Raw genomic sequence first — 115,343 nt, forward strand, 5'->3', positions numbered from 1 at the left:
ACTGGAAATGTCACTATTAGCCTATCAGGTGTACCTTGGGATCAAGCCCTTGATATGATTTTGCGTGTTAAAGGATTAGATAAACGCTTAGAGGGTAACATTCTGTTGATTGCGCCAACTGAAGAGCTTACCGCCAGAGAAACCCAAGCATTACAGTCAAAGAAGCAGGTGTCTGATTTAGCCCCGCTTAGTACAGTCAACATCTCGGTAAATTACGCTAAGGCAGCTAACCTGGCGACGATTTTGAAATCTTCAGAAGGCGGCATTTTGTCTGAACGCGGGACAGTTACCGTGGATGAACGTACCAACACTATGCTTATTCGAGATACGTTACCTTCTATTGATGAAGCAAGAAAAATGATTGATGCGCTGGATATTCCAGTTAAACAAGTATTAATTGAAAGCAGAATGGTGACCGTACTTGATAATGTGGATGAAGAGCTAGGTGTTCGCTGGGGCTTAAGCGATAGAGAAAGTGACAGTGGTGTTTCAGGGAGTATTGAAGGAGCTGAAACTATTGCAGGCGGCTCTATTCCGAGTATTGACGACAGACTAAACGTAAACCTTCCGGTTTCGGGTGCAACGGGCACTATTGGCTTTCAAATCGCAAGCTTGGTTGATGGCACCATATTAGATTTAGAGCTATCTGCGCTTGAGTCTGAAAACAAAGGTGAGATTATCGCTAGCCCACGTATTACCGTGGCGAACCAACAAGAAGCCTACATTGAACAAGGAACCGAAATACCTTATGTTCAAGCCACCTCAAGTGGCGCAACGTCGGTTGAATTCAAAAAAGCGGTATTGTCGCTTCGCGTAACACCGCAAATTACGCCAGATAATCGCATTATTTTGGATTTGGTGGTTACACAAGATACCCGTGGTGAAACAGTGTCTACTTCTACCGGTGATGCCGTTGCTATTGATACGCAAGAAATCAAAACTCAGGTCTTGGTAGAGAACGGCGAAACCATCGTATTAGGCGGAATTTTCCAGCAAACGAGTACCGATAACGTGTCAAAAGTGCCATTATTTGGTGACCTGCCGTTTTTAGGTGTGCTGTTTCGCAATACATCGGAGTTTCAAGAGAAGCGTGAGCTACTTATATTTGTAACACCGAAAATAATAACAGAAAAACCGTAACAACCTATTATTCAAGGTAAAATGCGGGCTGATAGCAGTCCGCTTTTTGCGTTTTCAGGTACTGCAATACCCCTGTATTTACATTATAGTGCTAATTGTTTTCAACAATACTTGCAAGGGCTTGTTAGAAACTGAGATAATCGCGGTCTCGAAATTTTAGCGAGGTTAAAGGAGTAGTGCTTATTGGACATTAAATAAGCACGAGTCAATGGGTAGGCTGGTAAGGCAACAGTGCATGCCCCTAACATGATAAAGTTGTGATATAAGCAAATATGGCTGAAAAACGTAATATCTTTTTGGTTGGCCCAATGGGTGCTGGCAAAAGCACCATCGGTAGACACCTGGCAGACGAACTTCACCTGGATTTTTATGACTCCGATCAGGAAATAGAGCGCCGTTCTGGTGCTGATATCGCCTGGATCTTCGACCTTGAAGGCGAAGATGGATTCCGTGCGCGTGAAGAAAACATCATCAATGATTTAACAGACAAGCAGGGTATCGTGCTTGCCACTGGCGGCGGTTCAATTGTAACCAAAGCAGTTCGTAATCGTTTGTCTGCACGAGGCATTGTTGTTTACTTGCAAACTACGATTGATAAGCAAGTTGCTCGAACACAGCGCGATAAGCGTCGCCCTTTGCTTCAAAACGACGATCCGGAGCAAGTACTTCGCGATCTAGCAGATTTGCGTAATCCTCTTTACGAAGAAGTTGCAGATTATGTAGTTGATACTGATGACCAATCTGCTCGCGCAGTGGCAAATCAGATCATTAGTAAAATCGGTTTATAAATAAAATAATTAGGAGGTGCTACGCCCATGTCAACCTTAACTGTGGAACTTGGTGAACGTAGCTATCCTATACATATTGAGGCCGGGTTGCTCAAGCAGCCTGGCCTTTTTGTGCCTTATATAAAAGGTCCATTGGCGGTTATTGTCACCAATGAAACTGTTGCGCCATTATACCTTGAGACAGTGAAAGCGGCATGTGGTAGCAAGCAAATCGAAACCATTGTATTGCCTGACGGTGAACAATATAAAAACCTCGAGCAATTCGAGGTAGTCATGACCCGCTTGCTTGAACTCAACGCAGCTCGAGATACCACCCTTATTGCTTTAGGGGGTGGTGTTATTGGCGATTTATGTGGTTTTGTGGCTGCAACATATCAACGCGGCGTACCCTTTATTCAAGTGCCCACTACCCTACTTTCACAAGTAGACTCTTCTGTAGGTGGTAAAACTGCGGTTAATCACCCATTGGGCAAAAATATGATTGGTGCTTTTTATCAGCCAATCTTGGTCGCTATTGATACGCAATCACTGTCTACGCTACCTCCCCGTGAATTCTCTGCTGGTATGGCGGAAGTTATAAAATACGGCATCATATATGATGAAGCCTTTTTCTCTTGGCTTGAAGCGAATGAGCAAGCACTAAAACAGCTTGATGAATCAACCCTCAATGTTGCCATTAAACGCTGCTGTGAAATTAAAGCGGAAGTGGTTGCTAAAGATGAACGTGAAGGCGGCTTGAGAGCTATTTTAAACTTAGGTCACACCTTTGGCCACGCCATTGAAGCTGAACAGGGTTATGGTAACTGGTTACATGGCGAAGCCGTGTCAGCTGGTACTATAATTGCTTGTGTAGCTGCAGAGCAGTTAGGTTGGTTTACAGCGCCAGAAACTCGTCGCGTACGTTCACTCTTTGAGGCATTTTCACTTCCAGTGGAAGGGCCTAGTACAATGAGCAAAGCAGATTATGTAAAGCATATGAAGCGCGACAAAAAAGTAGAAGCCGGTAATATTCGTTTTGTGCTTCCTAAGAATATGGGCAATGCAGTTGTCACTAAAGACGTCACTGACGATATTCTTAACGATATTCTACGCTAGCCATATACTGGCAAACCTAACTAACACCAACATTCGTTTTCTTTGCTAGCCCTTTACACAGGTATTGGGCTTTATGGGGTTATTGCGCATGCACAGTGAATTGCATGAACGTCTTGAGTATTTAGTTAATTATTCCTCTCAACTGGTTTTTGTCAGTGGCGACTCTATTGCAGAGCAACAGCAAACTCTTGAAGCTTTCGTTTACCAGCAACATGACGATACTGAGATAGCGTATTTAACCGCTGAATCTAATATGGAAATTTCTGACTACCGTGGTCAGTTATGCCGCCAGTTGTTAGGTCAAGTAGTCGGTAGTTTCGTACGCCCTCTTAATGAATTATTGTCTGCACTTAATAGCCATGAAGGGCCAGTACTCATTGCTATAACGCAAGCCGAGCACATGCCCGACAAACTGCTTCAAGAACTATGGGATTTGGTATTACAAAGCCGCTTTGCGGGTAACAAGCAACATTTGAACGTATTACTATTTGCCACAACCAAGTGGGCTGAAAATGCCAAAAAGTGGCTCCCAGCCAAAAATACCGATACCCCATTACTTATTAGTAGCCAATCCATTTCTTCAAACCTTCAAGCTTCAAAACCTCAAGGTTCTGAACTAGATAGGATGATTTCCCAGCGCCGAGAAGCGTTTCAAGCTCACCTTGATAAACGAAATCTTCCTGTCGAAGCCACCCCGTCTAATCCACTTACCTCTACGGGGTTCTATATAGCTATTGCTTTGGTATTTATATTGATCTTCGGCGGATTGGTTACCTGGCAGTATGGCGATTCAATATCGTCATTATTTTCACCAATTGCACAACAACCTAAGCCTTCTGAGTCAGAGAATGTGGTACCAGGCTCTGCTTTTAGCAAAGTCGCAGATAATCAAGTTGAGCAGCCTATTGCGACAACTTCAGACCATGAAAGCAACGTAGAACTGGTGACAGACTGGAAAGGTGCAGTTTCCTCGCTTGATGGCGATGCATCTAGCGAAATAGTTGGCGAAGTAACAGACAGCGCTTTTGAACCTACTACGCTGGTTGCGAGCACACCAATGCAGAGCAGCAATCAAGAGCCTCAACAACAAGTAGTCTCGATTGAAGGGGCTGATAGCGCCCCTTCTTTAAACACGCCTGATAGCAGTGCGGCAAAGCCAGCTGCAAATGAAGCCCAGCAAACCGCCAAGACTCAACAAGCCAGCGTGCAAGTGCAATCACAAAGTGATGATGGGGTAACCAGTGAAAGTGCTACTAGCACTACCGCAGAAATCTTAAAGCCTGACATGGTTTTGCCCAACGATTTTGTGATTCAGATGGTGGGCATTAAAGATAAAAACGTTGTTAGCCAATTTATTGCACAGCATAACTTGCAAGCAGTTACCCGGCAGTATGTGACTACACGGTATGGCGGTGATTGGCATGTGGTGGTTTTTCATCAACCATTTAAATCACTCACTGACGCGCGTGCTGCGCTATCCGCTTTACCGGATTATCCGACTAAAAACGAAGCGTTCATTAAACGTGGGCAGCAAATTTTAGACGAAATGGCGCTGGAAGCTGGCGAATAATAGTACGTTGTGCCCATTGTACTGACTTCAAACAAAAGAAAAGCCGTCAGCTTTACGTTTCATGGTTGTTCCATCGTATGAGGAAAGATACAATCTATCTTTAGCGTGGTATTGCGAGATAATTGCAGCGCCACTCCCCAGAATTACGCCAAACTCGGCGAGTACCGGAATGACAACCGTCTATATTCCGTGCAGGTAGTAACGTTTACGCATGATGCAGAAAAAAAACCGGGCCTTTTTAAAGTGGGCCGGTGGCAAGTACAGCCTAGTAGAGCATATTCAGGCAAGGTTACCTCAAGCAAACAAACTTATTGAACCGTTTGTAGGCGCGGGGTCAGTGTTTCTGAATACTCAGTATAAGCGGTATTTGCTAAACGACATCAATCCTGACCTTATAAACCTGTACAACTTCTTAAAAGTTCAGCCCGATGCCATCATCCACGACGCACGCAGTTTTTTTAGCGGCGAGCGTAACGATGAGAAAATGTACTATGCATTGCGAGAAGAATTTAATGCAACCGAAGACGAGTACTACCGCGCTATTTTATTCCTATACCTTAATAGGCATGGGTACAATGGATTATGTCGCTATAGTTTAGCGGGCAGGTTCAACGTACCTTTTGGGCGCTATAAAAAGCCCTACTTCCCTGAGCATGAAATGTTTGTGTTTGCCGAGAAGGCGCAAAAAGCCACGTTCACTTGTTTACCCTTTGAAAAAGTCTTTACTCGCGCTCGCCGTGGAAATGTCATTTATTGTGACCCACCCTACGCGCCTATCAGTAAAACCGCTGCGTTTACCAGCTATGCTGCACGTAGTTTTGGGCAAGAATCGCAAGAAAAGCTAGCAGAATTAGCCATGCGTGCAGCGAAGAAGCGTGGCATACCGGTATTGGTATCGAATCACGATCTACCTCTCACTCGTTCTTTATATAAAGGCGCAGACTTTAGCATGTTGTCGGTAAAGCGCTCCATTAGTCAAAATGGTGCGACTAGAAAGCCCGTAGATGAAATTTTGGCGTACTTCCCACCTAGCGCAGTAGTAAAAAAGCCAAAACGAATCCAACGCAAAAGTGTTGAAGCGAAAAAATAACTAATAACCGGTTAGCCACTTCACAAACATCATTAAAGATACCACCATCATGGCAACTAAAATTATGCCAATGATCAGAAAGCTAACGAAGGTTCCTTTGGTAAAATCACGCTCATAGTTTTTATGGCTTTGCACACCGAACACACCAGCAACAACACTCATAAGCACTGACCAGAAGCCGGTACCCGGTTGTTGACTCATTACTGATAAGTCTTTTGTTGGGAAACTACGATGCTACTTGCTGTCATCATTATGAAGTAACTCAAGCAAATCGAGAAAATGAAACTGAAATGAAGGAGACTTTCCAGCAATCCATGACAGCCAACTGACTTCGGCAACACCGTCTCTGTCTCTGGCGCACTGATTCTGTACATGACTAGCAGGTAACTTAGGGTTAAAACTAGAAGAGGGTTGAAACTCGCACACTGAGGCTTCCGAGCCCGAACGTGGATAGACTGCTACGCTAACTAGCGCAACCATGCCGCATACTGCATAAAATGGAAGTACTTTCATCCTGAACACTCCTTGCGCTATTTTGCATTGAACTTCATTATAAATAAAACCTTATTAGTCACAAGATAATATTCACTAATGATGAATATAATTACTGTTTTCAATAGTAAAAAAAGCCTGACGCGTACGCATCAGGCTTTTAATTTCAGACATCAACAACAATCAATTCATTGTTTTCGAGGTCATTTTAAACTTACAGTTCGAAGTCCATGCTGTAGCCAACAGTAAACTTCACTGAATCATTATCGTAAGCGTCGGCACCGTCATCATCTAAGTCAGTACCCGTCACGGCGAAGCTAAATCCATCTTTCGCAATAGACACGCCCCAATCCGCGTAACCGCCAACTACACCGTTGAAGTCTTCAGCAAAATCACCTTGATGGTAACCAACATGGAAACCTAATTCCGAACCATTTAGTACTTCTAAACCGTAATCAAGCGAAACATAAGTCGCTTCACCAAAACCGTAATCACGGTTATCCGCTTCATCCGCTTCGGTATGAGCAAGAACAGAAAGGGTCAGGCTTAATCCACCCATACCGACAGAGCCATATACTTCTGCAAAATCGAAGTTTGCTTCATCGTCATAGTTGTAATAAAGGTAACCAAAGTCGTAGGAGATATCGTTAGATTCACCTGAGAACCCAAAATACATATCATGCTCATACGAATAAACATCGTCAGCACCGTAGTTTACGTTAGATGCCCAAGTACCTGCATAAAAGCCACTTTCATGTGCGTAATCAATTCCGCCCTGTACGGCTGCATCATTGGTTGTTTGCGTCAAACCACGCCAAATATAGTTGCTTGTTACACCCGCATTGGCTGTGACTTCAGCATAGGTAGGCAAGGCAGTAAACATGCATGCAGACGATACAGCAACGGCAAGCAGTGTGCTTTTAGTAGATAATTTCATGTGTGTGTTCTCCGTGAAGTTCCAAAACTTGTTGTAATTAATTTTTCTGTCTTGATTTTTCTTATATTTGGGTTGGTTTACGCAAGAGTGATGCCCACTTAATGCACAAATACCACAATGGCCAAAATACACATAACAATTTGATTTTAGTAACAAAACCAAAAATAAAAAAATTAGATATAATTTTACCGCAAAGTTTAAGGGCGCTAAATTGCACCAATAATAGGCATAACACCCAACATGGTGCAATTATTTTAATCTTTTTAACCCCTTATTTTTACTTACCTTTAACACTAGTGATAATGTAATCAGCGCTGTTTTCAACTGCTAACTTTCGGTAAACTTCCCCTTTAGAAGTACGCTCCTCACCATGAACAGGGAAAACTAATGAAACCATTTTTGATTGCCCCCTCTATTCTTTCAGCCGATTTCGCTCGACTAGGAGAAGAAGTAGAGAATGTACTCAACTCTGGTGCAGATGTAGTCCATTTTGATGTAATGGATAATCACTATGTGCCCAACCTCACATTTGGTCCTATGATATGCGAGGCTTTACGAAAGTATGGCATTACTGCACCTATTGATGTGCATTTGATGGTGAAGCCGGTTGATGACTTAATCGAAAAATTTGCCGATGCCGGTGCCAGTTATATTAGTTTTCACCCTGAAGCATCCGAGCATATCGATCGCTCATTACAGCTTATAATTGATGCTGGCTGTAAACCTGGGTTGGTGTTTAACCCTGCCACGCCTTTGCATTATCTGGATCATGTCATGGACAAGTTACACCATATCCTTATTATGTCGGTCAATCCGGGCTTTGGTGGACAAAAGTTTATCCCTAGCACATTAGATAAAGTGCGCGCCGTTAAGCAACGCGTGTTAGAAAGTGGTCACGATATAAGAATAGAAATTGACGGTGGCGTAAAAGTCGATAACATTCGCGACATTGCTGAAGCTGGCGCGGATATGTTCGTAGCCGGTTCTGCTATTTTTTCTGAACCCGATTATCGCGCAGTTATTGATAACATGCGCACTGAATTATCTCGTCTTTCTAAGGCGTAACTAAACAACGTTAACGTACAGGTACACATTATGAGTAACAAGCCTATTGTATTAAGTGGCTGTCAGCCTTCTGGACAACTTACCCTTGGTAATTACATGGGTGCGCTTAAGCAGTGGGTTTCCATGCAAGACGATCATGATTGCCTATACATGTTAGTGGATTTGCATGCCATAACGGTTAGGCAAGATCCTAAGCAATTGTTTGAGGCCTGCCTAGATGGACTGGCGTTATACCTAGCTTGCGGTATCGATCCAGAAAAAAGCACCTTATTCGTGCAATCGCATGTACCTCAACATGCTCAGCTTTCATGGGTACTTAATTGCTACACCCAAATGGGTGAGCTAAATCGCATGACGCAATTTAAAGATAAGTCAGCGAAAAACGAAAATAATATTAATGTTGGCCTTTATGGCTATCCGGTATTGATGGCAGCAGACATTCTAATGTACCAAGCTGATAAAGTGCCTGTAGGTGATGATCAAAAACAGCATCTAGAGCTTACCCGTGATATCGCTAACCGTATGAACAATTTATATGGTGACATTCTACGTGTACCAGAACCTCATATTCCTGAGTTTGGTGCTCGTATCATGAGCCTACAAGAGCCAGAAAAGAAAATGTCGAAGTCTGACGTTAATCCAAACAACTTCATTGGCTTGCTTGAAGATCCTAAAAAGATTACCAAGAAAATTAAACGTGCGGTAACCGATTCAGACGAACAAGCCAACATTTACTTCAACCCACAAGAAAAGCCTGGGGTATCAAACCTGCTTACCCTATTGTCATTATCGACAGGAAAGTCGATAGATGAATTAGTACCGGCATACGAAGATAAAATGTATGGTCACTTGAAGGGTGATGTAGCGGAAGCGGTAGTGGGCCTATTAGAGCCAATTCAGCAACGCTATGCCGACATTCGCACCAATCGTGACTACTTAAACGATGTGATGCGAAATGGCGCTGAAAAAGCATCGGCCCGCGCAGAAGAAACCCTTAAAAAGGTTTATGAAGCCGTTGGTTTTATTCCAAAGCCTTAATTAGCGTTGTATTGAACAGGTCAGGTTGTCGTGTTGCTGTTAATTGATAATTTCGATTCATTTACTCACAACCTTGCCCGTTATCTTACCGAATTAGGTGCATGCGTTAAGGTGATGAGAAACAATGCCCTTACTATTGCCGATATAGAAGCCTTATCACCAAGTCATTTAGTGATTTCACCAGGCCCCTGTACACCCAATGAGTCGGGAATTAGCGTAGAGGCTATTAAGCATTTTGCTGGGAAGATCCCCTTACTTGGCGTGTGCTTAGGCCATCAAGCCATAGGGCAGGTATTTGGCGCTTCAGTGATTGGAGCAAAAGAAATTAAGCACGGCAAAACTTCCGCGCTCTTTCATAAAAATCGAGGCTTATTTAACGGGTTTGAGCAAGGTTACGCGGTAACCCGCTATCACTCGTTAGTGCTTGATGAAAGCCAATTTCCTGAAACCTTAAATATCGATGCGTGGTGCGTAACTGATGACGGGGAAAAAGAGATTATGGGGATCTCTCATAACGCTCTCCCTATATGGGGTGTACAATTTCACCCTGAATCTCTGCTCACCGAATACGGCCATGACATTTTAAGTGCTTTTCTAAACGCCTAGGGTGTAACCCTTATTTATTCTGCCAACGCTTCAGAATAAACTTAAGCTATACGGCTTCCTGCCGATAAAAAGTTCTGTAATTATTCGCATTGGGCGTTGTTTTTGTTTACTTTTTATAGGTTAATCATCAAAGCGCCTTTGTAAGTATATATTTAGGAAGTAGGGCGACCCAATGCACGGCATCTATGAACAGACGCACGAACAGTTACTTAGCAGGAGCTACCTTAAGATGACGACCCAAGCATCGACCCCGCCGCCTATCGATGAGCGCTTTGAGAGCCTATTAATCTCTCCAGAACTCGCGATGAAAATGCTGGGGAAACGTGGTCCTGGTGAAGTCAGCTTTGAGCAATCTGAACAAGGTGACGCCCGCAGACAATTACTTCACGTCGAAAAAGTCGCTATTGAGAATAAGCGCCTAAAAGCGCAGTCTGATGCTTCATATACCGAAACCGTTAATCATTACTTACATGAAGTTTTGTTAGGTGAGCTTACTGAGCAGTTATCGTTTACCTCAGACGTATTTAACAACATATTGAATTTAAGTGACGACACAGGTGCATTACTCGATGCGCTTTCGGTACGCGCGGCATCGGTATCTAAACTAGAACCTATTGCAGCTAATTTACCTTGGCTTTATGACGAGTTAATGCAAGTCGTGAATTCTCCCGCTTTTAGAAGACGGGATTCTAAAGGCCGAGTAATCGTGGTTGAAACCTTCAGGACGGCGCTTAGCTTTTTAGGCATTGAGAATTTACGCCTGCTTATTCCTTCTCTTGTAGTAAAACGCGCCATGCCTCAGGTAACCGACCCATACCCTTGCATCAAACTTAAACTCACTCAGTTTGCGCACGGCACGGCGGTTACGGCTAGGCATCTTGCACCACACTACAAGCTCAACCCCGTTCAGGCTTATAGTTTCGGTATGCTCAGTCAATTAGGTCGCTGTGCCATCATCCGATTGTACTTCAAGTTATTTGATAAGGTGCAGCTTCACCTTTTAACCGAATGCCAAAAAGACAAAGAGCGCATGCGCCATGAAGCCTTGTTAAAGCTGGCGCCGTCGGCAAATTACCTGATTGCATTACAAGATGAGTATGCCGATGCGGTATCCGCTGATCTCATTGAAAACATGATGTTGAAACGCTTATTTATTGGTGATGCGATGCGCCAATGTGCCACCAGAGAACCCTGTGAAGTAGGCTCCATACCCAAACTTCTACACCAAGCTCGCACTTATTCGAAAGTAAGAATGCTACACCAATCACGCATGGTTGAAGTAGCAGAGGTAAAACCAATGATTAAAGAGCAGGAATATCCATCAGGAGCATTGGAACAACTAAGATCTGTTGATATTTTCACCCTTCCCTTATCTCGGGAAGAAGAAAGCAGCTAATTTTTTGTGGATATTCATGCAAAGTCGCCAAATATCTTCTTTTACCCTTATTTGACCCACGCTAGATCAGCGCGCTCTGGCTGTGAGATTACACACCTAATTCACCTTTTAATTACACTATTCCTAAACAATATGGCTTAGTAGTAAATAGTTATTCACTTTTCCTGCAAATTAAGCCAGAGTCCTTGTATATAAAGGGCTGCAGCCATTCACAAACAAGACAAACCCTTAAAAAAATGGCATACTCATCGGTAATTTCGTTTATTTTTCCGCCTGTTCGAGGTCTATTGTACCGACACAGGCGCTTAAAACAGAGGTAACAAAAATGACAGTAACTCGCGCAACGTTTGATGAAGTGATGGTGCCTAACTACAATCCTGCGGGCATGGTACCCGTACGCGGTGAAGGTTCACGTGTATGGGATCAAGATGGTGCTGAGTATATCGACTTCGCTGGCGGTATTGCCGTGAACGTACTAGGTCATTGTCACCCTGAGCTCGTTAAGGCGCTTAACGAACAAGGCAACAAGTTGTGGCACTTGAGCAACGTATTCACCAATGAACCAGCACTTCGCTTAGCGTCTAAACTGGTAAATGCTACGTTTGCAGAGAAAGTATACTTTGCTAACTCAGGCGCAGAAGCCAATGAAGCCGCATTAAAATTGGCCCGTCGTTTCGCATTAGATAACTACGGTGAAGACAAAAACCAAATCATCGCTTTCAACAAAGGTTTTCACGGTCGTACTTTCTTTACCGTAACCGTTGGTGGACAAGCTGCATATTCTGATGGTTTTGGCCCTAAGCCTGGCGCTGTTGAGCATTGCGATTATAACGATTTAGCTGCATTTGAAGCACTAATCTCTGACAAGACATGTGCCGTTATGATGGAGCCGCTTCAAGGTGAAGGCGGAATTATCTCTCCTGACGTTGAATTTATCAAAGGTGTACGTGAGTTGTGTGATAAGCACAATGCCTTGCTCATTTTTGATGAAGTGCAATCGGGTGTTGGTCGTACTGGTCACCTATATGCTTACATGGGCTTAGGTGTAACACCTGACATTTTAACTACCGCAAAATCGTTAGGCGGTGGCTTCCCTATTGGTGCCATGTTAACGACGACTGCGATTGCCGCGCATTTAAAAGCGGGGACTCACGGCAGTACTTACGGTGGTAATCCGCTAGCTTGCGCCGTGGCTGAAAAAGCCTTTGATATTGTTAACCAGCCTGAAGTACTTGAAGGCGTGTTACACAAAGAAGCCTTGTACCGTGAGCTACTTACAGCCATTAACGACAAGTATGATGTATTTTCTGAAGTACGTGGACAAGGCATGTTGCTTGGTTGCGCGTTAAACGAAAAATACCAAGGCCGCGCTCGCGACTTTATGATGGCGGCAACGAAAGAGCATCTTATGTGCTTAATTGCCGGTGCTAATGTTATTCGTTTCGCCCCTTCACTGGTAATTCCTGATGAAGATATCAAAGAAGGCTTAGCCCGATTTGAACGTGCCGTTGCCGCTGTTGTGAACGCCGAATAAACGCCAAATTAGCGAGTAGCGAACATGAATATAATTCGCCCTATTACGCAAGCTGATTACAAGGCCTTGTACGACATTGCAGTGGAATCAGGTATCGGATTTACCTCGTTACCTGTTAACGATGATCTGCTGCATAGAAAAGTCGACCGTGCGCAAGACGCTTTCACTAAAGCTAACGTGACCCAACCGGGTGATGAGTCGTACCTTTTTGTTATGGAAGATACGACCACTGGTGAAGTAGTAGGTACGTCAGGTATTGAAGCCGCTGTTGGTATTGATGATGCGTTTTACCACTATCATTTGAGCAAAGTGGTGCACGCCTCTCGCGAGCTAAACATTCACAATACGGTTGAAATTCTCACCTTTTGTAATGACTACACGGGCGTAACTGAGATTTGTACGTTGTTTTTAAGAGAGCAGGCCCGTGGTGGCATTAACGGCCGTTTTCTATCGAAAGTACGCTTCTTATTTATGATGGAGCACCGTGAGCGCTTCTCTGAAACTATCATTGCCGAAATGCGTGGTGTAAGTGATGAAGAAGGTCGTTCGCCTTTCTGGGAATGGCTTGAAACCCACTTTTTCTCAATGGACTTCCCTACGGCTGATTACCTTACCGGTATTGGCAATAAGGTGTTTATTGCAGAACTGATGCCTAAATACCCTATATACGTCAATCTATTGAGCAAAGAAGCACAGGCGGTTATTGGACAGGTTCATGAAAAAACCCGCCCCGCCTTGCAATTGCTTGAAGGTGAAGGGTTTAGCTGTCGCGGTTACGTTGATATTTTTGATGCGGGCCCTACGGTAGAGGCCAACCTCAGTCATATCCGAACGGCGCAATCTAGCTTAAAAATGCCAATTGTTATTGATGATGCGGCGGCCGCACAAGGCCAAACCCATTACATCATAAACACCTCTGTTGCAGATTTTCGCGCGGTAGCCACCGAAATAGGTGTTAACGAAGAGCAAAATATTGCCGTGCTTTCGCGTCAGGCCGCTGCTGCTCTGAATGTGCAAGAGGGCGACCACGTTCGTCTTGCACCTGTAAAGTTCAGAGATTAATTGAAGGACACTTTTTATGTTACATACACATTTTGTCGACGGACAATGGGTTACCGGTGAAGGGCACGACTTAGCTTCAATCGACCCAGCTAAGAACCAAGTTATTTGGGAAGGTAAGTCAGCCTCCCCTAGCCAGATTGACTTAGCGGTAAAAGCCGCTCGCGCTGCGGCTCCTGCTTGGGGAATGATGACAGTTGAAGAACGTTTAAACATCATTAAAGTTTACGGCGAAAAGCTAGGCGAAGCGAAAGAGCACCTAGCTAAAGTGATGGCGAAAGAAACCGGTAAACCAGAGTGGGAAACTGCCACAGAAGTAGGTGCCATGATGGGTAAAATCGCTATTTCTGAAAAAGCTTATTTCGAGCGTACCGGCAACGTTGAAAATCCTATGCCTGTAGGTAAAGCTTTCATTCGCCATAAAGCCCATGGTGTTGTAGCAGTATTCGGCCCGTATAATTTCCCAGGCCACTTGCCTAATGGTCACATTGTACCTGCGCTTATTGCTGGTAATACTGTGGTATTTAAACCTAGCGATCTTACCCCTATGGTTGCCGAAGAAATGGTTAAGCTATGGGAACAAGCGGGCTTGCCTGCCGGCGTACTTAACCTGGTTCAAGGTGAAGTTGAAACCGGTAAAGCACTAGCGTCGCACAATGGTATTGATGGGTTATTCTTTACCGGAAGTTCACGCACTGGCAAAATTTTGCACGAACAGTTTGCAGGACACCCAGGTAAAATTTTGGCTCTTGAAATGGGCGGAAATAACCCGTTAATCGTGAAAGACGTTGCCGATATTGATGGTGCGGTTCACGATATCGTGCAGTCAGCCTTTATTACGTCGGGTCAACGCTGCACCTGTGCGCGCCGTTTGTTTTTACCTGCCAATGCTCAAGGTGATGCCACATTAGCTCGTCTGCTTGAAGTCACTAAAAATATCAAAATTGATGACTATGATGCCGATGCTCAGCCTTTCATGGGGGCAATGATTTCAGCAAACGCTGCAGCATCTATGGTTAAAGCGCAGCAAGAACTTGAAGCCCTAGGCGGCAAGGTTTTATTGCGATTAGAACAGCCTGATACCCAAAAGGGTTTCGCCACCCCAGGTATTATTGATGTGACTGACATGCTATCTGAATTGCCTGATGAAGAGCACTTCGGCCCATTGCTTAAGGTTATTCGCTACACCGACTTTGATAGCGCAATTGAAGAAGCGAACAACACGAGCTTTGGCTTATCGGCAGGATTGCTAGCGGATAACGAAGAAGACTACCGTTATTTCTTTGCACGTATTCGTGCAGGTATCGTTAACTGGAACCGCCCTATAACGGGTGCAAGCAGTGCAGCACCCTTTGGTGGCATTGGTGAAAGTGGAAATCATCGCGCCAGTGCATTTTATGCCGCCGACTATTGTGCGTTCCCAGTCGCCTCGGTAGAGCTTGAAAAAGTAACCTTGCCAGGTAAGTTAAGCCCAGGTCTAACACTTTAAATAAACCAATACAGACAAAGCCGCTATTAATAGCGGCTTTATTTATAGGACACACCCCATGCATAACAATATCGATACACTCTTTGCCAATATGTGGGACGATTATGTTGCAATTACCCCTTCAGCTCACAAAATCCATGCCCTTCTTGCCGATGAAGAAAGCACGAATAACATTGTGAACGACCATGTTGCTTTTAGAACCTTTGCATTAGATAAAACCGCGCTTGAAAAATTGGCTGATCACTTTCTTGCCCTTGGTTATAGCGAAATGGGTGATTATAATTTTGAAGCGAAGAAGCTAACCGCTAAGCACTTCGAACACCCTGATGATACAAAACCAAAAGTTTTCATCAGTGAGTTGAGAGTGAACGAACTGTCTGACAATGCACAAGCTATAATTCAAAAGCTCGTAACACAAATAGATGCCGATGTAGTGACTGCTGACAACTTCCTTTATTCGGGCCGTCACTGGGATATCAGTAAAGCCGATTATGATGCCCTGCTCAGCGAATCAGAATATGCAGCATGGTTGGCGGCATGGGGATTCCGCGCCAATCACTTCACCGTTAGCGTTAATCATTTGGGGCAAACTGATGAGCTTTCAGACGTCAATACGCGTCTTAAAGAAGCCGGTTTTCTGCTAAATACCTCTGGCGGCGAAATAAAAGGCGGACCTGAGGTCTTCCTCGCGCAGTCTTCTACTATGGCCGACCGCGCTCCGGTGGATTTTTCTGATGAGACCGCCGCTATTCCTAGCTGCTTTTACGAATTCGCTCAGCGTTATAACATGCCTAATGGCAAGCGTTACCAAGGCTTTGTGGCAGCGTCTGCAGATAAGATTTTTGAAAGCACTAACGTCAGTTAAGTTATTTACGCGTTAAATTAGCGCGCATTGAACGAAAAGTAAGAACGGATATGCGATAAATAAAAGGGCGAACGCCCTTTTATTTTCTGTCAGGAAAAGTATCTGACGGGTTCGTATGCCTTGCCAGGAACTGATCATAGGGCATGGGTTTATCGAAATAGAAACCCTGCATTAAATTCACGTCAGCATTTTCCATAAAGGGCAAGTAAGACTCCTGCTCTACCCCTTCCACCACAATTTCAATCTGCAATCTATTGAGCATGGCCACCAATCCGCAAAAAAGCGAATTCGCTTTACTGTTGTTATGAATATCCTTAACCAAGCTTCTATCCACTTTAACGACTTCAAAATGAAAGTTTCGAAGATAACTTAAGGAAGAAAACCCACTGCCAAAATCGTCTAGTGAAAGGCGAAAGCCGACTTCACGCAGACTATTTAGCGCAACAAGCGCAGCTTTCTCATCACGGATAAAAATAGACTCAGTAAGCTCAAGTTCAATCATGTCAGTGCGCACTGAACAGTCATCACAAATTTTGGAGGCTTGGGCGGGGAAATCGGTGTCGAGCATTTGGTTAACGCTGATATTAATTGAAAGCGGTATGCTCTCTCCTTGCTGCGCTTCCATCATGGCGATGTAGTCGCATGCAGCTTCCAGCGCTTGCAACCCAATCTGGCGGTCTAGGTCGTGCTCTTCCGCAATAGGAATGAATACCACAGGAGGTACAACACCGTGTAAACCAGATATCCACCTACAAAGTACTTCTCCGCCTTTCAAAGTACCCTGCAAGTCATACTTGCCTTGAATATAGTAATCGAGCAAATTGTTTTCAATAGCCTTACGCAAGTCATTCACCATACTGACCTGTTGCGACATTCTCTCGTGAAGCCCTTCTTCGTATACATTCACTTGGCCTTTGCCAAGCTTTTTGGCGTGATACATCGCTGCATCTGCACATTGGACAACGCCTTCAATACTGTCATTGTCTTCGGGAAATTTGGCAATACCAATACTTGCTGACAGTTTTAATTCGACCTTTTTGGTCACCACAAAATCTTCTTCTATGAGCCCAATAAGCGCTTCGGATTGCTCCACCGCCCAGTCAATATCTTGTCGTGGAAGTACAGCGATAAACTCATCGCCTCCCCACCGCGCCACATCGCCGTGCGGACCAAAAGAAGCAGTAAGCAGAGCAGCAACACGCTGAAGCTCGGTATCTCCTTTCTCGTGCCCAGCGGTATCATTAATAGCTTTGAACCCATCAAGGTCGATAAACACCACTAAAAAGTTGGTTTGGCTGTCGAAAAAGTGCCGGAAAATATCTCGCAGGGCGCTGCGATTATTGAGCCCGGTTAATTCATCGTACAGGGCAAGTTGCTGCAACCGCGCTTCGCTTCGTTTACGTTCACTGATATCCCGCATAGTAGCGATAAGCGACGACGAAGCTTGTAAGTAATTGTCAAAAACTGATACGGAAATATCTACCGGAGTGTTGTTACCGACTCTAGGCACAATAACAGATTCAAACCTAAGTTGTTTGTTGTGGTGCAGGCTGTTTGTATTAACTTTTTCCCCCATCAGCAAATCATTGAGATTAAGATTGATACAAGCCATCTTATCTGCCGCGCCCACTAACTTCACAAACGCCTCATTACACTCGTTTATGCTTAAGCTAGGTGATAATACCAACATGGGTTCGCGGGAATTCGCAAAGGCTGATGCCATTAGTTGGAAGGATTGTTCTGCTTGCCTTTGCTGCGTAATGTCTCTGGTGGTGCCCACTATTTGCAAGGCTTCACCGCTACTACCACGCTTAAGTACACGCCCTCTCAAACGAATCCATTGCAACTTACCTTGTATGCTCATACGGAAGGAAAGTTCTATGCGTTCGCGGCCACCATGAAGCGCCATCGACCATTGAAACTGTAAGTTTTCCAAGTCGTCTTCATGCACTAACGCCATTAAGTCGATTGGCGTTCCTGACCAGGTAGATTCACTTTCTGAATTGAGCGAAAACGCTCGAATATCAATGATGTCATGGCTTGCTTGCCAATCCCAAAATGACGCTTGCGATGCCCACAAAGCGAGCTCTAATTTTTTCTGTGATTGCTGACTGAAAAGTAGTGCGTTATATAGCTCGTCAGACTTTAGCAGCAGCAAGGATTCAGCGTTTTCTCTGGCCGCTTTTTCACGCTGAAGCCGCCTTTCTAAGCTCTGTAGTTTTTTCTCTAGAGGATCTAGATTGGCGCCCACCGGCTACACAACCTGAATACTAAATTCGTACGTATGAGGGAATGACATCTGATGAGTTTCACGTTCTAGGGTGCAACCGAAATGTACCGCTGCGGCATCCATTAGCCCTTCAGCAAGGGGATATAACTCTCGTTCAGAGAAGTAGCGCAAGCGCATACCGGTATCGGTTCTAGATATCACGGTAAAGCGCGGTAAATCAGCATCTGGATAGAGTTTTCGCACTTGTACATGAATGTCACCATCTAGGTGTTCTAGCAACTGCAAAATGTCTTTTGTGTCTGCAAGTACATTGCCGTGTACTGCTGCTAACTTACCAAAGAGGTAAACCCCAAAATCGTAAAGCAGTTCATTGACTGACTTACCGGTTTTCGCGGCAAGAATAGATAAAATTTTCTGCATTTCTTCAAAAGGGTAATAGCCGACCGCAGTATAGGCACCATCATTAGTTAACTCAGCTTCTACTATCACTTCGTCAGCAAATTCAGGCGATACCTTTTCTTCTAGCATGTCTATTAGCGAAGTAAATACAATCCCTAACATACGGTCTCCTTATACGATTAATAATAGTGTAGTTCAGTCCCACTCAACGACAACCATTGTTTAGGAAATATCGTTGTCCTGGCCCTCTGGACTATCATCACTTGGGGCACTTTGACTTTGTACCACTTCAACACCATCAACCCGCTGTAAACCTCGAGGTAATTTGTTTCCTCTGCGTCCTCGCTCTCCATAATAATGTTCCAAATCTGAAGCAGATAAGGTCATATTACGTTTACCCGCAGTCACTTTTAATGAAGCCCCATCAGGCACTACAGCTAATACGGTCACAAATTCTTCGCGGGATTGTGCTTTGGCACCAGGAATATTAATTAGTTTGTTCCCTTTTCCTTTACCTAAGCTAGGTAAGTCTTTAAGCGGGAACAACAACATACGCCCTTCGTTAGATATGGTTAAGCACCAATCTGATTCAGGGTTAGTAACAGGTTTAGGGATCATTACCTTGGCTGCGGTTGGCAAAGAAAGGTAGGCTTTCCCTGCTTTATTCTTGCTCACCATGTCTTTAAATGTGCCAAGGAAGCCGTAGCCTGCATCGGAGCCTACCAAAAACTTAGCTTCGTCGGATGCCATAATAACGTGCTCAAACGACTCACCACCTACCAAGGAAAAACGCCCGGTAAGCGGTTCTCCCTGACTTCGCGCCGATGGCAAACCATGGGCATCACATGAGAAAGTCCGTCCCGAGGTATCCATAAATACCGCAGGCTGATTACTTTTCCCTTCTGCGCTTGATAGATATCCATCACCCGCTTTATAGCTCAATCCTTCGGCATCAATGTCATGGCCTTTAGCACACCGTGCCCAACCCTTTTCCGATAACACCACGGTAACCGATTCGGCTGGCACAAGTTCTTTTTCAGATAATGCTTTCGCTTCACCGCGCTCAACAATAGGTGAACGTCTATCATCACCATACTTTTCAGCATCGGCTAAAATTTCTTTCTTGATAAGGGTTTTTAAGCGGCGATCTGAACCTAACAAGGTTTGCAATTTATCACGCTCTGCTGCCAGTTCGTCTTGCTCACCCTTAATTTTCATTTCTTCAAGCTTGGCTAAATGACGAAGCTTTAATTCTAGTATTGCTTCTGCTTGCTTATCGCTAAGCGAGAATCGTGAGATTAATTCTTGCTTGGGTTTTTCGTAAGTACGAATAATTTCGATAACTTCGTCGATATTCAAAAAGGCAATGAGCAAACCTTCAAGAATGTGTAAGCGAGCGAGTACTTTGTCTAAGCGGTACTGAAGACGGCGCGTCACCGTCTCTTTTCGGTAAATCAACCATTCAGATAATATAGTACGAAGATCTTTTACTTGAGGGCGCCCGTCCAAACCAATCATGTTTAGATTTACACGATAGTTTTTTTCTAAATCCGTAGTCGCAAATAAATGCTGCATCAACTGCGCGGTATCGATACGGTTTGAACGCGGCGTAATAATTAAACGGGTAGGGTTTTCGTGGTCTGACTCGTCGCGTAAATCACTGACCATTGGCAGCTTCTTAGCCTGCATTTGCCCTGCAATTTGCTCTAGGATTTTACCGCCTGAAGCTTGGTGAGGTAGCGCAGTGACAACAATATCGCCATTTTCTTCATGGAATACCGCACGCATTTTAATTGAGCCGCGACCGGTTTCATACAGTTTACGAATATCAGCTTTAGGCGTAATAACTTCAGCTTCGGTAGGGTAATCCGGTCCGTTAACGTGCTCTAACACATCGCTAAGCTCTGCTTTGCTGTTATCGAGCAACATGGCACAGGCATAGGCCAATTCACGCACATTATGTGGTGGAATATCTGTTGCCATACCAACAGCAATACCCGTTACGCCATTAAGCAAGATATGCGGCAAACGAGCGGGTAACACACAAGGCTCTTCTAATGTGCCATCGAAATTGGGGGTCCAATCAACGGTGCCTTGGCCTAGTTCATCCAGTAATACTTCTGAAAAACGAGAAAGTTTAGCCTCGGTGTATCGCATGGCAGCGAAAGATTTAGGATCGTCCGGTGCCCCCCAGTTTCCTTGCCCATCAACGAGTGGATAGCGGTAAGAAAAGGGCTGCGCCATCAAAACCATCGCTTCATAACACGCGGAATCGCCATGAGGATGAAACTTACCTAGTACATCACCTACCGTTCTGGCCGACTTTTTATACTTAGCATTGGCGCTCAGCCCTAAGTCAGACATAGCGTATATGATGCGTCTTTGTACGGGTTTTAGGCCATCGGCAATATGAGGTAGGGCACGGTCCATGATGACGTACATGGAATAATTTAAGTAAGCGTCTTCGGTAAAGCGCCTTAAAGGCAGTTGTTCTACACCGTCACGGTTAATAATAATGTCGTCGCTCATGATAATTTTTTCGTTTTGTTATTTTCACAATACAGCGTTAATGCAAAGCCTTTAGTTTTTTAGACAGGTGGCAGCGTTAACGAACGGCGTGTTTATGTGGAAGAGTTTAACCACAAAGGAGGACTTTTTATTAAGCCTTCAATGTTTCTATTGTGGGGGAAACTAGGGGCTAGTGCAATAATCACTATTAGGTTAACTCACTATGACGATAGACGTTAATGCTTCAATCTTTTGTACAATTGTCCGCCAGAGTGGTTTAATAACAATAGAAGAAGATTAAGAAGCTATTCAGGATGTATTTGTTTCGAATTTTTACACTGCTGTGCGCACTACTTTGGCTTATCGCCCCTCAACCAAGTCACGCTCAGCACATTGAGCAACTTTTCGATGAAGATGCTTCTTTAGACCTCTCCGACTCCCTGTACTATTTATACGAAGCCAATCTACCACTCACAATAAATGATGTGAGTAGAAGACGCAGCGACTTTCGCATGCATCCTTATAGCAACCCCAACTTCGGCTTTAGAGACAAAGGAATGTGGTTGTTAACTTCATTTTCCAACGTGTCAAACCAAGAGAACTGGGTATTTTCTATCAATTTTAGCCAACTAGACAAGGTCGACTTCTATTTGGTTAAAAATGGCGAAGTATTGCAACAAAGCCATCAGGGTAAATCTCAAAAAGAACAAATTTTTCGCATACCCACATTGCGGGTAACGCTAGCCAACGCCGAACGGGTCGATCTATTTATACGTGTTGAAAGCCAATCATCAAGCCTTATTACACCATTAAAAGTGCAACCTGAGCCTGTTCACAGCAGTTCGTTCCAAATGGACAGCCTGATGTGGGGGCTCTTTTACGGCGGCTTGCTGATACTGGCTGTTTATAACCTTGTGCTTTATTTCGGGGTTCACGAGCGCAGCCTGATTGCTTACGTCGGCTATATATGCGCCGTTATTCTTTGGCAATTTATTTGGGGCGGCCATATACACCTGTTGTTTTCCGGGGGGATACCCTATTGGCTTGTTGGTCACACCGAACTGATTTTTGTGATCATAGGTATTTCGTCCGGTTTGTTTACCGTGAGCTTTCTAGAGACCAAGAAGAACGCCAAGGCCGCACACCCCGTCATTGTGCTGTTATTGGCGGTGCAAATAGTTATTGGGGTAATTTGTTTTCTGGGTTTACTTCCCTCAATTTGGAAGAACAACCTAGTTTACGGCGTAGGTCTTATTGCTATTTGTAGTTATATATTTGCCGGTATCGAGGCCTTCGTAAACCGTTTCCAACCTGCTCGGTACTTTATATTTGCATGGGGAATGCTGGCAACAGGTGCCATTATTGGCATGCTAAGTCTAGTTGGGGTACTCCCTTCAAACGACTTCACCACATATTGTTTCCAAGTGGGCGTATTTTTAGAATCTGGGCTGTTTTCATTCGCGCTAATGGAAAAAAGCAGAAGCCAACTTGAACACGAAGTTGAGCAAGCTACCGATGATCTACGCAACAATATGGAGCTCATTGAAGAGCAAAATGCGCGCTTAGATATTGCTCGTAAAGATGCCATTAAAGCCAGTAATGTGAAATCGCAATTTCTTGCCAATATGAGCCATGAAATACGTACGCCTCTTAACGGTATTCTAGGGTTTAGCCGAGAACTGACCCATGCGTCTTTACCATCCGATCAACAAGAACAAGTGCGAATTATCAATACTGCCGCTGATAACTTGCTGACCATAGTCAACGATGTATTAGACTTCTCTAAGATTGAAGCGGGTAAACTACAAATTAACAACCAGCCATTTTCACCCAATACTTTGTTGGAAGAAATGGTGACGATTATGGCGAAGTCTTCCCATAGTAAAAAGTTAGAATTTGTTTTCGACCTGTCGCCTTTACCAGAAAAATTAATCGGTGATGTTTTCAGAATTAAGCAAATTTTGAATAACCTGCTTAGCAACGCCTTAAAATTCACGCCTTCCGGTACTATTACCCTTGCGGTCAAAGGCCGCCCGCTTTTACACGGAATTCATGAAATTGAAATCATCGTTGAAGATACGGGTATAGGCATAAACCGACAGGACAGAAAGAAACTCTTCAATGCGTTTTCCCAAGTGGATGACTCGATAAACCGCAATTATCAAGGTACCGGATTAGGCTTGGTGATTAGTCGTGAGCTAGTTCGACTCATGCGAGGCGACTTAACCCTCAAAAGTACGCCAAGGCAAGGCTCCACCTTTGTGGTTACCCTTAGAACCAATCATTTAAGCCAGAAATATGCATTAAGTGCTGATACTGAATGGCACGGAAAGCATGTGGTTATCTTCGACCCCATTCCTGCCACGCGCCGAGCCAGTGCCTCTATGTTGAAGCAACTGGGTGCTAAAGTGACCACTGTTGAATCCGTTGATTATCTTTCTAGACTGTCGCTACAGTCATCTTCCACTGACTTCTTTATGGCAACAGTGCCGGTATCAAAAATGGACAAGCGGGATGAGTTCTTAAGCCGCTTTGTACAGTTTAATGCGACTAAGCGCGTACTTTGGTATTCGGGCCCTGAGCCTTTTACTCAATACCCGAGTTTGTCTCAGCATTTTCATACTCAAATCCGCATGCCGATGACATTGAGTAAACTCGATGGCTTAGTGAACAATAAGAAAGCAGTACCACGAAACCCACTTCAAGATAAGTTGAATTCCCTTCCACGGGCAAGAATTTTAGCCGTGGATGATATGGATATGAACCTCAAGTTACTGCATACCTGGCTTGATAATTCACCGATATCATTAGTAACCACAACAAGTGGCGAAGACGCGGTTAATCAATGCCAAACCCAAGAGTTCGACTTGATATTAATGGATGTGCAAATGCCCATCATGGATGGGCTTCAAGCGTCCCGTGCAATTAGAAAAACCACGCTGAATATGGGCACGCCAATTATTGCGGTAACCGCCCATGCATTTAAAGAAGAGCAAGAAAGGTTATTGGCTTCGGGTATGGATGACTATCTGCCCAAACCCATTGAGATTGGGTTACTGGTAGACCTTATTCGTTCTTGGTGCCATACCACTGAGCCGGGGCACATATTACTGCCTTCATTAGACTGGCAGCTGGCCTTAAAGCGCGCACATCAGAACCATGAAGCGGCCAAAGAGCTACTTGAAGACTTTATTACCATGGCGCCAGACATGCTGACGACCTTAAAAGCGCTGTGGAATGAAAAAGATTATGCTGAGCTTAAGCTCGAAATTCACAAATTACATGGGGCCTGCTGTTACATAGGTGCGCCGCGACTGCAAAGCTTAGCCGATGAGCTAGAAAGCGCCCTAAAATTAGGGCAACATTTTTTAGTGGCTGAACATCTGCCGTTGCTACTCGATGAAATTGAACGAGTCTGTTCAGAAGGCCAGACACGCACAGGCTAGCCTAACTAAAGTTATTCAGCGTTATTGGTTCTGCGGGCGGCTTGGCATTGAGAGATAAGCGCAGCAAACTCTTCTGGAGTTCTGTCTATATCAGAGGTGGCAATAAACACGTCATAACCAAGGCGCTTGCGAAGCTCTGCCATGCGATTGGCCAACATGGCTTTTACGCCGGTGAGTACAGTGCCATTGTTTAACGTAAAATGATTGTCATCGAACATAGACTCTTCGTAGCAACTTCCCGTGGCACACCCTTCATTCGTGTTATGTAGCAACAAAGGCCGCTGCTCCATCAGCAAATGGGTGGCTAAACGTGGCGATATACTGGTTAGAAACTCGGCATAGTCTTTTAATTTGAAGCCCACGGTTTCAAGCCCTACATGATCTAAACCTTGTCGTACTCTAGGGCAGTCTGCCCGCTGTAGGTTTTCCCAATGTATTCGCCAGCTGCCTAAACGATGGCGATAGGTGATAACGTCCGTGGTCATTTCTAGGCTGAATTCAGGTTCGCGAATTTTAAAGTAGCCCACCAGCAAGGTAACTAACGCCGCACTGGTGATCAGAATACCCGCTAAAAATAGCCAATCAGGGAGCAATACAAACCAAAGCGCAGCAAACACTAACCCTGCGCAACCAATAACAATACTGGTTATGCCGTTACTTTTTGACGCGGCTCGAATAAGAATAGGTTCAGGGTTATTGCCAGACATACAGGTACACAACCAACATAATTAAGGCCCACAGCACATAAAGTCGAATTCGCTGGCAGACGGCACAGTCTGTCTTCCACCAGCTAAAATGGCGTGTTGGCGCATTTCGTTTATTCTGATCTTTACGCATAAACAGGCAAACAGATTAATAATAAATACAGTTTACCTGTTTATAACTCGTGTTGTTAGGCCAGATGTCGATAGCGGTATCGCTGAAATGCTGCCACCAAGGTGGGTGTGAACACTAACGATAATATGACAGAAAAGCCTACGCCACCGGCTAGCACGACCGCGAGAGGCGGCCAGAAGCTGCCTTCGCTAAATAGTAATAGCGGGATTAACCCACCTACTGTCGTAAAGGTGGTGGAAAGAATGTGCCTGCTACAGCCCATAGTTTCCTGCACGATAGCAGCAATGTTTCCATGTTTAGCTTCTGTGTTTGCATTTATCGCCGCAATAACCACGATGGAGCCATTTATTGCAACCCCAATTAGCCCTGCAGATCCTAATAGGGGGTTAAAGCCTATCGGTAAACCTGATAACCATAAGCTAAACATGCCAAGTCCTACCGAGAGTATGGCTACCAATACAATCACCCCTGCCATACGCAAGCTCGTAAAGGTTAGAATTAGGGTAGTTAGCATAAGTACAAGGAGCACTGGCGCGTAAGTTCCTAGCTGCCCCATTGCCCGTCGCTGTTCGTCGGCATCTCCTGCAAGATGAATACGATACCCTTCTGGCAAGGCTAAGCTTTCGTTTAGCTTCTGTCTTAAAGTATTACTGGCATCAACAGGAGGAATATTCGGCAATAGGTAAGCCTGAATACGATTGACCCGCTCACCATCTTGGCGGGTAATACTGCTGATAGATGGTGCGAGTGTTAACGAAGCCACCGCACCTAACGACGACCAATTTATAGCGCTGTTTACCGAACTGTCCCCCGCCACGGGAATAGGCATGGCGTTTATGCCCGCGACATCTTGCCTGAAACTATCTGATAATCTCACCCGCACAGGAATTTCTTCCGTACTTTCCAACACTGAACCACCAGCAAGCCCTGAAAAGTTAATTTGCATCTGACTGGCTAAATCGGACAGGCTCAGGCCAAGGTACGACAATGTATCACTTGAAGCATCCACATTTAGTTCCGGCTCCCCCATAGTGATACTCGCTGTTGATTGGGAAATTCCGGGCACTTGTGACATTAAAAATCGAACCTGCTGACCCAATTCATTCAAGATGTCTAAATCAGGCCCGAAGATTTCTACTTCTACCGGCGCAGCAATAGGCGGTCCTTGTCCAAAGGCGCGCACCACAATTTGAACTTCAGGGAAGGTATCATCAAGGTGACGTTGCAAACGGCTGATTAAATTCGCGGCCTCTTCTACTGTGTGTGTCGTGACTACAGCATTAGAAAAGTGGGGTAAATTATCCCGTGTCATGACTTGGTTGTAATATACCGATGGGGCAGAACCTCCTACTAACCATGTCACCTGCTTCACCCCTTCACTTTCGCGGATAACACTGTCGACTTTGTGGGTGTAAGTGAGGGTGTTATCTATGCTGCTACCCTCTTTTGTCCACATGTAAACTTCGAACTGATCTCTATCAGCACTAGGGAAAAATACGTTAGCCAGCGTGCCTGAAAGTACAAAACCAGAGATACAAAAAACAAGCACTAGCGGTAGAACTAAAATGGGTCGTGCAATCCACGCGGCTAAATGTACGCGAAACGCTTGGCTTAATTTAGGGGCTTGTAACCCTACTTGCCACCAATGTTTATTCCCTACATTCTCAGCTTCTTCTCCTTTAGGAAGAAAGCGAGCCGCTAATGCCGCTATTACGGTTAGGGATATAAACAACGAGCCAATTAATGCCATCACCACGCTTATAGCAATAGGCCCAACAAAATCACCAATATTACCGTTTAGCAGGAAAATAGGCATGAAGCCTAATATGGTGGTAAGTGTTGAGGCGAGTAAAGGCGCAAAAAGGTGAGAAACGCTTTTGGCCATCGCTCCAACGCGAGTAGCAGATGGGTCTTGTAAGTTAATCCGAATTTCATCGGTAATAACAATGGCGTTGTCGATTAACAGTCCGATGGCGATAATCATGCCGAAAATGGACATTTGGTGAATTTGTTCGTTATAAAAGTTTAAAGAGAACAGCGCAAAAGATGCACACAAAGGAAGCGCTAACCCCACAATCCATGACGCTTTAAACCCCATAAAGAGTAAAATAACTAACATGACTACCGCACAGCCCATCAATAGGTTGCCCGATAGTTCGGCTAGGCGATTGCCGGTATATTTATTCTGCTCAAAAGCGATGTCAGCTGTTACCGTGCCTTTGAATTCCTGATTAAAGCTATCCACCACGCTTAGCGCATCGTTAGTCCATACATCGGCACGTAGCGAGGTTTGCATACGGGCAGCAACAAAGATAACTTCTTCTCCGTCGAGCACACCAATGTCAGAACGTGGCGTTACATAGCCGCGGGATACCTTTGCAACGTCTTCTACCCGTAAATAACGCCCCTCTTGATTAACCAATGGAATAGCAGACACCATCGCCACTCCGTCTAATCCTTTCGCCACAGTGAAGCGTAAATTTGTGCTTTCAGTGTCAAGCACACCTGCAGGAAGTTTAGGATCGGCGCTACTAATAATATTGCTGACTTGTCCAAGATTTAGGCCGGTGGCCGCGAGTTTATCCGGGGAGATACTTACGCTAATTTCTTCTTCCGGCGCACCATAAATACGCACTAACTCGGTGCCATGTACATTACGAAGTCTATCGGTGAGTTCTTCCGCTAACCGCCCCGTAAGAGTAAGCGATGTGGTATCGGGGTGTGAGGCTTTTAAAGCCAGTAATAACGTGAATGCCGTGGCTCCGCGCTTTTCATCAAAAATAGGCGAACCTATACCTTCAGGGAAACCTGCTGATGCTTCGCCTATAGCGTCTCGTATTTCACTGAATAACTGTTCGTTACTACTGCTATCAATCCAATCTTGAGTTTCAATATTGATGACCGATATACCAGCTCTTGAAGTTGATTTAACTTCCTTTATTTCAAAGATTTCGCGTAGCTTATCTTCTATTACATCACTGACTAGGGCTTCCACCCGTTCTGCTGAAGCTCCTGGGTAAGACGTGATAACAAGCGCATTTCGGGTATCAATTCTAGGGTCTTCTAAGCGCGGTAAGTTACCTAGCGCAGACATGCCTGCAACAAGCAATATCACTAAGCTTAAAACGAGTAAGTGAGGTCGTCGGTAGAATAAGGTATACCATGGGTATTTTTTATCAGTATCAAATAGCATGGGGTTCATTGCGTTGCTCCCTCGGCGCTATTCACACTCCCCTCACTTAATTTAACCGATTGCCCTGGCGACAGCTTATGCGTACCACCTGTTACTAAGCGGTCGCCATCACTTAAGGCACCGCGTACAAAGGCACGCTCACCGTTGGTGTAAATAACTTCAACGGTTCTGCTTTCAAGGGTAAGTCCTTCTTGTTCTGTCACGACAAAGACTCGCCATAGGCCTCGTAAACCATTGCTAAGGGCACTAGCAGGTATCCAACTGCCGGTGCTATCGCCGTGACGTTGCCCTAATAAGGTGGCAAGATCGCCTGGTCTTAGGCCTGCATTGCTCGATAGATTTACGAGGATATCAACAGTACGGGTTTGTCTGTTGCGCACAGGGGAAAGCTGGCTCACCGTTGCTTCAATATTTAACGCATCAACATTAAGGGCTACCTTTTCACCTACCCGAAATAGAGAGACCATATCTGCTGGCACCGCAAAGCGAGCTTGTAAGGGCGCATCGCTAGTAAGACTAAGCAAGGCGGTCCCTGCAGTAACAACACTCCCTTCATCAAAATAACGCGCACTAATTATGCCTGAAAACGGCGCGAACAATTTTGTTTTAGCTTGCTCTACATCTAGACTTTTAATACTTGCTTCAATTTCTTTTACCTGCGCACTGGCAGCAGCGGTATTGGCTTTAACTTCATCTAAACGTTGCGACGATTCGAGTTTTTTCTCCACCAGTACAGTGACCCGCTTTTCGCTTAGCTCTGCTAACGTTAAATCTGCCCGTGTACGTTCTAATGTCGCGTTTAATTCCACAAGGCGCGCAGTCAATCTGTCATTGTCTAGCTTGGCTAGTACCTCACCTTTTTGAACCGTATCCCCTTCATCAACGAAAATTGCCATGACTTGGCCACTGGTATCAAAAGACACATCAGCTGCTTTGGGAGATTCAATTAATCCATAAATTTTTACCGGCATTTCAAAACCGCTTTGCAGCGTAACTCGCTGAGTGGAAACCGCGGTAGGTGGATGGTCGGTGAGTGTTTGTGTGGCGCCATTAAGCCCGGCAGCAAACAGCAGAAGCGTTAATCCAACAACGAAGATAGTGATAGCAGCATACAATGCTGTCGATGCCCCTTTTCCTTGTTCAGTGGACTCAATTGTCATTTCATTTTCCTTGCTTCTGCAGGCCTATTAGCCGAGGCATATTTGGTATACTATTTTTACTATGCTAGATTATAAATACTAGACCGTCTAGTTTGATATTAAAAATTTAAGTGAGATTCCATTGCCTGAGCAAAAAAACAAACGACAAGGCCGCCCAAAAAGCGAAGAAAAACATAACCTTATTCTTCATTCAGCGTCGTGCTTATTTATAGAGAATGGTTTCGCAAATACTTCAATGGACAATATTGCTAAGGCATCTGGGGTATCAAAACAAACGGTTTACTCTCATTTCGATAATAAAGATGCCTTGTTTAAGGCTGCTATTACAAAGAAGTGCCAATCTTACCAACTCGATACCAACCAATTGATGCAGGGCACAAATGCTAACCTACCGCTAAACCATTATTTAAAGCAGGTAGGTGCACAATTCATCAGGTTAATTCAAGACCCAGAAGCGGTTGCTGTTTTCAGGCTGGTCATTGGTGAAGCGCAAAGCACCCCTCATGTAGCAAAACTATTTTATGATGCTGGGCCTGGTGCATCGATAGAAGCTTTCTCTGAAATGTTTTTCTTTTATGGCAAAGGCGCGCTAACGAAAGCTAACAGCGTACAGTTGGCCATAGACTATTGTTCATTGCTACAAAGTGAATTTCATAACAAATTGCTGTGCGGTGTACAGGTGGCAATGCCCGATAAAGCCATTAGCGCCCATGTAGAAATTGCTGTCGAGAAAACCTTACTGCTATTTAATACTTATTGTACAAATAAAGACGAATAACTCCCCCTCAAGACGGCGACGAAGGATTACTTATTTCCTCGTTTGTTATACACTACAGCCGTTTTCGTTGATGATTGAGTGACATATGTCTGACTTTACCGGTAACCACATTCTTTCGGTTAATCAATTCGATCGTGAGGCTATTGAGAAAGTATTCTCAGTTGCAGATTCTATGCAGCCTTATGCGAAACGCCAAAAGCGCACCACTGTGCTTGAAGGCGCTATTCTTGGTAATTTATTTTTCGAACCTAGCACCCGTACTCGCGTCAGTTTCGGTACTGCGTTTAACCTTTTAGGTGGCGAAGTACGTGAGACCACCGGCATGGCCAGTTCAGCTTTAGCTAAAGGCGAATCACTCTATGATACCGCCCGCGTACTAAGCGGTTACTCAGACATTATTGCCATGCGTCACCCTGCTGCCGGATCGGTAGCCGAGTTTGCAGAAGGCAGTCGTGTACCAGTGATTAACGGTGGTGATGGCGCTAATGAACACCCTACTCAAGCCTTGCTCGACCTATTCACCATTAAACGTGAACTGGAATACCATGGGCATGGTATTGACGGATTGCATATCGCCATGATTGGCGACCTTCGTTATGGCAGAACCGTACACTCGTTATCTCGCCTATTGTGCTTATTTAAAAATGTGCGCTTTACGCTAATATCTCCCAAAGAGTTAGCCATGCCACAGCCGATTATCGATACAATTGAAAATGCGGGGCATCAGCTCAATATTACTGAAACACTTGAAGGCAGTATGGATGCCGACATTTGTTACCAAACCCGCATTCAGGAAGAGCGCTTTCCTTCTCAAGAAGAAGCGAATAAATACCGTGGAAAATTTCGTTTAAACCACTCTATTTATACTCGCCATTTCCAGTCTAAAACCGTCATTATGCATCCACTTCCTCGGGATTCTCGTATAGAGGCTAACGAGTTAGATAACGACCTAAATTTAAATCCAAACCTTGCCATATTCAGACAAACTGACAACGGTGTTCTAGTACGCATGGCGCTATTTGCGCTTACGTTAGGCGTTGAAGAGTTATTGACTAAATATGAACGTGAAGTGGTATGGTTCAGCAACAAGAGCAATGAATTACATGCAAAAATCTGAAGTCCTTTTTACCCGCGCCCAAAAAACAATTCCTGGCGGTGTTAATTCTCCCGTTCGCGCCTTTAAAGCCGTTGGCGGAACACCTCGCTTTATTACCAAGGCTGATGGCCCTTACATGTGGGACGCCGACGGTAAACAGTATATCGATTACGTGCAATCATGGGGTCCCATGGTATTGGGTCATAACAACCCACAAATTCGTCAAGCAGTCATCGATGCCTCTGAATTCGGCCTTTCATTCGGTGCGCCTACCGAAGCTGAAATCATTATGGCTGAAACGGTCAGTAAATTGGTGCCGTCGATGGAAATGGTACGCATGGTAAATTCAGGAACTGAAGCCACCATGTCGGCTATTCGCTTATCTCGTGGCTACACGGGTCGCAATAAAATCGTTAAATTTGAAGGCTGTTACCACGGCCATGCCGACTCTTTGCTAGTAAAAGCAGGTTCTGGGGCATTGACCATGGGCGTGCCAAGCTCTCCTGGGGTACCCGCTAACGTGGCCGAGCACACCGTTACTGTCGAATATAACAATATCGATAGTGTAAAAGAGGTGTTTAATGCTCACGGAAACGACATTGCCTGTATAATTGTTGAGCCAGTTGCTGGTAATATGAACTGTATTCCACCTGTTGAAGGCTTTTTAGAAGGTCTTCGTGAAGTGTGTGACGAATACGGTAGTCTTCTGATATTTGATGAAGTGATGACTGGTTTTCGGGTATCCCGCGGCGGAGCTCAAGAACGTTATGGCATAAAACCCGACTTAACTTGCTTAGGTAAAGTAATTGGCGGCGGAATGCCGGTAGGTTGCTTTGGTGGTAGAAGAGACATTCTTACCCATATTGCCCCTACAGGTCCTGTTTACCAAGCTGGTACGCTTTCTGGTAACCCAGTGGCGATGGCAGCCGGTTTGGCCGCCATGCAGCAAATTCAAGAAGAAGGTCTTTACGAAGGCATCTTTGAAAATACCCAAGCGCTCGCTGATGGTATGCAAGCTCTTGCCAATAAGCATGGCATTAAACTAAGTACTAATGTTGCCGGCAGTATGTTTGGGATATTCTTTACCGACATTGAGCGCGTTACTAATTATCAGCAGGCCATTAACTGCAACACAGAGCAGTTCAACAAATTTTACCACGGCATGTTGGAGCAAGGTGTTTACTTGGCACCTGCCTCATACGAAGCTGGATTTGTATCGAAAGCGCATGATAAGGATATCATTGCTAAAACTTTAGAAGCAGCTGACAAGGTGTTTGCAATGCTCAAATAACAATAATGGATAGGTATTTTGACGACAACGGATTGGTTACTACTAAGTGTCTTGTTTTTAGTTTTTGCTTACAGTGTTGTCGTTACCGCTGTGCTGGTGAAGTATCGCCGGCACAGACTCAATAGACTTGTATACCGACAACGAGTTAGAGCAAAATTAAAATCAGATCCCTCAACCGATCAGCATAATCAACACGTTGCTGATGAAGCGTTAAAGTTATCTCAAGCCTTTCAAAAGTTCGTCCCCCAACAGTTTATCGACCACATTACAAAAACCGGTTCAGGCCATATTGAGCTTGGTTATGCCGATGAGCAAGATGTGGCAATTCTTTTTTGCGACATCCGCGGGTTTACCGGCTTATCAGAAAAAATGCGTCCTCAGGAACTCATGGGTTTTCTCAACTCGTATTTTCTGCGTATGAATAAACCCATCCACGAGAACGGCGGGTTTATCGATAAGTTTATCGGCGATGCCATGATGGCATTGTTTGATCACCCTGGTGGTACTCCGCAAGATAAAGCAATTGACGCGATTAACGCTGCGATGGAATTACGCAAAACCCTCGATTTTTATAATATTCGTCGTAAACGTAAGGGCTTTGTTCCCATTAATGTGGGCGTGGGAATACATTATGGTCCTGTGGTAATGGGAACGGTAGGTTCCGACGATAGAATGGATACCACAGTTATTGGCGACAGCGTTAATATTGCCTGTCGTTTAGAAGCGCTAGCGCCAAAATACGGTGCTGACATTATTGTCAGTGCACAAGTACTTGAAGGAATGGGAGATAAGTTCCCTATTAAAACACGGCTTCTTGACTGGGTTCGGGTAAAAGGGCGCAAATCCCCCATCCGAATTTATGAAGTGCTTAGCCATTTGCCATATGAACAGCAGGAAGAACGGTTTTCGGTTCAATCTAAAATCGCCGCTGGCTTAGCTTGTCGAATAGATAAAGAGTGGGATTTGGCCATCGCGCACTTTGAAGCGGCGCTAGCCATTCTTCCTCAAGATTCCTTGGCAAAGCACCACATCGATGTGTGTCGTATATATCAAAACATGCTGCTGCCAGATGACTGGGATGGCGCGTTAAATATTCAGTAACGCCTCACCGAGGTTATTCAGATTCTGTATTTTTCGCCTGCTCGCGAATAAAGGTTACAGACGGCGCAAAAAAGGCAGCACCTGTTTCCGCATTGGTGAAATCTAACCAGCGGTCGTAATCTCCGTCACCATTGCCATATATTTGGCTATGCAGCATAGCTTTAAAGGGTCTAGCACTGGCCGAACAACTTACAAACAGCAGCCCTTGCGACACCATATCGCCATAAGGCATACCTTGTTTTATCAGCCCTGCTTTACCACTTTCAGTGGTAATTATGTTGGCGCGCACACTATGAGAAGATTCAGATTGTTCTGCACTCACCAAGTTATGCTGCTGAGTTGTCCCCATCACTTGTTCTTGCTGCCGTGATGAGAGGCTGTGCCAACGGCGTAAGTCATGCTTGTAGCGCTGTACGTGAAGATAACTTCCACCGCTAAAATCAGGATCGTTTTCGCTTACGATGGCAACCTCTCTGCGCTTCATTCCACGCGGGTTGTCAGCAGCATACAAGTACCCGGTAAGATCCCGTCCATCGAGGTAACGAAAACCACGAATTTGTTCTACCATTTCTACGTGTAATCGCAGTAAATCCATCACTTCGATACCGATGGCATGACAAATATCTAACCGATCAGCCCTAATTTGAATAAACAAATCACAGGGCATAGTAGGCGCACTTCTGTCCTCACACTGCATATCAGGGAAAGGCATCAGTTCTACTGGAATTAACCCTGGGTACACTTCAGTCCAATAACCGGTTCCAATTGCCACAACGCCGGTCACCATGGCTTCGTAGTGCTCTGACTCAAAGTGTTCGAATATATCCAACACCCGGGCAAGCTTCGCCCTTACCGCCTCACAATCGTCATCAATAACGTTAAGCAGTAAATATTGCGCATGTAAATTAGGTTCTGCGCAAATCCCTTTTTGTGGTTGTGTCATGGGCACTCTTATTGTTATTTAACCATGGCGAACAATGAAACAAGTGTGTATTAATAACCCGCTGCTTGTCCATCTTTTCGGCTTTCAGAAGCCCCAAAGTAAACCTTTCGCTTATCATCCCACATTATGGCTTGATAACCCCCAAAAGCGCCAACAACACGCTGCAATGTGTGTCCCCGCTCCATTAACTCTCGCTGCACTGTTTCATCGAAGCCAGATTCAAGGCTGATATAACCGCCATCACGCATCAACTTACCCGTTGGAGTACTAGAGCCACTATGTAAAATACGCGGCGCATCACCAGCTTCTTGTAAATTCATGCCGAAATCGAGCATATTCACGATAATTTGTGCATGCATTTGAGGCTGTGTGCCTCCGCCCATAACGCCAAAGCTTAAAAACGGCGCACCATTACGAGTAACAAATGCAGGGATAATTGTATGAAATGGGCGCTTTTCAGGCTTAAGTTCGTTGAAATGTCCTTCTTCTAGCGTAAACATCTCACCTCGATTTTGTAGTACAAAACCAAGCCCTGGCGGTGTCATACCTGACCCCATACCGCGATAATTACTTTGAATGAGCGATACCATGTTACCGTCTTTATCGGCCACCGTTAAATAAACTGTATCGCCATCGTAAATACCTGCATCTACACGCTTTGCGGCCCTATCATCGTTAATAAGCTGCTGGCGTTTGGTGGCGTAATCTTTGGAAATTAACCACTCAACGGGAATGTCATTAAATGCGGGATCAGCATAAAATTTTGCGCGATCTTCAAACGCTAACTTTTTAGCTTCTACGAAGGTGTGGATGTAATCAGCAGAATTAAACCCCATGCCTTCAATGTCGTAGCGCTCTAATACATTGAGTATTTGTAATGCCGCAATGCCCTGCCCATTAGGGGGAAGCTCCCATACATCGTAGCCACGATAATTCGCCGATACCGGTTCTACCCACTCTGACGAATGCGATGCTAAATCGGCATAAGAAAGATAGCCACCTTGGGATTTCATATAGGCATCAATATTTTGCGCAATGTCACCCTTATAAAAAGCATCTCGCCCACCGGTTGCAATTTTTTCGTAGGTTACCGCAAGACCAGGGTTCTTAAATACATCCCCTTTTTTAGGGACTTTTCCATTAATAAGAAACGTTTCTGCAAAACCATCGTAATGACCAATTCTGTCATTGTTCATTGCTAAATAATAAGCAACCAGTTCAGAAACTGGAAAGCCATTCTTTGCATATTCAATGGCCGGCGTAAGCAAAGCCGTCATAGGCAATTTGCCAAACTTTTCATGGAGCATAAACCAGCCATCTACTGCCCCAGGCACAGACACTGGCAGTGGGCCGAATTTAGGTATTTGCGCTAAACCTCTATCGTTAAACACTTGTTTGGTCAGTAGCTTTGGAGAGCGGCCCGATGCGTTCAACCCAACTAACTTGTTTTCCTTGGCATCCCATACCATTGCGAATAGATCGCCGCCTACACCTGCCCCTGTAGGTTCAACAAGCCCCAGCATAGCGTTCGCAGCAATGGCAGCATCTACGGCGCTTCCGCCGCGTTTAAGCACGTCCAGAGCCACTTGGGTTGCAAGCGGTTGGCTCGTAGCGGCCATACCATGTTGCGCAATAACTTCTGAACGACTCGCAAAAGGCGCGCCGGTAACTCTATCGTACCCATAAGCCATTTGACTGACACACAGTAGTAACAAACATCGCAACAGCATGATTTATTATCCTAATAAGAGAACAAACCTAATTTAGCATTATTGCTAACTAAGTAAATTATCAATAGTTTAGCGTTATTTTTAACTTTATGAAAAACGAAAAAAGCCCCGCAGATGCGGGGCTTAAGATTGGTGATACAGGCATTATCGTTATTATAAGTAATTTTGCCTGTTCAGACTTCCTTACGTACGGCCGTTGGTGAAGTCAGGATAAGCTTCCAGACCACATTCACTCATATCAACACCGTCGAATTCTTCTTCTTCAGTTACACGAACACCAATGACGGCTTTAATCGCTAACCAAACAACTAGGCTTACTACAAACACCCAAACAAAGATGGTAGCAGCACCAATTAACTGACCAACGATGCTTGAACCGTCGTTAGTGAATGGAACAAGGATAAGACCAAGTAGACCAACAACACCGTGAACAGAGATAGCACCTACTGGATCATCAATTTTAAGTTTATCTAACGCTACAATGCTTAGTACTACTAAGATACCACCAAGGCCGCCGAATAAGGTTGCTTGTAGTGGCGTAGGAGTAGAAGGCTCAGCAGTAATAGCAACCAAACCAGCTAGTGCACCGTTAAGGGCCATAGTTAGGTCGGCTTTGCCAAACATAATGCGTGCTAAGATAAGCGCTGCAATACAACCACCCGCTGCTGCTGCGTTAGTATTCATAAATACAATCGCTACCGCGTTTGCACTTTCAACTGTTGCAGTAGCTAGTACTGAACCACCGTTAAAGCCAAACCAACCCATCCATAAAATGAATGTACCTAGTGTAGCTAGTGGAAGGTTAGCACCTGGAATAGCGTTAACTTTACCATCAGCAGTATATTTGCCTTTACGAGCGCCAAGTACCAATACACCAGCTAATGCTGCGGCAGCACCTGCCATGTGAACAATACCCGAACCTGCAAAGTCAGAGAAGCCAAGGTCACCAAGGGTGTACATGCCAAATACAGCTTCGCCGCCCCACGTCCAAGCACCTTCCATAGGATAGATGAAACCAGTCATTACAACAGCAAACGCTAAGAAAGCCCAAAGCTTCATACGCTCAGCCACTGCACCCGAAACAATAGACATTGCCGTTGCAACGAATACCACTTGGAAGAAGAAATCAGCAGAAGGTGCATACGTTGCTGCATCTTCAGCAACACCTGTTGCGCCGTCACCCATAATTCCACCTAGGAACGGGCTCCACTCGCCGCCACCATACATGATGCCGTAGCCGCAAATCATATACATGGTGCTAGCAATGGCAAATAACGCGATATTTTTAGTTAGAATTTCTGTCGTGTTTTTAGCGCGTACCAAGCCAGCTTCTAGCATGGCGAAACCTGCCGCCATCCACATAACTAGTGCACCGCAGATTAAGAAGTAAAAGGTATCTAGTGCATACCCGAGTTCAAATGTAATTTCCATTATGCTTTTCTCCGCAAATTAATCGTTTTGGCTTACAACGCGTCTGTGTCTGACTCGCCAGTTCGAATACGTACGGCTTGTTCAAGGTTGTAAACAAATACCTTACCGTCACCAATCTTGCCAGTCTTGGCTGCGCCAACGATGGCTTCTACCAAGCGATCTACCTGGTCGTCCTGAACAGCAATTTCCAGTTTGACTTTAGGTAAGAAATCCACTTGATATTCCGCTCCGCGGTAAAGTTCAGTGTGTCCTTTTTGACGTCCGAAACCTTTCACTTCGGTAACGGTAAGACCGTCAATTCCGATTTCTGAAATGGCTTCACGAACATCATCTAGCTTGAACGGCTTGATGATCGCTGTGACTAGTTTCATGAGTTGCTCCCAGTTTTTGTAATGGTTGTTTTGCACATTTCGTGTCTTGTACAGGGAAGTAAACCAAGAGATGTGCCACAAATAATTAGCAATTAAAAACAATAAGTTAACTAAAACGTGATGCATTTTGTTTACATTTATCGCACCGCCTTGGTGCATCGCGCCATCAATGCCCGATTTTAGAGCATGGTGAGTTAAATTAACTGAAAATAGCGATGAAATTAGGATGGAACTAATTAGTGACCTTGCGGGTCAGTTATTAGGTATGACAATTATCACACCTATTATAGCGCCTGAGTATGTGCCTGAACGTGCGCAGGTTTTTAATGCGAACAATAAGAGGAAGCTCGCAAAAGGCTTACTTATCTCAACCCTTTTACACCTGATTGGGTTAGTCATAGTGATCTTCTCTACTACGTTTGAAAGCGGTGTGACACCAGTACATAAACCTGCTCCCATTAGTGCAACCTTGTATTTCCCAAAAGTCAGTGTAGAAACAACCATTACTGAGACACCTGAACCCGCAAAAATCACGCCTCCCGTTAGTGAGGCTAAAGCACAAGAACGCCCTCCAGAAAAAGTGATTGAAACTACCGAGCAGCTAAAAGTAGTAGAGACTCAGCCAGTAGAAGCAACACCTACTGACGCTAAACCCACAGAAGCTAAACAAGACAAGTCTGCACCAACAGAAGCACTCGCGCCCACCATTTCCAATACTCAAGCTACTATCGACTCCTCAACGAGGAATCAGCAAGCTGGCAGTTTAAACTTGTCTCCACGAGCCAGTGCCTCGCAATTTTTTAATCAAAGAGAGCAAGAAGAAATTGCTGAGGAAGGCTTAAGAGCGGCTGAAGCACATAGGCAGAAAATAGAAAGCCCAGATCTTGTTGATACGCGAAAAGGCGAAGAGGACAGAAGCTATTATGAAAGGCCGGTGAAAAAAGTAAATTGTTCTGGCACTACTAACAAAGCGCTTACCGTTTTAAGTGGTTGGACGGGCGGTACACTTGAATGTAGCAAGGGCAGCGACTACGACCGCTTTATTGAGGCTCGCGTCGCTAAAGAACCTGTGAAAGACTAGCCGCTTAGGCTCTAAAACCCTTTGAGTTCTTTTGATTAATTAGGCTCTTGTCGCTTGGCGAAGACGATGCTTCATAATAAGCGCAGGCACAGCATTGCTAATTAGCGCGCCAATCATAATAAGCACTATTGCCATTGAAATGGCGGCAGACAGTGTACTTATTCCAAACAAAAATAACGCAATACTGGAAATGACAGGCGTGGCGAAGCTTAAGCTCGCTAATAATTGCCGATTACCAAATTTGAGCCCAATGTCCCATAAGTAAAAGGCGCCTCCTACAGGCCCAAGCCCTAATAGTATTGCACTTACCCAGGCGTAAAATGAAAGATCCCAGTGGCTCGACTCTAGGGTTAGGTGGGAACCCAGCGCTAGTGCTGCCACGACAATGGATATCCAGCCAATGTCTTCAACATCGCTCTTTGTGCCAGCCATAAACCACGAATAGCCAGACCAGATTAAGGCGCAGATTAATGCCAGCCCGTAGCCCAAAGTGTATTCGCTATTAAACTGAATGCTTTCACCCCCTGTGACTAAAATGCCGCAACCAATAAACCCTAATGCACCTCCTATCACTGCAAACACCCGTTGGTGCGCGTTAGCCACAGCAATACCCAGCATCAATGGCCAAAGGTAGGCAATAAGGCTTGCTTCAATGGGCGGTGCGTAGCGAAGGGCTAGGAAATAGCAAAAGTGAAACCCAAATAAACCACAGGTAGCCACTATCCATTGGGTAAGTGTTAATTTAGGTAATGTAAATAACGGCTCTCGCTTGATTAATCGCTTTAAAAAAAGTAATAACGCAGAAACTGAAAAGCAGATAAAAAGTAACTGGAAAGGCGGCACTGACGATGCGTAAACGCCCAACACTGCTAATACGCCCCATGAAATGATGGCTACAAGCCCTATAAACGTTGCCATTACTTGCTCATTGTTAAAATTAAAGAAGCCTAAGCATACCCGTAATTGCATATACATTCTGTGCAGAAAAGACGGCATGATTGATTTGAAAGCCTGCTTTTCTGTTAAACGTTACTGTGTTTGTAAATGCTTCGCTTTAACCTATTTAGCCGCCAAATACTGCACTAATGAAAGGTGCTGATTAGAGTTAGCTACGAGGCTACTTTTATGGCTATCTTTGTGGCTATCGGCGTTTGAAGTGTGTAGGTGGCATGCCCACATGTTGTTTAAACCGACGGGTAAATGCCGACACATCGTCATACCCCACGTTTACAGCCACCGCAATAATAGGCATATCTGTGTTACTCAGTAAGGCCCGTGCTTTTTCCATACGCACATTAATCAGGTATTCCCTTAGCCCCATCCCCGTACTTGCGATAAAGCGCTTTTTGAATTGTGTTGCTCCCACACAGGCAATTTTAGCAAGCGACGCTATAGTGTGAGGATAAGCGACATCTTGGTGAATGCAAGAAAGCACGGGAGTAATACGCTTATCAGTGGCGATACCCCGTTGCTGCTGGGCTAGAAGTGTCGAGAACAACCTTATCATGGCATCATTTTCATCATCACTTATATGATGCGTTAGCTGCACTTCCACGTACGCTAAAAACGCCTGCATGGGTGTGCTTATTCGAAAAGTGGGAGCGCCGCCAGCCAATAAAAAGCCTTTAGCGGGTGAAGCGCCCTCAGCGGGAAGAGAGCCCTCAGCGGGAAGAGAGCCCTCAGCGGATAAGGAGCCTTCAGCTGATATGGAGCCATCAGCGGATATGGAGCCATCTGCAATATTACTCGGCACTGTGTGTAAATCCGCTACAATAAATTTCGCCTGTTCATCAGCAGTAAAGCCATGTATGAACCCAGGTGCTATACAAATTCCCTCTCCTACTCCTACGCTCCCACTAAAAGTATCAAGTGCAATATCGATATGTCCATTAAGCGGCAATACTAACTGGTAATAGTCATGAGCATGCTTACACATAGTGCGGGTATAGGAACGAATAGATAATGACGGCTTCACGTTACCTCACAGTCATGCATAGCGCTTTAAGTTTACGTGCCTCTTTTAAAAGTCATTAGGGCACAAAACGCAATGCGTTAAAAATTAACGAATACTTTTTATACCTTAACATTGCCAAGCTATGACAGTGCAACGTATGCTGCATTTTTGGCTTTTTAAAGGAATGTGATGTGGCCGCTGCGAACTTATTAGCCCTTCTCGATGATATCGCGACATTAATGGATGACATTGCTGTTATGTCGAAAGTGGCAGCAAAGAAAACTGCTGGTGTTCTGGGTGATGATTTAGCGCTTAACGCTAACCAAGTACAGGGCGTGAAAGCTGACAGAGAATTACCCGTTGTGTGGGCCGTAGCGAAAGGCTCATTGCTGAACAAGGTTATCTTGGTTCCTGCCGCTTTGCTTATTAGCGCTTTTGTGCCTTCGTTGATCACCGTACTTCTTGTACTAGGTGGGCTGTATTTGTGCTTTGAAGGGGCTGAAAAGCTGCTTCATAAATACTTACCGCATGATGATGAGTCAGCAGAACGTGAAGCAAGAATAAACGCCCTAGCTGATGAAAAAGTAGATATGGTTGCGTTTGAAAAAGAGAAGATTAAAGGCGCTATTCGCACTGACTTCATACTTTCTGCGGAAATTATTGTTATTGCGCTAGGTAGCGTAACAGATGCGACTTTTACCACCCAAGTAGGCGTATTAGTAGCGCTTAGTATTGCTATTACGTTAGGGGTTTATGGGCTGGTTGCAGGTATTGTTAAGATGGATGATGTGGGGCTGTATTTACTGCGTAAATCACTCACGGGCACCATGAATAGCCTTCAACGCTTCTTTGGCCGTGCGCTATTAATTGCTGCGCCTATTTTAATGAAAACCCTTGCGATAGTCGGCACCATTGCCATGTTTTTGGTGGGCGGCGGCATTCTTACCCACAACATTGGTTTTTTGCATCACGCCGCAGTGTGGTTCAGCGAACTCGCGCCATCGATTTTTACGGTAATGGCTATCATTGCTGATGGGCTTGCGGGCCTAATAGCAGGCGCTATTTTAGCAGTCACCTTCACCCTGGTTTCTCGGTTACGTAAAAACTAAATAGTTTGCTGAAGGGGCAAAGTCACCGCCCCTTCAGCTTATGTAGCCCACTATTAAACTACTTAGCTTGTCCATATTCTTTAATTTATTGTGTCCCGCTTTAATTTTCATTTCCCACCAGCCCAACGTTAGTCATTTTGACCAAAACATATTTATAAAATAACCAAATATTAGTTATTTCATTTATTCAAAAAACCCACCTAAAAATCACTAAAAATTAAAATTCATTAAAATCAGATACTTAATGCATTTTAAAAACATGGCACAACCCTCGCTATAAACTAATTGTTAATTGATAACGACTTAATAAATAACTGCCAAGCAGTCCGATTTAGTGCAGTGACTAACTTTTATTCATAGGAGATGAACCATGTTTACTAACAAAAAATTACTTACTGCGCTGATTCTAAGTACTGCATTTACTGCCACCACTGTGATGGCTGATGAACCAACAAGTAACCTCATATCGCAAACCGATTATTTAGTGGCTAATGCAATGGCTGAGGTAAAGCAAGATATGACAATAGGTATCACTTACGACGTATTAACAGCCAGTCATACTTTTGAACCGAATGCGGCGAATGCAAGCACGTTAATAGCAATAGCAGATATTACGATTACGCCAATGAAAAGTGACGAGTTTCAAAACGATAACGACGCGTAAGGAGGCAGGTATGCTAACCGCGAGCGCATTATTTATGCTGGTCTTAGCACCCGTAGCAGCATTTGCACTTAGCGTTGTCGTGTTTTCAACAGCGCGTTACATGCTAGATCAGTTTTAGACCCAATTTTAAAGTTTAGCCTACTCCCTGGGGCTTTTTCAGGAGGCAATAAAAAGCATATTGAGTTGGATGCTTTTTACTGCCTACCTGTTTTTTTTATCCAAATATTCTTTCCCACCAGCGTTTCTTTTCGCCCTCTTTTTCTCCATCCGGCTTCACCGCTTTACCAGAGCAATCTTGTTGCGCAGGCGGCAACACATCGAGAATAGCAGGTACACTCATGCTGCCCGTACATCCGGCAATCACAACCGCGCCGGTCTTGGCATCAAAGTGCGCAATACCCAGTCCTTCAGGGAAGCGGCGAGATAAAGACTTAGGTGACTGAGACTTCATATAATTAATAAAAACTGGTAAGGCACCACTAGCACCGGTTAAATTCACTGGCAAGTTATCATCATTTCCTACCCACACAGTAACCACATTGTTGCGATCAAAGCCGCTGAACCAACTATCACGGTAATCATCTGTAGTACCGGTTTTACCTGCCATATTCACGTTACCAAAGTTCGCGCCTACTTGTTTTGCCGTCCCTTCTACTGTGACTTTATACAAGGCGTAATTTAGTAAATAAGTAGCGGCTTCATCGGTTCGCTGCGCGTAGAATTCAGCTTTTTTCCACAACAGTGCATTGTCAGCAGTGACAACGGAACTTACCGTATGCAGAGGCACATAGCGCCCACCGTTTGATAGCGTTTGGTACATTTGGTTAGTCACAAACGGCGTTAACTCAACTGCCCCTAACGTGAGAGAAGGCACCAAATTAACCTGAGAGGTAACGCCTAATCGCGCAATAGTGTCAGCAATAACATCAAGCCCCACTTGCATGCCTAAATTAACAGTAGGCACATTCAATGATTCAACCAACCCCTGAATAAGCGGCACCTGTCCTCTGAATTCTTTATCGTAATTTAACGGTGACCATTGCTGCCCATTGCGGCTTTCTAGCGTGATAGGTTGATCTTCCAGCGGCGTGGCTAAATTAAACTGGGTTGGATCTTCAAGTGCCGATAAATACACCGCAGGTTTTATTAATGAACCAATTGGCCGCTTGGCCCCCAATGCTCGGTTAAACCCTTTAAATGAATAATCTTTACCACCCACTATCGCACGCACTTCCCCTTTCGCACTGTCGGTGACAACCATCGCGCCTTGAAGAGGATTTTTTCTATTCGTTTGTAAACTTGCAATCGTACCCGAAAGGGCTTTTTCAGCCCGGCGCTGGGCCACGATATCTAAGGTGGTAAACACTTTTACACCCGAGTCACGCAAGCTTGAGTCGGCTAGAATATCTGCAAGCTCTCGTCGTACTTGCTCCATAAAAGCAGGGTGTTTGCCGCTGGCTAAACTCGCGCCACTAGCCAAACCCAGCGGCATATTTATCGCCCGCTCATATTGGCTGCGGTCGATTTCATTTTCATCAAATAACATACGCAGCACCAAGTCTCGGCGCTCTTTAACGCGCTCGGGGTGTTTACGTGGATTATAATAAGAAGGGCCTTTGATAATCGCCACAAGTGTAGCAATTTCAGTTGTGCTCAATTCATTCGCTGGGCGGTCGAAATAAAAATAACTCGCCAGTCCGAAACCGTGTACCGCCATGTCACCATTTTGCCCTAAGAAAACTTCATTTAAATAGGCTTGAATGATTTCCGACTTGGAATATCTGGCATCTATAATCACCGCCATAATGGCTTCTTTCGCTTTACGCACAATTGAGCGCTCGCGAGTTAGAAACATATTTTTGACTAATTGCTGGGTAAGCGTGCTACCACCTTGTACGGTTCTGCCCGCCGCAATATTGGCTAATAGCGCCCGCAATATAGATAAAGGCGCCACACCATGGTGATTATAAAAGTTGCGATCTTCAACCAAGGTTAGTGCTTTTGGCAGCATGTCGGGAATAGTGTCCAGTGTGACCAACATTCTGTCTTCCTGACTACCACTTACCATGCGCGTAACTAACCATGGTTCAAGCTTTATCGTGCCGAAAGGACGAGTTTGAGTTCTATCCTGAATTAGGCTAATTCGACTGCCTTGCCATGTGATCTCTATATGACGAAGCCCTTCAGCGCCTTCTGGGAAGTGAAAAGCCCGGCGCTGAATATTTAAGATACCATTACGATAACTGTATTCACCGCTACTATCTGCCTCGTTAACTTTGCGGTATCCCAACAAGGTTAATTCATCAATCACTTCTGTGGGGGTAATTTCTTGCCCTTTACTCAGCGCTAACGGGCGAGCAAAAATCTGAGCGGGGACTTCCCATTTGTTGCCTGAAAATTCATGTTTGATCTGCGCATCTAAATAAAAAGCATAGGCACCCAGTACCACTACGCCTATCAAAAATACGCGTAAGAAGAGTTTCATTATTGAAAAAGATTTTGGTTTGGATGCCGCTTTAGTCTGTTTTTTTGCCACTTTTTTTGCCACTGAGAATGCCATGATATGAAGCTGAAAAAATTGTGCAGCTTTCTACACACAATTTCCAGCGAATGCTGAAGAATTTTGTAGCAGCATATGAACAACTGTGTGCTGCACACTCTGAAGTTAGCGAACACTACCACTGCTCCCCCTCGGCAACAACTACAAAAATAGCACCACCTTAAAATCAATCGTTTCAATGATGCCACCCGTAGTAATGTTGAATGCTTACACTCAAGGAAAAATTATGACATCTGAAAATAGGGCGAGTTCTATTGCCAATATGGAAGGGTTACAATCGGCTATCGTAGCGGGAGAAACGGCCAGAGTGAAAGAGTTACTGGAGGGGCGTTCATTAGATGAACTCCAAAAAGGATATTTAATTGAGCTTGCTGAATTAAATAATGATGGCGAAATTATTGGAATTCTAAAACAAGCGCCAACGGCATAGTTTCACACGGCAGGTTTTCGTGTAATTGCCTCTTATCGGCCATAAACCTTAGGGCATCATTGAATTATACTCGCGTTTTACAGTCACATTGAGATAGCATGTGTGCTCGCAATACAGGAATTGAATTATGGGTTTTAAGGGTAAAGGGAAGCAGTGGGTCACTGCTGTATCAATGATGTCGGCACTGCTTTCTGGGCTTTGCAGCACTTCTGCAATAGCCGATGAGGCATTTTCCACGTGTACCACTGAACTTGCTAACAAAGCACTTGAGCAAGGTGTGAGTCAAGAAACTGTTGATGCCATTTTCCCCACATTAGCATACCAAGCACGTGTTATTGAGCTTGATAGAAGCCAACCAGAATTCGTTCAAACCTTTCCAGGCTACTTTAGTAAACGTGTAACCGATTGGCGCACGAACAAGGGCAAGGAAATGTATGAAAAGCACAAGGACTTGCTGCACAAATTAAGTGACAAGTACGGTGTGCCGCCACACTATTTGCTAGCGTTTTGGGGTCTTGAAACTAACTTTGGTAATTACAAAGGCAAAATGCCCGTTCTCGATTCGTTAGCCACGCTGGCTTGCGATCCCCGTAGAAGCAAATACTTTACGCAAGAGCTTTTAGTGGCAGTGAAGTTATTTGAGCGTGAGTCACTCACCCGTGAAGAAATGGTCGGCTCTTGGGCTGGTGCTATGGGTCATACTCAATTTATGCCATCGGCTTATACCCATTACGCGGTAGATGGCGACAATGATGGTCAAATTAACTTATGGAACAGTGAAGAAGATGCCCTAACCTCTGCGGCCAACTTTCTTGCGAGTTTAGGCTGGCAACGAGGCTTTCGTTGGGGCCGTGAAGTGCAGCTTCCAGAGAATTTTGACTATCAACTCTCTGGGTATAAAAACCGCCGCACTATCGCTCAGTGGAATGAACTTGGCGTAAAGCAAGCCGATGCAAGCCCGTTGGGTGAAGACGACACCAAAGCGTACGTGGTAGTGCCTGCAGGTCATGCCGGCCCCGTGTTTGTGGGTTACCAAAACTTTCGCGTGATCATGCGTTGGAACAATTCAGAATTTTACGCCATTGCCGTAGGCGTGTTAGCCGATAGGATTTCTGGGGCATCCGGCATTATTGCTCCCCTGCCTGATTTACCGGCTTACAGCAGAAACGATATTATTGGTTTACAGAAAAAACTGAACGATCGCGGCTTCGATGTTGGCACCCCAGATGGAATAATTGGCCCTGCCACCCGTGAAGGTATTCGCAACTATCAAATTGCAAACGAGATGATTGCTGATGGCTTCCCAGGCCTTAACGTGATGCAGTCGTTAAACTTGGTTGATAAGAGTGCCTAGCGCCTTTTTAAAGAATTAACTTGCCCCGTTAACCCATCGCCTTCTTTGTTCTGGCGGTGGGTGTAGCTGTGGCCGGTTCATCTGGCCAAAAGTGCTTGGGATAACGCCCTTTCATTTCTTTTTGAATTGCTAAATAACTTCCCGTCCAAAACCCTGCTAAATCTTTAGTGGTTTGAAGCGGGCGCCCTGCTGGCGACAATAACTCATACACTATATTGGTTTTGCCACCGGCTACCGTAAGCGAAGCAGTTTGGCTATACATCTCTTGCATTCTAACTGCCAACACCACATCACCATTCTCACGATACTCAAGTGCGGCATCTCGTCCTGTGGGTATAGCAATATGGGTTGGTAATAGTGAAGCTAGGGCATCTTGTTGCGGCCAGCTTAGTGCATTATTCAGCGTGTTTTTCCATGGCAATTTTTGTAGTTTCGTCAACGACTCACATCGGCTTAGAGGCTCAATTAATGCCTCTTTTGCGCTGTGCATTAATGCCGGCAAAGACTGTGGCCAAGGGTCTGACTTATCGAACGCCTGCGGCTGAGGTAAATTTAACGAGGCTGCCAGTTTGAGTCTATTCCACCATTGCCAGTCACCATCAGTTAGTGGCCACTCACTTACTGGGATGTTCTCTAAATACTCAAACCAAGCATGAGCAGTCTGTTTTTTCCAAAAGCTATTATCTTGTTGCTTCTCTTGCCCTGACACAGGTTCACTGGCTAAGTCGATGGCGTGAAAACCGGTAATAACTCGTGCTTCCATGGCCTTTTTCGTTATATTGAAACGTACTTGTTTTTTATGAGTAAACTCATCTAGGAACACAGCGCGAAGCAGCGCTTCATCAATAGGCTGGGCTAACCTGAATTTCACCGTGTTTCCGGTTTGCTGACCATGTAAAACTGCCAACCACTGAGGGGGAGAATGCTGCTCTAACTCACCGCCCTTGCCACTGGCGAGCTTATATCCGCTTTGTTGAAATTCACCTTGTGTAGTCTTTTGTCTAGCCCCTTGTCCTTTTTGTTTTCCATTTACCCCTCCGTTCGCCTTGTCAGAACCTAGACCGCGATAAAACGCCACCCGCTGAGGAAAGGCAATAGCAATACAAAGCGCCAATGCGTCTTCATCTATTCCGTTAATGTCCAAATCGTTCTGATTAACACCAACATATTTAGCATATTTAGATGCTTGCTGATGAAGCTGCTTGCGCGTTTGACCATCAAGATTCAACAGCGCATCAATAACATAAGTTTGTGTAAACTGCCCACCTAGGTTTTCGGCCAATGCCACCACGATGGGCGCAGCACATTTAAGTTTCCTTTGCATTGCTGACCCTACCCCTTGCACACCTTGCTCGCAGCGTACTAATAAATTCGCCAAATTCGGATGACAGGGTATGTTAGACAATGTTCTGCCATAAGGGGTTATTATTTGGCTGTCATCATGGGCTTTAAGGGCATCAATGGCGGTTAAATTATAACGAGCCACCTTTAACTGCGCAGTGCTTGGCTGAGTTAACATTGCCAACGATGAAGGTGTAGCGCCCCATTGCAAGGCATCGAGCAATAAGGACGACACATCTTCTCGTAATACCTGCGGGGCGTTATGTTGCGCCATACGTTCAAAACTGCTTTGGCTACATAGCCGGTAGCAATCACCTTCGCTAACTCGCCCTGCTCGCCCCGCCCGTTGAATAGCCGAGGCACGGGATATACGTTGCTGCACTAACTGAGTAAAGCCACTGGAAGGATTATATTGCGCTTGGTTCTCCCACATGCTGTCTACCACCACCTTAACCCCTTCTATGGTTAAACTAGTTTCGGCAATATTGGTGGCAAGAATAATCTTACGTCGCCCTTGAGGGTCGGGATTAATCGCAGCTTGCTGGGCGTCTTTGCCCATCGCGCCAAAGAGTGAGTGCAATGCCACGTCATATTTATCTACCAACGTAGAGAGTCGTTGTGCCACGCCTCGAATGGCCCCGCTTCCTGGCAAGAAAACCAATACATCACCTTGATGCTGAGAAAACGCTCGGGTCGTCATTTCAGCGGTAGCGCTAACCACTTCATGGGCAAGCACATCTTTGCTGTAATGCATATTAACGGGGAAAGTTCGCCCTTCAGCATTGAGGTTAATTGCAGGCACAGCCCCGTGATTATCCATTAATGCAGTCAGCGGCTCTACATCAAGGGTGGCAGACATTACCACTAGGCGGAGATCTTCCCGCAAGCCCCCTTGCACATCGAGTGCTAAGGCTAAACCGAAGTCGCTATGAATGCTGCGCTCATGAAATTCATCAAATACAATGGCCGATACCCCAGTCAGTTCAGGGTCTGACTGAATCATTCTGGCGAGTATACCTTCGGTAATAAGTTCGAGGCGGGTGTTCTTTCCTACTTTGCTTTCACCTTTAATTCGATAACCCACTGTGTCGCCCACGTTTTCATTGAGTATACCTGCCAGGTAATTCGCCAAATTCCTTACGACTACGCGGCGAGGCTGCATCAACAACACTTTGCCCTGTGGTATCGCGCTTAATAGAGAAAGTGGGAGTACCGTCGACTTACCTGCCCCCGGAGGTGCACCTATGATAAGGTTGTTTTCGCCAATCGCCGTGTTAACGGGCTCAATAAGCTGGGCGGCGGGTAAATGTAATAACGGCTGTAACATAAAGGTTTGCAATACCTAGATAAACTTCTCACACTATTGTACTTGAATTTACCTGTAGCAGAAGTTCTGCATGACGTTAATGCAAGCACTGCTAGTATAAGCACAGCGAAATAGAGACACCTGACGATATGTCCATTGGGGTTGAAATCATTTTCTATTAACTAGGGCGTGTTGAGCTAATTACACGTAGATAGAGGAGTGGGTATGCGTTGTTTCATTGGTTTAGATTTACATTCAACAGAAAAGTTAGCCCTTGATAGTTGGCGGCAACAAGCCCTCCCAGAGGTGACAGCCCGCAACATGTTCACTCTTTCTGAGAGCCGAGCCCAAAACGAAGGTAGGAGGTTCGAAGGTAGAGGGAAAAAAGATAAAGGTAAAAGGCGTGACTCAGGTGCATCCCAACCTTATGCGGTAAACGCAGCCAATTACCATATGACCTTAAGTTTTCTTGGCCATATTACTCACCGTCAGCATGAGGCGTTAGTCGCTGAACTCGATACGCTAGTACATTCACCATTTTCCCTAACGTTAGACACTACCGGTATTTGGAATGGCCCAAAGATTCTCTTTGCCGCACCAGAGTCACCACCAGCAGAGCTTATGGCGTTGGCTAAATCGACTCGTAAAGCCGCCAGAGCGGCAGCGATAGAAGTGGATGGCAAAGGATTTTCGCCCCATGTCACTGTCATTCGAAAAGCCACAGCTGCGCTACCTGTGCCTTTGTATACACCTCATGTAGAAATGCACGCCTCGGCGTTTCACTTGTTTGAATCAGTCTCAACACCGCAAGGGGTTACGTACCCAATTAGGCAAAGTTGGAATTTAAGGCACAATATGTCGGTGCGTGAAAAGCTACGCCGAGGAATTAATGATGAGTAGTTCGGCAACCATCATTCATCGGGTGATATTATTTATAGCAAAATAGCCTATTTCAGTTAGGCTTTTTCACCCTAAAAGCCTTTACTTCACTGGCGTAGCTGGGTAAAAAGGGGGTCTTATTTAGTGAGACCTCAATTCCATGCAACAAACGTTTCGATTAGTAATAGATTGCCCTGACCAAATTGGCTTAGTTGCCAGTGTTTCTCAGTTTTTAGCTAGCCATGGTGCCACCATTGTTGAAGCTAACCATCACACCGATTTACAAACCGGTAGATTCTTTATGCGCCACGAAATTGGTGCCGATTCTATTGGGTTAGATTACGACAGCTTTTTAGCAGAATTTGCGCCTTTGGCTAACGAATTCCAAATGAATTGGAAGCTCTCTGATTCAGGCAAGAAGCAGCGCGTTGCCTTGCTAGGCAGTGTGGAATCTCACTGTATGGTTGATTTACTGCATCGCTGGCACACCGGTGAGCTTGATTGCGATATTCCGTGCATTATTGGTAACCACCCGCAAATGAAGCAATTTGCTGATTGGTACAAAGTACCGTTTCACTGGGTAGACTTTAAAGCGTTAGGCAAAGAAGCGGCGTTTGCGCAAATCTCAACCCTGTTGGAAGAGTATAAAATCGACCTGACGGTACTTGCCCGTTTTATGCAAATTTTGCCCGATACGTTATGCCAACAGCTTCAAGGTAAAGCAATTAACATTCACCATAGCTTTTTACCGAGCTTTGCAGGGGCTAAGCCTTACCAACAGGCTTACGATCGCGGCGTTAAGTTAATTGGGGCAACCTGCCATTACGTCACAAAAGACCTAGACGAAGGCCCTATTATAGAGCAAAGCGTAAAGCGTATTAGTCACAGCGACAGCGCGGTTGATATGGTAAGAAAAGGCAAAGACTGTGAAGTAACCGCTCTTGCCCATGGTGTACGTTATCATTTGGAAGACCGCGTAATTATCCATCGCAATAAAACCGTGGTATTTGCGTAAGACACCGTTTTATAAATACGGCAATAAGATAAACAAAAAAGCCAGACGAGAGTGCAGTGTGTGAAGTGACTCGTCTGGCTTTTTTTAATTCTGCGCTTTAACGCGGCGCAGCCCTTTGATGTGAGGCAACCCCTTATTGTAATGCTATCGCCGGGCACTTATTATAATTCTGGTCTGCCGCCTATCTAACGTTATACCGATAGCGCGGCAATTTGCCTGCGTAACTTAACGTAATACCACGCATTTGAAATAGCGAACAAGGCTTCGGTTATGGCCAGCCCCCAGGTTTGGGTAGCCACACCGTAAACCGTAAAGTTTATCGAGCCAATTATCATACAAATGCGCAACCCTGCTTCTTTGCAATGTAACTCGCCAAAGCGATACACCATAAACGTCAGTACTGGCATAAGTTCTAGCAAACCCGTCTTACCCGTAAGGGTATTGATACTTGCCACAAGCACCGTCATTAAAGCCAAAATAATGTAGGTGGCATAGGCAGGTAATAGCTTTTGAGTGACTACTCGATAGGTGGTACTCATCCCCGCCACCATAATCACTACTACCCCGCCCCAAGCTTGTTCAAAAGCAAGCAGGCTGGCTAGCGCCACACACAATCCTAAATTCAATAATAAAAGTTTGCGCTCTGTGTTGGACCAAAACGATCCAATAGCAAACAATACCGGAATTGCATGAAGCAACAATTCGAACACGCCAATACTCCTTACACGATGACAAGTTAGTGATAAGTGGGAATTTCAATGGCGCGAAGTGTATTGATTAAGGCAAAATTTTCAATTGGTTTTATTCTCTTTTCGATGAGTGTCATATAGGCGCTATTACTCGCATTCTCGTTGGTCTAGCGGCTTAATACGTTAAGAGACATTTAAGTTAGTTTTGCTATGACATAGTATGGGTAGGGAATGAACGTAAAGTAGATAAAGCGAGAGTCTATCCTACCCTATAGTGGTGAAAACAAGCTTGCTTTACAGAGCGATAAGAAAAGATTAAAAAGAAAACATAACCATAATAAGACAGGAAAAAATAATGGGAAAATTTAAAACTTCACTTACCGCCATGGCGGTAGTGGTTGCACTTAGTGCTTGTTCTGAGCAAAAAGCCCCTCAGACAACTTCAGTAGACACTACTGAAGCAGCCGCAACAGAAACTCAGCAGTTCGACAATGTGCTACTGCAAGAATTTAAAGGCCCGTACGGCGGCGTTCCCGCTTTCGATAAAATGAAACTGGAAGACCTAAAGCCGGCCCTTGAAAAAGCCATGGAACTCAATCTTAAAGAGATTGATGAAATTGCGAATAACCCTGAGCCTCCTACGTTTGAAAACGTTATTGTGGAGATGGAACGTTCAGGTAGCGAGCTTAGCCGCGTATTTCGTTACTACGGCATTTGGAGTGCGAATAAATCAAGCCCTGAATTTCGTGCTATCCAAGTAGAAATGTCACCCAAGTTGTCAGCATTTTCTACCAAAATAACCCAGAACGAAAAGTTGTTTGAACGTGTTAAAGCGGTATATGAGTCTGAAGAATTATCGACGCTTACCGAAGAAGAGCAGCGTATTGCCTGGATGACCTACAACGAATTCGCACGCAATGGCGCCACCTTAGACAGCGAAGCGAAAAAGCGCTATGCCGCAATCAACGAAGAGTTAGCTACCCTTTATACGTCGTTCTCAAATAACGTACTGGCGGATGAAGAAAATTACGTAACGTATATTACTGAAGACCAACTAGATGGCTTGCCTGAGTCTTTCGTAAAAGGCGCTAAATCTGCAGCAGAAAGTCGTGGTGAGTCGGGTAAATACGCAATTACCAATACCCGTTCTTCAATGGATCCTTTCCTAACGTACTCTACGAACCGTGAGCTACGTGAAAAAGTATGGAACACCTACTACAGTCGTGGCGACAACGCAGATGAGTTTGATAACAACGAAACCATTAAACGCATCCTCACATTGCGTGATGAGCGCGTAGAATTACTTGGGTATGAAAACTATGCCCAGTGGCGTTTAGAAGATCGCATGGCGAAGTCACCTGAAAACGCGATGGATCTTATGATGAAGGTTTGGCCTGCTGCCATTGCACGTGTTGAACAAGAAGTGGCCGATATGCAAGCCATAGCTGATGCTGAAGGTGCTGATATCACAATTGCACCTTGGGACTATCGCTTTTATGCAGAAAAAGTTCGCCAAGCAAAGTACGACCTAGACTCGAACGAAGTGAAGCAATACTTGCAGTTAGATAAGCTTCGCGATGCTATGTTCTATGTGGCTGGTCGTTTGTTTAACTTTAACTTTACGCCTGTAGAAGAAGGCAAAGTACCGGTATTCCACGAAGACGTTAAAGTATGGGAAGTGACCGACAAAGATTCCGGTGAACACATTGGTTTGTGGTACTTAGATCCATTCTCTCGTAAAGGGAAGCGTTCTGGGGCATGGGCAACAACCTATCGTTCATCAACAACCTTCGACGGCAAAAAGACCGTGTTGTCTTCTAACAACTCTAACTTCGTAAAAGGGGCTGAAGGCGAACCTACACTTATTTCATTTGATGATGCAGAAACCTATTTCCACGAATTTGGACATGCACTGCATTTCTTATCTGCTGACGTGAAATACCCTTCTTCGCACTCGGGCGTACGTGATTACACTGAGTTCCAGTCGCAACTATTAGAGCGTTGGTTAACCACTGACGAAGTCATTAATCAGTTCTTAGTACATTATGAAACCGGTGAGCCTATCCCTGCTGAGCTGGTTGCTAAGATTAAGAAGGCATCAACCTTTAATGAAGGTTTCAAAACCACTGAGTATATGGCCTCTGCCATTATGGATTTGAAATACCATACGACTGATCCAGCTAACATTGAGCCAGATACCTTTGAACGTGAAGAGCTTACAAAGCTAGGCATGCCAGAAGAGATTGTTATGCGTCACCGCACACCTCACTTTGGTCACGTATTCTCGGGTGAAGGTTATGCCGCAGCCTATTACGGCTATATGTGGGCAGAAGTACTTACCGCTGATGCATCAGAAGCCTTTATGGAAGCACCGGGTGGATTTTACGACAAAGAAGTGGGCGATCGCTTAGTGAAGTATCTCTTTTCAGTTCGTAATGCGATGGATCCAGCAGAAGCCTATCGCAAATTCCGCGGCCGTGATGCCAAAGTTGACGCGTTAATGCGTGACCGAGGTTTCCCTATCCCTGAAGATAAAAGCGAAGATTAATCGCTAAACCTCTCTAAATAAGCCGCGATATTGAGAATATTCGTCTCATTTCGCGGCTTTTTCTTGACCTTTCGGTCAATTTAACCTCAAAATCATCTTATCGGCTTTTATACGTCGAAAGTATAATAATTCGCGATTGTCAGCCGATATAAACACAATAATAAAAAAAACTAGTGCGCACTACCTCTCCTCGTGTTTCATGAAGTGATTAATAACCTGCAACTAAGCAGCAACGTAGACGCTAACAGTAATAACCCAACGCCCAAGACGTGACTGTGCCTGCAGTGCAGCGTCGTTATTTCAGCAGTCAAAATATGGTCGGAAGTTATGACTTTGAGTATTAAACAAAAACTGATTATTTCACTAATGGTGGCCGTTTTGGCAGCCTCTATCTTGGTAGGCTCGATTAGCCAATGGATAGCCCGAGACTTAGTAAAAGAAAACATGGAGCAGCTTCAACTTCCTTCACTGTTGAAGCAAATAGGTAATCAGGTAGACAGAGAAGCCAGTGTGATGCTTTCTGTTGCCCATGGCATTGCATCCAACCCTGACATTTTAGCTTGGTCGGCAGCAGGCGCTGATAGTTCAGGTGAAAGGCGACTTATCGCTTATCTGAACGATATCGTGAATTTCAACGACTTAACCGTTGCCTCTTTCGTCGATAGAAAAACCACCAAGTATTGGAACCAAGACGGTTTTTTACGGGTGCTGAAAAACGATGAATTCGACGGCTGGTTTTTCGCTTACCGTGATAGTGGTACGCCAATTTCACTTAGCTTGTACAACGAACCTGGACAAGGTTATAGATTGTTCGCAAACTTCCAACAAACTGCAGGCCGAGGCATGTCAGGGGTAGCTAAGTCAGTGGACGAGCTACTAGACATAATAAACGCGGTAAAAATTGCCCAAACCGGTTTCGTGTATTTGGTTGATGGCGAAGGCACTATTATTGCCCACCCTGATACTAGTCTATTGGGAAAATCCAAACTGAGCGCGATTAGTGGCACAGATGCGTCACGGTCGTTACTGCAACAGCGTGACTTTGCGATGGCAACCAGTGAAGTAAATGCAAATGACGTTCTTTTTGCTAGCACGTATGTAGAAAAATCCGGTTGGTACGTGGTTGCCCAAGTACCAGAACAAGAGCTTTATGCCTCGTTAAATGCCGGCAGTCGACAAATCATTTTATGGTCTATTGCCATTGCGGGCTTGTTTGCCCTGCTTGGTATTTGGTTGGCATCGTCTCTTACAAAACCTATCGAATCACTGGCTGATATTTTCCAGCAACTTGGAAAAGGGCAAGGCGATTTACGTTCAAGAATTGACGTACCAGAACAAAAAGAAACCGCTCGACTGGTTGAAGGCTTCAATAGTTTTATTGATCACCTTCACAGCACGATTGTATCGGTAGCTAAAACTAGCCAAGCTCTTAAAGCGTCGGCTAAAGAAGTGGCTAGCCAATCGCAGCAAAATGAACGCTCTACGCGTAGTCAGCGTGACCAAACCATTCAGGCAGCAACAGCATTAACTGAAATGGGCAGTACGGTAACCGAGGTCGCACAGTCTGCTACTTATGCGGCGCAAAATGCGAATCGTGCCACTGAAAGCTCGCAAGAAGGCCGACTGTTTACCCAAAAAGCAGTGCATGCAATATCAAACCTTTCTACCCAAGTAGAAAGTGTATCTGAGGTTATCCAATCCCTTGATGAACACACCGCAGCTATTGGCGGCATACTAGATACTATCCGCAGCATTTCAGAACAAACTAACTTGCTTGCGCTGAATGCAGCTATAGAAGCGGCTCGGGCGGGCGATCATGGCAGAGGCTTCTCAGTTGTAGCCGATGAAGTTCGTACCCTTGCTCAGCGTGCAGCTGTCGCCACTGATGAAATTCAAATCAAGATTGATAAGTTCCAACTAGACTCCAAAACGGCAGTTTCTCAAATGCAAGACAGCAAAGCCCAAACCAAAGAAGTGGTTGGCGCTACCGATGATATCGATAAGCTGTTGCAGAAAATTGCCGAGGAAATTGTGCTGATTAACGATGTGAATACCCAAGTGGCCACCGCCACAGAACAACAAGCTACCGTCGTTGAAGATATTAGCCGGAGTATTAATGAGATAAGTTCATCGAGTGATGAAACTCTTAATGCTACACATGTGTTGGTAGGGGTTAGCGAGAAGCTCGACGAATTAGCCAACGAACTGGCTCAAGAAGTGAGTCAGTTTAAATTATAAAACGATAAATGCTATTAGCGTTAAAATGCGATGGCGTATTGGAGTTTTACCTGGTTGTCGTGGGCTTCGTTCCACGGCAACTGGATTGTTGCGCTGTCCGACTTCCATGACTCTCTAGAAGCCGCAACCGTCAGTGTGTGCCGTGCTTCCATTAACGGAACCTCAAAATACACACTCGCTGTAGTACTGGTAGGGAGTTGAATCACTTCGGCAACGGGAATAGAAATTTCATGTTCTGGACGAATTTTGTGGCTTAACCCAACCCGGTAACTTCCTTTATCCCACCAACTCACTACCTCAAATTCATGGCTTTTAACCCGCTGAGCGAGTACCCCATAATCGAGTAAGCCTTTGTTGTAGTGCACAATGGCTTCCAAATTGAAGCTTTTAGTGAATTGCTGATTGACCACTAACTGATATTGCTTCTGCTTACAGCCTTTAAATCTAATTTTGTTTTTAGATAATGCGATGGAAAAAGTATCATCCAAACTTACATATTCACTCAACCACTGTTCAGCATCTTCTATCGCTGAAGCAGATGCAGACATCGATACCCATGCACTTTGAAGCGCTGTAAGCATCACTATAAGCTGAGAGAATCTACGCATTAAACCGGTTACCTAATATGCAAAAGCAGAGTAGAACCTTATATAATCACGAAGTGTAAAGCGTGGGAATTAGCCATTATGCTAACCCCCTTTAAGTGATTAAAATATAGACGAATTTATTTTTGAATAATTTTAACTTCGGTAAGCGATGCCTTGCGATGCCCAGCAGCTTCTTCTGAAAACCAGTAATTGCCATTGTCATCTACACAGACACCTTCTACCTGTTTATAAGCAGGTAACGGCCAAATATTAATAGGAACAAACTGACTATCAACCTGTGCAATAAAAGTATCAAAGTTACCAAAAGGGTCTGATTTATAACCCACAATCACGTAAAGGTTTCGAGCAGCATCGTAATCGGCTCCAGTAATAACGCCTGGTAAACCTTCGATTTGCGCAAATGCGGTTAATGTTTGTGGTTGGGTAGACTCGTTAACTTCATACACCTTGGCCACGCCAGTGCGCCAGCTTTTCGAAAATAAAATTAGCTTTTTGTTGGCATACACCATGGCCTCAGAATCAAAATCGTGGGCATAAGGCATATTGCTACTTGGCTCGTTACCTTCGTAGGTTACTGTCATCGTCACAATATCGTTAAGGTCGTTTTTATGAACCTTATAAATAGTAAGACTCTCGCGACGGCCTTTATTATTGCCAACATCTGCCACGTACCAATGGGTTGAACTTGCCGTAACCGCTTCCCAGTCGATGTTGTCTAACGCCAGTCTATCGGTTTTGACCATCTTTCCTTCATAAGATAAGTGAAACAATTCCGGCTTGTTGCCAGAGTCGTTCAAACTCACAAGTGTTGATGCATTACAAAACAGACCCGACGTTTCTTCCAACACATCAGGAAGTACCGTTAACTCACCCACTGATATTTTCGTTTGGGCTTCAGGGTATGAAGCAGCACAACCAGTAAGTAACGAGAGCGAAAAAAACGTAGCAACTGCTACAGGTAAAAATGAGTGATTAAGCAACGTTATTGTCCGTTGATAAGGCGCTCTTTGGCGCGTAATAAATGAAGTCTTAAAATACTACGCTTCCCCTTCCACGACAACGTTGAATATAAGCGAATTGATCCCTCATGGGCTAAACTCTGTTTTAATCATATTGCGCTTATACGAAAGTCTCTGTCGGCATGTAGATAAGTTGCTATATGATGGAACCGCATAACAATATAAGTATGGCTACATACTTAGCATTATAAAATAAGGGAACACGCATTGTCAGATCCACTCATGTCTTTGGTTGCCGTTGGCTTATTGTCGATTAGCTGCCAATATCTCGCGTACAAGGTTCGTTTACCTGCCATCTTACCGCTTTTGATTGTAGGTATTGTGGTTGGCCCTGTATTTGGTGTACTTAATGCAGACGCGCTGTTTGGCGACCTTTTATTTCCTGTTGTATCGCTTTCCGTTGCTATTATTCTGTTCGAAGGATCCCTTACCCTTAAGTTTGGCGATATTGCGGGCCATGGCAATATGGTACGTAATCTATGTAGTGTGGGTGTACTAGTCACCTGGGTCATTGCCGCAGTGGCGGCCCATTACAGCCTAGACTTGTCATGGCAACTCTCCTTCTTATTCGGCGCTATCGTGACGGTGACAGGCCCAACCGTGATTGTGCCCATGCTGCGTACTGTACGACCTAAATCTAACTTAGCCAGTATCTTACGGTGGGAAGGGATTGTTATCGACCCCATCGGCGCCCTGCTGGCCGTATTGGTATTTGAGTTTATTGTTGCTTCTCAAGGCAATGCGATTTCCCACACCTTTATCACCTTTGGCAAAACCATTGGCATTGGTTTCCTACTTGGGTTTAGTTCGGGTTACCTGCTAGGACTTTCTATTCGCAAAGATTGGATCCCACATTATTTATTAAACACCGCGGTGTTAACGATTATTCTAGGTGTGTTTGCAGCATCAAATTATGTTGCACATGAATCTGGACTATTGGCCGTTACCATCACAGGCATGGTGCTAGCCAACATGAAGAACGTGGAAGTAGAAGACATTCTAGAGTTCAAAGAAACCTTGAGTGTACTGCTTATCTCAGGCTTGTTCATATTACTTGCAACCCGTCTTAGCCTTCAATCTGTTGCGGATGTGGGCTGGGGAGCGCTTATTGTACTTGGCGCAATCATGTTTATTGCACGCCCATTATCGGTAGCAGCGTCTTCTATTGGCACAGGCCTTAAACTTAATGAGCTGGCCCTACTGAGCTGGATTGCTCCCCGCGGAATTGTGGCCGCAGCCGTATCTGCATTGTTTTCTTTAAAGCTTGAAGAAATTGGCTACGAAGGTGCTGGCATTATCGTGCCTATGGTCTTTCTTGTGATTATCGCGACCGTAGTAGTACAAAGCCTGACTTCTCGAAGTGTCGCGCAATTGCTGAAAGTAAGAGCCCCCGCCCCTACCGCTTACCTTATGTTCGGTGGCAGTAAATTTAACCGAATGCTCGCTGATGAGATGATTAAGCAAGAGCTAAACGTTACCGTTGCAGATACCAACTGGGATGCCATTCGTGAAGCTAGAATGATGGATATTCCTGTGTATTTTGGTAACCCTATGTCAGATCACGCAGCGCGCCATCTTGATATTGCCAGCTTTGGTACGGTGCTAATTATGTCACCTTACAAACAACTTAATCCCCCCATCGCGTATCACTTTGAAAATACTATGGGTAAAGACAAAGTGTGGGCACTGACAAGTAACGAACAGTCCACCCGTCCAAGTCACCAAGTAAGCGAACAATACGCTAAACGTCTTACCTTATTTGATGAAGGTGTGACTTATGGCTATTTAGCGTCTGCGATTGCCCGAGATGCTAGCGTGAAAACCACACGACTGTCTGATGAATTCACGTTCGCGCAATACAATGAAAAGTATGGTGATAGAGCTACACCATTAATAGCCATAGATGTTGAAGGAAAAAGCTTCACGTTTGTGAATGGAAACAGCATTCACCCTAAAGCTGGATGGCGAGTAATTAGTTTGATTTTACCTGAAGGTGAAGCAGTGTAAGAAGATGCTAGCGGGTTAAGATGGCACCCTGCCTAAGCAGGGTGCATCTCCCTGGAGAACGCGTAATTCAGTGCTTCTTCGTGAGAAGCATAATTGTTTATTTTTTACCGTAACTACGCTGTCGGCGTTATAAAAGCAAAGAGCAAACCACTTTGTATTTTACCTGTATTTTCAATACGTTATATATTTAATGGTAAATTAAAGGGCTGCCATAGGAGTGCAAAGAAAAACCTTGGTGCAATGCATGCCCAATTTTGGTGAGCTAAAATTAACCAATTGATATTTATAGGTAAGGCTAACCTACATTATGTTTTACAACCGCTAACGTTTTATCCAATGCACCACTGTTTTCCTCTAAAACTTTACGGCCGGCTTTTCCAGCTTCTTCTCGTTTCATCGGGTCGTTAATCCAAGTCTCACATTGCTGAGCAATTTCCTGTGCATTCTCTATTTTGGTAAGCGCACCACGTTCTGCCAAATACTCACAAATGACTGGGTTGTTATAGGTATGTGGCCCCATCATTATGGGAATTGAAAAAGCGGCTGGCTCTAACGCATTATGGCCACCTCGATTTGCAATCGAGCCACCTACAAACGCAAAACTAGCAACGCTATAAGCACTATTCAATTTGCCCATTTCATCAAGCAAGATAACTTTTGTTTCTGGGGATATAGCATCAATGTTACTTGTACGAACGTATTCAAGTTCGTTTTGCTCTAGAAGCTTAGCGACTGTGTCAAACCGTTCTGGATGACGAGGCACTAACAGTAGGCGAAGATTCACCGCCCTTGATGAGCCAAGTATCTTCATGGCATCAATCATGGCTTGCTCTTCAAGATCGTGGGTACTGCCAGCAACTAATATTGGGCCATCTGTTAGTGAAAGGCCCATAAACCCTACACTTCTATCCGTTGTGGCAGCAGCTTGGTCAAACTTAATATTATTGGTTTGGGTCATACGTGTTTCAGGCATACCTAGCGCAAGGTAATTATTGTAATCACGCTGGCCTTGAGTACATATATGAGAAAGTTTGTTTAGCATAGGGCTAAATAGCTTACTTATCTTCATGTAGCGCTTAGCCGATCTATCCGTCATACGCGCATTAATCACCATTATCGGTATGTGACGCTTCCAGCAAGCATGTATAAAGTTAGGCCATAACTCGACTTCGGTAATAAGCACAGCTTTAGGTTTAATGCGCTTTATCATTGCAGCCATGGCCGTATGCAGGTCATAGGGCAAGTAAAAGTGGTGCACAGAGTTACCAAAAATATCACGCACTCTTGCCGACCCAGTGGGCGTAGTGGTGGTCACCGTAATTTGGGTATCTGGTTCAGCCTGAATAATGCGCTTTATTAAGCAAGATGCCGCCACCACTTCACCAACTGAAACGCAGTGAAACAGGTAACCACCCGTTTTATGAGGTCTCGCAACAAAACCGAATCGCTCAAACCGGCGTTGGTTATATTCTTTATTTCTCGTCGCACCACGGCGCATTAGTTGGATAAATGCGAAAGGGATAATGCAAAATAATACACAGGAGTAAAGCCAGCGACAGACATCTTCTAGTAATGTAGGTCTGTATTCGGCTTCTTTACCGCCTCTTATCATTAGTAATTCCTATTGTTATTATTTGGTAGCCTGACTGGCTCACGACACAATAAATGAAATGCGTAGCGCTATGCTAGGTCGTCATCAAACTGACGTTATTATGTGTTTTACTCACCCATTATAACTCGTCTACATGTAAGTTTTATGTGCTCTACTGCAACCCAGCCGAACGTACTTTTAATCAGGCTTAGCGCTATTGGTGACATTGTAATGGCCTCAGGGCTTCCGTCCAGCATAAAAGCAGCCCTACCTAATGCCAGAATTACTTGGTTAGTCGAAAAACCGTATGCTGGGCTAATACAGCAGCACCCTTTTGTTGATGAGATTCTTGTATGGCCGAAAAGCGAATGGAAAGCGTTTGGTAAGAAGCGCGCCTATTGGTCTTTGTTCAAATCCGTTCTGGCATTTAGGCGACAACTCCGCGATAAAGGCTTTACCCACGCCGTTGATGCCCAAGGCTTACTTAAAAGTGCCTTTTTAGCCTATCTCAGTGGCGCGGCTCACCGTATTGGTTTTAACAGTAAAGAGCAAAGCCAACGCTTTTTGACCGATACAATAGATAAACCAATATCAGAGGAAATCAGCAGCGAGTATCGATTTTTAGCAAAGCATATGGGCGCTGACGCTTATCAACTACATGTCGAGATGGGGGAAGCTGCCACACTACAATTGCGGCGCACACTAAATGCGTTGTCGGTGAATAGCAATTATATTGTACTAGCCCCCTTTACTACCCGACCGCAAAAGCACTGGCCAATTAATCACTGGAAGCAGCTTATCACCCTGATTCGTCAACACAGTGATATCTCTATTGTTATTCTAGGCGGCCCGTCAGATAGCTGTGATGCACAGTCACTAACCTTCAATGATGGTGATGTTTATTCATTAGCGGGGCATGTATCGTTAGCAGAATCAGCCGTGGCCGTGAAACAGTCTCAAGCCTTTATTGGCGTTGATACTGGCCTAACACACATGGCGGTCACTTTTCTTCGCCCTACAGTTGCTCTTTTTGGGTCTACCTGTCCGTATACATATACTGATAATACCAACACTCATGTATTATATAAAAACCTAGTCTGTGCGCCATGTAAGCGTAAACCAACGTGTAATGGTACATTTGACTGTATGGCATCCATTCGCCCAGAAGAAGTTTTTACCACTGTGAAGGAATACTTGTGAGCTTAAAGATTTTGCATATTGAATTGGGTCGAAACCTATATGGCGGCGCTAAACAAGTGGTCTACTTGTTAGATTCACTGAGCCATCAGTTTGATTACGAAAACCACTTAATATGCCCAGAAGACAGTAAAATTGCAGCGCTGACCCTTTCAGGCTGCCAAACGCATACTATTGCTTATCATGGTGAAACCGACTTATTTGCCGTAAAACGCATGGTGAATATTGCCCGTAAAATTAAAGCCGATGTCATCCATGTACATAGTCGCCGAGGGGCAGATGTATTCGGCGCCATGGTAGCTAAGATAACCGGCATTCCCGCTATATGCACCCGACGAGTAGATAATCCTGAGTCACTGTTTGCTACCTACAAATACAGCCAGTTTGCGGCTGTAGCGAGTATTTCTGAGGGCGTATTCAATGTGGTAAGCCATCACTGTGAAGCGGTAAAACACCAACCAGTTATTCACTCATCTGTAGACTTTAAAGAGTTTTCTAAGCCAGCAGACAAAGCGTGGCTAAGTGAAACCTTTTCCATCCCGTCAGATCATACAGTTATTGCCAATTTTGCTCAGCTTATATCTCGTAAAGGCCAAGCCGATATTATTTTGGCCATGGAAAAAGTGGTTCAAAATAATCCTAAAGTAAGCTGCTTACTCTTTGGCAAAGGGAATCTTAAAGAAAGCTATCAAGCGCTTATCGAACGACATTTGCTTACCGAACACGTGCATCTGTGCGGCTTTACCGATGAGGTCAGCAAGATTTTGCCCAGTGTTGATATTGTGGTTCACCCCGCTTATGCAGAGGGCTTGGGCGTTATTCTTCTTCAAGCGGGTGCCTGTAAGCGTGCAGTGGTATCAACACCGGTAGGCGGCATTCCAGAAATTATCGAGCATGATGAAACGGGATTAATGGTGACGCCAGGGAATATAGATGAAATAGCCGATGCGTTGATTAAGCTCGTAAATGATAAGCAAACCCGAGATACCTTAGGCAATCAGTTGTATCAACATGTAAAAGGGCATTTCAGTACCAAGGAAATGGCGGCTAGTTATAGCGAGTTGTATTTGACCGTCACACAGCCATCATAATTTTGTATCGTTGAATTTTAGGCAATAAAAAAGCCGCTCAAGAGCGGCTTTTTCAATTGTAAGAAAAGTTAGCGATTAAACGCCAGCTTTTTCTACAACGCTAACCAATGTCCAATTTTTGCTTTTAGACAATGGACGACATTCACTAATAGTGACTACGTCGCCTTGGTTACATACGTTTTCTTCATCGTGGGCGTGAAGTTTAGTAGAACGTTTGATGAACTTCCCGTAGATAGGGTGTTTTACAAAACGCTCAACAACAACAGTAATGGTTTTATCCATCTTGTTGCTAACCACACGACCTTGCACTGTACGAACTTTTTGTTCAGTCATTACGCATCAGCCTTTTGAGTCAGAATGGTTTTAACACGCGCGATGTTACGACGTACAGTTCTCAATTGATCAGTCTTTTCAAGTTGACCAGTTGAGTGCTGCATGCGCAAGTTGAACTGTTCGCGTAGCAGGTTAATCAACTCTGCGTTCAGCTCTTCTACGCTTTTTTCTTTCAGTTCAGTCGCTTTCATTACATCACCGTCCGAGTTACAAAGGTTGTCTTAAATGGCAGTTTAGCCGCTGCCAATTCAAACGCTTCGCGTGCTAGAGATTCAGGAACACCTTCCATCTCATAAAGAACACGTCCAGGTTGAATTTGGCATACCCAGTACTCAACGTTACCTTTACCTTTACCTTGACGCACTTCAAGAGGCTTCTCAGTAATTGGCTTATCAGGGAAAACTCGAATCCAAATTTTACCTTGACGTTTAACGTGACGAGTCATAGCACGACGCGCTGCTTCGATTTGGCGAGCGGTCATACGACCACGGCCAACTGCTTTCAGGCCATAAGTACCGAAGCTTACCTTGCTCCCCGCAATGGCAAGACCACGGTTACGACCTTTATGCATTTTACGAAATTTCGTACGCTTTGGTTGTAACATGATTTAGCCCTCACGCTTAGAGTTGCGGCCTTTCTTCTTAGGTTGAGCAGGCGGAGCTTGCTCTTGAGTTGTAGGCAAACCGCCCAGAACTTCACCTTTGAAGATCCATACCTTCACACCAATAATACCGTAGGTAGTTGCAGCTTCTGAAGTTGCGTAATCGATATCTGCACGGAATGTGTGCAGAGGTACGCGACCTTCACGGTACCATTCAGAACGAGCAATTTCTGCTCCGCCCAAACGGCCACTAACTTCAACTTTAATACCCTTAGCACCAAGACGCATTGCGTTTTGTACCGCGCGCTTCATAGCACGACGGAACATTACACGACGCTCTAGCTGGCTAGAGATACTATCGGCAACCAGTTGTCCGTCAAGCTCAGGCTTGCGAACTTCTGCAATGTTAATCTGAGCTGGCACACCGGCTAGCTTAGAAACATAGGCGCGAAGCTTCTCTACATCTTCACCTTTTTTACCGATTACTACGCCTGGACGAGCAGTGTGAATAGTCACACGGATGCTCTTAGCAGGACGCTCGATCACGATTTTAGAAAGTGAAGCGCTTTTAAGCTGTTTAGTCAGATACTTACGTACCTGATGATCGTTATACAGGTTATCCGCATAGTCACCAGTATTAGCGTACCAGGTAGAAGTCCATGGTTTACTGATACCCAGGCGTATACCTGTAGGATGTACCTTCTGTCCCATTATCTACTCCTAGTTATCCGCTACAACCACAGTGATGTGACTGCTACGCTTAAAGATACGATCTGCACGGCCTTTGGCACGTGGCTTGATACGTTTCATAGTTGGACCTTCGTCAACGAAAACTTTGGCAACGACTAATTCGTCGATGTCAGCGCCTTCATTGTGTTCTGCATTTGCAATCGCAGATTCCAAAACTTTTTTAACCAGCGCTGCGCTTTTCTTCGGGCTGTACGTAAGAAGCTCAAGCGCTTTCTCAACGTGCATACCGCGAATTTGATCCGCTACCAAGCGTGCTTTTTGAGCAGACGAGCGGGCAAAACGGTGTTTAGCTAATGCTTCCATTTATCCTACCCCTTATCGTTTGCTTTTCTTATCCGCGACATGGCCGCGGTAAGTACGCGTTGGCGCAAATTCGCCCAACTTGTGGCCGACCATTTCATCGCTGATGATGACTGGAACGTGCTGGCGACCGTTATGGACCGCAATGGTCAACCCAATCATATCTGGGATGATCATAGAACGACGAGACCAAGTCTTAATTGGTTTACGTTCGTTCTTTTCCACTGCAGCCTCTACCTTCTTCAGCAAGTGAAGGTCAATAAATGGACCCTTCTTGAGAGAACGTGGCATGGTGAATCCTCGCTGTTACTTATTACGACGACGTACGATAAGTTTATCGGTACGCTTGTTACTTCGGGTTTTCTTACCTTTAGTAGGAACACCCCAAGGAGATACTGGATGACGACCACCCGACGTGCGTCCTTCACCACCACCGTGTGGGTGGTCTACTGGGTTCATGGCAACACCACGAACTGTAGGACGAACACCACGCCAGCGGGTTGCACCGGCTTTACCCAGTGAACGCAGCATGTGCTCTGCATTGCCTACTTCACCAATGGTGGCGCGGCAATCAGATAGTACTTTACGCATTTCGCCAGAACGTAGACGCAAGGTAACGTAGTTTCCGTCACGTGCTAGGATCTGAGCATAAGCACCGGCAGAACGTGCAATTTGTGCACCTTTACCAGGCTTCATTTCAATTGCGTGTACAACAGAACCTACTGGGATATTACGCATTGGCAATGTGTTACCAGACTTGATCGGAGCATCCGAACCAGACTGGATTGCATCACCAGCTTTCATACCCTTTGGAGCCAGAATGTAACGACGCTCACCATCTGCATACAATACTAGTGCAATGTTAGCAGAACGGTTAGGATCGTATTCTAAACGCTCAACAGCGGCTGGAATGCCGTCTTTGTTGCGTTTAAAGTCAATCACACGGTAGTGTTGTTTATGACCACCACCAATATGACGAGTTGTAATACGACCATGGTTGTTACGACCGCCAGATTTGCTGTTCTTTTCAAGCAAAGGTGCGTAAGGCGCGCCTTTGTGAAGGTCAGGGTTAGTAACCTGAACAACGTGACGACGACCGGCAGAAGTTGGCTTAGCTTTCAATAATGGCATTTCTAATCCCCTTCTTACTCAGCGCCACCGACAAAGTCGATGTCCTGACCTTCTTTAAGAACCACGTAGGCCTTTTTCCAGTCACTGCGTTTACCGAAAGACTGACCGTGACGCTTGGTTTTACCCTTAACGTTTACAGTACGAACACCTTCAACCTCAACTTCAAACAGTTTTTCAACTGCAGCTTTGATTTCAGCTTTGTTCGAATCTTTCGCTACTTTAAATACAACCGTGTTGCTTGCTTCAGCAGCCATAGTAGACTTTTCTGAAACATGCGGTGCTAAAAGCACCTTCAGTAGACGTTCTTCTTTCATGCTAACGCCTCCTCAAGTTGTTTAACCGCATCAGCTGTAATTAGCACTTTTTCAAATGCAATCAAACTTACTGGGTCGATGCCTGCAACATCACGTACGTCAACTTTGTACAAGTTGCGTGCCGCTAGGAACAAGTTCTCATCAACATCAGCAGTAACGATAAGAACATCATTTAGTTCATAGTCGTTAAGCTTAGCAATAAGTTCTTTTGTCTTAGGTGCTTCCACACCAAACTTCTCTACCACAACCAAACGGTCTTGACGGATTAGTTCAGACAAGATGCTTTTTAAAGCACCACGATACATTTTCTTGTTAACTTTTTGATCAAAGTCACGAGGCTTGGCTGCGAATGCACGACCACCACCAACCCAAATTGGGCTGCGGATAGTACCAGCACGAGCACGGCCTGTGCCTTTTTGACGCCATGGCTTCTTACCACCACCACGTACTTCAGCGCGAGTCTTCTGCGCCTTTGTACCCTGACGAGCACCTGCACCGTAAGCTACAACGACTTGGTGTACCAAGGCTTCGTTGAATTCACGTCCAAAGGTCGCTTCGGATACTTCAAGAGCGCTTTGCGCATCTTTCAATGTTAATTCCATCAGTTCACTCCCCAGACGTTACGCTTTAACAGCTGGCTTAACGATTACATCGCCGCCAGTTGCGCCAGGTACGGCACCTTTAACAAGGATTAGGCTGTTTTCTACGTCTACACGTACCACTTCCAAAGATTGGGTAGTCACTTGCTTGTTACCAAGCTGACCAGCCATTTTCTTACCTTTGAAAACTTTACCAGGTGATTGGTTTTGGCCAATCGAACCAGGTGCACGGTGAGACAAAGAGTTACCGTGAGTCATACGCTGTGAACTAAAGTTCCAACGTTTGATCGCGCCAGCAAAACCTTTACCTTTTGATGTACCAGTGACATCAATCTTTTTAGTGTCGTTAAAGATTTCAACAGTGATTTCACTGCCTACTTCAATATCGCCACCTTCGTTATCTTCCAGGCGGAATTCTACTAGAGCACGACCTGCTTCAACACCAGCTTTAGCAAAATGACCTGCTTCAGCTTTGTTAACGCGGTTCGTTTTCTTGCTTCCAGTAGTAACCTGAAGAGCGCGATAACCGTCAAGTTCTTCAGTGCGTAACTGAGTAACACGGTTTGGGGTCGCTTCAATAACAGTCACAGGGATAGACGTACCATCTTCAGTGAAGATGCGAGTCATACCCACTTTACGACCGACTAGACCAATCGCCATTGTTATTACCCTCTCTTGTTAGCCCAGGCTGATTTGAACATCAACACCGGCAGCCAAGTCCAAACGCATTAATGCGTCAACTGTTTTATCAGTTGGCTCAATAATGTCTACTAAACGCTTGTGAGTACGAATCTCATATTGATCACGTGCATCTTTATTTACGTGAGGAGATGTCAATACTGTATAGCGTTCTTTGCGAGTAGGCAGAGGAATAGGACCGCTGACCTGAGCACCAGTACGTTTCGCCGTTTCAACGATTTCAGCCGTAGACTGATCGATCAACTTGTGATCAAACGCTTTCAAACGAATACGAATTCTTTGATTTGGCATCGATTAAGCTCCAATCGAAAGAACAAAAAAATTCACCTTTTCTCTTCCATTTTATTCTGGAAAGAAAAGATGTGCGTAAACCGATGGTTCCCAATTGGAACCCTGTTCTTTTTCCTAACACGCCTGTAGCAGTCTTATCTTATCGATTTCGCTTGCTACGCTGGCAACCACCCTAAAAGCAGTGAGGTCGCGGCTAGAAACATTGCCCTATTTGGGCAGTGGGCGCGAATTATACAGAAGGCAGGATTCATTGCAACCGCTAGATCGCTTTTTGTACACATTAATTGCAAATATATGACTTTAGTACAGCTGCTTCTTGTTAACAGGTAATGTAAAGTTACGCTATTGTTGAACCACCTTAATGTAAGTTGTATTGCCGTTAATGCGCTATATGTATAAGGTGGTAAAACGTATGCCACAATGTTTAATCAAATTTGGATATAGCAGCGTTACGCTGTGCTAAGAACACTATGGAAGTAGAAGACAGTCAGCATATTTTCACCCATGTAAAACGCATTCTGAATAATCACTCGTCTTTATTAGACGCTTACAGTTTGCTTGAGCCCATCATCCTTAACATGTTTGGTGCTACCCGTATGAGCATCTTTCAGCGTCGCCGACAACACCAAGACTTGGTCGCTCGGTTTAAAACGGGTAAAGAAACCTTAGAGATTAAAGTGCCTATTAGCCCGATGTCTATTGCAGGCTATGTTGCTATCTCACAACTGCCTTTACTCATAGCCGACCCCTATAACGCCGCTGAGCTGAAAGCTATTCATCCTCGTTTACGGTTTGCTGATAAGTTCGATAAAGACAACGACTTCAAAACCACTAACATTTTATGTGTGCCTATTCTTAATGCCGGTGTATTGATGGGCGTGATGCAAATTATCAATAAACAAAACGGCAGTTTTGACGATAACGATTTAGCGCGCGCCAACGACTTAGCATTAGTGTTAGGGGCTAAATTCCGTTATGAACTTGGTGGTACAAACAATCCATTTGATTCTTTACTACATAAAGGCTTAATAAACGAACCTGCGTTAAAAGCACTGCTATCTACCTCTAAAGACACTCGTACTATCGTGCAGGGTTTGATGTCTGAACATCGCGTTCCCGAACATGAAATTGGGCATTCCCTTTCTATTCATTACCAGGTTCCCTTTATTGGTTATCTACCCGATAAGTACCATCGTTATGAAGGTGAAAGCAAACTAAACCTGTCTTACCTTAAACGTAACCATGTTGCAGTTATTTCTGATGTGGAAGGTAATCCCATTGTGTTAATGGCAGAGCCTAATAACGCTGCGCTGTTGATGGAAACGGAAAGCGCGTTGGGTATAGAGAGCTACGAAATTGCGGTTGGTTTACCTCACCACATATTACAGTATTTAGGTGAAGGTGGCGGCGGTGCTGCCCCAGGCGACATGAATGAGATTCTTGATGAAATTGGTCTATCAAGTGAGGAAAACGACGAGCTTGTCGATGAACTTTCTGACGATGCCCCTGCGGTAGTACGTTTGGTTAGTCGTGTATTACACGATGCAAAACGCCTTGGCGCATCTGATATTCATATCGACCCAGAGAAGAATGCCCCTACTCGTGTAAGAATGCGGGTTGATGGTGTGTGCCGCGACATGAACAAGGTGCCTAACTCACACCATAATGCGGTTATTGCCCGTATTAAAATTATGTCTAACCTAAACATTGCAGAAAAGCGTGTACCTCAAGACGGTAAGTTAGCGTTCAAGATGAATGGGCAGTTGGTAGAAGTGCGTGTTGCCACCATTCCTACCGTGGCCGGTGAAGGTGTTGTTATGCGTTTGCTCGCGTCTGGCGGCGCTATGCCTATCGAGAAAATGAACTTAGCGCCTACCAATTTGAAACGCTTAGAAGACATGATTAAAAAGCCCCATGGCATCTTATTAGTGGTGGGTCCAACAGGTTCCGGTAAAACCACCACCTTGCATGCTATTTTGGGTTACTTAAACACGCCTGAGAAAAAAATATGGACCGCAGAAGACCCGGTAGAGATTACTCAGCCTGGTTTGCAGCAGGTTCAGGTAAGCCCCAAAATAGGCTTCACATTTGCGAACGCCCTACGGGCATTTTTACGAGCCGACCCCGATATTATTCTTATTGGTGAGATGCGTGATAAAGAAACAGCCCACGCTGGCATTGAAGCCTCGCTTACTGGTCACTTGGTGTTATCTACCCTGCATACCAACTCCGCCCCTGAAACCATTACCCGTCTGCTAGATTTAGGGCTAGATCCTGTGAATTTCTCAGATGCCTGTGTAGGCATATTAGCTCAGCGTCTTATACGAACCCTTTGTGGTAAGTGTAAGGAAGAGTACGTAGCGAGTGATACTGACATGGCCTTCATTGAAAGACAGTACGGTGCGCAGATGTTAGATGAATTAGCGTTGCCTTCTCCGCTAAAACTCTACAGAGCAAAAGGCTGTGAAGAATGTGGTAATACAGGCTATAAAGGTAGAACAGGGGTTCATGAGCTTCTAGGAATGACCCCTGAGTTACGCTCGTTGGTCTACAAAGAAGCCAGTGTGTCAGAGATGAAAAAGCAAGCCACTCAAGACGGTATGCGCACCTTAGTACAAGATGCCATTTTTAAAGTCATTAAGGGCGATACTGACATTCCACAGGTGCAAATTGTCGGCGGCGACTAACCAATACATATTTACTAACACTCTAATTTTGAAGATTTAAGCGATTCAGTATTAAATATAGCTAATTCATTTATTAATAAGGGAAAGGAAACCAATATGAAAGCAATAGTTTTTGCATTGTTATTTACAGGCACACTAATATCGACGGCGGCAGAAGCCCAATCAAGCACTAGAGACAAAATGTGGAAGAGTGAATATCTCTCAATTGTTGAAGGTGGTTTGTACGCGCTAAAAGCTGAAAAATACGAAGAGGCCTACACTAAGTTATTGGAAGGCGCGAAATTGGGTAATAAGACATCTCAATATTACTTAGCTCAAATGTATTTTCAGGGTTGGGGAATTGAACCTAACTATGAAGAGGGCTGGTTGTGGTTGCAAGTCGCGATGGAACAAAAAACGGCGGAGTGGAATCGTTCTTTTCGCTCAATTCGTGATGCTTTGCCAGAAGATTTCAAGACCTCGATGCAGCCCTATGTAGATGAACACATCGCACTGTATGGCGCAAAAGCTCAAGATTTGCGCTGTGAAAAACGTGCAGCTATTGGTTCTAACATTAAAGAGATTATCTGTAGCAAGCGATTCTACTAATTAATTTGTTAATTCATAAAAAAGCCCGACATTTATCGGGCTTTTTTATTTTTGGTTCCTAGCGCATTAAACACTCATCACTGCTTTCTATTTAATTGTTACTTCTTTAAGTATTGGCGAATTACATAATGCAAAATACCGCCGTTTTCGAAATAAGTGAACTCGTTTGAGGTATCGATACGAATATCCATCGAGAACGTTTGCGACTCGCCTGCATCGGACGTTACAGTGACATCTACTTCTTTTTGGTCGCGACTTACTGCCCCGATAGAAAAAGTTTCGTTCCCTTTAATGCCTAAGCTACTCGCACTGTCACCAGGCTTAAACTGCAACGGTAATATGCCCATACCGATTAGGTTCGAACGGTGAATACGCTCATAGCTTTCTACCATCACCGCTTTTACGCCCATTAATGAGGGGCCTTTCGCCGCCCAATCTCGACTCGAGCCTGTGCCATATTCTTTACCGCCAACGACAACTGCACCTACGCCTTCTTCTTTATAGCGCATAGCAGCATGGTAGATAGACATAGCATCACCACTTGGGTAATGGGTAGTTGCACTGCCCTTAGTACCCGGCGCTAACTGATTTTGTAAGCGAACATTGGCAAAGGTACCCCGCATCATTACTTCATGGTTACCTCGCCTAGATCCGTAAGAATTAAAGTCTTTGGTATCTACACCCTCTGCTTGCAAGTATTCACCTGCTGGACTGTCTGTCGCTATCGCGCCTGCCGGAGAAATATGATCTGTGGTGATTGAATCGCCCACTTTTACCAAGCATCTCGCGTTCTCGATAGCACTAAGTGCTTCAGGTTGTTCGCCCATGGTTTGGAAAAACGGAGGATGTTTAATATAGGTAGAGTCGGGCCAATCGTATACCGATGTTGGGCTAACCGTTAGGTCATTCCACACACCGCTTCCTTTAAATACGTCGGCGTATTTTGCTTTAAAGATATCACTAGTAACATGTTCGGCAATATGGCTTTGAATTTCATCTTCACTTGGCCAGATATCTTTTAAATATACTGGCTCGCCATTGCTGCCTAACCCTAGCGGCTCTTTAGTAATATCAATATTCATATTACCGGCTAACGCATAAGCCACCACCAATGGTGGTGAGGCTAAATAGTTGGCTGCAACATCTGAATGAATACGACCTTCGAAGTTACGGTTCCCAGATAGAACAGAGGTAACAGTAAGCTTGGCCTTTTTAATTGCATCGCTAATAGCATCAGGCAAGGGCCCTGAGTTACCGATACAAGTTGTACAACCATAACCCACAAGATTGAAACCGAGTGCTTCAAGTGGGTCCATCAAGTTTGCATCTTCAAGATATTGCGTCACCACCTGCGAACCAGGGGCTAAAGACGTTTTTACCCAAGGCTTTCGGGTTAACCCTTTTTCTGCCGCTTTTTTCGCAAGTAACCCTGCACCAATAAGCACTGAAGGGTTTGATGTATTGGTACAACTCGTAATGGCCGCAATAACAATAGCGCCATCTTCTAAGTTAAATTTATTGCCACGGAATTCCACATACGAATCATGCTCTTCGTTCACTTCAGGCACTGCACCGCCTTCTGCGACAAATTCCGTTTCTTCGTCTAGCACTTTCACATCAATCTGCGAACGGTGCCATTCATTAAATGCCTTTGATGCGTTATCTAGTGCAATTCTATCTTGAGGACGTTTAGGCCCTGCAATAGAAGGCACAACGTCGTTTAAGTCGAGTTCTAACGTTTCGTGGTATTGTGCATCTTTACTGAAGTCATCATGCCATAGCGAACTTTCCTTCGCATATGCTTCAACAAGTTCAATCTGCGATTCGTCACGCCCGGTTAGGCGCAAATAATCTAGCGCCACTGCATCGATAGGGAAGATACCGCAGGTTGCACCATATTCCGGTGCCATATTAGCAATAGTGGCGCGATCGGCTGTGGTTAAATGCTTCAAGCCCGGACCATAGAATTCAACAAATTTACCCACTACACCATGAGCACGAAGTTGCTGAGTGATTGTCAACACCATATCTGTTGCTGTTACGCCAGTTGGTAGTTCACCGTCTAATCGAAAACCCACTACTTTAGGTAGAAGCATGGTAACGGGTTGGCCTAACATGGCCGCTTCCGCTTCAATACCGCCTACCCCCCAGCCTAATACGCCAAGCCCATTAATCATGGTGGTGTGTGAATCGGTACCTACAAGGGTATCTGGATATACTAACGTGTCGTCACCTTCTTGCTTGGTGAAAGCAACACGGGCAAGGTATTCAAGGTTAACTTGGTGGACTATTCCTCGACCAGGAGGAACAACTTTGAAGTTATCGAAGCTCGATTGCCCCCATTTTAAAAATTGGTAACGCTCTTTATTTCGCTCAATTTCAACGTCGGTGTTTTTCTCTAACGCGTTTTCTTCTGCGAAGAAATCAACCATTACTGAATGGTCAATGACTAATTCTACTGGGTTTAGCGGGTTGATAGCCTGAGCATCGCCGCCTAACTTGTTAACTGCATCACGCATAGCGGCCAAATCAACAATAGCTGGTACGCCAGTAAAATCTTGCAAGATAACGCGGGCAGGAACAAAAGAAACTTCATGCTCGACATGATTTTCGGTGTTCCAAGTAGCAACTTGTTCAATGTCGTCACTGGTCACAAACTCTTCATTTTCGTGACGCAGTAAGTTTTCTAGAAGAATTTTAATACAATACGGTAATCGGTCGAGCGCAAAGTTCTCATTTACTTTGTCAAAGCTAATGGCCTTGAAGGAATTGCCATCGACATCGATATTGGAAAAAGATTGATATTTCACGCGCTCACCATCCTTATTTGCCTGTCATAAATATAGTTTTAGGAGCAAATTAGGAAACGCTAACCATTATTTGAATTGCAGTGCTATTAGTCACTTCTATTTTCCACCGCAATGATTTGGCGCTCCTACTTACTCTCACTTATAGCTGTATACGGTAACAAAGTGAAAAAAAGTTCATGTTGATTTCATACCCTTGCCCTAGCAGTTTACGTTGCTACTCAAAGGGTCTACTTTGCTACTTCGCTTGTCTTACCTGTTAAACTTGGCTTTTCGAAACTGGATTTTTCGTTGCCGATCAACGATGATAGCGTTCATCTTTTTTCGTATCCGTCTGACGCACCATTTCATTGGCATTCGTCGGGCATTTTCACTTTAACGCCGCAGGTAACCTTACTATGTATAAACTGGTACTTATTCGTCATGGAGAAAGTCAGTGGAACCTTGAAAATCGTTTCACTGGTTGGCACGACGTCGACTTAACTGATACAGGGGTAGCACAAGCTAAAACCGCTGGTCAGTTAATGAAAGATGCAGGTTTTGAATTCGATCAGGCTTACACGTCTGTATTGCTTCGTGCTATCAAAACGCTAAATATCTCTTTGGAAGAAATGGGTCAACATTACCTACCTGTTGAACGTCACTGGCGTTTGAACGAGCGTCACTACGGTGCGCTTACAGGATTAGACAAAGCTGAAACTGCTGCTAAGCACGGCGAAGAGCAAGTTAAAGTGTGGCGTCGTAGTTTCGACATTCCACCACCAGCAGTAGATACTGACAGCGAACACTTCCCAGGGGTAGATCGCCGTTACAATAACGTTGATGCCGAGATTCTTCCTCGCGGTGAAAGCTTGAAGATGACCATCGAGCGTGTACTTCCTTACTGGCACGATGTTATTCGTCCAGATATTCAAGCGGGCAAGCGCGTTATTATTGCTGCTCACGGCAACAGCCTTCGTGCATTGGTTAAATACTTAGATGGCATGTCTGATGAAGACGTACTAAGCCTAAATATTCCAACTGGTGTACCTTTGGTATACGAGCTAGACGAAAACTTGAAGCCTATCTCTAAAGAATACTTGGGCGATCCAGAAGCGATTAAAGCGATGATGGATGCCGTTGCTAAGCAAGGCAAAGCTAAGTAATCAAAAGCTTAGTAAACGAAGACTTAGTAATCGAAAGCTGACGCTGACTATTAGCGCGACGACTAAAAACCGCAAACATGGTTTGCGGTTTTTTTATGCCACTTGTTTTCAGTTCAATGCTCTAAAACGCTTCCCTTTTCCACCATCATCATTGTTACTAATTTGTAAACACTTACTATTCCCACTACATTGGCATCAAGCTCAGTTTTTACATCAGGTGTGCTATGCAGGTATCGGTCTTCAAATCAGCCAATAAACTCATTACCGGTGAGGGAGCGTTAGCGAATCTTGCCGTCGAGCTTTCAAGGTTAAACATTAAAGCGCCCGCCATTATTACCGATAAAGGCGTAAGTCAATCTGGTGCTCTTAGCCATGTTACCAATGTACTGAATTGCGAATGCCCTATTGTAATAGACGACATCCCTCCAGAACCTGAAATAAGCATTATTGAGCACAGGCTTGCTCGATTAAAACAACATAAGGTAGACGGAATTATTGCCGTTGGCGGAGGGAGTGCAATCGACAGCGCCAAAGTGCTTGCGGCTACGTTTGATTACACGGGCAACATTGCAGACTTGTTCGGTGAGAACCTAGTGCCAGGGCGCACATTACCCCTTATTGCTATTCCTACCACGGCGGGTACAGGATCAGAAGTGACGAATATTGCTATTTTGGCCGACCCTATCGCGCAGGTTAAAAAAGGAATCGTGAGCGATTACCTATTGCCCGACATTGCGATTGTGACGCCTGAAATGACATTAAGCTGCCCTAAACACATTACTGCCGCCAGCGGTGTGGATGCCTTTGTACATGCGCTTGAGGCCTACTTGTCCGTAAATGCCAGCCCTATTACTGATGCTTTGGCTAGCAAGGCTATGACACTTATTTATCACTCTTTGCCGCTCGCCTATGCAAATTCCAACGATGTTAAAGCACGTGAAGATATGGCAACCGGAAGTTTAATGGCAGGTTTGGCGTTTGGTAACGCGGGGGTTGGCGCCGTGCATGCGCTAGCTTATCCGCTAGGCGGTCGCTTTCATTTATCTCACGGCATGAGCAATGCGGTTATGTTGCCTCATGTTATGCGCTGGAATATAGGGGCTTGCCAACAGCGCTTTGTGGATGTGGCGGGCTTTTTACATTTGCCTATTTCTGATAAAACGCAGTTAGAAATTGCTAATCAGGTAGTAGATGCCATTGAAGCATTGTGCAGAAAAGTGGAAATACCTGCCACACTGCGCAACTTTGACATTAGCGAAGACGCTATTCCTTTATTGGCAGAAGAAGCGAGCAAAGTAACCCGTTTGCTGCGTAACAACCCAAGAGTATTAAGCAAACAAGATATCACCCATATATACAAAGAGGCGTTTTAAACGCCTCATCGGTAATACTTAACCACCTAGATGCGTGATCGCTATTTACCTAATTGGTTTACGATAGCTTCTGCAACCGCGTGAGCACTTGCTGGGTTTTGACCAGTGATAACACGCTCATCTTCAATCACGTGTACATTCCATGGTTGAACTTTACTGAATTTAGCGGCTTTACGGGCTAATGCTTCTTCAAGTAAGAACGGAATATCGTGAATGGTACCGTAATCCACTTCTTCTTCGCGGGTAAAACCAGTAATTGTTTTACTCGCAATTAGATCTTCGCCGTTACTAAGCTTTATAGGTAACAGCGCTGCTGGACCATGACATACCGCGCCAATAATACCGCCATTTTCGTAATGGGTAGCAGATAGTTTAGCAAAGTCTTCGTTACTGGCGAGGTCAGACAATAGTCCGAAACCACCTGGATAGAACACAGCTTCATAGTCATTAATGTTCACGTCTTTCACATTCATGCTGTTGCCGGTGCGCTGTCTAAAGTCTTCGTTGTTTAACACCGCTGCATTTACGTCGTCGCCTTCAATGTCGGTACCGTAAATAGGAATAGCACCGCCTTCAATTGACGCGATATCGTACTCTACGCCGTGTTTATTAAAAACATCGATTGCATGGGTAATCTCCGGCGAATAAGTACCGTTCGCTTGATCAGTAGTACCTAGTGTTGCGTGGTTTGTTACTGGGATAAGTATCTTTTTCATGGTTTCTTCCTATGCGTAAGACACATTAGCTGTGCCGTAGTAATCATGTGCATACACTATAGAATATCCCTGATAATTTGATAATATACGAAATAGTTAAATCACTATTGCCATATAGCAACAATAGTAATTTTTTACTCACACATCACGAGTGAAATAAATGGAAAGCTTCGAAGGCATTATAGAATTTGTGGCCGTGGCTGAACGCAAAGGTTTTTCAGCTGCCGCAAAACAATTAGGTTGCAGCACCAGTCACATCAGTAGACAAATTGCTCGGCTTGAAGCGCGTGTAGGCTGTATTTTACTAGCTCGTTCTACCCGCCAAGTCAATTTAACCGAGAACGGCGCACTTTATTACCAGCACGCTAAAGACTTGCTTATTGGCCTTCAACAGGCCAATGAGCAGGTAAGCCTTCAGCAGATAACACTTGATGGCGTGCTGCGAGTAAGTGCCGCAGGCGGATTTGCCGAGCACGCCGTGGCTCCCGCGTTAATGCAATTTGCGCTAGAGCACCCAGAGTTAACCATTGATATGGACTTTAACAGTCGCATGGTTAACTTTGTGGAAGACGATGTAGACTTTGTTATTCGCTATGGCGAGCTGGCCGACTCTAGCCTGATTGCGCGTAAACTAATTGAAAGGCCCATGATGGCGGTGGCCACCCGGGAATATTTAGCGCAATTTGGCGAACCTTTACACCCCAGTGATTTGAAAAAGCATAGCTGCGTTATTTCTAATAACGATGTATGGAAGTTTTCAAACAATGGCGCACAAGAAAATATAAAAGTGAAAGGCCGTTGGCGCAGTAATAATGCGAATGCGGTACTTGATGCCTGTGAACGAGGTTTGGGTATTGGCTACATGCCTAAAAGTACCTTTAGTGCATCGGTTGAAGCTGGGAAGTTACAGCCTATATTGCAACCTTACTGGGGCGACGGGGCAAGCAGTTGGATTGTGTATCAGAACAAGCGATTCATGCCGCTTAGGGTACGAATGGCCATTGATTATTTGGTGCAATATTTTGCAGACTGGGAAGACAAGGCGCTATGAAGGCTTTCATAACGACATGCGCTAACCGTGCGCTTGGTCAAAATACACCACGGAATAAAACCCGCCATAAAGTATGCTAATAAAAAACTGCCAGCAGATATTTCATTAAAATACCTGCTGGCAGTATGTATTGACTGGTTATTTTTGACGCTTAGTTGTGTATCAGCTAAAACTTGCGCTTTTTGCTTACAGTTCTCGCACCCACATGTTTCTAAAGCTGACTAAGTTGCCATGATCTTGTAACTGAATAGGCTCACAACCATGGGCGTTATATTTAGGTGCACCAATCCACTCGGTAGTGCCCTGAATCTCTACATGATTTTGTACCACCACTCCGTTGTGGATAACGGTTATGTACCCAGGCGATTCAAGCGCCTCGCCATCGAATACCGGTGCTTTGAAAATAATATCGTATTCTTGCCATTCACCTGGTGCGCGCATAGCGTTTACCAGTGGAATGGTCTGCTTATACACACTACCCGCTTGCCCATTTGGGTAGGTGGCATTGTTGTAGGAATCTAGCACCTGAATTTCATAGCGTTGCTGAAAGAAAATACCGCTATTATTTCGTTGTTGCCCTTCCATATCAGGCTCTGGTTGCGGTACCTTCCATTCAAGGTGGAGCTGAACATCACAAAAGCTTTGCTTGGTTTTAATATCGCCAGCGCCCGGCTTTACTGTCAGTTCACCGTCTGAAAATTGCCAATTGGCTTCTCCGCCTTTCACCGACTCCCACGCCGACAAATCACCAGTCAACAATGCTATAGCATCGGAAGGAACTTCATTCTTTTTAGCACTTACCACTGCGGGTACTGGCTCCCACACTTCTGTTTTAGCCGCTTGTTTTTCACGCTCGGCTCGCTCAAGTTGCTCTGTATTATCAGCAAATGCCATAGGTGCCATTGATGTTGTTAACACAGCAGCTAATGTCGCTACTTTGGCCAACCCGTTGTTACGTAATTTCATGTTTTTTTCCCTGCACTATGTATTTGGTTTCGCAGCTAACTCATTTTTATCTGAGAGCCTTAAGTAGCCCACGCTTTGTCACCTTTTTTATAAGGCAGCTCACCATTGTAATACCCAGGAATTGCTACATAACGTAGCACCTTAGTTGAACCTAATTTCGACGTGAAAAAGGTATACAAAGTAAGCTGTTTCAGCAACGTGAAATAATGCGGAATTGGGCCTTCGCTGCCTGTTTCCCATTGGCTTGGTTTAGCCGTTGGAATGCCGTTGCTAATACCTTCAGCCAAATTAGCGGCTTTCGCTTCTGTATCTAGCGTTGTAAACAAGGTTTCGCGCTGCGAACTACTTAATAACAGAAAGTCTTTTTTAAATGCTGCATTACTACGAACATTAATCGCCTTCATGCCGTCTTTAAACGCTTTTTGTAGCTTCGGGGTATAACAATCGGCAACAATAACCGGAATTACTAAGCCAACATTAGCTGCTTTTGCCCCTGGCGTGTCAGTTTGCGGAATGATGACTTCCGCCATTTCATTAATGAGCGCCACATCTTCTTTTGAAAAGCCTGTTTCAGATAAAGGCACAGGGGCAACAATGTCATAGGCCAGCGCTTTGCCACCCACAAGTGCGGTACCCGTGACGGTAGCAATGAGTTTTAATAAGTCTCTACGTTCCATTACAAGTTTCTCCGCTTTAACTCTTCTACGGCAAAGCTAGCCGCACGAGCGGTAAGTGCCATATAGGTCAGTGATGGATTTACACAACTTGCCGATGTCATACATGCACCATCGGTAACAAATACGTTAGGAGCATCCCATACTTGGTTGTGGCCGTTTAACACTGAGGTTTTTGCATCACGTCCCATACGTGCAGTACCCATTTCATGAATACCCATACCCGGTGCGTAATCTGCATCCCAGCCTTGAACGTTCTTAAGCCCTGCCGCTTCAAACATGTCTACAGCATCTTGCTGCATGTCTTTACGCATTTTCAATTCGTTTTCTTTTATCTCAACATCCATGGCAAGTACGGGCAGCCCCCACTTGTCTTTTAATGACTTGTTTAAATAAATACGGTTTGAATGGTCAGGTAGCATTTCACCGAAAGCTGTCATGCCGATAGTCCAGCCACCAGGCTCAGAAATAGCATCTTTCAAGCCTGCACCAATGCCCATTTCGGCTACATCTTGTCGCCAACCTGAGCGGCCAGCGCCACCTTGATAGCCAAACCCTCGTAGGTAGTCTCGTTTGTCATCGCCCCAGTTTCTAAAGCGCGGTACATAGAATCCACTTGGGCGGCGACCATAGGTATATTTGTCGTCGTACCCTTCAACTTGCGCAGAAGCTCCAACGCGGAAGTGGTGATCCATTACGTTATGACCTAGCTCGCCACTGCTGCTGCCTAAACCGCCATCCCATACATCGGTAGCCGAGTTCATTAGTACCCAGGCAGAGTTAAGTGCCGAAGCATTAACGAACACGATTTTGCTTTTAAAAACGTAAGTCTCGTTCGTTTCAGCATCAATAATTTCAACACCAGTCGCGCGCTTTTTGTCTTTATCGTACAAAACCTCTTTCACGATAGAGAACGGACGCAAAGTTAAATTACCGGTTTTCATTGCCGCAGGTAGGGTAGAAGATTGCGTACTAAAATAGCCCCCAAAAGGACAACCCAACCAGCACTTGTTACGGTATTGACAGTTAGTACGCCCATGTTCAGGCTTAGGCTCTGTCATGTTAGCAGTACGGCCTGGAATAATGTGCCGTGCACCGCCATAGGTTTTTTGTACTCGCGCGGCTACGTCTTTTTCAACGCAGTTTAATGCCATAGCAGGCTGATAAATACCATCAGGCAGCACATCTAAGCCGTCGCGGTTCCCGCTAATACCCGCAAATTTTTCTACGTAGTCATACCACGGTGCCACATCTTCATATCGAATAGGCCAGTCAACGGCTACGCCTTCTTTACCATTTGCTTCAAAGTCAGCTTTGTTTAAACGATAGCTTTGACGACCCCATAACAGTGAACGCCCACCTACGTGATAGCCTCTAAACCAATCGAAACGCTTATCTTCTGAGTAAGGGTTTTCAACTTCGTTGGCCCACATACCATGCGTAGACTCGTTAAGCGGGTAATCTCGCTTAAGTACTGGATAATCTACTTTCATTGCCTGTGTAGGTAGGTCGCGGTGTGGGTAGTCCCACGCTTCTTTGTGCGCGTTTTTGTAGTCTTTAACGTGTTCAATGTTTTTACCACGCTCAAGCATTAGTACCTTTAGGCCTTTTTCGGTGAGTTCTTTGGCCGCCCAGCCTCCGCTAATACCAGAACCTATTACGATTGCATCGTATTCGTTCGTTGCCATGTTATGTCCCCTTAAACACGTACTTCATGTATGGTGTTTGGTTGTAAAGTCATACGTCGCAGATAGATATCGCTTCTTTAAGCGACTCAATTCTGCCTGCTTTTGTATCTGGTGTTGGAATAAACTCTTGCGCTAAATACCCATCGAAACCTGTTTCTAAAATAGCCTTAGCAATGGCTGGGTAATACAGCTCTTGAGTGCTACCAATTTCGTTTCGCCCTGGCACACCGGCGGTGTGGTAGTGGCCAAAATAAGGATGGAAATCGCGAATCGTGCGAATAATATCGCCTTCGTTGATTTGCATATGATAGATGTCGTACAGCAATGAAAAGTGCTTGCTATCAAGGCGTTTGCATAGCTGAACACCCCATTCAGAGCTATCGGCCATATAGTCAGGGTGATCTATTTTGCTATTAAACAGCTCCATAAATATCACCACGCCACGCTTCTGGGCATGAGGTAAAATACGCTTTAAACCTGCCACAGCATTCTCTAACCCTTCCTCTTTATTCATTCCACGGGCATTGCCGCTAAAACAAATAAGGTTGGTATAGCCAGCATCAGCGACAAGGTCGATATGCTTTAAGTATCGGGCTTCTAACTCATCGTGTAAGTCGCTGTGAATGAAGCCATCTTCAAGGCTTATTTCAGCGCCATTACACATAGAAGAATCAATCCCGTGTTGCTTTAATACCGGCCAATCTTCAGGCCCCACTAAATCAATGGCCGAAAAGTTAAGCTCTTTCACTGTATTACACAGCTCTTCTATGGAAAGGTCGCCGTAAGTCCAGCGACTAACAGAATGATTAATATTGCCTTTTAGCGATGATTGCTTCATACCATTCTCTGTTTTATCTTCTGTACTATTTTCTGTGCTATCCGCTGCACTGGCCGCGTGTGCGCTGTGAAACGCTGAAGGTGCTAATACACCAGCGCCCGTCAGCGCCATTGCTTTTATTAAACTGCGTCTGCTTTCGTTATGCATCAGTGCTGACCTTTTCTGACTTAAACAACACCAAGAAAATAATTAATACAACAGCCGCAAAGCCTGCTGGAAACAGCCAGATATCTTGCCAACTATGAGATGTTGCCGTGGTGTATTCGTCAGTTATTTTCCCTGCTACGGCAAAACCAATCAGCATGCCCACCCCGTAAGTAGCCAAAGTGATCAAACCCTGCGCAGCGCTTTTGATGCGCTCGCCTGCTTTCGCATCGGTATAAATCTGCCCAGACACAAAGAAAAAGTCGTAACAAATACCATGCAAGGCTATGCCCACAATCAGCATAAACAGCCCTTCGTCTGCATCACCAAAAGCGAACAAGGCGTAACGTAATACCCAAGCAGCCATACCAATTAACAAGGTTGCTTTAATGCCAAATTTGTTTAGAAAAACAGGTAATGCAAGCATGAATAACACTTCAGACACTTGGCCTAAGGTCATTTTTCCGGTGGCATTTTCAACCCCAATTTCGGTTAAAAACGGATTGGCGTTTTGGTAGTAAAACGCAAGTGGAATACAAATAAGCACAGAAGATAAAAAGAAGATAAAGAAGTTTTTATCTTTAAGCAGCGCTAGCGCATCTACCCCTAATACATCGCGTAAACCTGTCTTTTGACCCGCCGCTTTAGGTGGTGTGGCAGGTAAGGTAAAGCTGAATATGCCTAAGGCTAACGATGCTATTGCACATAGCATAAAGGTGTTTCTAAGCATGCCATCGGCAATGGCCGAGGTGGAATCCCAAGAAAACACGTAACTAATAAGTAAACCTGCAACAATCCAACCTACTGTGCCCCATACACGAATTTTTCCAAACTCTTTTGAAGGGTTAGCCATTTGGCCAAAAGCCACTGAATTCACTAACGCGAGGGTTGGCATATAGGCAATCATGTAACCCAACACGTACGGATAAAAGGTGGTGAAGTCATTCGCCTGATACATCATATACATGAGTACCGCGCCACATAAATGCAGCACACCCAAAATACGCTCGGCGTTAAAGAACCTATCGGCAATTAACCCCACAATAAAGGGGGCAATAATTGCTCCCCAACTTTGGGTAGAAAATGCCATTCCAATTTGACCACCACTGGCCGACAAAGTGCCTGCTAAGTAAGTCCCCAAGGTGACAAACCAGCCGCCCCAAATAAAGAACTGCAAAAACATCATGGTGCTAAGACGTAGGGTTATCATGGTTGTTATTATCCTGTGTCTGCGGGAGAGCGTTATTCGCTTATACCCAAAATGCGGTTGTTTTTCGTTTCACTTACCTCGCCACCGGCGAAATCATCGAACGCGTAGCGGGTTGGCTGAATAATATGCTCAGCGATGAATGGCGCGCCTTCAGCCGCACCTTGCGCAGAGTCTTTTAAGCAACATTCCCATTCAAGTACTGCCCATCCGCAAAACCCGTACTGAGTAAGCTTGCTGAAAATACCTTTAAAATCGACTTGGCCATCACCTAACGAGCGAAAACGCCCAGGGCGATCTTTCCAATCTTGATAGCCGCCGTAAACGCCACTTCTGCCGTTAGGATTGAACTCGGCATCTTTAACATGGAACATTTTTATACGGCTGTGGTACCTGTCTATAAAATCCAGATAATCGAGCTGCTGCAGTACAAAGTGACTAGGATCGAACAATATGTTGGCGCGAGGGTGGTTATCTACCGCAGCTAAAAACATTTCAAAAGTAGCGCCATCATGCAAATCTTCACCTGGGTGAATTTCATAACATACGTCTACGCCCGCATCATCGAAGGCATCTAAAATAGGTAACCAACGCTTAGCTAACTCGGCAAACCCTTGCTCAACTAGCCCAGCTGGACGCTGCGGCCATGGGTACACTAAGTGCCACATTAAAGCACCTGAGAACGTAGCATGCGCGTTTAGCCCTAACCGTTTGCTGGCAATAGCGGCACACTTAAGTTGGTTTACCGCCCATTCAGTTCGAGCTTTTGGCTTGCCGTGTAAATGTGCTGGCGCGAAATTATCAAAAAGCTCATCGTAAGCGGGATGCACTGCCACCAGCTGTCCCTGCAAGTGCGTTGATAACTCGGTAATTTCTACGCCCGCGGCTCTACAAGTAGCGGCGATTTCGTCACAGTACTCTTGGCTTTCTGCTGCTTTTTCTAAATCGAACAAGGCAGGATCGGTGGGCACCTGAATGCCTTTATACCCTAATGACGCTGCCCACTTGGCCATATTTTCAAGTGTATCGAAGGGGGCATCTTTACCCATAAATTGGGCTAAAAATACAGCTGGGCCTTTAATTGGCATAGCTTCTTTGGCTGGTTGTTCGTTTGCTTGCTGTTCTTTTGCTTGTTGTTCCATTGCCATATGCTCCACTTACTCTGTGCCAACTGGGCTGACGGTTTCCCACTTAGTATCACTGTCGCTACTGGCCAACATGGCATCAATAAACGCCATGCCGCGAAGACCAGATTTAATGCCAGGCACTCCATTTGCTTTGCTGCTTGTATGTTCTGATTCGCTACGAACCGCTTTGGCAAAATCGTTATATAAATTTGCCATGGCTTCTAGGTAACCTTCGGGGTGTCCGCCTGGAATACGGCAACGATTAACAGCTTCATCACACAAACCGGGTTGCCCTAGTCCAGCACGGAATACTTGATATGGCTGGCCTATAGGGCGATACACCACAGAGTTCGGTTCCATTTGATGCCACTCTAATCCGCCTTTATCGCCATACACTTTTATCTTTAAGGCGTTTTCTTCACCTGCGCACACTTGGCTGGCAATCAACACACCAGTAGCACCTTTCTTGGTTTTAATCAGCGCTGCGCCATCGTCATCTAACTGCCTGTCATCAATGTGTGTATAAAGCTGACCACATAAGGCCGTAATAGCATCGTCTAAAACAAATTCAGCAAGTCCAAAAGCGTGGGTACCAATGTCGCCCATACAGCCGCTACCGCCAGCTAAACTCGGGTCGGTACGCCACTTGGCCTGTTTATTATGGGTTTCTTCATTTGCCGATAACCACCCTTGTGGGTACTCAACAAACACTTTACGAATGTTACCTAGCATGCCGCTTTCAACCATGTGGCGCGCTTGCCACACCATGGGATAACCCAAATAGGTGTGCGCTAAGCCGTATAATCTGTCGGTACTATGAAGTAAGTCTTGTAAGTCTTTTACCTCGCCCAAGCCAACACCGGCGGGCTTTTCGCAGAACACGTGAAAACCCGCTTTTATTGCGGCCATTGAAATAGGGACGTGTAAATGATTCGGCGTAACAATAGACACCACCTGCATGCGTTGCTGCTCTGGAAGCGCAGCTTCTTTTTCTAGCATGTCTTCCCACGAGGCATAAGTACGGCTAGGTTCTACACCTAAACTATCTGCCGTGTTCTCGTTATTGCTGGAGTCGCGACTAAAAGCGCCACATACCAAATCGTACTGACCATCTAGCCCAAATGCGTTGCGATGAACCGCACCAATAAATGCGCCCTCACCACCACCAATCATACCTAATCTTACTTTTTGCATTTTCGCCATGCTGCGTAGCTCCTGTTGTGGTGCAGTGCTTAACCGGTAAACCTTACCAGTATCACGCTCGCTTATTGCAAACTTGTTGCATTATTGTAACCATATTTAAAATGTAACGGATTACATTTTTGTCTGTCAATGTATTTGGGCGTTTTTTGTTAAACTTAAGTTTAAGAAGATAAGCTAAATAGTCTTAAAACAAACGTATTTTGCTTTAAAACAGCGAATGAACGGATTAAGACGCCAAAACCATTTACAAAAAATATACACTTAGCACTGGATTTTTTAAGAAAGATACGTATTCTAAATTCCAAATGATATCGGTTACATCAATTCAATTAATTCGCAGATAAGCGAATAAAGATAAGACACGAGTAAATGGCAAATATTAGAGATGTTGCTGATAGCGCTGGTGTTTCGGTAGCAACGGTGTCTCGGGCTCTTCAACAACCCGAGCGCGTTTCACCGAAAACCCGCTCAAAAGTGATGACGGCGGTTGAGCTAGTCGGTTACAAGCCTAACTTAATGGCGGTAAAGTTTCGTTCCGGAAAAACCCACAACCTTGTTGTGCTGGTTCCTACTGTCGCGAACGTGTTTTTTGCGCGTGTTATAAGTGGTATGCAAGAAACGGCAGCAGAATTGGGTTACTCAATTTTACTGGCAAACACCTTGGGTAACCCTGATATTGAAAGCCATTACGCAAAAATGGTAAGTACTTCTCAGGCCGATGGATTAATTCAGCTACGAGCATTAAATCCTTTCGACGACAGCATGATCAACGACAATGGGCTGCTGCCTATGGTAAACGCCTGTGAAGTTATTGATGAAGGTAAATACCCTACCGTAGCACTTGATAACCGTGCCGCGGCAAAAGCCATGACTGAACATTTGTTAGGGTTGGGCCATACTCGAGTTGCGATGATAAAAGGCCCTCAGTCAAGCCCGCTTACGCAAGACCGTTTGTCGGGGTATAAAGATGCGTTAAACGATGCCAATATTGCCTTCGACGACAGCCTGCTATTTCCTGGCGACTTCACGCTACAAGCGGGCTATAACGCAGGCGTAACTATTGCCCAACAAGCGCAAAAGCCGACTGCTGTATTTTGTGAAAACGACGAAACAGCAATAGGTGCTATGCAAGCATTTAAACAAGCAGGCTTGCGTATTCCTCAAGATATTTCGGTAGCGGGATTTGACGATATTGCCTTTTCGGCATTTTGCGACCCACCGTTAACCACGATTGCCCAGCCAGCCGAAGAATTCGGCCGAACGGCAGTAAGCTTATTGATAGACCTCATTAACGGCAAAATTCGTAAAGCACCAAAAGTTATTATGCCGTTTGAACTCATTGCTAGAGGCAGTACTGGCCCAGCTCACATTGTGTAACAGCGCATAATGGCGCGTTAAGGAGAATGCTATGTTTACCCCTTCCACCTTCACCCGCAGGCAGTTTATTCGCGCTGCAACCATAGGTGCAGGCTGCGCCGCAATACCCAGCGTATTTGCACATTCACATACAGCTAAGTCGTTAAACTCAAATGGTATGGCGAGCAATAGTATTGGATTACAGCTTTATACCCTGCGCGATATTATGAAAGTTAGTGTGCCTGCCACATTAAAATTAGTAGGCGCGGTGGGCTACAACGAACTTGAGTTCGCAGGTTACTTTGGCCATAGCGCCAAAGAAATTAGTACCATTCTAAAAGGCGAAGGATTAACTGCCCCGTCTGCTCACATTCAACTTGATGACTTTGATAACAACTTAGAGCAAGTGCTAGAAGATGCGCAAACCGTAGGTCATAAATACCTTGTGGTGCCTTGGCTTAGCGAAGCGCAGCGCGGCGTGGGCATAGCGCCTTACAAAGCGCTTGCTGAAAAACTTAACGTAATTGGTGAAGCCTGTAGTAAAGCCAATATTACATTGGCTTATCACAACCACGATTTTGAATTTGAAGTGCGTGATGGTGAAATACCGCTAGATGTACTTATTACTGAAACCGACTCTGATTTAGTATCTATGGAGCTAGATTTGTACTGGGCAGTTAAAGCCGGAAAAGACCCCGTAGATTACTTTAAGCAATACCCTGGTCGTTTTAAATTGTGGCATGTAAAAGACATGGCGACAGACGGTAGTTTTGCCGATGTGGGCACAGGCGTTATCGACTTTGAAACAATTTTTGCGAATGGAAAGCTGGCTGGAATTGAGCATAAATTTGTAGAACGGGATCAAACCGGCGATCGTATTGCCACTATTGAACAAGGCTATAAAGCGGTAAGTATGCTAAACAATACTTTGTAGCAAGACACTTTTAGCAAAGCGCTTTAGCAAAACCCTATATATCGTTATGATAACGCCACCTTTATGTTGTAGGTGTCGTTATCATGAGTAATGCCGTATGAACGAACTGTTCAGTGCCCTATCCCGCACGTTAAGCCCTTATTACGCCGAAATGAGCATCATGCTTATGGCCACCATTTTAGTGGTGTACGGCGATATTATTAATAGCCATATAAAGCGTATTTTAGCCCCCTATCATTTCATACTACGGGTTAGCCTTTTTGTAGTGCTATGTGCCTTCGGTTATGGCGCATTAACCCTTTATGGTGCTCCTTTTCTGCATCATGTTATTGCATACCTTCCTTGGCAGTACCAAGGTGCAGGTTTTGTTTTTGCGTTTATGTTTATTGGTTTTTTGGCCGAGCGTAGAAGATACATATAAAAAAAGCGAAGCCCACTGGCTTCGCCTTTCTATTTTCTAAGCGTACTTATGTGCGTATTAATCTACATTTCGAATGTAGTTAATGCTTGAAAAGGTAAGTAGACTTTCAGTAATACCTTCACTGGCATAAAACGCAGCCCAGTCGTCTGAGTTGTCTACATCTTCCCTTGTTTCAGGATCTTGAGCTTGTAAGTAGTTACCGAATTTCAGGTAAGAATCGGTGCTGTCTTCAATAGTTCGCGAAAAAGACTCACCAAACGCTGAAACCGTCACATAACCATGGTCGTTAATAACTCTGAAATCGAAATTTTGACCGCTTACCATAGTGCCTAACAACTGCTTGTCTTCACCGGAACCGTCTTCTCGTGCCAGGCGTACGTACACATCAAAAATACCATTACGAGCTACGCTGTCACTTTCTACGCCAGCATTTGTTGGAGTGAACCCTCCTTCACTGGTATCAGAAACGTATAACTTCATAATAGTGCCTGTGTCACTAGCATGATGCTGGGCAACAATAGCTTTTGAGCCATCGGACATTTCCACTTTTATGTTCGCTTGAAAGTCTTCAAACACGGCGGTCATTGCCACCCTTTTTTCTTGTTTTATTTTAAGCTCGTGACGCCAGCCGTTGCCGTTTGGCGTAACATGTTGCTCGCGTAAGGCATCAAACTCCATGGTGTCGCCCACACGTGGATCGGCACCCTCCATGTCCCAATCGCTCATATCAAAATTACCGGGAGTAGGGGTTGGTGTAGGCGTTGGATCAGGCGTGTTATCAGTATCTCCGCCGCAACCATAAATGTTGGTTTCAACAATGCTGTTCCACGTATTCGCCGAATTCTCTAACCCAGTAATACGAACATAACGCGCATCAGAATCGGTCACATCGTGAGTTTCATAACCTGAACTTGAACCGCTTGACGCGCCTGAAAGTAACACGGCATTCCAGTTACTGTTATTGGTAGACGTATGTACGTCGAAAAATGAACTACGGGTATTACCCTTAAACCATTTAACTTGTAATGCTTTTACCGTAGCCACTTCACCTAAATCGTAAGTAATCGTTTTGCCAGTGCCGTTGGAAGACCAACGCGACTCGTCCGTTAAGTCATTATCGATAGTATTTAATGGCCCGTGCCCATCGTTAGTGCCATTGTCGGTTGCAGTACTAATGCTTAAGTTCTCGTTTCCTGAACACGTGGAATTACCTGGCGGCGTTGTAGAGCCAGCACTTTCCAGCGTGAAATTGTCGAATCGACCTTCGCCGCCATAATAATTTGCATAAATTTTAACCGAAGTTGCAGAGCCTGAATTAAAGCTTACCGATACAGGTTCAAAATCGCTGCCGCCACCAGTTCTATTAAACCGCGTGCCGTTAACATCGGCACCGACTTTACCAATACCTTTTACGTACGCCTGCAAGGTGTAATCTGTGTTAGGTGTAACATCAACATATTGCTCTACTTTGCCATTCGCACCGGAAATTTTAGCAGAGCTACTTCCTGCATAGGCGTTACCAGATACTGCGGAAGGGTCGGTATCGGTCCAACCATCGAACCCACTTTCAAACCCTGGGTTATCGATAGATACCGAGGCTCCATGTACAAACGAGGTGCTTGCTAATGCAAGCGCAGTACCCACTACAAAAGAGAGTGATGTTTTTCGTGTCCTGATGTTCATGCAATTTGTCCTGTAATTAATGGTTTGGTAAACCAATTAAAGTAATCGCAACAAAAAAGTTGTGACTAAAAACGAAATTCATTTTTCGATACAGGCTAGAAATAAAGCTTACCAAAATGGTAATACCAATGATCCAGCCCACATGTAAAATAATTAACCAAAAAACCAATAAGATCAACACAAACCATTAACAAAATACTTACCAAAAAGTAAATTGATAGACTAAGGACTACTCAAAAGTGCAAAGACAATCAAACAAAATAAATATAAATCATAAAGATAATTGCAACCTTTAAATTAATGTTCGAAAAATAGAAATGAGAATTATTTATAATAATAATTAACAAACTGGGCATAGTGGAAAAGTTTACAAGGCAAGAATCAGACAAAAAGAAATATAAATAACAACCAAAAACATTACCAATAAGTGCAAAATTGGTTAATAAAATTAATGTATGCGCTTTAATCTGACTTTTGTAGGAGGAATTTCGGTAATTAGACCTGATGTTCTGAACTGCGAGGCTCTTCAAAAGTACTGGAATACTGTTTAGGTGGTATACCCATGATGCGTTTGAATGTGGTCGAAAAATAGGACGGTCCTGCAAAGCCTACGCTAGTAGCTACCGAAATAACAGAAGCACCATTGGCTAAGCCCCCACAAATTTGGAACGCCCTACTTTGCTTGTAAACTCAAAAAAAATGTCGTTGCTGAAAAGGCAAAAGAGACAAAGGAAGTAAAATAAAATACTTTTTCATCAAATTGATTTCGTTTTGTATTTTGAATAACTAAATTTTGTATGCTTGAAGATGTTGCAACGAGAATGAAGAAAATTGAATAAATGAACGAAAGTACGATAACTATAAAATGGTTCAATCTCATCCAAAAAATAATGACATCAGCTTGACTGAGTAGAACCGATATTCCGAAGAACGCGCTCCACAAGACCATTAGTGAAAATAACACCGACTTTTTCAAACTTAAAATCGATTCTTTTATTAGCACACATTACCCCTATCCATTATTACTTGTTGATTAAAATCTATGTTTAGTCCTTTTTGGATATATAAAAAGAACCATAGATAAAGGTCACAACCGTTGCTAATACAATCAGTGTTGTTCTAAGCCAGTCTATCGGTATAATCTTAACAACGGAAACTACCAATGCCCATAGCACCATAGCCCCTAAAACTTTAGGGTAGTGTCTATATCTATTTCTTCTATTCACGTTAAACCTTTAAACTAATATAAATTTATATGTACGGTAATTTAACACGCACTCTTAAGTGCTCTACTCGTCTATTAAATGGTTTGAAAAACCTAATCACATGTAAAACGCAGTCTACTTAAACCGCCTAATTTCAGCAGTATATAGTAAAACTTGTAAGAGTTTTTACTGGGTAAGAATTGTTAGTCAACTTGCCGATAAGCTGTAACGCTCGTGTGCTTTTAAATGACTTACTGGTGAAACAATTGCTGCTAATTAGACCTGATGTTCTGTACTGTGAGGTTCTACTAATGTGCTGGAGTACTGTTTAGGTGGTATACCCATGATGCGTTTGAATGTGGTCGAAAAATAGGACGGTCCAGCAAAGCCTACGCTTGTAGCTACCGAAATAACGGAGGCACCATTGGCTAGTAGCGCTTTGGATTTGTCTATTCTGAATCGCGATAGAAACTCGCTGAAGTTGTAGTCAAATAGCTCTGAAAGCTTTCGGTTTAAACTTCTGGGGCTTATTAGCAATAAATCAGCAGCTTTATCCCTAGTAAAATATTCATCTTGATAATTTTTTTCTAAAACAGAGATAAAGTTAAGGTAAAAAGCCATATCTTTTTCTGACAAAAGTTCTGGCAATAAAATACAACTGTCTTCGCTTTTATTCATGTCTGACGACGAGAGATTGTTCGATGGGGCTCGTTTTAATGCTACAAGATGCCTTACTCTGAGCATTAATTCTTCATCAGCGATAGGCTTAGTGAGCAAACAGTCTACATTCGCCTGTAAGGCTCTTTCTTTTGATTCATCATCTACTTTTGCCGTTAAAACAATAATGGGTAAATAATTTAAAGCATCAGTATCACGCAATTTTTCCACAAAGTTCAGCCCCCCCATAACCGGCATCATAAGATCGGTTATGACTAGGTTAACTTTGTGAGTCTGTAGAATATCTAGAGCCTGCTTTCCGTCTCTAGCCACAAGGCATTTGTAGGTCGAAGAGAATAACTTAAAAAGGTGATTACGAAGTTGACGGCTATCATCCACTAACAAGATAGCTGGCTTGTCTTCCCAATTACTATCAGTACTTTCATCTAAGTTTTGACTATTTAAAAGCTGTATATCATCTATGGGGAAAGTCGCTATAAACTTGGTACCTTTGCCTAGCGCACTGTCGACAGATATTTCGCCCTGATTCATAGCCACCAACTCTTTAACTAAAGACAGACCAATTCCCTCGCCTGTGGCTTCTGGAGATGGATCTATCCTTTTGTAACGCTTAAAAATTTCTTGGTGGTTAGACTCATCGATGCCTTTCCCATTATCCCGAACGCTAAGTGTTAGATTATCTTCGTCAAAAACGGCTGAAAATTTAATTATTCCATTGTTTTCGGTAAATTTAACCGCGTTAGTAATGAGGTTCCCAATAATCGACTCTAAGCTACCTTTTAAAAGTGAAATAGTGCCTGTGCCTCGTGTACTTACATCGAGTACTTGGCGCTTTGTTTTCACTAATGAGTCTAAACTTGAAGCTATAATTTTAATATCATCTACAGAGTACAACCTAAAGTTTTCTAGCGTTGAAGTACCCAGTTTGTCTACCGTATTCACTTGATCTAATAAGTTTTCCATTCTTTGAACATTGTGGACTAACGCCGTGATATTGAGCTTTTCTTTCTCTGAATCACTTTTCTTCGAATCACCTAACTCGCTCATAATGAGTTGCAGTGGCGTGCGAAGCTCGTGCGAGACATTACTGAAAAGCCGAATTTTGTTTTGTGCTAATGCTTCTATTTTATTCTTATGCTCAGCACCGTACCTACCTAATACCTTCTGTACCAGTGAAGTGTTAATAACCATAGAGGCCACTAGTTTTAGATAGCCTTTTCGATATAAATAAACACACATAATCATAAGGATGGCATATAGAAAGTAGGCGTAGTGACTTAAGTAGAACGGTGGACTTATTTTGAAATGCAGAGAATTGATGGGGTATTCAAGGTTGCTATAGGGTGACTGTACCCGAGCTTGCAATTCAAAACTGCCATAGCCAATATCAGAAATAGCTAAATTCATACTTGATGCGTTATGAGTTTGCCAATCTTCAATATACCCGAGTATTCTAAATTCTAGTTTATGCTTGTAGCTTTCCACGTAACTATTTGATGCGACACTGAAATCAAGTGTCTGATAGCTGCTATCAATAGTAAATTCAGAGTTCGAAAAAATAGGATATAAGGAGTCTACTTCACCCTCTTCATTGAACCATTCGGCTTTGAGGAAAGATATTTGAGGTGCAACATTTGCATCACTCAAACTTTTGATAATTGCTTTCTCATTGATGCTATAAGCAAATCTATCCCCCTCGATAATGATAGTATCATTTAGCTCGTGAATTCCTCCGAAATCAAAGTCGACATCCCAAATACCATTGTCGCTATCTAATTGATACAAATTGTCGTCACTCGTACTATAAAGAAAGAGCCCAATATTTGTAGTAAACCAGAAATTTCCATTGCTACTTAAAAGCCCCGCTCGAACAAATCTAATATCGGAATTATTTAGTAATTTACTTTTTGAAATGTCACCAGTAGTACTATCAATTTCATTGAGTCCACTGCCAGAGGAGCACACCAAATAAGTATTATTAAATTCTATGATGCAAGTGATTCTGCTCCATCCTGTCTCTGAGGGAGGCAAAACCTTCCAATTAAACTTAGACAGCTGAATGTGTATGGAACTGTCCGCGTCGAATCCCATTAGCTCGCCAGAAGATAAGACAATAGAACTTTTTAGAAATGGGGGCGCATCAAATTCATCTAAAATTGAGGTTAAATCAGCTAGGTAATATTTCCATCCATCATCTGTGAGGGCATAAGCATAGTATTTATCGTCACTTAAATTGATAATGTGATTGTGCGGGTTTGAGCAAAAACTTATTTCCCCTCTCTCTTTCAAATAAATCTCTTCAAATTTAACTTCGTAACTATCTAGACATTTCGCGGCTTTAAAAGTGTGGGGACTTAAGGAGCCATTTTGGGTTTTCAACAAATAGCTATTACTAGCATCTTTTATATACCCAACTCCCTCTGTCGTTATACCTGTTGATCTAATATTCTTTTGATAGATAACTTCATTTAAACTTAGATAGTTAACTGCCTTTTGAGAATCTGAAAACGCAATCACCCCTAATTGTGTTGATGCTAGAATCAACTCTCCGTTTCTTAGTTTATTGATTGCTACTATCGAGTGTATTGCATCTGATGTGATAATTGGATTCATCCAATTAATCGCCGTAATAGTATTTCCAATAACTTTGTATAGCCCGCCTGCAGCAATCCAGATATTTTCATCGTCAGCGATAAAAATTTTACTCAGTGGTTTTCTTATTGTTAAAGCCGAATCAAAAGGATAAAAATTCTTCGTGTTTTTTTGCTCATCTATTATGTAGATACCTTCAGGCCCACCAAGATATTGCTTGAAACCAGAATAAGAAATAGCAGTCAACTTTGATAATTTGGGATAATCTTTTGTTAAAGGGTTTAGCTTCACACTCTGACCAGCTAGATCTATCTCGATATGATAAGTTTCCGAAATCGCGTGTACTTTAGTTTGATTGTCAGAAACTAATGAATAGGCACCAGCTAAAGATTTAGATGAAATTTCATCTGCCCAATGTTGTATTTCCCTCGTCGTTCTATCAACAACATATATACCGTTGATTAATGAAAACACTAAATAGTCAGATGTTATGGCTAAATTCCAAACACTTTTTAGATCTGAGGAATGAGAAACAAACTGTTCTGAAACTCCTGTTTCTAGATTGTATTTGAAAACACCAACCCCAAATTCACTTACCCAAAGATAGCCTTTCTCATAAGCCACATCAGAAATTATGCCCGTCTTTGAACTAGACTGGTTATAACTAACTTTTTGGGATTCTTGTCCAACAATCTGAAAAACGCCATTTTCTGCAGCAAGGAATATAGCTTCATCAACAACCTCTATATCCCATATTACACCTGCAGGGGTTCCCGCAAATACACTACGTCCGTGGAAGCTTTCGCTTCCCCCTGATGCAAAAGCATCAATACTTAGCAACGAAAAAACAACAATTGAGCCAAAAAACGAGCTCTTGACCCATTTCATTTATATGTCCCTATATTCATATTCAATGTTCGTAGTTATTTATTATTCTCTAATTGCTGAACTAGCAACACCGATTAAAATTAATACTACAAGAGTGATAACACTATGAATATCGAACAAAAAACAAACATTCAAGAGCTGAACGAGCAAGATTATACTAATGTCTATGGTGGAATGAGTTCTTTTGCGGTTTTTCCAAAGCCGGGTTATAAAATTGAGCCAGAAAATCCAACTCCACCAGGCATAGGTCTAGACTCACTACACCAACAACCACTGCATACCGGCATTTTCGGCGGCTAATTGGTCATAAATAAAGTCACCCACATACAGGCAGTCTTCAGGTTGTAGCTGCCAGTGATGGGCTATGTGCAGCAGTGCTGTGGGGTCGGGCTTGGCGGGGGCATCTTCTCGGGTAAGTACAAACTCTATGGGAATACGGTTATTAACTATTTTAATAGCGGTGGCTTCTCGGCAATTGCGGGTCACAATGGCGATGGGCAAATTGTTTGCTAGTACCTTATCTACCATTTGCTTACCAAGGGGTAGCCATTTGGCGTTTTGGGCGTCGCTTAGTTCGTGCTGCAATATGGCGTAGTTGGCTTTCGCTTTGTCTTGTTCGCACGGCATATTGTCGATAAACGTAAGAATATCTTCGTCTTGCGGGCAGCCTATGTCTGCTCTCATTTGCGTGAAGTTAAGGCTAGACTCAACCAAGGTGCCATCTAAGTCAAAAATAACACCTTTAATACCGCTTAAATCCATTCTTTGTACTCTTTAATTGCGTTTACGATTAGGCAGAACTGCTTCTCTATTTCATTCACATTGCCAGAAAGTGGGCTGTGTTTCCGTTAACTTTTAGTTAGTTGCCCTATTTTCTGAACTCAAATTCTTTAATATCTACTAACATACGCATTCACTTTCATTTAGCATAGCCGCTCTTTTTTATAGGCTTCGTATTTTTATAGGTTACTAATGGGCGTATTCGCAGCACTTGGTACAGCACTTTGTTGGGCAATAGCCGCCCGTTTGTTTCGCGGCACTGGCAACGCATTCTCCCCCCTTACCATGAATTTTTGGAAGGGCCTTATCTCTATTGCTATTTTGGCTGTCGTTATTGCGGTAGTGCAGCCAAACGCTTATGAAACCAATGCCGTACTTTGGCTACTACTAAGTGGTTTTATTGGCATTGGCATAGGCGACACTTGCTTTTTTAAGGCACTAAAATCGATAGGCGATAGCCAAGCGGTATTAGTAGCCGAAACCTTAGCGCCTTTATTTACTGCGCTTTTTGCCATGGCGTTTATTGGTGAATGGATAACTTGGCAACAGTGGGTAGGTATTGCGATCGTGTTATTGTCGGTCGACATGGTAATAAAGGCTCGTAAACGAAATACCACACATGTATTCGCTACTTCAGGCTATATGTATGGCGTTGGGGCTGCTTTATGCCAAGCCGTAGGTGCGGTTGTTAGCCGCGACATTTTAGGCAGTGGTGATATAGATGCCGCCAGTGCTGCCTTCTTGCGCTTGGTGGGGGGAATGTTGTTTGTCGTGCCGTTAATAGTGATCACCCGTACAAAATGGTTACCGGTATTAGCAACCAATCAACGGGTGTGGCCTGCCTTTGTACTTGCCACCTTATTGGGCACTACCGCCGCTATTTACCTTCAAATGTTTGCCTTTGCCTATGCCAAAGCTGCTGTGGTGCAAACCCTTATCGCCACCAGCGCGTTAATGTCGCTAGGGGTTGCGTGGGTTATGGGCGAAAAAGCCACTAAGGCTACGCTGATATGGTCGGTTATTGCGTTGGTGGGTGTGGGTATTTTGGTGGGGTTTGGTGCTGGTAATGCAACTTCTCACTAATACACACATTCCTCTTTCAAAGCCGATGATATTTATCATCGGCTTTTTTTATTACCTCCCTCTTTGAAGCGCAATATTTCGCCACCATAATATAGCTATCGGTTTGTTTCACTTTATGTAACACCTAAACTTTTACCTTAGCCTTTTACCTCAAGATAGAGACATTATATGAAACGGGTTTTCTTATTCCTTGTTACCAACTTAGCCGTAGTTTTAGTGCTAGGTGTTGTGCTAAATATTGTGTTTGCTGCCTTTGGTATTGATAACCGCAGCATCACTGGTTTATTGGTTTTCTCTGCGGTTTTCGGTTTTGGCGGTGCGCTTATTTCTTTAGCAATGTCGAAATGGATTGCTAAGCGAAGTACGGGGGCACAGGTGATTGATAACCCCACTACACCCACTGAACACTGGCTAGTGAATATGGTATCTGCCCAGGCTAAAAAAGCGAATATTGGCATGCCAGAGGTAGCAATTTACGACTCCCCTGAAATAAACGCTTTTGCAACCGGTATGAATAAGAACAATGCCTTAGTTGCCGTAAGCAGTGGCTTATTAAATGGTATGAGCGAAGATGAAGCGGAAGCTGTGCTTGCCCACGAAGTATCACATATTGCTAATGGAGACATGGTTACCCTTACGTTAATTCAAGGAGTTGTGAACACCTTTGTTATCTTCTTAGCACGGGTTATTGCCGGTGCTATTTCGAATGCCACCCGCAGCAGTAATAGCGCAGGGAGCGCCTTAGGGGGCTTTGCTTACTATGGCATTGTGTTTGTACTTGAAATGCTGTTTGGTATTTTGGCTAGTATTATTGTGATGTGGTTTTCCCGTCAGCGTGAATATCGTGCCGATGCAGGTTCAGCCAAATTAGTGGGCAGACAAAAAATGATAGCGGCGTTAACGCGTTTAAAATCGAATAGTGAAAGTCAGCTAGATGGCACTATGATGGCCTTTGGTATTTCAGGCAAGTCTGCATTTTCAGAATTATTTATGAGCCACCCGCCCTTAGATAAACGTATAGATGTGCTCAGACGTCGCGCGAAAGCGCAATAATAAAGGGAATTACTACTATGACAGCACCTAAAGCGCTTTTTTTCGACATTAACGAAACCTTGCTTGATATGGCAGAAATGAAGCATGGCTTAGCACCATTACTCGGTGGCAATGAAGACTTAGTCGATTTGTGGTTTGCGAATCTTCTACATCACTCTCTTGTCGATATTGCGTCTAACCAGTTTAACGATTTTATCAACATTGGGGCGGCCGCCTTGGTGATGGTGGCACATAGTAAAGGCTTTACAGTTTCTGAAGACGAAGCCCTTAATGCCATAAAAAGCCACATTACTAAGCTTCCGGCACATGATGATGTGAAGCCAACACTTACAAAGCTTCAATCGTTGAATGTGCCTTTGGTGGCGCTGTCTAACTCCTCTATTGAAGGGCTAAAAGCGCAGCTGGAATTTGCTGGCATTAGTGAATGCTTTTCCCATGTACTAAGCACAGAACAAATTAAAACGTATAAGCCTTACCCCGATGTATATCGCTGGGCGTGCAAAGAAGTTGGCGTCGAGCCAAAAGATGCCATGATGGTAGCCGCACATGGGTGGGATGTGAGTGGTGCAAAGGCCATAGGTATGCAAACAACATTTGTAAGCAGGCCTGGTAAAATGATGTATCCGTTAGGACTTACACCCGACTTGAACGTGGAAAATTTAACTGAGCTTGAGCAAGAAATGAAAAAGGGTGCATAAAGCACCCTTGGTATATAACGTATAGCAGGCTTTAGTTATCAGTTTTAGCAACTAATTGTCTGCCTTTAAACCCATTTGTCGAACAAGATGAGCGCTTTGTTTCTAGCGCACCTAACTGGCGCTTTAACCACGACTTTTGAATTCCCGATTTCGCTGCATCCATTTCACCACTGACCCGTGAAATTTCTTTACCTACATTCACGCACGCTTTAGCAGTTGGCTGAAACCCGCCGTTTGCTAGGGCTGCAGAAGAAAATGCTGCAGATGATATTACCATTGCGATAGATGCGAATAGCGCTTGCTGTTTCATAAATGTCCCCAACGGCCTGATATAGTTCAAGCTCATTTATTTTCGGTAGAGAAAGGCTATGTGATGCCTTGAGTTTGTTTTAAAACTATAGCAATTATGATCTTATTTTTAGGTGTTAGGAATGATACCTAATGATAATAAATTCAGGTATACCGTAACGTCCCATGTCTTTTATTTACCCCATCATGTATTCGTATTACTCATGATTTTAAGAGGCGTTGCTAATGTTTCTTATATTGTTATCGACCCATTGTTAGAATTCACGAGAACCCTTCCGTAGTTGAGGTTACAGTAACAGCTTTCTGTAACAGCAATGTTATCGTGACAACGGTTCCGCGTTATTAAAACATCAAATAAATCAGCTAACAAGCTAAGTGGAAAACTTAGCGGCAACATGGAAGAAACAAAATCTTATTAAAGCCGTGTACCCACACCAATCGACTCTAATGTATCAAGTATAGCATCTGCTAGCGAAGCTAGCGGCGTAACGTAGGTAGCCGCATTTAATTCTATTGCCACTTTAGGCATTCCAAACACAACACAGCTTTTTTTATCTTGGCAGAACGTAGTGGCTCCTTGCTGTTTCATTTGCAGTAAACCGTTCGCACCATCCCGCCCCATCCCTGTTAGCAACACACCTACGGCATTTGCGCCAGCATTGGTCGCTAATGAATTAAAAAGTACATCTACAGAAGGTTTGTGCCCTGATTCTCTTGGTCCATCAGACAAGGCAATTCGATAATCTGCGCCGCTTCGCTCAACAACTAGATGTTTATCACCCGGTGCTAAATAGGCATGCCCTGGTAATAGACGCTCTCCGCCTTTTGCTTCACGGACCTCTATTTCACACAAGCTGTTTAGCCTGCGGGCGTAGGTTGTGGTAAAGCCCGGGGGCATGTGCTGGGTAATAACCGTGGCGGGCGCATTTCTAGGGAAATGCATGAGTACATCTTTAATCGCTTCTGTGCCACCAGTAGACGCCCCTATCCCTATTACCTTTTCGCTGCCGGTATAGCGCATAGCGGCATGTTGTGATGCGCGTGATTGGGTAGGTGCACTAAGTGTGGAATGTGCCGCCATTCTAATTTTTTCCGTTATTACCAAGCGATACTCTTCCATACCTTGCGCCACACCTAGTTTAGGTTTTGGTACAAAATCTACTGCGCCTAGTTCTAACGAACGAAGTGTAACATCTGCCCCCTTTTCGGTTAACGTAGATACCATAACCACCGGTGTAGGGCACGCTTTCATCATGACTTCTAAAAACCGCAAGCCATCCACCTTGGGCATTTCGATATCAAGGGTGATCACATTAGGCTTAAACTCTTGCACCATTTTTTTCGCTACAAACGCATCGGGAGCGGCGCCAACCAAAAGCATGTCAGCTTCATTATTAACAATTTCAGATAACAACTGCCTGATAAGTGCAGAGTCATCTACCACGAGAACTTTGATGGGCATTGTCAGGCTCCGTTAGCGAGAAATCATCGGGGTTGGCTTGCTGAGATAGCAGCGTTCGGTGGCTAGATTCACGCTCATACAAACTGGTATTATTGAAGTTTCTAATTCGCTTCATATACACATTACCTTCATCGGGTAGAAAGTATATTTTGCGGGCGTAGTCTGACATTAAGTCGCTATTTAATAGTGGGATATTTTCTCTCGTTAAATAGTTAACAACAAACTCCGCGTTAATTCTTCCAATATCTTGTTGTACAAACCCCGCGAGCACTTTGCCTCCGCCGAAAGCTTTGGCCACCAGCTTTTCCTTTCGTGCCCCAAGCGTGATGAGCTTTTCAATAAGCATATCCATCGCATGCACGCCGTATTTAGATGCAAGGTTACTGTCTAACTCACTGGCTAAATTCAATTCAGGCAACATAAAATGGTTCATGCCGCCAATCTTCTTTTCTGGGTCGTAAATACACGCGGCCACACAAGACCCTAAAATAGTGACTAACACCTTATTAGAAGCAGTAGCAACATACTGCCCGGGTAATAATTTAACGGCTTCTTTTCGAAATCGGTTGTCGAAGTAACTAATAGGTTGTTCATCTTGGCTCATACTGCTAACCCCTTTTAATTTGCTGGCCGATAAATAGTTTTACCCATTGGCCGTACCAACTCAGGGTACATAGTGAAGTTTTCAGAATGACCAGCTACATACATTCCCCCAGGTTTCATTAACTTAACCATTCGGGATAAAATTTTGCGCTGGGTGTCTCGATCGAAGTAGATCATGACGTTTCGACAAAAAATAATATCTATTGGGCTTTCAATGTCCCATGTGGGCGACATCAGGTTTAGGGTTGCAAATTGCACCATGCGCCTAAGCTCATCGGCTACACGCACTTTTCCTAGCTGCGCGCCTTTGCCTTTATAGAAAAACTGTTGGCGATAGTGAGGAGGTAATTGTTCAATGCCGCTTGCACTGTAAATTCCTGCGGCGGCTTTTTGTAACACGCGGCTGTCGATATCAGTAGCAACAATAGACACAGGTGGAGTAAAGGTGCCATATACCGATGCCACCGTCATGGCAATGGAATAAGGCTCTTCCCCCGTACTGCTGGCAGAACACCAAATGCGTTTGGTATTAGGGTGCTTCTTTAAGTACGTTGAAAGCGCCTCAAAATGGTGGGGCTCTCTAAAGAAAGAGGTTAAGTTAGTCGTTAGCGCATTAACAAAATGCTCTTGTTCTTGGTGGTTGTCGGCCACTACTGCCAAGTAGTCTTTAAAACGGGTTAATTTTAAAATGCGCAAGCGCCGCGCTAAGCGGCTATATACCATGGCATCTTTGGAATCGGCTAGGCGAATACCGGCACGCTCAAACAGTAGCCGCCTAACTCTATCGAAGTCTCGCCGACTGTAGGCAAATTCCCTTTGCGCCACTACCTCGTGTAACTCCGTCATACACTAAAAGGCCTCCCACTCTGCTTCATCTGGAGACGTTGGATTTAACGCCACTCTTGGCTTAGAAGGCCCAGGCCCCGATATCGCTCTTGGCGCGGACGTAGGAAATGACGTCATGCTATTCGATGACGCAGAGGCTGAACTAAAGTTTTGCTGCCCCACTTTAAATACAGCGACCCGCTGGGCTAGCTGTCCAGATTGCTGCCTCATACTGTCTGCAGCGGCTGCCGCTTCTTCTACAAGCGCTGCATTTTGCTGGGTCATTTCATCCATTTGCACCACGGCGTTGTTCACTTCTTGAATACCGGTGGCTTGCTCGGAACTGGCCGCGGCAATTTCTGACATAATGTCGTTCACCCGCTTAATTGCTGTGACGATATCGGCCATGGTTTCACCAGACTTATTCACCAACACATTGCCATTGGTGATCTTCTCTACCGAGGTTGAAATAAGCCCTTTAATGTCTTTAGCCGCTTCAGCTGAGCGCTGGGCTAATGTGCGTACTTCCGATGCCACTACAGCAAACCCGCGTCCTTGCTCGCCAGCGCGTGCCGCTTCTACCGCAGCGTTTAGGGCAAGTATGTTGGTTTGAAATGCAATGCCGTCAATAACACCAATAATGTCAGAAATGCGCTGGGCAGAATCGTTAATTTCTCCCATGGTGTGAACCACTTTTTCTATCACCTTTCCGCCCTCTGATGCTACATCTGAGGCCTGACTGGCCAAGCCTTTCGCTTGGTCAGCGTTTTCCGCATTCAGTTTTACCGTCCCGGTGAGCTCTTCCATGGCCGAAGCGGTTTCTTCTAGGCTAGACGCTTGCTGCTCGGTTCTACTTGATAGGTCGGCGTTTCCTGTGGCAATTTCATTAGAAGCTGTATCAATGGTTTCTACCGCATCGTGAATTTTGATGATGGTGTCGCGTAGTTCATCGACAAACTGATTGATTGACTCACCAAGTACTTTGAAGTCGCCATCTAGTGGCTCTTCAATGTTATGTAGTAAATCGCCTTCGGTAAGCTTAGACATTACGGTTTTGATACTCTCTACCGCTACCGTGCGCCCCGTAATATCGGTGGCGTATTTCACCACCCTAAAGGGTTTGCCATTTTGATCGAGTATAGGGTTGTACGAAGCTTGAATATAAACCGCATTGCCTAATTTACTAATACGCTTGTACTCGCCACTAGCATAAACCCCTTTGCGTAATTGCTCCCAAAACGCTGCGTACTCTGGGCTGTTTTTAAAAGCAGGCTCTACGAATATGCTGTGATGCTTTCCTTTCACTTCATCTAGGGTATAACCGAGTGCCGATAAGAAGTTACTGTTGGCATCTAAAATCACGCCATCTAAATCAAATTCGATAACAGCTTGGGATTTGCTTATGGCAGTTAATTGCCCTTCAAAGTAGGCATTTTTAGCTTTTTGCGCAGTAATATCGGTGGCGAATTTTACGACCTTAAAAGGTTGCCCATTGCTGTCGAATATAGGGTTGTAAGAAGCTTGGATCCAAATTTCGCTGCCCCCCTTGCCTAACCTTTTAAATTCACCGGTTCGATAATTACCCGCTTGCAAATCTTTCCAGAATGCAGCGTATTCAGGGCTAAGTTTTACCTCCCTTTCTACGAAGGTACTGTGGTGCTTGCCTTTTACTTCCTCTAAGGAATACCCCATCACACTAAGAAAATTATCATTTGCGGTAAGAATATTGCCTTGCATATCGAATTCGATAACGGCTTGCGACTTACTAATAGCGTTAATTTGCCCCTCATAATCGGCGTTCTGTGCTTTCTCAGCGGTGATATCAATAGCAAATTTCACAATAGCGGTTACCTTGCCATTGTGGTCAAAAATAGGGTTGTAAGAAGCTTGGATCCAAACGTCTTCGCCTTTATTATTTACCCGGCAAAACTCACCGCTGTGTGCCTCACCGCTTCGCAATACTGACCAAAAATCTTTATATTCTTGGCTACCGGCGTACTCGCGAGTAACAAACAAACTGTGATGCTTACCTTCAATTTCGCTTTCTGCGTATCCCATGGCAGATAGAAAGTTTTCATTCGCTTTAACAATATTACCGTCGGGAGTAAAAAGAATAACCGCTTGGCTTCGGTTAATGGCATTAACCATACCGGCACGCTGATCTTCTTGTTCGTTATCGTTCCATTGCACAACATATTGCGCGGGATCTGAGCTTGACGCACTAAGGGCGGTAATATTGAGGGTAAACACGCTCTCGGCCATTTGCGCATAGAGGCTGGCTTCACGGCACTGCAAAATGTCGTTCAACAGTTGGGTATTTCCCTTTACGATCGTCGATAAATTCTGCCCTTTCAACGAAGCATGACCACCGTGAGTGGATACCGTAAAATCATCAGGGTATTGCTGCGCCAACGTTAAAAAAGCTGGGTTGTGATATACAATATTACCCGCGCCATCAATTACCATAATGCTTGCGGTGCTTGCATCGAGGATCTGCGTTTTTAGCTGCGCCTCGTGCTGTGCAGCTTTAAGCTCATCATTGTTGAGAAAGTTAAACACGCCCATAACCAGTTCATCCTAAATTTGCGAAATTTTTTACCGTTGCAGTCTTAGTTGTTACGCGTCTTCGTTAACGCTTTCGGGAGCAACTAAGCCCATTTCTTCGCTGGTGATAAGGCTTTCAATATTCACCAGAATAACCATCTGACCATCTACATCTGCTAACCCGTGCAAGTAACGGCTGTCGAAAGCCACACCAAATTCAGGCGGAGCGAGAATTTGGTCTTCCATTAAACGAATAACATCCGATACGCCATCTACCACAATGCCCACAATGCGATCTTGAATATTCAGCATAATCACGATGGTAAATTCGGTATAAGTGGCCTCGCCAACATTGAATTTCAGGCGTAGATCCACAATAGGCACAATGTCCCCTCGTAAATTAATGACCCCTTTAATAAAGGCTGGCGCGTTAGCAATTTTAGTGACTTGCTCGTAGCCCCGAATTTCTTTCACGGTTTTGATATCTAAAGCGTAGTGCTCATCGGCGAGTACGAAACTTAAATATTCTTTGTCATCGCCCCCGATAACTGCTTGATGTAATGCGGTATCACTCATGCGAGCATGTCCTCTAATTGACTTGAGGTATAAGTAGTTGCGATAGAGTCGGCATCAATAATGAGTGCAACTTTTCCGTCGCCCATGATGGTAGCGCCTGCAATTCCAGCTACTTTGCGGTAGTGATCTTCTAAGCTTTTGATTACCACTTGCTGCTGACCAACTAAGGCGTCTACCAGCACCCCGAAACGCTTTTTACTGCTTTCGAGTAGCACAACAATGGCTTCGGTGGGTTTACGGTTGGCGTTTTCTACGTCCATATAATCGTGAAGAGGCACAAGGGGCCAGTATTGGTCGCGAATATAAAGTACCGTATCGTTGCCCAAGGTTTTAAGCTGACTGGCTGTGGGCTGAAAAGACTCCACAATGTTGAGCAAAGGGATAACAAAAATCTGATTCCCCACCGACACACACATGCCATCAACAATAGCCAGGGTAAGGGGTAAATGGATGAAAAATCCCGACCCCTCTCCTAGTGAAGACTCTATTTCAATGCGCCCGCCAATGGCTTCGATATTTCGTCTAACCACGTCCATACCCACACCACGACCAGACACATCGGTTACCGCTTCGGCGGTAGAAAAACCAGCTTGAAAGATAAGCTGCCACACTTCGCTGTCTGGCATGTCATCGCTAACGACTAATCCGTTGGCGTGTGCTTTATCTAAAATACGTGCCCTATTCAGCCCGCCACCATCATCAATAATACTAATGATGATACTGCCGCCTTTTTGCTCAGCACCTAGTATCACGGTGCCCATTTCTGGTTTTCCGGCAGCACGTCGTTTTTCCGGCAGTTCAATACCATGGTCGATACTGTTTCTAACCAAATGCGTTAACGGGTCGACAAGCTTTTCTATCAGACTTTTATCAATTTCTGTGTGGGCGCCTTGCAAGACTAAATCGACCTTTTTATCTAGCTTGCCAGCCAAGTCACGGACTAGCCGAGGAAAGCGATTGAATGTCGCAGTCAGTGGTAACATTCTGACCGACATTACCGACTCTTGAATTTCGCGGGTATTTCGCTTTAACTCGTCTATCGCCACTTGCAAACGCTCGCCTACCTGCCCATCTACTTCCTGCCCAATTAGGGACAACATAGATTGGGTAATAACAAGTTCACCAACTAGATTGACCATGGCGTCTATCTTGCCTGTGTCTACTCGAATAGAGGCACTGTCTCGGCCACCCGCTTTTCTTGCTGGTCTGGCTGGTGACTTTGAAATATTAGGCGGCGGCGAGGTAGATTTGTTTGTAGCGGCATCGGGCGCAGCAGAGCGTTGTATGGCAATAGTGGGAACAGACGATGTGGGCGATTCCGTAGGTGCGGAATCATTATCTTTTGAACTTGGTTCGGGTATATCTGCGGTGTCGAAAAAACCAAAGCTTTCGTCACTGGCTACAGTTGTTATTAAAGGTACGTCTGGCTCATCAAAAAAGCCGAAGCCGTCGTTTTCTGCGCTAGCAACTGGTTCGCCGGGTGTATCATCAAAGAATCCAAAACCATCATCACTTGGTATCGACAATTCGTTGTCACTGTTTACGCTTTGCTGGCTGGTATCTAAGGCGGTGTCAGACTCATCATCAAAAAAGCCAAACGCGTCGCTGTTGGCGTCGCTATGACTAGAAGCCTCAATATGTGTATCTGTATCTTGGGTTTCTGTTAGCGCTCTTTCCAGCTTGGTAATACTCACTGCAATAGCTTGTTCTGGCACATCGATCTGATCGCGATAGGCCGCTAATGTCGCTTTTAATACATCAAGGGTTTCTAGTAACAGGTTAACGATATTAGTGGTAACAGATAGCTCTTGATTACGGGCCTTATCTAATAGGTTTTCCATTACATGGGTAAGATTCATTAAGGCATTGAAGCCAAAAATGCCACTTCCCCCTTTAATAGAATGGGCTGCGCGGAAAATACTGTTTAGTTCTTCCGAGTCAGGCGAGTCTACATCAAGGCTAATTAGCAGTTGTTCCATGTCGTCGAGATGCTCATCGCTCTCGTCAAAAAACACGCCGTGAAACTGCTCAATATCGATGCTCATTCTGAATCCTTCCAGGCCGGTAGATGTGAAGAGGATTAGCCCAAAACGCGCTTTGTCACATCTAGCAACTTATTAGGATCGAAAGGTTTCACCATCCAACCTGTAGCGCCCGCCGCTTTCCCTTTGGCTTTCATCTCTGGGCCCGCTTCCGTGGTGAGCATGACAATAGGCGTGCGATTAAAACCGCTTAAACTACGCAAGTTTTTGATAAGTGTTAAACCGTCCATGCGGGGCATGTTTTGATCGGTCAATACAAATCCAAATTGCTGAGACTTACACTTGTCTAATGCTTCTTGACCATCTTGTGCGGTGGTAACTGTGTAGCCAGCACCTTTTAAGGTCATCTCTACCATCTGACGAATTGATATAGAATCGTCGACTACTAAAATATGCTTGCTCATACTTTTTATTCCCTAACTGCCTAAAAGTAATAACTTTTGATGTCAAAATCCTTTGTACCCTAGAATAACTCTACCTCTCCGGACTGCATGGATGTTGCAGAAACCGGGTTGTGGTCGGTTTTTCCTCGTTGGGCAAGTGCTTGTTGGTAAGCCTTTAATTCAGAAGCAAAAGCCTCCAAATTTTCAGGCTCTAGTTGTTGGAGTCGCTCGATAATAAATTTTACAATATCTTTCGTATAATCAATGTGCTGGCCATTTATATCGCCAAACTGCATACCTCTTATCGCGTTATTTATTGCATCATCTAGTTGTTGTCCAATACCCTCTAGTTGCTTGGTGGTAACTTGGTCTGACTCTGCTTTGCGAATAATGTCTTTTAGCTCTTTACTGATATGGTCTTTGGCTTCAACCACATGGGAAATATCTTGAGAAGCAACAAACTCAGCGGTTTCGGTGAGCTTGTCTACTAAGCCTTTTATATTTTCTACCTGCTTCTTAATAACGTCACTGAACTGGGTTGAACGAGTAGACAGCGCCCGCACTTCATCGGCCACCACGGCAAAGCCTCTTCCAGCTTCACCCGCTCGCGCTGCTTCAATGGCTGCGTTAAGCGCTAACAAATTAGTTTGTGCAGAAATATCATCTATTCCACTAAGCGCATCAATAACCGTAGGCATTGCTTGTTGAATGATTTGTACTTGGCTCATTAAATGCTGTGTTGAAGACGACATTTTTTCAGTGGAATCGATAAAACTCACAAGGGTGCTGTCGGTGTCTTGAGCAAAATTGCGCATTTTATCTGAGTAAGCGGTATGGTTTGTTGCATCGACGCTAAGCAGGGCATCAATACAATTAACCTGTGCTGCCACTAGGTCTTTTAAGCTGGTAAAGGCTTGGCTAAGGGTAACAACCGCATCATCTTGGGTTGTTTTAATAGAAGACAGGTTTCCCTCACATATTGATAGCGAGTGAGCAATTTCTCCCCCTGCTAATGCAATATGATCTTCCACATGAGCTGTGCCGGAATGGGTTTCTCCAACTGAGGAATTGGCATCAGACGACGCGTTCTTACTAGACGCATAAGCGACAAATCCTATTAGCACCACCGTAAGCAAAATGAAGCCGAAAAGCGCTGAGCCAAAAAAGAACAGCGCCCAAGACGCCAATAGCCCTGCCACTGCGCCTACTACATAAATATTAGTGCTACTTTCTGATTGTGTAGATGAACTTTCCACGTTTGAATGCAAAAGGATCTCCTTATACCCTGCCACTACTCCTTCATCACTCCAGATTTAACCGAGAGAAATATGCATGACGTGTGTTCAATGTCATAAAGGTACTTACTCTTAATTTGATAAGGAGTAAGTAGGCAACGCGTTAGTCAATGTTGATTACAATATGGACTAAGCGTAGTACCCAATTTGGAAAGTTGGCAAGTAACGAGATGCGAAAAACTGCTATATGTGCAAAAAAACCTATGAAAGTCGGCGAACTCTAGATGTAACCTGTGGATATGAACTCAAATAACCTAGTTCAATTACTTACTGCATGAATACGATTGGTTTTGAAGGCTAAGAACGGCTGAATTCCCCTTGTTCCAAAATTCGGTATTCATTCCGATATAACGCGCCCCTGAGGCTGAACGCGTACGCTGCAATATATGAATATTACCTTTTTCAGATAGCTTGATTGTTTCTGGGCTTAAAAAGCGCACCACAATGTTTCCTGCGGTTGCACAATTAAACTGATGCGTTCCCGTGGTTGCCGCATCCATTTTTTCATTCTTCGCAGTGTCTTGTGCTGACATTCTTATTAACTTAAGCCTTTGTTTACCGGCGTTATCATAAATAACCAACCAAGTGCCCTTTTGAATTTCGTAACGACTTGCCATTTCTAGGGCTTTCACAAAGCGCTGCTCTTGCGCTGACATGGCACCTACACATGCGCGGCGCGTCGTTACCAATTTAGACGTTGCAAACTCACCTTCTGCTAATTCGCCCGCTTTTAAATTAAGTATGCCCGAAAATTGGTTACAGCCAGTAAAGCCGGAAATTCGATTTTTCGTTACCAACTCCACAGTCATCATGCTGCTATCGATAATGCCGCCCATGTCGATGCTTTCCACTTGCCAAGTACCGGTTAGGGTAATTGCAGATTCGTCGTCGGTCATTGAAGTCCCGTCGCTTGACGTTTGCGAAGGGTTATTACTACACCCAACAATGGTAAAAAGTAGGCTCAACACAATAAAAAGCGAATTACGAAAATGAGAGGGCATTACTAGTCCTTGCCGTTTTAAGATGAAGAAAAAAGAAAAAAGTACGAGTGTACAATATTGCGTAACGTGAGCTGAAAGTAGCAAATATGCTCAATGTTTGGAAGCGATACCTCAACCAACTTGCAAATAAGAACAATTATCAATAGCATGTAGGCTCACAACTTTGGTACTTATTATGTCTGCCGCTCGCATTTTAATAATAGAAGACGATATAACCCTTAGCGATCAGGTAGCTAGGCTGCTAAAAGAAAAAGGGTTTACCACTACGCAGTGCTTAGATGGCCAGAAAGGCTTATTAACGGCGTTGCAGGAAAGCTTCGATCTCATTCTACTCGATATCTTACTGCCTTCGCTCAATGGCTTGGCAGTTTTGAATCAAATTCGAAAAGTTAAGCACACTCCTGTGATGATGATTACCGCCAGTGGTGCAGAACAAGAGCGCATTGAAGGCTATAGAAAAGGCGCTGATGATTACTTACCTAAGCCATTTAATTTCACCGAAATGATGCTTAGAATAGAAGCCTTACTGCGCCGTAGCCAGCGAGACACAACTCCCCCAAAACAAGCTTCACAGTTAATCATTGATGCGCTTCAACTTAACCGAATTAAGCAAGATGTTCGCTTTTCAGGGAACGGCGTTGAACTCACTCCTATTCAATTTAAGTTACTTTGGGTGCTATTAGAAAACCACCATGAAGTGATGACCAAAGCCTTCTTATATCAAAGCGTGCTTAACCGGCCTTTTAGTCGTTATGATAGAAGTTTAGACATGCACATTAGCCGTGTACGTAAAAAGCTAGTAGAAGCAGGTATGCCGCCAGAAAGACTTTCTACCTTGCATGGCAAAGGCTATCGCTTCTCATGAAATACACCCTGTTTTGGCGTATGTGTACTGTAATTGGCGTAGGTACCGTACTGCTTTTTTGGGCCATAGACTGGTTAACTAATCATACCGAATCTAGCATGAGCTTTATTGCACAAGAGCATCAGCAGCAATTGCTAGATTACGGAAAAGAAGCCGATGAAATTTGGAAAAATGAAGGTGAAGAAGCTCTATCTGCTTGGCTTAAGATGCTTCAAGAAAAAGAGCAAACCTGGGTAGGTGTAGTTAGTTCAGATATAACTCCCCTGGCCGATTCCACTATCTACAAACCCTTTTTCGACCGCTTTCAATATGGCAGAAGTGTGGAGTGGAAAATACACTTATATTTTCAGCAAAACCCCGTGATGGAATTGCCCTTTGCCGATGCGAGCACACACTTATTAATTGAACTGCCTCAGCGTATGCGCCCGGGTGCAATGTTGCTGTACGCCAATGCCTTACTACAGATTGCGCTGCCGCTAATATTACTGTGCATATTGAGTTTGGTGTTATACCGCCATGTAATGTCGCCGTTAAGAAAACTGGAGAACGTCACCAAATCCTTCAGTGCGGGACATTATGATGTAAGGACCAATGCGTCGCTACTTGAGCGTAATGACGAACTTACCCGCTTAGCTGTTACTTTCGATAAAATGGCCGATAGAACCAGCAAGCTTATTTATAATCAACGCCAGTTACTGGCAGATTTATCTCATGAGTTACGCACACCGCTAACGCGCATCGATATGGCGGTTGATTTTGTAGAGCAACAAATTAACCCGCAACAAGCATTAGCGCGACTTCGCTACGAAGCTTCTACCATGCGCAACTTAGTTGAAGATACCCTTACTCTTGCGTGGTTAAACACTGAATCTCCTCAGCTAAATACTGATGATTTTGATTTGGTGGAATTAATACAGGTTATTTGCGAAGACGCCCGATTCGAATACCCTGACAAAAACCTTGTTAGCACGCTGCCAGAAAAAGCGCCGTTAACCCAAAGCAGCCAAATAGCATTGGGCCAAGCAATAGAGAATATTATTCGTAACGCATTACGCCATACGCCTGAAAAATCGGAAGTAGAAGTACTGCTCGCCATCACCGAGCAGGGTTATCGGCTATGTGTGAAAGACAATGGCCCTGGCGTGCCTGAACATATGCTTGGGGACATTTTTAAGCCATTCTTTCGGGTAGATAAAGCCAGGGCATCTATAGGCGAACGAATAGATACATCACAAAGCACTGGCTTTGGTTTAGGTTTGGCCTTAGCCCACCGGCAAATTGAAGCCGTAGGCGGCAGTATCAAAGCTCAAAACTATACTGATGATGCCCAGAGCTATAAGGAAGACGCCAGTGGCTATAACAACACTCCCCAGAGCCATAACGACAAAAACACCCAGCGCAGCGGGCTAAAAATTCAAATTGAATTACCTCGCTCATCGGCCACTGCTCACTAATGTTCACGAGTACCCATTGAAC

98 protein-coding genes (1 of these 98 cut by a window edge) are annotated in these 115,343 nt (G+C 44.4%); 44 read left to right on the forward strand and 54 right to left on the reverse strand.

From position 1 onward, the window contains the following. The 5 genes from J8L84_RS00560 to J8L84_RS00580 all read left to right on the forward strand — a co-directional run. A protein-coding gene (locus J8L84_RS00560; RefSeq protein ID WP_211068991.1) for a type IV pilus secretin PilQ family protein crosses the window boundary here: on the forward strand, positions 1 to 1,140 show its 3' portion. 621 nt of this gene lie to the left of the window's left edge; the window shows 1,140 of its 1,761 coding nt (coding positions 622–1,761); its start codon lies off the left edge, out of view; it ends in the stop codon at positions 1,138 to 1,140. A 272-nt stretch (positions 1,141 to 1,412) separates the two neighbouring features. Then, positions 1,413 to 1,928, forward strand: a complete 516-nt coding sequence (aroK, locus tag J8L84_RS00565) for a shikimate kinase AroK (RefSeq protein WP_057794370.1) — start codon at positions 1,413 to 1,415, stop codon at positions 1,926 to 1,928. Between the two features lie 27 nt (positions 1,929 to 1,955). Beyond that, positions 1,956 to 3,023 (forward strand): 3-dehydroquinate synthase, encoded by a 1,068-nt coding sequence (aroB, locus tag J8L84_RS00570; RefSeq protein WP_211068992.1) that lies wholly within the window; start codon positions 1,956 to 1,958, stop codon positions 3,021 to 3,023. Between the two features lie 73 nt (positions 3,024 to 3,096). After that, positions 3,097 to 4,593, forward strand: coding sequence for an SPOR domain-containing protein (locus J8L84_RS00575; RefSeq protein WP_247670484.1), 1,497 nt, complete (start codon positions 3,097 to 3,099; stop codon positions 4,591 to 4,593). A gap of 211 nt (positions 4,594 to 4,804) precedes the next feature. Continuing rightward, positions 4,805 to 5,683, forward strand: coding sequence for a Dam family site-specific DNA-(adenine-N6)-methyltransferase (locus J8L84_RS00580; protein ID WP_211068993.1), 879 nt, complete (start codon positions 4,805 to 4,807; stop codon positions 5,681 to 5,683). Here the strand turns inward: J8L84_RS00580 and J8L84_RS00585 are convergent, their stop codons facing one another. The 3 genes from J8L84_RS00585 to J8L84_RS00595 form a co-directional block, all read right to left on the reverse strand. Next, complete coding sequence (locus J8L84_RS00585) at positions 5,684 to 5,884, reverse strand: DUF2970 domain-containing protein (RefSeq protein ID WP_013785669.1); 201 nt, start codon at positions 5,882 to 5,884, stop codon at positions 5,684 to 5,686. Positions 5,885 to 5,917: 33 nt separating this feature from the next. After that, positions 5,918 to 6,196: a hypothetical protein gene (locus J8L84_RS00590; RefSeq protein ID WP_057794379.1), complete on the reverse strand. Its 279-nt coding sequence runs from the start codon at positions 6,194 to 6,196 to the stop codon at positions 5,918 to 5,920. Positions 6,197 to 6,389: 193 nt separating this feature from the next. Next, positions 6,390 to 7,112 carry a TorF family putative porin gene (locus J8L84_RS00595; protein ID WP_211068994.1) on the reverse strand — a complete coding sequence of 241 codons (723 nt, stop codon included), beginning with the start codon at positions 7,110 to 7,112 and terminating at the stop codon, positions 6,390 to 6,392. Between the two features lie 387 nt (positions 7,113 to 7,499). Here J8L84_RS00595 and rpe point away from each other — a divergent pair, with 387 nt between their 5' ends. The 8 genes from rpe (at position 7,500) to J8L84_RS00635 (ending at position 16,164) form a co-directional block, all read left to right on the forward strand. Beyond that, on the forward strand, positions 7,500 to 8,177 hold the full coding sequence (gene rpe / locus J8L84_RS00600; protein ID WP_211068995.1) for a ribulose-phosphate 3-epimerase: 678 nt from the start codon (positions 7,500 to 7,502) through the stop codon (positions 8,175 to 8,177). Positions 8,178 to 8,207: 30 nt separating this feature from the next. After that, positions 8,208 to 9,215 carry a tryptophan--tRNA ligase gene (gene trpS / locus J8L84_RS00605; protein ID WP_013785674.1) on the forward strand — a complete coding sequence of 336 codons (1,008 nt, stop codon included), beginning with the start codon at positions 8,208 to 8,210 and terminating at the stop codon, positions 9,213 to 9,215. Positions 9,216 to 9,245: 30 nt separating this feature from the next. Then, positions 9,246 to 9,821 carry a gamma-glutamyl-gamma-aminobutyrate hydrolase family protein gene (locus tag J8L84_RS00610; RefSeq protein ID WP_211068996.1) on the forward strand — a complete coding sequence of 192 codons (576 nt, stop codon included), beginning with the start codon at positions 9,246 to 9,248 and terminating at the stop codon, positions 9,819 to 9,821. Between the two features lie 229 nt (positions 9,822 to 10,050). Then, positions 10,051 to 11,217 (forward strand): HDOD domain-containing protein, encoded by a 1,167-nt coding sequence (locus J8L84_RS00615; RefSeq protein WP_211068997.1) that lies wholly within the window; start codon positions 10,051 to 10,053, stop codon positions 11,215 to 11,217. Positions 11,218 to 11,542: 325 nt separating this feature from the next. Continuing rightward, complete coding sequence (locus tag J8L84_RS00620; protein WP_211068998.1) at positions 11,543 to 12,751, forward strand: aspartate aminotransferase family protein; 1,209 nt, start codon at positions 11,543 to 11,545, stop codon at positions 12,749 to 12,751. Positions 12,752 to 12,775: 24 nt separating this feature from the next. Further along, on the forward strand, positions 12,776 to 13,813 hold the full coding sequence (astA, locus tag J8L84_RS00625) for an arginine N-succinyltransferase (protein WP_211068999.1): 1,038 nt from the start codon (positions 12,776 to 12,778) through the stop codon (positions 13,811 to 13,813). A 16-nt stretch (positions 13,814 to 13,829) separates the two neighbouring features. Beyond that, positions 13,830 to 15,299: a succinylglutamate-semialdehyde dehydrogenase gene (gene astD / locus J8L84_RS00630; RefSeq protein ID WP_211069000.1), complete on the forward strand. Its 1,470-nt coding sequence runs from the start codon at positions 13,830 to 13,832 to the stop codon at positions 15,297 to 15,299. Positions 15,300 to 15,357: 58 nt separating this feature from the next. Beyond that, complete coding sequence (locus J8L84_RS00635) at positions 15,358 to 16,164, forward strand: DUF1338 domain-containing protein (RefSeq protein ID WP_211069001.1); 807 nt, start codon at positions 15,358 to 15,360, stop codon at positions 16,162 to 16,164. A gap of 79 nt (positions 16,165 to 16,243) precedes the next feature. Here J8L84_RS00635 and J8L84_RS20625 read toward each other — a convergent pair whose 3' ends face one another. Genes J8L84_RS20625 through parC form a run of 3 tightly spaced genes read right to left on the reverse strand, consistent with a single transcriptional unit; the run spans position 16,244 to position 21,322 of the window. Next, positions 16,244 to 18,415 carry a bifunctional diguanylate cyclase/phosphodiesterase gene (locus J8L84_RS20625; protein ID WP_211069002.1) on the reverse strand — a complete coding sequence of 724 codons (2,172 nt, stop codon included), beginning with the start codon at positions 18,413 to 18,415 and terminating at the stop codon, positions 16,244 to 16,246. A gap of 3 nt (positions 18,416 to 18,418) precedes the next feature. Next, positions 18,419 to 18,955 carry a heme NO-binding domain-containing protein gene (locus J8L84_RS00645; protein ID WP_211069003.1) on the reverse strand — a complete coding sequence of 179 codons (537 nt, stop codon included), beginning with the start codon at positions 18,953 to 18,955 and terminating at the stop codon, positions 18,419 to 18,421. A gap of 60 nt (positions 18,956 to 19,015) precedes the next feature. After that, entirely contained in the window at positions 19,016 to 21,322 is a 2,307-nt protein-coding gene (parC, locus tag J8L84_RS00650) for a DNA topoisomerase IV subunit A (RefSeq protein WP_211069004.1), read from the reverse strand. A gap of 293 nt (positions 21,323 to 21,615) precedes the next feature. Here parC and J8L84_RS00655 point away from each other — a divergent pair, with 293 nt between their 5' ends. Then, on the forward strand, positions 21,616 to 24,747 hold the full coding sequence (locus J8L84_RS00655; protein ID WP_211069005.1) for a hybrid sensor histidine kinase/response regulator: 3,132 nt from the start codon (positions 21,616 to 21,618) through the stop codon (positions 24,745 to 24,747). A gap of 11 nt (positions 24,748 to 24,758) precedes the next feature. On the opposite strand, the gene J8L84_RS00660 is transcribed toward J8L84_RS00655, so the two are convergent. The 3 genes from J8L84_RS00660 to J8L84_RS00670 form a co-directional block, all read right to left on the reverse strand. Next, positions 24,759 to 25,454, reverse strand: coding sequence for a DUF2982 domain-containing protein (locus J8L84_RS00660; protein ID WP_211069006.1), 696 nt, complete (start codon positions 25,452 to 25,454; stop codon positions 24,759 to 24,761). 185 nt (positions 25,455 to 25,639) lie between these two features. After that, the gene (locus J8L84_RS00665; RefSeq protein ID WP_211069007.1) at positions 25,640 to 28,786 is read right to left on the reverse strand and encodes an efflux RND transporter permease subunit; all 3,147 of its coding nucleotides are present in this window, start codon (positions 28,784 to 28,786) and stop codon (positions 25,640 to 25,642) included. After that, a complete protein-coding gene (locus J8L84_RS00670) occupies positions 28,783 to 29,937 on the reverse strand; it encodes an efflux RND transporter periplasmic adaptor subunit (RefSeq protein ID WP_211069008.1) in 1,155 nt (384 codons plus the stop codon). Before J8L84_RS00670 ends, J8L84_RS00665 begins: the two co-directional genes overlap by 4 nt. Positions 29,938 to 30,058: 121 nt before the next feature. Here J8L84_RS00670 and J8L84_RS00675 point away from each other — a divergent pair, with 121 nt between their 5' ends. The 4 genes from J8L84_RS00675 (at position 30,059) to J8L84_RS00690 (ending at position 34,203) form a co-directional block, all read left to right on the forward strand. Further along, a complete protein-coding gene (locus J8L84_RS00675; RefSeq protein WP_211069009.1) occupies positions 30,059 to 30,715 on the forward strand; it encodes a TetR/AcrR family transcriptional regulator in 657 nt (218 codons plus the stop codon). Between the two features lie 85 nt (positions 30,716 to 30,800). After that, complete coding sequence (locus tag J8L84_RS00680) at positions 30,801 to 31,832, forward strand: aspartate carbamoyltransferase (protein ID WP_057794414.1); 1,032 nt, start codon at positions 30,801 to 30,803, stop codon at positions 31,830 to 31,832. Continuing rightward, on the forward strand, positions 31,819 to 33,102 hold the full coding sequence (hemL, locus tag J8L84_RS00685; protein WP_211069010.1) for a glutamate-1-semialdehyde 2,1-aminomutase: 1,284 nt from the start codon (positions 31,819 to 31,821) through the stop codon (positions 33,100 to 33,102). Before J8L84_RS00680 ends, hemL begins: the two co-directional genes overlap by 14 nt. Positions 33,103 to 33,120: 18 nt before the next feature. Then, on the forward strand, positions 33,121 to 34,203 hold the full coding sequence (locus tag J8L84_RS00690; protein WP_211069011.1) for an adenylate/guanylate cyclase domain-containing protein: 1,083 nt from the start codon (positions 33,121 to 33,123) through the stop codon (positions 34,201 to 34,203). 13 nt (positions 34,204 to 34,216) lie between these two features. On the opposite strand, the gene J8L84_RS00695 is transcribed toward J8L84_RS00690, so the two are convergent. The 4 genes from J8L84_RS00695 to glnK form a co-directional block, all read right to left on the reverse strand. Continuing rightward, positions 34,217 to 35,146: a Dyp-type peroxidase gene (locus J8L84_RS00695; RefSeq protein ID WP_211069012.1), complete on the reverse strand. Its 930-nt coding sequence runs from the start codon at positions 35,144 to 35,146 to the stop codon at positions 34,217 to 34,219. Between the two features lie 50 nt (positions 35,147 to 35,196). After that, entirely contained in the window at positions 35,197 to 36,876 is a 1,680-nt protein-coding gene (ggt, locus tag J8L84_RS00700; RefSeq protein WP_211069013.1) for a gamma-glutamyltransferase, read from the reverse strand. A 183-nt stretch (positions 36,877 to 37,059) separates the two neighbouring features. Continuing rightward, positions 37,060 to 38,307 (reverse strand): ammonium transporter, encoded by a 1,248-nt coding sequence (locus J8L84_RS00705; protein ID WP_013785694.1) that lies wholly within the window; start codon positions 38,305 to 38,307, stop codon positions 37,060 to 37,062. Positions 38,308 to 38,339: 32 nt separating this feature from the next. Beyond that, complete coding sequence (gene glnK, locus J8L84_RS00710; protein ID WP_211069014.1) at positions 38,340 to 38,678, reverse strand: P-II family nitrogen regulator; 339 nt, start codon at positions 38,676 to 38,678, stop codon at positions 38,340 to 38,342. 226 nt (positions 38,679 to 38,904) lie between these two features. Here glnK and J8L84_RS00715 point away from each other — a divergent pair, with 226 nt between their 5' ends. Next, positions 38,905 to 39,759, forward strand: a complete 855-nt coding sequence (locus J8L84_RS00715; RefSeq protein ID WP_211069015.1) for a hypothetical protein — start codon at positions 38,905 to 38,907, stop codon at positions 39,757 to 39,759. Between the two features lie 39 nt (positions 39,760 to 39,798). Here J8L84_RS00715 and J8L84_RS00720 read toward each other — a convergent pair whose 3' ends face one another. After that, complete coding sequence (locus tag J8L84_RS00720) at positions 39,799 to 40,677, reverse strand: EamA family transporter (RefSeq protein ID WP_211069016.1); 879 nt, start codon at positions 40,675 to 40,677, stop codon at positions 39,799 to 39,801. Positions 40,678 to 40,900: 223 nt separating this feature from the next. Then, the gene (locus tag J8L84_RS00725; RefSeq protein WP_211069017.1) at positions 40,901 to 41,734 is read right to left on the reverse strand and encodes an AraC family transcriptional regulator; all 834 of its coding nucleotides are present in this window, start codon (positions 41,732 to 41,734) and stop codon (positions 40,901 to 40,903) included. Positions 41,735 to 41,904: 170 nt separating this feature from the next. Here J8L84_RS00725 and J8L84_RS00730 point away from each other — a divergent pair, with 170 nt between their 5' ends. Next, positions 41,905 to 42,822 (forward strand): DUF808 domain-containing protein, encoded by a 918-nt coding sequence (locus J8L84_RS00730; protein WP_211069018.1) that lies wholly within the window; start codon positions 41,905 to 41,907, stop codon positions 42,820 to 42,822. Positions 42,823 to 43,192: 370 nt separating this feature from the next. Further along, positions 43,193 to 43,486: a hypothetical protein gene (locus tag J8L84_RS00735; protein ID WP_211069019.1), complete on the forward strand. Its 294-nt coding sequence runs from the start codon at positions 43,193 to 43,195 to the stop codon at positions 43,484 to 43,486. Positions 43,487 to 43,700: 214 nt separating this feature from the next. On the opposite strand, the gene mrcB is transcribed toward J8L84_RS00735, so the two are convergent. After that, the gene (gene mrcB, locus J8L84_RS00740) at positions 43,701 to 46,022 is read right to left on the reverse strand and encodes a penicillin-binding protein 1B (RefSeq protein ID WP_211069020.1); all 2,322 of its coding nucleotides are present in this window, start codon (positions 46,020 to 46,022) and stop codon (positions 43,701 to 43,703) included. A gap of 250 nt (positions 46,023 to 46,272) precedes the next feature. Between mrcB and J8L84_RS00745 the strand changes: the two genes are divergently transcribed. Both J8L84_RS00745 and J8L84_RS00750 read left to right on the forward strand, forming a co-directional pair. After that, the gene (locus tag J8L84_RS00745; protein WP_159528239.1) at positions 46,273 to 46,476 is read left to right on the forward strand and encodes a hypothetical protein; all 204 of its coding nucleotides are present in this window, start codon (positions 46,273 to 46,275) and stop codon (positions 46,474 to 46,476) included. Positions 46,477 to 46,603: 127 nt separating this feature from the next. Further along, positions 46,604 to 47,830, forward strand: coding sequence for a lytic murein transglycosylase (locus J8L84_RS00750; protein WP_211069021.1), 1,227 nt, complete (start codon positions 46,604 to 46,606; stop codon positions 47,828 to 47,830). A 28-nt stretch (positions 47,831 to 47,858) separates the two neighbouring features. Here the strand turns inward: J8L84_RS00750 and J8L84_RS00755 are convergent, their stop codons facing one another. Then, the gene (locus J8L84_RS00755; protein WP_211069022.1) at positions 47,859 to 50,498 is read right to left on the reverse strand and encodes an ATP-dependent helicase C-terminal domain-containing protein; all 2,640 of its coding nucleotides are present in this window, start codon (positions 50,496 to 50,498) and stop codon (positions 47,859 to 47,861) included. 204 nt (positions 50,499 to 50,702) lie between these two features. Here J8L84_RS00755 and thpR point away from each other — a divergent pair, with 204 nt between their 5' ends. Together thpR and purU are read left to right on the forward strand one after the other, a co-directional pair. Further along, positions 50,703 to 51,377 carry an RNA 2',3'-cyclic phosphodiesterase gene (gene thpR, locus J8L84_RS00760; protein ID WP_211069023.1) on the forward strand — a complete coding sequence of 225 codons (675 nt, stop codon included), beginning with the start codon at positions 50,703 to 50,705 and terminating at the stop codon, positions 51,375 to 51,377. A 139-nt stretch (positions 51,378 to 51,516) separates the two neighbouring features. Beyond that, positions 51,517 to 52,371: a formyltetrahydrofolate deformylase gene (gene purU / locus J8L84_RS00765; RefSeq protein ID WP_126872973.1), complete on the forward strand. Its 855-nt coding sequence runs from the start codon at positions 51,517 to 51,519 to the stop codon at positions 52,369 to 52,371. Between the two features lie 191 nt (positions 52,372 to 52,562). Here the strand turns inward: purU and J8L84_RS00770 are convergent, their stop codons facing one another. Continuing rightward, positions 52,563 to 53,081 (reverse strand): YgjV family protein, encoded by a 519-nt coding sequence (locus J8L84_RS00770; RefSeq protein ID WP_211069024.1) that lies wholly within the window; start codon positions 53,079 to 53,081, stop codon positions 52,563 to 52,565. 334 nt (positions 53,082 to 53,415) lie between these two features. Here J8L84_RS00770 and J8L84_RS00775 point away from each other — a divergent pair, with 334 nt between their 5' ends. Together J8L84_RS00775 and J8L84_RS00780 are read left to right on the forward strand one after the other, a co-directional pair. Then, positions 53,416 to 55,608: a M3 family metallopeptidase gene (locus tag J8L84_RS00775; RefSeq protein WP_211069025.1), complete on the forward strand. Its 2,193-nt coding sequence runs from the start codon at positions 53,416 to 53,418 to the stop codon at positions 55,606 to 55,608. Positions 55,609 to 55,935: 327 nt separating this feature from the next. Further along, positions 55,936 to 57,846: a methyl-accepting chemotaxis protein gene (locus J8L84_RS00780; protein WP_211069026.1), complete on the forward strand. Its 1,911-nt coding sequence runs from the start codon at positions 55,936 to 55,938 to the stop codon at positions 57,844 to 57,846. 20 nt (positions 57,847 to 57,866) lie between these two features. On the opposite strand, the gene J8L84_RS00785 is transcribed toward J8L84_RS00780, so the two are convergent. Then, positions 57,867 to 58,454, reverse strand: a complete 588-nt coding sequence (locus tag J8L84_RS00785; protein WP_211069027.1) for a hypothetical protein — start codon at positions 58,452 to 58,454, stop codon at positions 57,867 to 57,869. A gap of 116 nt (positions 58,455 to 58,570) precedes the next feature. Beyond that, entirely contained in the window at positions 58,571 to 59,434 is an 864-nt protein-coding gene (locus J8L84_RS00790) for a hypothetical protein (protein WP_211069028.1), read from the reverse strand. 246 nt (positions 59,435 to 59,680) lie between these two features. Between J8L84_RS00790 and J8L84_RS00795 the strand changes: the two genes are divergently transcribed. Beyond that, on the forward strand, positions 59,681 to 61,480 hold the full coding sequence (locus J8L84_RS00795; protein WP_211069029.1) for a sodium:proton antiporter: 1,800 nt from the start codon (positions 59,681 to 59,683) through the stop codon (positions 61,478 to 61,480). Positions 61,481 to 61,775: 295 nt separating this feature from the next. Here the strand turns inward: J8L84_RS00795 and J8L84_RS00800 are convergent, their stop codons facing one another. Continuing rightward, the gene (locus J8L84_RS00800) at positions 61,776 to 63,092 is read right to left on the reverse strand and encodes a 3-deoxy-D-manno-octulosonic acid transferase (RefSeq protein WP_211069030.1); all 1,317 of its coding nucleotides are present in this window, start codon (positions 63,090 to 63,092) and stop codon (positions 61,776 to 61,778) included. 144 nt (positions 63,093 to 63,236) lie between these two features. On the opposite strand from J8L84_RS00800, the gene J8L84_RS00805 reads away from it, so the two are divergent. Beyond that, positions 63,237 to 64,271 carry a glycosyltransferase family 9 protein gene (locus J8L84_RS00805; RefSeq protein ID WP_211069031.1) on the forward strand — a complete coding sequence of 345 codons (1,035 nt, stop codon included), beginning with the start codon at positions 63,237 to 63,239 and terminating at the stop codon, positions 64,269 to 64,271. Next, positions 64,268 to 65,359: a glycosyltransferase gene (locus J8L84_RS00810; protein ID WP_211069032.1), complete on the forward strand. Its 1,092-nt coding sequence runs from the start codon at positions 64,268 to 64,270 to the stop codon at positions 65,357 to 65,359. Before J8L84_RS00805 ends, J8L84_RS00810 begins: the two co-directional genes overlap by 4 nt. 75 nt (positions 65,360 to 65,434) lie before the next feature. Here the strand turns inward: J8L84_RS00810 and rpsQ are convergent, their stop codons facing one another. The 11 genes from rpsQ to rpsJ are packed head-to-tail and all read right to left on the reverse strand — an operon-like array spanning position 65,435 to position 70,377. After that, complete coding sequence (gene rpsQ / locus J8L84_RS00815; protein WP_013785726.1) at positions 65,435 to 65,692, reverse strand: 30S ribosomal protein S17; 258 nt, start codon at positions 65,690 to 65,692, stop codon at positions 65,435 to 65,437. After that, a complete protein-coding gene (gene rpmC / locus J8L84_RS00820) occupies positions 65,692 to 65,883 on the reverse strand; it encodes a 50S ribosomal protein L29 (RefSeq protein ID WP_013785727.1) in 192 nt (63 codons plus the stop codon). Before rpmC ends, rpsQ begins: the two co-directional genes overlap by 1 nt. Continuing rightward, positions 65,883 to 66,296, reverse strand: a complete 414-nt coding sequence (gene rplP / locus J8L84_RS00825; RefSeq protein ID WP_013785728.1) for a 50S ribosomal protein L16 — start codon at positions 66,294 to 66,296, stop codon at positions 65,883 to 65,885. The genes rpmC and rplP overlap by 1 nt, the downstream gene beginning before the upstream one ends. A gap of 3 nt (positions 66,297 to 66,299) precedes the next feature. Further along, positions 66,300 to 67,004 carry a 30S ribosomal protein S3 gene (rpsC, locus tag J8L84_RS00830; protein WP_013785729.1) on the reverse strand — a complete coding sequence of 235 codons (705 nt, stop codon included), beginning with the start codon at positions 67,002 to 67,004 and terminating at the stop codon, positions 66,300 to 66,302. Between the two features lie 9 nt (positions 67,005 to 67,013). Continuing rightward, on the reverse strand, positions 67,014 to 67,346 hold the full coding sequence (rplV, locus tag J8L84_RS00835; protein ID WP_013785730.1) for a 50S ribosomal protein L22: 333 nt from the start codon (positions 67,344 to 67,346) through the stop codon (positions 67,014 to 67,016). Positions 67,347 to 67,358: 12 nt separating this feature from the next. After that, positions 67,359 to 67,634, reverse strand: coding sequence for a 30S ribosomal protein S19 (rpsS, locus tag J8L84_RS00840; RefSeq protein ID WP_013785731.1), 276 nt, complete (start codon positions 67,632 to 67,634; stop codon positions 67,359 to 67,361). Positions 67,635 to 67,649: 15 nt separating this feature from the next. After that, positions 67,650 to 68,474 (reverse strand): 50S ribosomal protein L2, encoded by an 825-nt coding sequence (gene rplB / locus J8L84_RS00845; RefSeq protein WP_057794456.1) that lies wholly within the window; start codon positions 68,472 to 68,474, stop codon positions 67,650 to 67,652. 14 nt (positions 68,475 to 68,488) lie between these two features. Further along, a complete protein-coding gene (rplW, locus tag J8L84_RS00850; RefSeq protein WP_013785733.1) occupies positions 68,489 to 68,788 on the reverse strand; it encodes a 50S ribosomal protein L23 in 300 nt (99 codons plus the stop codon). After that, on the reverse strand, positions 68,785 to 69,390 hold the full coding sequence (rplD, locus tag J8L84_RS00855; RefSeq protein WP_126872982.1) for a 50S ribosomal protein L4: 606 nt from the start codon (positions 69,388 to 69,390) through the stop codon (positions 68,785 to 68,787). Before rplD ends, rplW begins: the two co-directional genes overlap by 4 nt. A gap of 18 nt (positions 69,391 to 69,408) precedes the next feature. After that, positions 69,409 to 70,047, reverse strand: a complete 639-nt coding sequence (gene rplC, locus J8L84_RS00860; RefSeq protein ID WP_013785735.1) for a 50S ribosomal protein L3 — start codon at positions 70,045 to 70,047, stop codon at positions 69,409 to 69,411. Positions 70,048 to 70,065: 18 nt separating this feature from the next. Continuing rightward, on the reverse strand, positions 70,066 to 70,377 hold the full coding sequence (gene rpsJ / locus J8L84_RS00865) for a 30S ribosomal protein S10 (protein WP_006012796.1): 312 nt from the start codon (positions 70,375 to 70,377) through the stop codon (positions 70,066 to 70,068). Between the two features lie 470 nt (positions 70,378 to 70,847). Here rpsJ and J8L84_RS00870 point away from each other — a divergent pair, with 470 nt between their 5' ends. Both J8L84_RS00870 and J8L84_RS00875 read left to right on the forward strand, forming a co-directional pair. Next, positions 70,848 to 73,064, forward strand: coding sequence for an ATPase, T2SS/T4P/T4SS family (locus J8L84_RS00870; protein WP_211069033.1), 2,217 nt, complete (start codon positions 70,848 to 70,850; stop codon positions 73,062 to 73,064). Positions 73,065 to 73,160: 96 nt separating this feature from the next. After that, a complete protein-coding gene (locus J8L84_RS00875) occupies positions 73,161 to 73,652 on the forward strand; it encodes a sel1 repeat family protein (RefSeq protein WP_211069034.1) in 492 nt (163 codons plus the stop codon). A 98-nt stretch (positions 73,653 to 73,750) separates the two neighbouring features. Here J8L84_RS00875 and acnA read toward each other — a convergent pair whose 3' ends face one another. Continuing rightward, positions 73,751 to 76,462 carry an aconitate hydratase AcnA gene (gene acnA / locus J8L84_RS00880; RefSeq protein WP_211069035.1) on the reverse strand — a complete coding sequence of 904 codons (2,712 nt, stop codon included), beginning with the start codon at positions 76,460 to 76,462 and terminating at the stop codon, positions 73,751 to 73,753. A 395-nt stretch (positions 76,463 to 76,857) separates the two neighbouring features. On the opposite strand from acnA, the gene gpmA reads away from it, so the two are divergent. Further along, the gene (gene gpmA, locus J8L84_RS00885) at positions 76,858 to 77,604 is read left to right on the forward strand and encodes a 2,3-diphosphoglycerate-dependent phosphoglycerate mutase (RefSeq protein WP_057794463.1); all 747 of its coding nucleotides are present in this window, start codon (positions 76,858 to 76,860) and stop codon (positions 77,602 to 77,604) included. A gap of 224 nt (positions 77,605 to 77,828) precedes the next feature. Then, positions 77,829 to 78,977, forward strand: coding sequence for an iron-containing alcohol dehydrogenase (locus tag J8L84_RS00890; RefSeq protein WP_211069036.1), 1,149 nt, complete (start codon positions 77,829 to 77,831; stop codon positions 78,975 to 78,977). A gap of 41 nt (positions 78,978 to 79,018) precedes the next feature. On the opposite strand, the gene J8L84_RS00895 is transcribed toward J8L84_RS00890, so the two are convergent. Further along, complete coding sequence (locus J8L84_RS00895; protein WP_211069037.1) at positions 79,019 to 79,693, reverse strand: type 1 glutamine amidotransferase domain-containing protein; 675 nt, start codon at positions 79,691 to 79,693, stop codon at positions 79,019 to 79,021. A gap of 160 nt (positions 79,694 to 79,853) precedes the next feature. Between J8L84_RS00895 and J8L84_RS00900 the strand changes: the two genes are divergently transcribed. After that, positions 79,854 to 80,744: a LysR family transcriptional regulator gene (locus tag J8L84_RS00900; protein ID WP_211069038.1), complete on the forward strand. Its 891-nt coding sequence runs from the start codon at positions 79,854 to 79,856 to the stop codon at positions 80,742 to 80,744. Between the two features lie 186 nt (positions 80,745 to 80,930). On the opposite strand, the gene J8L84_RS00905 is transcribed toward J8L84_RS00900, so the two are convergent. The 7 genes from J8L84_RS00905 to J8L84_RS00935 form a co-directional block, all read right to left on the reverse strand. Beyond that, positions 80,931 to 81,647: a DUF1080 domain-containing protein gene (locus tag J8L84_RS00905; RefSeq protein ID WP_211069293.1), complete on the reverse strand. Its 717-nt coding sequence runs from the start codon at positions 81,645 to 81,647 to the stop codon at positions 80,931 to 80,933. A 122-nt stretch (positions 81,648 to 81,769) separates the two neighbouring features. Further along, the gene (locus tag J8L84_RS00910) at positions 81,770 to 82,387 is read right to left on the reverse strand and encodes a gluconate 2-dehydrogenase subunit 3 family protein (protein ID WP_211069039.1); all 618 of its coding nucleotides are present in this window, start codon (positions 82,385 to 82,387) and stop codon (positions 81,770 to 81,772) included. Further along, on the reverse strand, positions 82,387 to 84,072 hold the full coding sequence (locus J8L84_RS00915) for a GMC family oxidoreductase (RefSeq protein WP_211069040.1): 1,686 nt from the start codon (positions 84,070 to 84,072) through the stop codon (positions 82,387 to 82,389). Before J8L84_RS00915 ends, J8L84_RS00910 begins: the two co-directional genes overlap by 1 nt. A 49-nt stretch (positions 84,073 to 84,121) precedes the next feature. Further along, the gene (locus J8L84_RS00920) at positions 84,122 to 85,057 is read right to left on the reverse strand and encodes a TIM barrel protein (RefSeq protein WP_211069041.1); all 936 of its coding nucleotides are present in this window, start codon (positions 85,055 to 85,057) and stop codon (positions 84,122 to 84,124) included. Continuing rightward, positions 85,050 to 86,264 (reverse strand): nucleoside permease, encoded by a 1,215-nt coding sequence (locus J8L84_RS00925; protein WP_211069042.1) that lies wholly within the window; start codon positions 86,262 to 86,264, stop codon positions 85,050 to 85,052. Before J8L84_RS00925 ends, J8L84_RS00920 begins: the two co-directional genes overlap by 8 nt. 32 nt (positions 86,265 to 86,296) lie before the next feature. Then, on the reverse strand, positions 86,297 to 87,349 hold the full coding sequence (locus J8L84_RS00930; RefSeq protein WP_211069294.1) for a sugar phosphate isomerase/epimerase: 1,053 nt from the start codon (positions 87,347 to 87,349) through the stop codon (positions 86,297 to 86,299). A gap of 69 nt (positions 87,350 to 87,418) precedes the next feature. Then, positions 87,419 to 88,582, reverse strand: a complete 1,164-nt coding sequence (locus J8L84_RS00935; protein ID WP_211069295.1) for a Gfo/Idh/MocA family oxidoreductase — start codon at positions 88,580 to 88,582, stop codon at positions 87,419 to 87,421. A 378-nt stretch (positions 88,583 to 88,960) separates the two neighbouring features. Here J8L84_RS00935 and J8L84_RS00940 point away from each other — a divergent pair, with 378 nt between their 5' ends. The 3 genes from J8L84_RS00940 (at position 88,961) to J8L84_RS00950 (ending at position 91,302) form a co-directional block, all read left to right on the forward strand. Further along, positions 88,961 to 89,968 carry a LacI family DNA-binding transcriptional regulator gene (locus tag J8L84_RS00940; protein ID WP_211069043.1) on the forward strand — a complete coding sequence of 336 codons (1,008 nt, stop codon included), beginning with the start codon at positions 88,961 to 88,963 and terminating at the stop codon, positions 89,966 to 89,968. 31 nt (positions 89,969 to 89,999) lie between these two features. After that, positions 90,000 to 90,881, forward strand: coding sequence for a sugar phosphate isomerase/epimerase (locus tag J8L84_RS00945; RefSeq protein WP_211069044.1), 882 nt, complete (start codon positions 90,000 to 90,002; stop codon positions 90,879 to 90,881). Between the two features lie 97 nt (positions 90,882 to 90,978). Beyond that, the gene (locus J8L84_RS00950; RefSeq protein WP_211069045.1) at positions 90,979 to 91,302 is read left to right on the forward strand and encodes a DUF3392 family protein; all 324 of its coding nucleotides are present in this window, start codon (positions 90,979 to 90,981) and stop codon (positions 91,300 to 91,302) included. A 57-nt stretch (positions 91,303 to 91,359) separates the two neighbouring features. Here the strand turns inward: J8L84_RS00950 and J8L84_RS00955 are convergent, their stop codons facing one another. Next, complete coding sequence (locus J8L84_RS00955; protein ID WP_211069046.1) at positions 91,360 to 92,985, reverse strand: polysaccharide lyase family 7 protein; 1,626 nt, start codon at positions 92,983 to 92,985, stop codon at positions 91,360 to 91,362. Between the two features lie 1,481 nt (positions 92,986 to 94,466). Continuing rightward, positions 94,467 to 98,348, reverse strand: a complete 3,882-nt coding sequence (locus tag J8L84_RS00965; RefSeq protein ID WP_211069047.1) for an ATP-binding protein — start codon at positions 98,346 to 98,348, stop codon at positions 94,467 to 94,469. A 105-nt stretch (positions 98,349 to 98,453) separates the two neighbouring features. Here J8L84_RS00965 and J8L84_RS00970 point away from each other — a divergent pair, with 105 nt between their 5' ends. Then, positions 98,454 to 98,648 (forward strand): hypothetical protein, encoded by a 195-nt coding sequence (locus J8L84_RS00970; protein WP_211069314.1) that lies wholly within the window; start codon positions 98,454 to 98,456, stop codon positions 98,646 to 98,648. Here J8L84_RS00970 and J8L84_RS00975 read toward each other — a convergent pair. Further along, entirely contained in the window at positions 98,607 to 99,110 is a 504-nt protein-coding gene (locus J8L84_RS00975) for an HAD-IA family hydrolase (RefSeq protein WP_211069048.1), read from the reverse strand. The two genes, J8L84_RS00970 and J8L84_RS00975, sit on opposite strands and share 42 nt — an antisense overlap. Before the next feature lie 210 nt (positions 99,111 to 99,320). Here J8L84_RS00975 and J8L84_RS00980 point away from each other — a divergent pair, with 210 nt between their 5' ends. The 3 genes from J8L84_RS00980 (at position 99,321) to J8L84_RS00990 (ending at position 101,962) form a co-directional block, all read left to right on the forward strand. Next, positions 99,321 to 100,211, forward strand: coding sequence for a DMT family transporter (locus tag J8L84_RS00980; protein ID WP_211069049.1), 891 nt, complete (start codon positions 99,321 to 99,323; stop codon positions 100,209 to 100,211). A 168-nt stretch (positions 100,212 to 100,379) separates the two neighbouring features. Next, positions 100,380 to 101,264, forward strand: a complete 885-nt coding sequence (gene htpX, locus J8L84_RS00985; RefSeq protein WP_211069050.1) for a protease HtpX — start codon at positions 100,380 to 100,382, stop codon at positions 101,262 to 101,264. Positions 101,265 to 101,281: 17 nt separating this feature from the next. Continuing rightward, positions 101,282 to 101,962, forward strand: coding sequence for a haloacid dehalogenase type II (locus J8L84_RS00990; RefSeq protein WP_211069051.1), 681 nt, complete (start codon positions 101,282 to 101,284; stop codon positions 101,960 to 101,962). Positions 101,963 to 101,993: 31 nt separating this feature from the next. Here the strand turns inward: J8L84_RS00990 and J8L84_RS00995 are convergent, their stop codons facing one another. The 10 genes from J8L84_RS00995 to J8L84_RS01040 all read right to left on the reverse strand — a co-directional run bounded on the left by J8L84_RS00995 (position 101,994) and on the right by J8L84_RS01040 (position 113,002). Then, positions 101,994 to 102,272 (reverse strand): hypothetical protein, encoded by a 279-nt coding sequence (locus tag J8L84_RS00995; protein WP_211069052.1) that lies wholly within the window; start codon positions 102,270 to 102,272, stop codon positions 101,994 to 101,996. A gap of 414 nt (positions 102,273 to 102,686) precedes the next feature. Beyond that, complete coding sequence (locus J8L84_RS01000; RefSeq protein WP_211069053.1) at positions 102,687 to 103,733, reverse strand: chemotaxis response regulator protein-glutamate methylesterase; 1,047 nt, start codon at positions 103,731 to 103,733, stop codon at positions 102,687 to 102,689. Next, entirely contained in the window at positions 103,705 to 104,337 is a 633-nt protein-coding gene (gene cheD / locus J8L84_RS01005; RefSeq protein ID WP_211069054.1) for a chemoreceptor glutamine deamidase CheD, read from the reverse strand. Before cheD ends, J8L84_RS01000 begins: the two co-directional genes overlap by 29 nt. Positions 104,338 to 104,351: 14 nt before the next feature. After that, positions 104,352 to 105,182, reverse strand: a complete 831-nt coding sequence (locus tag J8L84_RS01010; protein WP_211069055.1) for a CheR family methyltransferase — start codon at positions 105,180 to 105,182, stop codon at positions 104,352 to 104,354. 3 nt (positions 105,183 to 105,185) lie between these two features. Further along, a complete protein-coding gene (locus J8L84_RS01015) occupies positions 105,186 to 107,726 on the reverse strand; it encodes a methyl-accepting chemotaxis protein (RefSeq protein WP_211069056.1) in 2,541 nt (846 codons plus the stop codon). A 51-nt stretch (positions 107,727 to 107,777) separates the two neighbouring features. Next, the gene (locus tag J8L84_RS01020; RefSeq protein ID WP_057794525.1) at positions 107,778 to 108,281 is read right to left on the reverse strand and encodes a chemotaxis protein CheW; all 504 of its coding nucleotides are present in this window, start codon (positions 108,279 to 108,281) and stop codon (positions 107,778 to 107,780) included. Further along, on the reverse strand, positions 108,278 to 110,326 hold the full coding sequence (locus tag J8L84_RS01025; protein WP_211069057.1) for a chemotaxis protein CheW: 2,049 nt from the start codon (positions 110,324 to 110,326) through the stop codon (positions 108,278 to 108,280). The genes J8L84_RS01020 and J8L84_RS01025 overlap by 4 nt, the downstream gene beginning before the upstream one ends. 35 nt (positions 110,327 to 110,361) lie before the next feature. Then, complete coding sequence (locus J8L84_RS01030) at positions 110,362 to 110,727, reverse strand: response regulator (protein ID WP_013785776.1); 366 nt, start codon at positions 110,725 to 110,727, stop codon at positions 110,362 to 110,364. 59 nt (positions 110,728 to 110,786) lie between these two features. Beyond that, a complete protein-coding gene (locus J8L84_RS20530; protein ID WP_211069058.1) occupies positions 110,787 to 111,974 on the reverse strand; it encodes a methyl-accepting chemotaxis protein in 1,188 nt (395 codons plus the stop codon). A gap of 290 nt (positions 111,975 to 112,264) precedes the next feature. Next, on the reverse strand, positions 112,265 to 113,002 hold the full coding sequence (locus J8L84_RS01040) for an META domain-containing protein (RefSeq protein WP_211069059.1): 738 nt from the start codon (positions 113,000 to 113,002) through the stop codon (positions 112,265 to 112,267). A 175-nt stretch (positions 113,003 to 113,177) separates the two neighbouring features. On the opposite strand from J8L84_RS01040, the gene J8L84_RS01045 reads away from it, so the two are divergent. Both J8L84_RS01045 and J8L84_RS01050 read left to right on the forward strand, forming a co-directional pair. Beyond that, positions 113,178 to 113,867: a response regulator transcription factor gene (locus J8L84_RS01045; RefSeq protein WP_211069060.1), complete on the forward strand. Its 690-nt coding sequence runs from the start codon at positions 113,178 to 113,180 to the stop codon at positions 113,865 to 113,867. After that, positions 113,864 to 115,321 carry a sensor histidine kinase gene (locus tag J8L84_RS01050; RefSeq protein WP_211069061.1) on the forward strand — a complete coding sequence of 486 codons (1,458 nt, stop codon included), beginning with the start codon at positions 113,864 to 113,866 and terminating at the stop codon, positions 115,319 to 115,321. Before J8L84_RS01045 ends, J8L84_RS01050 begins: the two co-directional genes overlap by 4 nt. Positions 115,322 to 115,343 lie beyond the last annotated feature (22 nt).

This window comes from Alteromonas sp. MMG017 (genome assembly GCF_018100795.1).
GTDB lineage: Bacteria > Pseudomonadota > Gammaproteobacteria > Enterobacterales > Alteromonadaceae > Alteromonas.

What these genes read in the sequence shown, in the direction of transcription:
- J8L84_RS01015 (WP_211069056.1), bottom strand. Translation starts at nt 107,726, where the DNA reads ATGGGCGTGTTTAACTTTCTCAACAATGATGAGCTTAAAGCTGCACAG.
- J8L84_RS00805 (WP_211069031.1), top strand. Translation starts at nt 63,237, where the DNA reads ATGTGCTCTACTGCAACCCAGCCGAACGTACTTTTAATCAGGCTTAGC.
- rplV (WP_013785730.1), bottom strand. Translation starts at nt 67,346, where the DNA reads ATGGAAGCATTAGCTAAACACCGTTTTGCCCGCTCGTCTGCTCAAAAA.
- cheD (WP_211069054.1), bottom strand. Translation starts at nt 104,337, where the DNA reads ATGAGCCAAGATGAACAACCTATTAGTTACTTCGACAACCGATTTCGA.
- J8L84_RS00620 (WP_211068998.1), top strand. Translation starts at nt 11,543, where the DNA reads ATGACAGTAACTCGCGCAACGTTTGATGAAGTGATGGTGCCTAACTAC.
- J8L84_RS00645 (WP_211069003.1), bottom strand. Translation starts at nt 18,955, where the DNA reads ATGTTAGGGATTGTATTTACTTCGCTAATAGACATGCTAGAAGAAAAG.
- aroK (WP_057794370.1), top strand. Translation starts at nt 1,413, where the DNA reads ATGGCTGAAAAACGTAATATCTTTTTGGTTGGCCCAATGGGTGCTGGC.
- gpmA (WP_057794463.1), top strand. Translation starts at nt 76,858, where the DNA reads ATGTATAAACTGGTACTTATTCGTCATGGAGAAAGTCAGTGGAACCTT.
- htpX (WP_211069050.1), top strand. Translation starts at nt 100,380, where the DNA reads ATGAAACGGGTTTTCTTATTCCTTGTTACCAACTTAGCCGTAGTTTTA.
- J8L84_RS00775 (WP_211069025.1), top strand. Translation starts at nt 53,416, where the DNA reads ATGGGAAAATTTAAAACTTCACTTACCGCCATGGCGGTAGTGGTTGCA.
- J8L84_RS00655 (WP_211069005.1), top strand. Translation starts at nt 21,616, where the DNA reads ATGTATTTGTTTCGAATTTTTACACTGCTGTGCGCACTACTTTGGCTT.
- J8L84_RS00585 (WP_013785669.1), bottom strand. Translation starts at nt 5,884, where the DNA reads ATGAGTCAACAACCGGGTACCGGCTTCTGGTCAGTGCTTATGAGTGTT.
- J8L84_RS00905 (WP_211069293.1), bottom strand. Translation starts at nt 81,647, where the DNA reads ATGGCACCTATGGCATTTGCTGATAATACAGAGCAACTTGAGCGAGCC.
- hemL (WP_211069010.1), top strand. Translation starts at nt 31,819, where the DNA reads ATGCAAAAATCTGAAGTCCTTTTTACCCGCGCCCAAAAAACAATTCCT.
- J8L84_RS00665 (WP_211069007.1), bottom strand. Translation starts at nt 28,786, where the DNA reads ATGAACCCCATGCTATTTGATACTGATAAAAAATACCCATGGTATACC.
- J8L84_RS00935 (WP_211069295.1), bottom strand. Translation starts at nt 88,582, where the DNA reads ATGCAAAAAGTAAGATTAGGTATGATTGGTGGTGGTGAGGGCGCATTT.
- J8L84_RS00895 (WP_211069037.1), bottom strand. Translation starts at nt 79,693, where the DNA reads ATGAAAAAGATACTTATCCCAGTAACAAACCACGCAACACTAGGTACT.
- J8L84_RS01025 (WP_211069057.1), bottom strand. Translation starts at nt 110,326, where the DNA reads ATGAGCATCGATATTGAGCAGTTTCACGGCGTGTTTTTTGACGAGAGC.
- J8L84_RS00745 (WP_159528239.1), top strand. Translation starts at nt 46,273, where the DNA reads ATGACATCTGAAAATAGGGCGAGTTCTATTGCCAATATGGAAGGGTTA.
- J8L84_RS00800 (WP_211069030.1), bottom strand. Translation starts at nt 63,092, where the DNA reads ATGATAAGAGGCGGTAAAGAAGCCGAATACAGACCTACATTACTAGAA.
- J8L84_RS01045 (WP_211069060.1), top strand. Translation starts at nt 113,178, where the DNA reads ATGTCTGCCGCTCGCATTTTAATAATAGAAGACGATATAACCCTTAGC.
- J8L84_RS00705 (WP_013785694.1), bottom strand. Translation starts at nt 38,307, where the DNA reads ATGGAAATTACATTTGAACTCGGGTATGCACTAGATACCTTTTACTTC.
- J8L84_RS00945 (WP_211069044.1), top strand. Translation starts at nt 90,000, where the DNA reads ATGTTTACCCCTTCCACCTTCACCCGCAGGCAGTTTATTCGCGCTGCA.
- rplB (WP_057794456.1), bottom strand. Translation starts at nt 68,474, where the DNA reads ATGCCATTATTGAAAGCTAAGCCAACTTCTGCCGGTCGTCGTCACGTT.
- J8L84_RS00920 (WP_211069041.1), bottom strand. Translation starts at nt 85,057, where the DNA reads ATGCATAACGAAAGCAGACGCAGTTTAATAAAAGCAATGGCGCTGACG.
- J8L84_RS00915 (WP_211069040.1), bottom strand. Translation starts at nt 84,072, where the DNA reads ATGGCAACGAACGAATACGATGCAATCGTAATAGGTTCTGGTATTAGC.
- J8L84_RS00735 (WP_211069019.1), top strand. Translation starts at nt 43,193, where the DNA reads ATGTTTACTAACAAAAAATTACTTACTGCGCTGATTCTAAGTACTGCA.
- J8L84_RS00995 (WP_211069052.1), bottom strand. Translation starts at nt 102,272, where the DNA reads ATGAAACAGCAAGCGCTATTCGCATCTATCGCAATGGTAATATCATCT.
- J8L84_RS00680 (WP_057794414.1), top strand. Translation starts at nt 30,801, where the DNA reads ATGTCTGACTTTACCGGTAACCACATTCTTTCGGTTAATCAATTCGAT.
- rpsQ (WP_013785726.1), bottom strand. Translation starts at nt 65,692, where the DNA reads ATGACTGAACAAAAAGTTCGTACAGTGCAAGGTCGTGTGGTTAGCAAC.
- J8L84_RS00930 (WP_211069294.1), bottom strand. Translation starts at nt 87,349, where the DNA reads ATGCCAATTAAAGGCCCAGCTGTATTTTTAGCCCAATTTATGGGTAAA.
- J8L84_RS01010 (WP_211069055.1), bottom strand. Translation starts at nt 105,182, where the DNA reads ATGACGGAGTTACACGAGGTAGTGGCGCAAAGGGAATTTGCCTACAGT.
- J8L84_RS00890 (WP_211069036.1), top strand. Translation starts at nt 77,829, where the DNA reads ATGCAGGTATCGGTCTTCAAATCAGCCAATAAACTCATTACCGGTGAG.
- J8L84_RS00635 (WP_211069001.1), top strand. Translation starts at nt 15,358, where the DNA reads ATGCATAACAATATCGATACACTCTTTGCCAATATGTGGGACGATTAT.
- aroB (WP_211068992.1), top strand. Translation starts at nt 1,956, where the DNA reads ATGTCAACCTTAACTGTGGAACTTGGTGAACGTAGCTATCCTATACAT.
- J8L84_RS00720 (WP_211069016.1), bottom strand. Translation starts at nt 40,677, where the DNA reads ATGGCAACGTTTATAGGGCTTGTAGCCATCATTTCATGGGGCGTATTA.
- J8L84_RS00910 (WP_211069039.1), bottom strand. Translation starts at nt 82,387, where the DNA reads ATGGAACGTAGAGACTTATTAAAACTCATTGCTACCGTCACGGGTACC.
- J8L84_RS00955 (WP_211069046.1), bottom strand. Translation starts at nt 92,985, where the DNA reads ATGAACATCAGGACACGAAAAACATCACTCTCTTTTGTAGTGGGTACT.
- rpsJ (WP_006012796.1), bottom strand. Translation starts at nt 70,377, where the DNA reads ATGCCAAATCAAAGAATTCGTATTCGTTTGAAAGCGTTTGATCACAAG.
- J8L84_RS00990 (WP_211069051.1), top strand. Translation starts at nt 101,282, where the DNA reads ATGACAGCACCTAAAGCGCTTTTTTTCGACATTAACGAAACCTTGCTT.
- astA (WP_211068999.1), top strand. Translation starts at nt 12,776, where the DNA reads ATGAATATAATTCGCCCTATTACGCAAGCTGATTACAAGGCCTTGTAC.
- J8L84_RS01050 (WP_211069061.1), top strand. Translation starts at nt 113,864, where the DNA reads ATGAAATACACCCTGTTTTGGCGTATGTGTACTGTAATTGGCGTAGGT.
- ggt (WP_211069013.1), bottom strand. Translation starts at nt 36,876, where the DNA reads ATGCTGTTGCGATGTTTGTTACTACTGTGTGTCAGTCAAATGGCTTAT.
- J8L84_RS00755 (WP_211069022.1), bottom strand. Translation starts at nt 50,498, where the DNA reads ATGTTACAGCCGTTATTACATTTACCCGCCGCCCAGCTTATTGAGCCC.
- J8L84_RS00695 (WP_211069012.1), bottom strand. Translation starts at nt 35,146, where the DNA reads ATGACACAACCACAAAAAGGGATTTGCGCAGAACCTAATTTACATGCG.
- rpsS (WP_013785731.1), bottom strand. Translation starts at nt 67,634, where the DNA reads ATGCCACGTTCTCTCAAGAAGGGTCCATTTATTGACCTTCACTTGCTG.
- J8L84_RS00900 (WP_211069038.1), top strand. Translation starts at nt 79,854, where the DNA reads ATGGAAAGCTTCGAAGGCATTATAGAATTTGTGGCCGTGGCTGAACGC.
- J8L84_RS00975 (WP_211069048.1), bottom strand. Translation starts at nt 99,110, where the DNA reads ATGGATTTAAGCGGTATTAAAGGTGTTATTTTTGACTTAGATGGCACC.
- J8L84_RS01020 (WP_057794525.1), bottom strand. Translation starts at nt 108,281, where the DNA reads ATGAGTGATACCGCATTACATCAAGCAGTTATCGGGGGCGATGACAAA.
- rplP (WP_013785728.1), bottom strand. Translation starts at nt 66,296, where the DNA reads ATGTTACAACCAAAGCGTACGAAATTTCGTAAAATGCATAAAGGTCGT.
- astD (WP_211069000.1), top strand. Translation starts at nt 13,830, where the DNA reads ATGTTACATACACATTTTGTCGACGGACAATGGGTTACCGGTGAAGGG.
- parC (WP_211069004.1), bottom strand. Translation starts at nt 21,322, where the DNA reads ATGAGCGACGACATTATTATTAACCGTGACGGTGTAGAACAACTGCCT.
- trpS (WP_013785674.1), top strand. Translation starts at nt 8,208, where the DNA reads ATGAGTAACAAGCCTATTGTATTAAGTGGCTGTCAGCCTTCTGGACAA.
- J8L84_RS01030 (WP_013785776.1), bottom strand. Translation starts at nt 110,727, where the DNA reads ATGAGCAAGCATATTTTAGTAGTCGACGATTCTATATCAATTCGTCAG.
- J8L84_RS00950 (WP_211069045.1), top strand. Translation starts at nt 90,979, where the DNA reads ATGAACGAACTGTTCAGTGCCCTATCCCGCACGTTAAGCCCTTATTAC.
- rplW (WP_013785733.1), bottom strand. Translation starts at nt 68,788, where the DNA reads ATGAAAGAAGAACGTCTACTGAAGGTGCTTTTAGCACCGCATGTTTCA.
- J8L84_RS00980 (WP_211069049.1), top strand. Translation starts at nt 99,321, where the DNA reads ATGGGCGTATTCGCAGCACTTGGTACAGCACTTTGTTGGGCAATAGCC.
- J8L84_RS01000 (WP_211069053.1), bottom strand. Translation starts at nt 103,733, where the DNA reads ATGCCCATCAAAGTTCTCGTGGTAGATGACTCTGCACTTATCAGGCAG.
- J8L84_RS00660 (WP_211069006.1), bottom strand. Translation starts at nt 25,454, where the DNA reads ATGTCTGGCAATAACCCTGAACCTATTCTTATTCGAGCCGCGTCAAAA.
- J8L84_RS00870 (WP_211069033.1), top strand. Translation starts at nt 70,848, where the DNA reads ATGGAAGTAGAAGACAGTCAGCATATTTTCACCCATGTAAAACGCATT.
- rplD (WP_126872982.1), bottom strand. Translation starts at nt 69,390, where the DNA reads ATGGAATTAACATTGAAAGATGCGCAAAGCGCTCTTGAAGTATCCGAA.
- J8L84_RS00925 (WP_211069042.1), bottom strand. Translation starts at nt 86,264, where the DNA reads ATGATAACCCTACGTCTTAGCACCATGATGTTTTTGCAGTTCTTTATT.
- J8L84_RS00670 (WP_211069008.1), bottom strand. Translation starts at nt 29,937, where the DNA reads ATGACAATTGAGTCCACTGAACAAGGAAAAGGGGCATCGACAGCATTG.
- rpe (WP_211068995.1), top strand. Translation starts at nt 7,500, where the DNA reads ATGAAACCATTTTTGATTGCCCCCTCTATTCTTTCAGCCGATTTCGCT.
- glnK (WP_211069014.1), bottom strand. Translation starts at nt 38,678, where the DNA reads ATGAAACTAGTCACAGCGATCATCAAGCCGTTCAAGCTAGATGATGTT.
- rpmC (WP_013785727.1), bottom strand. Translation starts at nt 65,883, where the DNA reads ATGAAAGCGACTGAACTGAAAGAAAAAAGCGTAGAAGAGCTGAACGCA.
- J8L84_RS00595 (WP_211068994.1), bottom strand. Translation starts at nt 7,112, where the DNA reads ATGAAATTATCTACTAAAAGCACACTGCTTGCCGTTGCTGTATCGTCT.
- J8L84_RS00580 (WP_211068993.1), top strand. Translation starts at nt 4,805, where the DNA reads ATGATGCAGAAAAAAAACCGGGCCTTTTTAAAGTGGGCCGGTGGCAAG.
- J8L84_RS00750 (WP_211069021.1), top strand. Translation starts at nt 46,604, where the DNA reads ATGGGTTTTAAGGGTAAAGGGAAGCAGTGGGTCACTGCTGTATCAATG.
- J8L84_RS00615 (WP_211068997.1), top strand. Translation starts at nt 10,051, where the DNA reads ATGACGACCCAAGCATCGACCCCGCCGCCTATCGATGAGCGCTTTGAG.
- J8L84_RS00780 (WP_211069026.1), top strand. Translation starts at nt 55,936, where the DNA reads ATGACTTTGAGTATTAAACAAAAACTGATTATTTCACTAATGGTGGCC.
- J8L84_RS00715 (WP_211069015.1), top strand. Translation starts at nt 38,905, where the DNA reads ATGGAACTAATTAGTGACCTTGCGGGTCAGTTATTAGGTATGACAATT.
- J8L84_RS01040 (WP_211069059.1), bottom strand. Translation starts at nt 113,002, where the DNA reads ATGCCCTCTCATTTTCGTAATTCGCTTTTTATTGTGTTGAGCCTACTT.
- J8L84_RS00940 (WP_211069043.1), top strand. Translation starts at nt 88,961, where the DNA reads ATGGCAAATATTAGAGATGTTGCTGATAGCGCTGGTGTTTCGGTAGCA.
- rplC (WP_013785735.1), bottom strand. Translation starts at nt 70,047, where the DNA reads ATGGCGATTGGTCTAGTCGGTCGTAAAGTGGGTATGACTCGCATCTTC.
- J8L84_RS00575 (WP_247670484.1), top strand. Translation starts at nt 3,097, where the DNA reads ATGGGGTTATTGCGCATGCACAGTGAATTGCATGAACGTCTTGAGTAT.
- J8L84_RS00785 (WP_211069027.1), bottom strand. Translation starts at nt 58,454, where the DNA reads ATGCGTAGATTCTCTCAGCTTATAGTGATGCTTACAGCGCTTCAAAGT.
- J8L84_RS00590 (WP_057794379.1), bottom strand. Translation starts at nt 6,196, where the DNA reads ATGAAAGTACTTCCATTTTATGCAGTATGCGGCATGGTTGCGCTAGTT.
- J8L84_RS00970 (WP_211069314.1), top strand. Translation starts at nt 98,454, where the DNA reads ATGAATATCGAACAAAAAACAAACATTCAAGAGCTGAACGAGCAAGAT.
- rpsC (WP_013785729.1), bottom strand. Translation starts at nt 67,004, where the DNA reads ATGGGACAGAAGGTACATCCTACAGGTATACGCCTGGGTATCAGTAAA.
- thpR (WP_211069023.1), top strand. Translation starts at nt 50,703, where the DNA reads ATGCGTTGTTTCATTGGTTTAGATTTACATTCAACAGAAAAGTTAGCC.
- J8L84_RS00965 (WP_211069047.1), bottom strand. Translation starts at nt 98,348, where the DNA reads ATGAAATGGGTCAAGAGCTCGTTTTTTGGCTCAATTGTTGTTTTTTCG.
- purU (WP_126872973.1), top strand. Translation starts at nt 51,517, where the DNA reads ATGCAACAAACGTTTCGATTAGTAATAGATTGCCCTGACCAAATTGGC.
- J8L84_RS00875 (WP_211069034.1), top strand. Translation starts at nt 73,161, where the DNA reads ATGAAAGCAATAGTTTTTGCATTGTTATTTACAGGCACACTAATATCG.